The sequence below is a fragment of the Rhodospira trueperi genome (assembly GCF_900101965.1).
Classification (GTDB): Bacteria; Pseudomonadota; Alphaproteobacteria; order Rhodospirillales; family Rhodospirillaceae; genus Rhodospira; species Rhodospira trueperi.
This window is the reverse complement of record NZ_FNAP01000009.1, coordinates 56,611-171,953: the sequence shown is the minus strand read 5'-3', so window position 1 is coordinate 171,953 and position 115,343 is coordinate 56,611. Positions and strand designations below refer to the sequence as shown.

Below are 115,343 nucleotides of genomic sequence, written 5' to 3'. Positions count from 1 at the left end.
ATGGCCACGCGCTGGCGCTGTCCGCCGGAGAGCTGCCGGCCGCCTTCGCCGACCGGCGTGTCGAGCCCCTGCGGCAGGTCGTCCACGAAATCGAGCACGCGGGCGCGACGCGCCGCGTCCTCGATCTCCTCCGGGGTGGCGTCCGGCCGGCCGGCGCGGATGTTGGCTCGCACCGTGTCGTTCAGCAGCCACGCGTCCTGAAGCACCAGCGCGAGCCGGCCCATCAGGTCGTCCGGCGCGATGTCGCGCACATCGACGCCGCCCAGCGTGACGCGGCCACCGTTCACGTCCCAGAACCGGGCGATGAGGCGGGCGATGGTGGTCTTGCCGGACCCGGACGGCCCGACGATGGCGGTGAAGCGCCCCTCCTCGGCGGTGAAGTCGACGGCACGCAGCACGGGCCGGTCGGCGTAGGCGAAGTCCACGCCCTCGAACCGCACGGCGGCGCCGGCCGGTGTTTTCGGATCGTCCGAGACCGGCAGCGGATCGGCGCCCAGGATGGTCTCGATGCTGGCCGCCGCCATCTTGATTCGCCAGTAGAACGTGCCGCCCGCGAACAGCAGCTTCATGGCGGAGGCGTTGATGCCCATGCCCATCATCAGGAACAGGGCGAAGGTCGCCGCATCGATCGACCCGGCCAGCAGCAGCGCCCCGCCGACCGGCAGCAGCACCAGGATGTTGCCGCGCAGCCCGGCGTAGATCAGGCTCATCGGCACCAGGGCTGCGGTGCTGTAGCGTTCGCCGACGCTGGCGACGGTGTCGATGGCCTCTTTCAACTCCGTGTAATGGGCTTCCGAGCGCAGGAACGCGCGGATCACCTTCATCCCCTGCACGTATTCAATGGTCACGCTCTTCAGGCGGGTCAGTGCCAGGAAGTGCGCCGCGCTGTGCGGCTTGGTCAGGCGCAGGGTCAGCGGATACAGGGCCAGCAGCAGCGGGAATAGGGCGATGGCGGCCAGCGCCAGCCGCCAGTCGATGATGGCCAGGAAGGCCGCCGTGAGCAGCGGCACCGCGACCCCCGCCGACAGGTCCGGGATGGCATGGGCGATCGCCTCCTCGATCTGTTCCACGTCCTCGGCCACCGTTTTCTTCAGCGTTCCGGCCGGATGGGCCGAGAAGAACCCCAGTGGCAGGTCGTTGAAGCGGGCGATCAGGCGGCGCCGGAACTCATGCAGGAGGCCGAACGCGGCCACGTGCGATAGATAGGTGGACGCCATCATCAGGGCCGCCTTGGCGACGACGGCGCCCACGATCACAAAGGTCCAGAAGAGGGTGTCCGGAAGAGTCAGGGAGCCGTCTCCGACCGCCAGCACCATGCGATAGGCGGCGTAGAACGGGGCCAGGCCGCAGGCCATCCCGAGGACGGCCGATGCCACGGACAACAACAGCAGCCAGCGCTGCGGCGCGAGGGTGCGCAACATGGCGGGATCCTTCCGAACTCTGCGGGAGGGGGGAGGAGATCGTTTGAAATCGGCGCCGGTGTTCAGGGCCGGATCACCAGAACACGCTGACGCCTAGGCCCATCATGCGGCCGCGCCCGACCATCGTCGTTCGTGCGTCGGCCGCGTACTGCAACCCGAAGAACTCGGGGCGTTCGTCCAGCGCATTGCGGACGAAGCCGTACAGGCGGACGCGGTCGGTCTCCCACCCGAGCTGAAGATCGACGATGTGGTAGGGATCAAGCGCGAAGGAGTTGGCGACATCGGCCTCGCGGTCTCCCACGAACTGATAGGTCGCGGAACTGAAGAAATCCCCGGGCAACTCGACGACATCTGCCGGCAGGCTGTACAGAATGCCGGCGTTCCCCGTGAACCGGGGGACGTTGGGCACGCGACCGCCATCCTCGGCGCCCGTCATGGAGCCTTCGGCTACGTTCTTCAGTTCGCTGTGGGTGAACCCCAAGCCTCCGTTCACCTCCAGGCCGGGCGCCAGCAGCGCCCGCGCTTCCACCTCGAAGCCAGTGCTGGCGTAGTCCTGGTTCTCGAAGTAGAAGACGAGCGAGGCCGGATCGAACGTCGACAACTGGCCGTCCGAGACCTCGTTGTAGAACACGCTGGCGTTCAGCTTGAGCCGCTGGTCCAGCAGGTTGGCATGAACGCCGGCCTCGTAGGTCCAGACGGTAGACGGCTGGAACGGGTCATCGGGCTGGCCGGCGGGCGCGTTCACCGTGAGCCGATTGAAGCCCCCGGATGAATAGCCGTGCGCGATCGATGCGTACGTCATGACCTCCGGCGTCCAGTCATAGGACACCGCCATCCGGCCCGTCAGATAGGTGTCCGAGAAGTCCTGGTCCTGACTGAAGCGCGGCACATTGCCGGGAAAGCCGTTCGAGATGAAGGTTGACTGTATGTCCTGCGTGTCATGCGCGACGCGGACGCCCCCCGATACCGTCAAGCCCTCCACGAACGGCATTGGAACCGAAACGTCGCCGAATGCGGCGAACGTCTGGGATTCGATCTCGGTGTCATAGGTCCCGTTCAGGTTGGAGAACAGGTTGCTTTGCTGGTCCCGATTCTGGTCATAGTCCGAACGGAAGTAACTGACGCCAAGGACCCAGTCGATGGCGTTTTTCTCCGGGGCGTTCAGTCGGAGCTCCTGGGAGATGATGCGTTCGCTTTCATCGGTGTAGCCGTAATCAATGGAGGGATCGTTGTAGGACTCGAACGGTTGGCCCAGATACTGGTTGTACAGGTAGGCGTCGGTGTAGTCGGTCTGACTGTCCAGTTCGATGAACTGCACGCCCGTGACCGACGTCACCGTAAATGAGTCGAAACGCTTGGAGATCTCCAGCGTCGTATCCAGGGAGTCCCGATTGCCCTCGGGTGTGATGTCGGCGGCGGTTTTCGGGTAACCCGGACCGTCCCGCAGCATGTACACGGGATCCGTCCGTTCTTCCCGGCTGAATGCAACGGCAAGCGTGGCATCCAGATCGAACCCGGGCGTCCAGTGGAGCGTGCCGCGGCCGGCGGTCAGTTCTGCGCCGCCCTCGTCCTTGTCGGTCACCGTATTGTGGATGTCGCCGTCGAAGTCCTGGTAGCGCACCACGGCCCGCCCCGCGAGAACATCGGGGACCAGCCAACCCGCCGCCAGGGCCTCGCCCAGGCGATACCCGTCCGTCCCCAGTTCGCCGGTGACCCGGAACTCGCGCTGCCCGTCGGCGGGCGTTGTCACAACGTTGACCGAACCACCAAGCGCATTGCGTCCGAACAGGGTGCCTTGCGGGCCGCGCAGGACCTCCACGCGCTCCACGTCGAGAAGCGTGGGCGAGAACCCCATGGACGTGGTCGGCACGCCGTTGGTGGAAAAGCCGATGGTCGAGTCCAGCGAGTTGAGCGGACTGCCGAGAGGACCGATGCCGCGCATGGTGCCGAAGGCGCTGCCGGGCTGGGCGTAGTCGACGAAGTTGAAGTTTGGTGTCTCGCGGGCGACGTCGGCGCCGGGATTCAGGGTGGACGTCGGGATATCAAAGCCGTTGATGACGGTCAGGCTGCCGGGGACGTCCTGTTCGTCCTCTCCGCGTTTGCGAGCCGTCACGGTGACCGGCTCCAGCACCATCACGCCGTCGGTGGCGGCGGACTGCGCCTCCTGCGCGCTAGCGGGGATGTGCGGAACAGCGGTCAGGGCCATTGACAGACAGGTCGCCGCGCCGACGCTGGCAGTGTGCCTCTTCATGATTGCCTACGCTCCATGCGGGGGTGGTGAAACCGGGGGTGCGCCCGGTGACCTTGGGCGCGCACAAGCGGGAGCGTCGTGGAAGGGCCGGGGCATCGCAACGCGGCCGGCTTTCGCGAAAACGGGAAAATGTTTCGTGAAACGGGGGCGGCTTGCGCCGTCAGCGGCCGGATCGGGCTTCGGCGCTGGGCGGATAGCCGAACCGCTGGCGGTAAGCGGTGGCGAAGGCCGCGGGATTGCCGAAGCCGACCCGATAGCCGATTTGTGAGACAGGCAGGGTCTGGGTCCGCAGCAGAGTCCGGGCCAGGTCCAACCGCTGGCGGCGGACATAGGATCGAATTGTCTCCCCGAACACCGCCCGGAAGTGCGCCGACAGCGTCGTGACGTTCGTCCCGACCCGCCGGGCCAGGACGGCCAGGGTCGGCGGATCGGCGAGGCTCTCGTCGAGGATCCGGCGCGCGGCGTGCGTCCGCTCGATATCGGCGGGCGCCAAGCGGCGGGTGGCGCTGGGGCGCCCCGGCAGCATATGGGACCCGATGTCCGCCAACAGGGCCAGGGTGCAGCCTTCGAGGTGAAGGCGGGACAGCGCCCCCTCGTAGGGACAGTTCAGCATGTCCAGGGCTGCCGCCAGCGCCCGGCCGCTGGGCGGCAGATGACGGACCTTCGGCGCGTCCGACACCAGGGCCGGCAGCACGGCGAAAACGTCGTCCCCGTACGTCTCGGCCATGGCCTCGAGATGCTCCCGGGCGATGGTGATCCCGACGTTTGCGCACCGCACGCCGGCCCGATGATGACCCAGACACCGGGCGGGTTCTCCGAAGGCCATCAGGACGGGGCAAAGCGGTTGGACTTCGATGTCACCGCAATGGTCCACGGTGACGGGCGCCGCCGCCTCGCCGACCACGATCCCGATATACAGCGACGGCTGGGTTTCGATCTCGACGCGGGTGTCGGTTCGGTACCGGATGTCACAGAGCGAGGCCAGAAGGCCGGGACGGATCTCCCTGGAAACAAAGCGTCCATTGGGCGTGTTCTGGGCTGGGGTTCCGGTCATGCGGCGGCCTTCGCGGGGGGGCTCCCAGGGCGGACGGCATCGTCCATTCTCGGAGTAGCATCCATGATATTGACAATCACTCGCAAATCAATCAATGATTAGTGCCACGAGGCAAGAGACCTTCCATTGAGTTGTGAAGCCGGACCGCTTGTACGGCTTGGTGTGTTGGAGGCTCTTGGGCCACACGCCTTCGGGGCATGCCTAGCCGAAACACTCTCTCTTGCGGCGACACGTGCACCGCGCAGGCAGCCCCATGTCCGACCTCTTGCCCCTGGAAAGCCAGACCCTCGTCGAATCCGCCCCGTCGAACGGCCAAGGCGTCTGTCTTGCCGACGGAACGCTGCGCACGGATACGGAGGTGGTCCTTCGCTACCCGGTGCCACCGGGCCTGTATGTGTCCTTCGCGCTGGAAGGGTGCTTCCGGGTGTGGATTAACGGTGGATGGTGTGCGGTCGGGCAACGGGAGTGCCTGTGCGTATACCATCCGGAGCCTGCTGAATGGGTGTGCCACGTTCCGGGCGGCCAGTGCCTTCGCATCGCGGGCGCATTCCTGTCCGACACATGGCTGAGCACCGTGATGGGCGGTATGCGCGACCGCCTGCCGCATATCGGCCCCGGCTCCGGGGGAGTCTGGTCGCTCTCGGACCTGGGGCCGGCGCCCTTGGCCGCCCTCCAGCAGGGTTTGCGGACCGATATGCCCGACAGCCTGCGCGCTCCCTATCAATCCGCGAAAGCGCTGGAGTTTCTCGTCCTTCTGCTGAGGGGATCGCTGTCGGATGGCGCGGGGCCAGGGTGTTGCCGCTTTGCACAGGCCCATCGGGAGCGGGTTCGACAAGCCCACGACATCCTGGAGCGTCAACTCGCCGATCCGCCGGCGCTGGGCGATCTCGCGCGGATGGTCGGCCTGGGCGAGAAAGCGCTCAACGCGGGGTTCCGCCACCTCTACGCTGCGACGGTTTTCGAGGTCCTGACGGATCTGCGTTTGACCCGGGCCCACCACCTGATCGTGGACCTGGGATCCCGGGTCTCGGTGGCGGCCTATGCGGTCGGCCTGACGCCCGCCCACCTGTCGCAGGCGTTCCGCAAACGGTACGGCGTGCCGCCGTCTGCGCTGCGGGGCACGGCCTCTACCGCTGCCCCTTCATCGAAAGCCTTGCCCCGCCATCGATAGGAATCGCGGTTCGCCGCGTCTCCCCTCGCCGTTAGCATGCGACCTGCGACTCGGTCGCAACATCAACGTCGAGGAGGGGATTGTGAGGGCAAAGCAGACGGGGGGAGCAAACCACTCCATCTGGACGATGGCCTGGGTGGGCGTGGGAACGGGCGTACTGCTCGGAACGCCGGTGACGTCCGCACACGCCGAGGAACTGCAGGCTTTGGTCCTGGAGCCTGTGACGGTCACCGCGCGAAAGCGCGCCGAAAGCGCGTCCGACGTACCCATCAGCCTGAGCGTGATGGACGGCGACGACCTGGACGAGGCTGGGGTTGAAACCGTGTTCGACACCATGAAGCTGGTGCCCAACCTGTCGGCCACGACCTCCGGCCCGGCGCGGTTTTCCACGTTTATCATCCGGGGTGGCGGTGCGGTTCTGATGGACGCGCCGGACGACACCTCGGTCGGCGTGTACGTCGACGGCGTGCCCGTGCCCCGACACATGGCGGACATGGACCTTCTGGACGTGGACCGGGTGGAGGTGATGCGCGGTCCCCAGGGCACGCTGTTCGGCGATGCCTCCTCCGCCGGCGCCATCAACATCGTGACCAAGGCGCCGAGCGACACGTTCGAGGGCCGGGTGATCGGGGATTTCGGCAACGAAGGCCGCCGGTCCGGGCAGGTTTCCCTCTCGGGACCGATCATTCCGGACCGTCTGGCCATGCGCCTCTCCGGATCCGTCCGTCACGAAGACGGCACCATCAAGGATCGCCGATTTGGCGGCGACGTGGGAGAGGAGGACGCGTGGTCGGTGCGCGGGCAGGCGGCCATCACGCCGACCGACCGCCTCAGCATCGACGTGACCCTGGATGGATCGCGCGTCGAGACCGATCACCCGAACTGGATCTGGCGCGACGCCGCGGATTACCCATCGGTCGATCAGCGAGTCTCCGAATGGTCGGACCAGACCTCCCTCGGGGTGGGCGCCACGATCACCTATGACCTGGACTGGGCGACGGCAACGTCGGTCACCAGCTTTCGCCGCGTGACCGCCGAAACCATCGGCGACAACATCGACCTGCTGCTGGACGACGGTCTGATGCTCGCCGCGGACGGCGGTGGCTACGTCTCGGATTTCGAGGAGGAGACGCGGCGCGTCGTCCAGGAACTCCGGCTGACCGGCGCCGACGATCAGGCCATCGCCTGGCAGGTCGGCGCCAACTTCAGCGCCATGGATTTCGACGCCCTCTTCGCCGATACGACGACCATGATGGGGTGGGCCACGGATGAACGGCGCGATGCCAGCGTAGACGGCCAATCCTATGGCCTGTTCGGTGAAACGACGGTGCCGTTGGGCGCCGGGTTCGATTTGACCCTGGGCGCCCGTTACTCCTACGTCACCAAGGACGCGCGGACGGACTACACCAGCTCGATGGGCCTCGCCGCCAGCGATTCCAAGGAGGACTCCTGGAGCGCCGTCACCGGTCGTGCGTCCCTCGCCTATCACTGGACCGAGGATGTCTCGACCTACGCCACGGTCGCGCGCGGTTGGAAACCGGGCGGGTTCCAGCGCTATTCCGCCAACATTGCCACGTCGGGCGAGATCGAGGATGCCTACGGCGAAACCCGATCCTGGACCTACGAACTGGGCAACAAAGCCCGGTTCCTGGGCGGCCGGGCGGTGCTGGACGCGGCCGTGTTCTACACCACGGCCGAGGACGAACAGGTCAACGCCTATGACCTGACCACCTATCAGCTCCAGATCAAATCCGGCGACGTCGACAGCTACGGCTTCGAGGTCGAGGGCCGGGTGCAGGCGACCGAAAACCTGACCCTCGGCGGCGGTCTTGGCTACACCCACGCCACCTTCACGCAGGATGTTCCCGACGCGGGCATCCGCGACGGGAACCGGGTTCCGAACGTGCCGTTGTGGAACGCCAACATCAACGGCGTCTACCGGTATCCCCTGACCCTTGCCGGGCTGGACGGCGACTGGACGTCCCGCGTGGCGTACAGCTACCGGTCGGATCGGGAGGGGGACATCACCAACGAGGCCACCCTGGACGGCTATCACCTGGTCGACCTGTCCACCGGCCTGGACTTCGATGCCATCTCGGTGCGCCTCTACGCCAACAACGTGCTGGATGAAGAGTACGCAGTGTCCGGCTACATGAACTCCAACGGCCGGGTCGCGGTTGCCCCCGGTGACGGTCGGGCGTTCGGGGCGGTGCTGAGCTATCGATGGTGAGCGGCGTGTCCGATCCGGGACGCCTGCTGCCGGTCCTGGCCCGCTACAAGGGGAAGGTGGCGGCGACCCTGCTCCTCTCGGCGGTGGCCTCGCTTCTGGCGTTGGGGCCTTGGGTGATCCTGGCCGTCCTGGTCGGTGCGGTCGAGGCCGGAACGCTGACCGGTTCGCTCGCCATGATCCTGTCGGGAGCCGCCGCCGGGATCGTGCTTCTGCGGTTTGCGGCGTTGGCGGGCGGGTCCGCCCTGGCGCATCTGGTGGCCTTCGACATGCTGCGCGACCTGCGGTTCGCCCTGTTGGGTCGGCTGGAGGTCGCGCCCATGGCGCGGGTGATCGGCGAGGGGCGCGGCGCCCTGGTCAAGATCATCCGCGATGACGTGGAGCGGCTGGAGCGCTTGGTGGCCCACGCCATCCCCGATCTGGTGGCGGCCCTCGTGCCGGGCCTGTTCTCGGTCGTTCTGCTGGCGGTGCTGGACTGGCGGTTCGCGCTGATCGCCGTGGCGCCGCTGGTCGGGGCCGCCATCCTGGTCCGCGTGTTCCTGCTCACCCCGGCGAACACGGCCCTGGCGGAGCAGTTGGGCGCGTTGCAGGAACGGGTTTCGGCACGCCTGATCGAGTTCGTCCGGGGCCAACCGGTGCTGCGCATGATCGGCTCGCCCTGGGGCCGGACGGCGGAGTCCGCCGCGCCCGACCGCTTGATCGGCGAGGTCCACGCTTTCGAGTGGGCCTGGGCGCGCAAGGGCCTGTGTCCGCACGGGCTATCCCAGGTCCTTCTGGGTGGCACAACGTTTCTGGCGGTGGGGTTGGGTCTGTGGGCCGTGCAGGAGGGCGGCGCCACCTTGCGGGACTACGTTCTGCTGATCTGCCTGGCCCCGGCCCTGGTCACGCCGCTGGAGAAGGTGCAGCACACCCTGCACGAGATCATGGAGATGGGCCCCGGCATACGGCGGATCGCCGAGGTGCTGGGTTGGGCCGGTCCCCCGTACGAAGAGCCGCTCCGCCGAGCCGTCGCGTGCGCACACCCGGTGCGGTTCGAGGCCGTCTCCTGTTCGATCGACGGGCATCCGGTGCTGAAGGGCCTGTCCTTCACCCTGCCGGCGGAGGGCCTGACGGCGATCGTCGGGGCGTCCGGAGCCGGCAAGACGACCGTGGTGCGGATCCTGGCGCGTCTGCTGGATCCCGACGGGGGGCGGGTCCGGGTCGCCGACGCGGATCTGGCCGACCGTCGCCCGGACGACTGGTACGCCTTTGCGATCTTCGCTTTTCAGGGAACGTTCCTGTCCCGCGACACCGTGGCCGACAACCTGCGCGTGGCGCGCCCGGAGGCGAGCGACGATGACCTGCGCCGCGCGTTGTGGGCGGCCTGCTGCCTGGACGTGATCGATGCCCTGCCGGACGGTCTGGAGACACGGCTGGGCGGGGACGGCGTCACCCTGTCCGGCGGGCAGAGCCAACGGCTGTGTCTGGCGCGCGCCCTGTTGCGCGATGCGCCGCTTCTGGTCCTGGACGAGGCCACCTCGCACGCCGACCCGGTGCTGGAACGGGCGTTGCTGGAGCGCCTGCGGACCTACCGCGCTGGGCGGGCGACCGTGTTCGTGACCCACCGCCTGCCGTCCGCTGCCGTTGCCGACCACATTCTGGTGCTGGAGGCCGGAACGCTGCGCGGTCAGGGCACGCACGCGCACCTGTTGGAGGCCTGTCCGGCCTATCGGCGCCTCAGCGACGCGCGGCGGGGGGCAGCGGCATGATCGCGGCCTACCTGCGCTTGATCGGCCCGCTCCACCGCCGCCGGCTGGGCGGCGTCCTGGCGGCCAAGGTCCTGGACGCCATGATGGCGGGGGCGCCGTTCGTCCTGGTGTATCTGGTGCTGCGGGCTGTGATGTCGCCCGACGGACTGGCGGAGGTTCGGCCCTGGTGGATCGGGGCGCTGTTGGGGGTGTTCCTGGCGCGGGCGGCCGTCGGCCTGTGGGCCTCGGCGGCGGGCATGCGGCTGGCCCTGGACGTCTCCCGGGACCTGCGGGCGCGAACCGTGGCGCATGCCGGCTGTCTTTCCCTGGGTGATCTGGACGCCGGCCGCGCCGATGATCTGAGCACCATCATCGCGCAGGACATTCCGACCCTGCAGATGGCGCCGACGCAGGCCCTGCCCGGGGTGATCCTGCACACGGTCTTTCCGGTGCTTCTCGTGACCGGGCTGGCGGTCCTGGAGCCACGCCTTGCCCTGGTTCTGGCCGTGGCGGCACCGCTGTGTGTGGGGCTGATGGCCCTGTCGCGGCGTCACGCCCTCCGCCTCAACCGCGAACGCGCGGACGGCTTCGGCACCCTGACCCTGCGGCTGGTGGAATACATCGAGGGGCTGCCGGTCTATCGCGTCCTCGGCGCCGCAGGGCGCCGCCATGCCGCGCTTGCGGGGGCGGTCGAGGTCCTGCGCGCGGTGAACCGGCGCCTGGTGACACGGCTGACTCCGCTCCTGTTCGCCAACGCCCTGGTGATCGAGGGCGCCGTGGCGGCGGTTCTGATCCTGAGTCTGGTGCTGCTGGTCGGCGGCGCCCTTCCCGCCGAGACGGTGCTGATCTTCGTCGTCGCCGGCGTGCGCATCGGCGAGTCCCTGCGAGCGCTGATGGGGCTGGTAGACCTTATCGAGGGTCTGGGCGTGTCGGTGGAGCGGGTGCGCCGGCTGCTGGACACCCCGGCCATGACCGAGGGGACCGACACCACCCCACCCGCGCGCGGCGCCGTGGCGTTCCGCAGCGTGTCGTGGTCCTGCGGAGATCGACCGATTCTGCGCGACATCGCCCTGGACGCCGACCCCGGAACCTTCACCGCTCTGGTGGGCGCCAGCGGGTCCGGCAAGTCGTCCATCCTGCGGCTGCTGGCCGCCTACGGACCGGCGGACAGGGGGGCCATCCTGGTCGACGGTCGCGACGTGCGGACCTATCGCAGCGACGCCTACTGGCGCGGTGTGGTTCTGGCTCCACAACAGGCCTTCGTCTTCGACGCGTCCGTGGCGAACAACATCGCTCTGGCCGATCCCGATGCGTCGCCGGATCGGATCGCCACCGCGGCGGAGATCGCCGGATGCGCCGCCCTGGTGCAAGACCGCGCCGGGGACGATGGGCCGTCGCTCGGCGACGACGGGGCGCGGGTGTCGGGGGGCGAGGCGCAACGCATCGCGCTTGCGCGCCTGCTGCTGACGCGCGCGCCGGTGCTGCTGCTGGACGAAGCCACATCCGCGCTGGACTTCGAGACCGAGGCCCAGGTGTGGCGGCGTTTCCGGGAGGCCACGCGCGACCGCACCCTGATCGCCGCCGCTCACCGCCTGAGGACGGTGCGGGACGCCGACCAGATCCTGGTGGTGGACGGTGGCCGCATTGTCGAGCGTGGCCGCCATGAGGACCTGCTCGCGGTCGGCGGTTCCTATGCCCGCCTGTGGGCCGCCGACGCCATCACCCCGAACACTCTGGAGGAGCCGGCATGGTCAGCCTGACCGTGTTCTACGTTGTGCAGGCCATGCCCATGCACTTTTTCTACGTGGCGCTGCCGGCGATCCTGCGCGAGGCCGGCGTGCCCCTCACGAGCATCGGTCTGGTGTCGCTGGTGTATCTGCCGTGGGCGCTGAAGGTGGTGTGGGCGCCGCTCGTGGACCGGTGGCGGCTGGGCGGGCGGGTGCCCTACCGCAACTGGGTGGTCCTGATGCAGGCGCTGGCGGCAGCCGGGTTCCTGGCTAGCGCGAGCCTGACCGTGGCCACGGATGTCTCGTGGGTCCTGGGCGCGGCGGTAGTGATCGCCTTCGCGTGCGCGACGCAGGACGTGGCCGTGGACGGCTGGGCCGCCTCCACCCTGCGCGGCACAGGCATGACCTGGGGCAATGTGGCCCAGGGGGCCGGCGGCGCCCTGGGTGGGCTGATGGGCGGCGGGTTGCTCCTGGCGTTCTATGGCCCGTTCGGTTGGTCGGGGCTGTGCCTGATCCTGGCCGGTGTCATGGCCCTGTCGGGTTTGACCGCGCTCGGGATGCGGGCGAACACCGCCGGCCCCGCGACCACACCGGCACCGCGTGGGGCGTTGCGGCGGTTCCTGTCCCACCGCCGGACCTGGATTCTGATCGCGGTCATTCTGGTGGTGCGCGCCCCGCAAAGTCTGATGATGCCCCTGTTGCAGCCCCTTCTGGTCGATTTGGGCTACACGCTGGAGGCCCTGGCCCTGTTCAACGGCGTCTGGGTGATGGTGGCCGGCATCGTCGGCGCCCTGCTGGCCGGCGTTGTCATCACCCGATGGCGGGAGCGCGCGGCCCTGACGGGGTCTGTTCTCGGGCTTGTGCTGGTGTTCGGCGGCCTCGCAGCCGGAACCCTTCAGCCCTGGCCAGAGATGGCGCTGGGTGCCGTCGGCCTGTTCTGGGCGGTCGGATCGCTGGCGCTGGTCACCCTCTACCGGATGTTTATGGCCGCCGCGCGCGAAGGCCGCTGGGGCACCGATTTCACCTTCTTCGTCTGTGTGGACACCGTGGTGACGCTGGTCGGCGGCGGAATCGGCGGTGCCGTGGCGCAGGCGGTTGGCTACGGCGCGCTGTCGGCGGGTGTCGCGGTCGCTTATGTCCTTCTCCTGCCGGTCGCGGCGGTGTTGGCCGGTGTGCTGAACGGTGCGACGCGGGCCGCCGTGCCCGATGCGTCGCTTGCCGTATCCCGTGAGTCCTGAGCCGTTTCAAGAGGACCTGCCATGACCGAAGCCACAGTATCGCCGGTCGCCGGATCCGCGTCCGGACCGGCCCGCATCCTGCCGAGCCTGCTGCTCCTGTCGGCACCCATTGTCGTCTCCCAGTTCGCGCAGATGGCCAGCGGCGTGGTGGACGTGGTCATGGCCGGCAACCTGGGGGTCCAGACCCTGGGGGCGGTGGCCACCGGCGCGGCGGTGTGGACGCCGATGATGATCTTCCTGCTCGGCCTGCTGTACGGCCTTACCCCGGCGATTGGCCAGCGCCTGGGGGACAGCGGGAGCGAGGGCGATGTCGCGGGCGTTGCCGGACTCGCTGCGCGGGGGCTGGTGGTGGGGCTGGCGGGCGGCACGGTGCTGGGTTCGGCGCTGTTCTGGGGATCGGCGCCGCTGTTCCAACTCGCTGGCGTGGCGCCGGACCTGATTCCCGACGCGACCGCCTACCTGCGCTGGGTGGCGTTCGCCCTGCCGGGCATGGGGCTGTTTCTGGCGGCCCGGTTCGTCCTGGAGGCGCACCGCGCGCCAGCGGTGGTTACCCTGATCACGGTGATGGGCGTGGCCGCCAAGATCGCGCTGAACGATGCGTTCGTCCACGGGCACATGGGTCTGCCGGCCCTGGGCAGTGCCGGCTTCGGCGCCGCAACCGTGGCGGTGTTCTGGGGCATGGGTGGAGCATTGCTAGCGGTGAGCCTGCTGGTGCGGGCCGTCCGGCCCCTGTGGGGGCACCGCCTCCGGACGGCTGATCTGTCCCCGGCCGAGATGGGGCGGTTCATCCTGTTCGGGCTGCCGATCGCGCTGAACTTCCTGTCGGACTATCTGGTGATGGCGGTGGTGGCCGTGTTCATGGCCACCATCGGCGCGGTGGCCATCGGCGCCCACCAGATCGCGTTCAATATCCTGATGATCCTGCTGATGACGCCGACCGGACTGAGCATGGCGGCGACGATCCTGATCTCGCGCGCCGCAGGCGGCGGGGATCGCGCGCGTCTGGGCGTGGTGATGGGTTGGACCCTGGGACTCGGGGTGGGGCTGTCCGTCCTCCTGGCCGCCCTTCTGGCCGCGTTCGACGGCGAAGTAACCGGTCTCTACACCCAGGACGCGATCGTGGTTGGTCTGACACTGGACCTGCTCTGGGTGGTGGTCGTCGTCCTGACCATCGACGTCCTGGCTATCGCTCTCGGTTTTTTCCTGCGCGGGCTGGGCGACCCGGGCAGCCCGTTCCTGGTCCTGCTGGTCGCGCATTGGCTGGTCAGCCTGCCGCTGGGCTATGTGCTGTGCTTCACCGACTGGATCGTGGCGCCGCAGGGTCCGCTCGGCTGGTGGTATGGGCTTTCCGCCGGCCTCGTGGTGGCCTGCGTCCTCCTGGCCTTGCGCCTTGGGCAGCGTTTGAAGGGATAGCGCCCGAAAGTCTGCTCGCCTATCTCGGCGGCCACTACAATCGCCGGCGCCTGCACTCAGCCCCCGGCTAGGTAATCTGGAGGAAGCTGAGCCTTGCGCGGCATAACCCGTTGTCCCTTTTTGCAGGGCAAGGTCAGTCCGTGACGTGGTGCCCTCGGCCAGCCACCCCGAGCGAAATGGCAGGAGCTGGCAAAACGGGTGTACGTGTCGAATGCGCCCGGCCATGACACGCAGTCCCGCGCCGCCAGCGTTCCTCTTGACAAAACACTGCCTAGGCCGTTACGGTGTGCGCAACAAACATGAGGGAGGCCATGGTTACCGAGACGTCCCGATCGGGAACCCGTGATACGGACATCGGGGTGTCCGCCAAGGACAGCGTTGGGCGGTTGCTCAATGAGGTTGCGAACCGACTGCTCGATGACATTGATCGGCAGGCTCGGATCGATGGCATAACGGCCGCCCAGTGGCGGGTGTTGATGCGCATCGCCAACGGGCTGGATACCACCGCGGCCGACCTCTGCCGAAGCTTCCGGTATGACAGCGGCTCCATGACACGGATGCTGGACCGTCTGGAAGCACGGGGGTTGATCCACCGGGAGCGAAGGACCGACGACAGGCGCGTTGTCCAGGTCAGCCTCACGGAGGAGGGGCAGGCGATCTACCCGCGTGTGAAACGGATCGGCGTGGACGTTCTCGGTCATTACCTCCAGGGCTTCACGCCCGAAGAGGTTGGAGTGTTGGTCGATCTGTTGAAACGCCTCGCGGCGGTCCCGCCCCTCAGCCCCTGACCCCTTCGACCGGCAAAGACCGTCCGTCACGCAGAACCTCGGGAGGACAACGCATCGCCAGTTCGCTGCCTGGGCAGTCGAGGTAACGGCAGCAAAGCAGCGCATGATGTCGGGATGCCGCGCTTCGCTCGGTCAGAGAGCCGGCGGATGACGCTCTCCCATCCGCCGGGCGGCACCGACCCGCTCCCCACCCGACTGCCCGATTCACCCCCGACGGCAGCCGGGTGGGGGCGTGGGTCGGCCATCGTCCTCAACGCCCAGTGGTTGTCGGTGCGCAGTCAGGATCAACCGTCATGTCTTCAACTCCGTCGAGCCAGTCCTCCACGCCACCCAACGGCTCACCGCCGGTCGCGTCCCCGGACTCTCCGTCCCCGGCACCACGCAAGCGACGACGCTATGTGGGTTTGGCCCTGGCCGGGACGATCTTCGTCGCCGCGGGTGGGGGCTATTGGGCCTACTGGTCGATGATCGGCCGGTTCCACGTCGAGACCGAGAACGCTTACGTCGCCGGCAACCGCATCCAGGTGACGCCGCAAGTCGCCGGCACCATCGTCGCCGTGCACGCCGACGACACCGACCGCGTCGCCGCCGGCGACACCCTGGTGATCCTGGACGACACCGATACGCGCGTCGCCCTCGACAAGGCCAAGGCGACCCTCGCGCAGACGGTGCGGGAGGTGCGCCGCTTGTTCGCGGAGCCGCGCGTGCTGGCGGCCGCCATCAAGGTCCGCGAGGCGGCACTGAAGCGGGCGCAGGACGATCTGGAGAGTCACGCCTATCTGGCCCGCACCGGCGCCGGGTCCGAGGAGACGCTCCGGCACACCCGGAACGACGTGGTGCGGGCGGAAGCGGCCCTGGCCGCCGCTCATGAGGACTTGGCCGCCGCCCGCGTGTTGGTCGATTGGACCACGGTCACCGAGCACCCGCGCGTCCGGCTGGCGGCGTCCGAGGTGCGCGCGGCCTACCTGGACTGGCGCCGGACGCGGGTCCTGGCGCCGATTTCCGGGCAGGTGGCCCAGCGGTCGGCGCAGGTCGGCCAGCGGACCACGCCGGGCACGCCGCTGATGGCGATCGTGCCGCTCGACGATCTCTGGGTGGACGCCAACTTCAAGGAGGCTCAGCTCCGCGACGTGCGGATCGGCCAGCCGGTGGACATGACCGCCGACCTCTACGGCGGCGCAGTCCAGTACCACGGTCAGGTCATCGGCCTGTCGGCGGGAACCGGGTCGGCCTTTTCGCTGCTGCCGGCCCAGAACGCCACCGGCAACTGGATCAAGATCGTGCAGCGTGTGCCGGTGCGCATCGCCCTTGATCCTGGTCCACGCGCGGACCATCCGCTTCGCGTCGGCTTGTCCATGCGGGTGTCGATCGACCTGCGGGATCAGAGCGGGTCTCAGCTCGCGCCGGTGCGGCCGAGCGCCCCGATCGCCGAGACCGCGGTCTACGCGGGATTGGATCAGGACGCCTGCGACCTCGTCGACCGCCTGATCGCCGAGACCCTCGCCGCGGCGGCTCTCCCTGACACGCTGGACGAACCGCCGGCCGAGGCGGCGCCGTCGCACTGACCGGAGGCGGACTCATGGCTCAGCCTCCACAGGCACCACCCCATCCCCCTCTGACTGGCGTGCCCCTGATCCTGGCCACCATCAGCCTGTCCCTGGCAACGTTCATGAACGTGCTGGACACGACCATCGCCAACGTGGCCCTGACTCCCATCGCCGGCGATCTGGGGGTCAGTCCGAGTCAGGGAACGTGGATCATCACCTCCTTCGCCGTGTCGAGCGCCATCTCGGTCCCCCTGACGGGGTGGCTGACCCAGCGGCTGGGCGCCCTGCGGCTGTTTTTGATGTCCACGTTTCTGTTCACCGCGGCCTCCGTGCTGTGCGGCCTGTCGCAGAGCCTGAACATGCTGGTGGCGGCCCGCGTCCTGCAGGGGATGGTGTCGGGGCCCATGATCCCGCTGTGTCAGGCCCTGTTGTTGCAGTCCTACCCGAAAGAAAAGGCCGGGCTGGCCCTGGCCTTCTGGGGAATGACGGCGACCATTGCGCCGGTCATGGGGCCCATCCTCGGCGGCTGGCTGACCGACAACTGGTCCTGGCCCTGGATCTTCTTCATCAACATTCCGGTCGGCCTACTGTCCATCTGGGTGACCGCCGTTGTCCTGCGCGGACGGGAGAGCCCCACCCGGCACGTGTCGGTCGATTACATCGGCCTGATCCTGCTGGTGGTGTGGGTGGGCGCGACCCAGATCATGCTCGACCGGGGCAAGGAGCTGGACTGGTTCAACACCACGGAAATCGTGGTCCTGGCCGTGGTGGCGGTCGTCGGCTTCACGCTGTTCCTCATCTGGGAGTTGACCGAGGAGCACCCGATCGTCGACCTGTCCCTGTTCGCACAACGCAACTTCGCCGCCGGCTGTCTGGCGCTGACGCTGGGGTATTCCACCTTCTTCGGGACGCTCGTGCTGATCCCGATGTGGCTGCAACGCACAATGGGATACACGGCGACCTGGGCCGGGCTGGTGACCGCGCCGATCGGGATCCTGGCGCTGATCATCTCCCCCGTCATCGGCCGCACGATGGGCACGGTCGATCCCCGCTGGTTCGCGACCCTGTCCTTCATCGTCATGGCCCTGTGCAATTTCTGGCGCGCCACCTTCTCCCCGGACGTGGATGCCTGGACCATCGCCAACACGCACCTGTGGCAGGGCATCGCCATGGCCACGTTCTTCATTCCCCTGACGGCGATCATCCTGTCCGGCCTGGAGCCGCACCGCATTCCGTCGGCGTCCGGGCTGTTCAACTTCCTGCGGCTGATGGCCGCCGCCTTCGCGGCCTCGCTCTGGACGACCGGGTGGGAAAACAACGCGGCGCGTCACCATGCCTATCTGACGGAACACGTCACGGCGGCCTCGACGGCGACAACCCAGGCGCTGGAGAACGCCCAGGCCCTCGGGCTGACGCACCATCAGGCCCTCGCCCTCGTCAACGAGCGGATCGTCACCCCCCATGCCCAGCTTCTGTCGATCCTCGACATGTTCTGGCTGGCGGGGGGGCTGTTCCTGATCTTGATTGCGGCGATTTGGTTGTCACGGCCGGCAAGCCCGCCGCGCCACTAATACCGGCCGACGAAAAGGCGTGACGTCTTTTGTCGGGTGGCCAGTGCGCCTCTGGCATCGCGTTACGATGCCAGCACGACAAAAAAGATGGGGACGGCGCCGCGAAGCGGCGGTTCGCCTTTGGCCTGACGAGTCAGGATCAAGGATGGCCATGATCAGTTGCCACCGACTTCGCTGGCCCTGGTCGATGAAAACGAGGCTGATCCCAGCCGTTGACGCTGTCATCGCGAGCCCGCGTCGTTAGACGCGGGCGCGGCGATCCAGAGCGGACGATGGTGCACCTTGCCCTGGATTGCGAGCCCGCCCCTTGCGGGGCGGGCTCGCACCGGCAAAAAGTATTGTCGTTCAATTCTCTACAGCCTCACAGCGAACGCTGGCGTTGCCCCTTGTTTCGTTCTAGGTGGCGGGGCCGGTTCCGTCCCCGGCCGGAGCGGTGCTGACTGGGGTGGGGCGAGTTTCCGCCATGGTCGTGCGCTGCCTGTTGTTGGCTCAAGGCCAACCGGGCCGGTCTTGCCGTCACAGATAGGACGGCAGCTTCGCCCGCCATTCGCTCATGAGGACCAGGGCACAGCGCACGGACTCCCCGTTGTTCTGGATGATCTCCAGTTCTCCGGCCGGGGTGTGGTCGTCCCAACGGAACGATTCCGACAGCACATCCAGCAGCTTCCGCTTGTAGGCGGTGTCGAGATTGTCGAGTTGGTCGCCCTTGGTTTCCAGAACCGTGATCCGTTGCGTCACGCCGTTGTCGCCGACCGCGAAGATGAAATCGGGATAAACCTTCGCCCGATGCCACCCCTGAAGGCCGTATTGCGACCGCGCCACGTTGCGGTGCCACCACACCAACGTCTTCTCGGCATCCAGATAAACCGCGACGTCCTGTTCGTCCCGGTTCAGGTCGGCCTCAAACACGGGAGAGAACAGGCTTTTCTGAAGCGGGCCGCCGGTCTTGCCGACCAATTGACGGGCACCGGCCGGTTGCGGCGTGTCCATCGTCTCCGGCATGGGCCAGTTCCGGCCGTCCAGGCGCAGACGGAATTGAACCCGCCCGGCCTTCACCTCCGCCTTGAACAACGCTTCCGCCCGCCGGGAACGCTCGGCGTCCAGGCCGCGCCGCAGTTCGGGCACGATCAGGTTAGCCAGGGTGCCGATCCGCGCATCATCAAAGCCGCGCGCCTTCAGATGCGCGACGAGGCGCCCGACGATATCCCGCCCGACGAAGGGGTTCAGGACGATATCGGAGATCATGCGCACGGCGTGGGCGGGATCGAACGCCAACGTCTCGGGGCTGGCCGAGACCGCGTCGTTCACGAAAAGGTCGTCGCCGTCATCGGACAGGGCGATGCGCTGCAACTGGCTGTCGGCCGCCTGGGCATTCTCCGGGATGGCCGCCGCGATGTCGGCCGGGTCATAGTCGCGCCAGTCGATGGCCGCGAGAATGTCTGTCTCGTAATCCAGTGGGCGCGCCGCCGCCGCATCGCTGTCCACCATCATGACGAGCGGCAGGAAGATTTTCGCGGAGGCGAGGGACGGGCGCCGCCCAAGCCGCTGGCCGCTGGCCCCGGCGGAACCGGCGGAACCGGCCACCACGTTCAGAACCAAGTCGCCGAGCCCGTCCTGCTCCAGCCCGGTCTTGATGCTGGAGACGACATCGGCGGTCGCGGCGTGATGGGTGATGACGTGGCATTCGTCCAGGGCCGGAATGCCGGTCTTGTCCGCGTCCGGCTGGCGCAGGATGCGCCCGACCAACTGCGTCATCGCACTTTGGTTCGAACTGGCAGCCAGGGCGCACAGCACATAGGCGAAGGGGCAGTCCCATCCCTCTTGCAGGGCCTGCTTGGTGATGATGGCGCGCACCCGGCTTTTCGGGGAGAGAAGGTCGAGGTTCTCCGGCTGGTCCAGGTCGTTCGTCTCCGCCGTCTTGATGGCGATTTCCGCCGGATCGAAGCCCGCCGTCAGCAACCAGTCCCGCACATCATCGGCGTGAATGTGGCCGCTGCCCCTCTGGTCCGCGCCCGTCCGCTCCACCTGGACAAGCAGGATCGGTCGGATATAGCGCCCGGTCTCCGCTCGCAGGGAGCGCGCGTCGGCGTCCAGGGCCTTCAGCTTGTCCAGGGCCGCGTGCAGCGTCGCCCGCCAGTCCGTCCCCTGTCGCGGGTCCAGATTGAGCGGCATCTTGATCATGCCCTCGCGATCCAACTCCCGGCCCGTCACGTCCACCAGGATGTTCGCCGTCCGCCCGGGGTGCGGAGTCCGGCCGCCGCGCGGGGCCACGTCCTTGGGGGTGGCGGAGAGTTCCAGCACGAACAAAGGATTGAAGTCATACAGGGTGCGGAACGCAAGGTCGGAGACGGCCCGGTGCCCCTCATCCAGGACCACCACGGGCCGGATCAGCCGCAGCGCGTTGCCGAGCGAGTCCTTGACGACGGTGAAGAAGCCGTCGTTGTCGTAGGCGTCGAGATTGGGCACCCGCTTCAACAGGGCCTGATGCGCCTGTTGTTCGCCGTCGGCCGGACAGAACCCCTGCACGTCGCCCCGGTCGCGGAACATCTTCAGGGTTTCCTGGTTCTGCCGGTTGCCGGCTTGCAGCATCAGCAGCATGACGCACAGGTGGTTGTCCACGTCGCGCGCGTCCAGGCGGTCGGTCTTCTCCATCACCCGCACGCGCCCCGCCGCCGCGCGGTCCAGGGCCTGACGATAGGGGTGCTGGCGGTCCTTCAACCGCTTCAGGGTCTGGCGGTAAATGGCCTCGTTGGGCACGATCCACAGCACGAAGCCGGTGTTCTTGCCGGCATAGCGGCCCATGATGCGCGACACCGCGTTCACGGCCAGCCACGTCTTGCCGCCGGCGGTGGGCACCTTCAGCACCGCGTTCGGAACCGGCCGTCCGATGCCGTCCGCGCGCGGAGAGAACGGAACATGCGCCCGCGACGGCGGCAGCCGGCCCGCCGCATGGAAGGCCACCCAGGCCTCGCGCGTGAAGTCGGGCACGGGGATGGTGACGGTCGGATTGTTCCGCGCCACCTCCGCCACCTGATCGGCCGCCGCCTTCTTGTCCTTCAACACGTCCAGGTATTCCCCCAGCGTATTCAGAACGCGGTCCTGATAGTCCAAGCGCCGCATCATCATGGCGGTCAATCCCGCTCAATCTTGTACAGCGCGAACGGCAGCGGCACGAACTCGACCGGGATGTGCCGTTCGTTCAGCATCTTCTGACTGACGAACCGCGCGGGCGCGAACACGAGATGGCGCTTGCCGGGCTTGGCCTCCGCGAACGCCTTCGCCCGCGCCAGGGTCAGCGCGGCTTCCGCCGACTTCAGCCATTCCAGATCGGGGCGATAGATCAGCCAGACGTGCAGCGCGTCCGTCTCCCCCAGGTAGAACGCGACCTCCGATAGTCCCGACGGGTCCAGGGCTTCGTTGGTCGCCATGTGGAACAGCGCGGCGCCGATGGCATCGAAGGGGGGCAGGGTCTCGCCGGTCAGAACCTTGTCCAACTCGACCGGGTCGCCCAGGGTGCAATAGGTGAAGGTTCCGCCGAGACCCTCCGCGCGCTCCTGAACGCGCGTTTCGCCGGTCACGATCAGTTCCCCGCCCTTCACCTCCTTCTTGATCCTGTCGAACCGGCCGGTCTCCAGGTTTTCGATGCCCTCGACCTTGTGAACCAGATCGCCCGCGTTCGTCAGGCCGCGCCAAGTCAGCCGTTCCCGCAGCAGTTCCGTCCGTTGCGTGCCGGTGAAGTCGTAGCCCCGGATGACGCGCCGCACCCGCTCCGCCGTCAGACGGTCGGCATAGTCCTCCATCTCCACCAGAATGAAGCGTCGGTTGCCGCCGTCGCGCTTGTTGGCCTCAAGCACGGCATGGGCGGTGGTGCCGCTGCCGGCAAAGGAGTCGAGAACTAAAGCGTCCTTGTCAGTGGCTATTTGGACTATTCTGCGAAGAAGGCGAAACGGCTTTGGGGTGTCAAAAGCATCTTCGCGCCCAAAATACGCGTGCATTTCCTTCTTTGATTCATCGGTGTGGCCAACTTCATCGCTCGGCCACCATGTCCATGGAACAAATCCTTCAACTTCATCAACGTATCGGATTACGTTGGGTTGGCCCATTTGGTCAGCACCAAACCAGATTCGTCCCTTTGCAAGTAATACTTTGTACTCGCGCTCAATCATGCTCCAACAACGCCCCTCTGGCGGAGTGTGCACTGCGCCGCCGGGCGTTCGTATGGGATACATTTGATTTGGCCGATAGCCTTGCGCAGTCATTGGAATTCCGCGCCATCGACCAAGAGGATCATTGTTAGGGTTTTTATATATTTTAAGCTGATCTTCTGTTGGATCTACTTTATTTCTTAAAGCCTTGAAGGCGTCAGGCGACTTAGAATAAACCAGCACGTAGTCATGTATATCACCAATAGCTTCGCGGTTTTCACGAGAGTATCTTTTTTGCCAGATGCAACACGCAATGAATTTTCCTTCACCAAATACCTCATCCAGAAGCGCCCGGCCACGATGTATTTCGTTGTCGTCGAGAGTCATCCAGAAGCTGCCGGTCTCCGACAACAACTCATGCAGCAACCGCAGCCTCGGCCACATCATGGCGCACCACTTGTCGTGCCGAAGACCGTCCTCCACCCCGACCGGATTGGCGTTCAGCCATTCCTTGATCATGGGCGCGTTGACGTTGTCGTTGTAGCTCCATCCCTCATTGCCGGTGTTGTAGGGCGGGTCGATGAAGACGCAGTCCACCTTGCCCGCATACATCGGCAGCAGCGATTTCAGGGCGTGCAGGTTGTCGCCGTGAATGATCAGGTTGCCGTCCATGGACGGCGCGCCGATGCCCTTGGCTTCCTGGGGGATGAGCGGCCGGAACGGCACCGCGAGGTGGTGGTTGTAGACGAACTCCTTGCCCTTGAAGCTCAATTCGGTCACGGCCAGCCCCTCGATGCGCGGCACACTCCATGGTGGCCCGATCCGCCGCGCCACCGCAGTCAGGCTACTTCATGAACCCCGGGGGAGAAAGCCCCTCTCTCCCCTTGGGCCGCCTTGCGTTCATGCGCGGCGACGCGGGGGCAACCCGGCGCGCGCGGCGGCATCGGACCAGATGTCTCACCAATGGGCCTTGCCCGTGGCGATGGCCTCCGCCCGCGTGTCGTACACGATGGTCTGGCGCCCCGGCATCTTGCCCACCGTGACGGATGTGGTCCGCCCGGACTTTCCATTGACGCTCTTGTCCTCAATGTGATCGGCGCGGTTGCAGCCGGAGGGCATGACGAAGGCGTCCGGGTTCAACACCAGGGCCGGGGCCAGCACGTCCACGGCGGCATCAACCCGGCCGATGCTTTCGCCCCCCGGCCCGACGCGCACGCCGAGCCCACCAAGGACGGCGTACAGGTCGCGGCGCACCCCCTTCAACCCGTAGGCGGCCAGGGCAGCGGACTTGACCGAGACGCGAATGTGCCAGGGATCCGCGTTGGCGCGGCGGCTGTCCTTGAAGAACCAAGTCGCGCCGAGCGGGCCGGTGTCGCAGCGGAATTTGTACCCGCCGCGCGCGCCGCTGTCGGCGACATGCATCGCGATCTCGCCCACCGTGACCAATTGGGCCGCGCGCTTGGCCTGCGCCGCCTCCCGGGCCTCTTCCAGGGTGTCGAGACCGTCAGGGGGAAGGTGCCCCTTGAAGCAAACATCAAGTCCGTCAAACCCACTGTAAAGAACATGCATGGTTTCCGCTCCTTTGCGCCATGTATTTCCAGAGGCGGGTGCTACAAAGACCCCCCTCCGAGACTTCGGGTGTGGGGGGTGTGGGGGTGCGCTGCGCGCGGCCGAAGAACGCTCGCCGCTGGGCAGAGGGGCGCCCCTGTTCAGGGACGCCCCTCTGGGGTCGAGCGTGTTTTTTTGGGGGCGCGTCAAGGTGCGCTCCGCCCACCGTCCGGCTCTGCGAGCCGGCCGGCGGGTCCCCGCGAGCGACCTTGACGGAACGAGATCAGCGCGAGCCGAGAGACGGTGGACAGCGTGAACCGGCGGAGGGCGCGCCCCTCCACACCCGGAGCGCGGGTGCGGCGGGCGAGCACGTGGAAGCCGGCCGGGCGCTTCCGGCGGTAGAGGGTGACCGTCAACCCTTCGCGGGTATCGACCGCCCGGGCGACCTTGACGAAGCCGTCCATCACGCCGCCTCCTCGCTGGTGGAGCGGCGAAGGCGGGCTTCGGTCCATGCGATCAGGTCGCGGCGCCGGTACCGCACCGAGCGACTGGAGACCTTGACGAAGGCCGGGCCTCCACCGCGCACGCGCCAGTTCTGAAGCGCGCGCACGGAATAGCCGAGAAACGCGGCGGCTTCATTTTCGTTGATCAGGCTGTCGAGATAGATCCGTTCGTCAACTTGGTTGTCATTGGAGGCGGTATTCATGGTTTACTGTGTCCTTTCCTGATGAGCGATAACGCTATTCAGGCAGGAGACAGCGCGCCGGTCACCAAAAAGCGCTGGCAAAATGGGGGTCAGTTTTGGGAGGGCATTTTGCCAGACGAACCACGCCGCGCCGCTTTCACCGTTTTGCGCAGGGCCGTGATGACGCTTGACGACCGAACGTCGGGATCGACCGATTGCAGAGCATCGACACAGAACGCCGCAGCGTCCGAAACCGGATCGCTTCCCTCATAATCAACGGTGAAACGTCGACAAAGAATATTCTCCCACAGGTTGCGCATATTCGCGGCCCACATGCGCAACCCCTCCAACTGGGTTGGGCCGCCCTGGTCCGTGGGCAAACGGTCAAGCGCGGCGTCGGCATACCTTCCGATAACGTCGAGCGAACGCCGAAGCACGTCGCGGTTTTCCCACCAGATCACTTCGCTGCCATCGGAACTCTTGTGCCGTGAAATCTGGTGTCCGAATTCGGTCGTTTCCGCGTCGGTGAGCAACGCGGCCTGGGTTGTCTGGATTTCCGATGCCCAGAACATGGCGCCCGTGAAGTCATCAATTTCGTCAAGGCATTCGCGAAGCCGGGCCGCCAGATTAGATATTTCTTCAAGTGCAACCCTTTTTTCGGCCGGGCGTGGCGCCGTGTCCATATTATTACGGTAAGCGTGATATATGTCGGCGCTCATCTCCAATTGATTTCGGACGCGATCCGCCAAGGCATCAGGGATCGCGTACTTCGCAAGGAGTTGGTCCAATACGTCGTCGGAGAAGAATGGCTCGCGCTCTTCGACGAACCACGGGCGCGACCTGTATCCCCATCGGGGTTGGTGTTTTTTGGGCATGTGTCCGGTCCTGGGCTGAGTGCTCCGCGCAGCCTATACGGACATACGTCCGATGCCCAGGGCAGCACCCGGCCCATGGAAAATGGCCCCTATGTACATAGGCTCTTGGGCGCGAAAGTCCCGCGCCCCATACGTACCGCCAATGACGCGGGCCTACTTGACGACGCGGAGCTTCGCCTTGCCGTCCGTCGGTGACGGGCTCATGGCCATGGACAGGGCGTCGGACACCTGTTCGGCCGCCGCGCGTACGGGATCGTCGGCAAGGTGCGCGTACCGCATGCTCGTCATGGATCTGCGTATACCCCAGCAGCTTTCCCACCATGGGAAGGCTCATGCCTTTCATGACCGCGTTCGACGCGCACGTATGACGCAGGTCACGGATGCGCCCGCCGTCGAGGCCGGCTTTCGCGCGGATACGACGCCACGGTTTTTGCAAGTCGGTCACGGGTTGGCCGGGCAGGGCACCGGCACCGACGATCACATTTGGATTGTCCGGGTCCTGGGAAACGCGGTGCCGGAGTGCGCTGGTTTTCCCCGTACGCTGCTTCCCCGGCGCTTCCCCGAAAAGAACAAGGCCTCAGCCGATATCGGCTAAGGCCTTGATTTAACTGGTGCCCCCGGCAGGACTTGAACCCGCAACCCCCTGATTACAAATCAGTCTACAAACCATACTTGGAATCATGCCACAGCCACCCCTCAAGCCCCACCGAACACCATAACGTACTCAACAACAACACGTTTTGGCGTGGCGGCAGCCAGCAACCCACACCGCCCCGTTACCATACAACACCCTGGAATACCCTGTCGCGTGGTTGCTGCGTGGTTGCTGTCCCCTTGGCGATGGGGTAGGCTGAAACCTCAGCAACCACCGCCGGGGTCGATATGCCGAGGTTGACGAAGAGGGTTGTGGAAGGGGCGCCCGTTCCCGCAAAGGCCACATACCTGTGGGATGATCAGTTGCCGGGCTTCGGGGTCAAGGTGCTGCCGTCAGGCCAGCGCCGCTACTTGGTAAAATACCGAGCCAATGGCGGGGGACGGTCGGCGCCGCAACGCTGGTTCACCCTGGGCACGCATGGCGCCGTCACGCTTGAGCAGGCCCGCGACATGGCCCAACAGGTCCTGGCCGCCGTCGCACGCGGGCTTGACCCGCAAGCCGACAAGCTTGCTGTTCGCGAAGCGCCGATCATGGAGGAGCTGTGGGCACGATACGAGGCTGACCACCTGCCGCGAAAAAAGCAGTCTTCGCAAAGTGACGACCGCCAAAAGTGGAGCGCCTACATCGCCCCGCGATTGGCGCGAAAAAAGGTTCACCTCGTAGGCCGCGACGACATTTTCGGCCTGCACAAAGAAATGGCCGACCGGCCATATCAAGCGAACCGCGTGTTGGCGCTGCTGTCGAAGCTGTTCAACCTCGCCGAACGCTGGGATATGCGCCCTGATGGGTCGAACCCCTGCCGCCATGTGCCGCGATACAAAGAACAGTCCCGGGAAAGGTACCTTACGGCCGACGAATTAGGGCGGCTCGGTGAGGCCCTTGACGCCGGGCTTGAGGCCCAAACCGAAACACCGCACATGGTGGCCGCCATCAAGCTGCTGTTGTTGACAGGCGCGCGGCTCAATGAAATCCTGACAGCTGAATGGGCTTGGGTTGATATCGACCGCCGCATCATCGCGTTGCCTGATAGCAAGACCGGGCGCAAGCCCCTATACCTGAGCACCGCTGCCGTCGAGGTGTTGCATGAGCTGAAACGGCTGAGCAAGCCTGAGACTCGGTTCGTTATCGAAGGCCGCTTCGCCGGTCAGCCCCTGACCAACCTTTCCAAGCCGTGGAAGCGAATCTGCGAACGGGCCGGCATTGAAGGTGTGCGGCTGCATGACCTGCGCCACACAGCTGCCAGCATCGGCGTTGCGCAGGGAATGAACCTGCCGGTCATCGGCCGACTGCTCGGTCACACCCAGGCCAGCACCACACACCGGTACGCCCACGTTGATATCGACCCGGCCCTCGCTGCCGCTGATCGTATTGGGGCCGTGATTTCAGGGGCAATGGCGCGCACTCACATTCCGCAGGCAAATAAGAACTAGGGTAGAGCGAGCAAGCCAATATTAAAAAGGCGATCCTCTACCAGTTACAATAAACGTTATTACATGAAAACACATGCGGGCATCGATTTTTGACGCATTTTTGCTCGATTTGAAAAATACTTCATTTTTTTTCCTAGCCATCCCTCCCCCTATGCAATTCTATACCCCCAATTGGGTGTTGCAAATTTAAAGCAACGTCCTATACGGTTAGGCGCATTGGTCGTGTATTGGGGCAGAGCAAGTGAACGTAGATCACTCAGATGCAACGCGATTGCATGCATGGATGCTTCGTGTGCTTTTCGAAATGAAAAAGTGCGATCACCAATGCTGCCAGCCTTCGGAACGAATACGCCTGAAACTAATCACAGCAGCTGAATGCGGCGACCCCCGCTTTCTTTTGATGGCAGGTATCAACGCATGCACAGACGAAATAAGGCGGGGGCCTCGCTGCAATGAGCTTTATGAAGTTATAGATCTATATTCGCATGGATTTTCGCATTTCATAAAAAATGAAAACGAACATTGGAGCCGACGCAGCAAAACTGGGAGCGAATACAGCTCATGATGTGGGGCAGTCTAACAATAATCTATACCTGCACCTAAGGCATCAACGCCATTCAATGCTTTTTGCTGGCTTTGTGTCGTGGCGAGAACTTTTCGGGACGGCGACTTTGGTGGTTGATCGTTGGCGCGTGTGGAGCCCGCCTAGCCGTGCCTGTCGTTGAGAACAGGAGTACGCTGGTTGCCGAAGGTTCAACCTGATTGAAACGCCGGTTCAGTGGGCGCAAAAAAAGCGCCGGCAAGGCCGATCAGCTATGCCAGCGCCAAGTCTGGTGCACGCGGTTTGCCGCAGCGCTGAACGCTGCCAGGGTTACTGTTCGGGACGCTGGCTCGTGTTTTTGCGAAGCGCGGCATCTTCAAAAGCGATGAGATCGCTGAGCGCGTAACGCACGGCACTGCCGAATTTGCGGTACGGCGGGCCACCCCCTTTTTGACGCCAGTTCTGAAGCGCCTTCGGTTCGAGGCCGAACCGCGTCGCGACCTCATGCTCAGTGAGGTAGCGGTCGAAATTGCGTGCGACCAACGCCGCGATAGTGCTGTGTGCCACGTCTCTCACGATGGCTTCGACGTCGATGTCGCCGAGTGCGCATTTTCCGTCGATGGGGTTTTTCGAAGACATTGCGGTGTCCCTCAAATTTGATACCGCAATTCCCTTTACCCATTTGCCTTCGCCACTCGTCGAGCCCGACGTAAGTGATTCGAAAACTGAAAAAACAACGCCAATTCAACGGGCTACACGATTTCGTGAAAAATCGCGCACCCCAGACCCTAATTCAGTAAAGGATCTTGGTCAGCAACCCGCTGACACCGTGAACAGGCGTGCGCACACATAGCGAAGCACAACCGCACGCAACGCGATGGCGTGCGCGCAACGTTCCACGGCAAACTCAGTTATCCGGTCACCGGATATGTTGGAGAACGACGATGACCACCAAACCGAAACAACGAGCACCGCGCACCAACGACGAACGAACTGGCCGCACGACCGAAGCGCCTGCGGTCAAGGGTCACAACCGGTCTCTCGAAAACGATATCGAGGACGTCGTGGAACAATTCCGAATCAGCTTGCTGACAGGCGCATTCGCCGACGATTGCGTATACAGGTTCCTGCAGGGCGTTTATACGCTATACAAAAAAGCCAAAGATAAAAATGAAATCGGCAAGCTTGAACTTATCCTCTTCAATGACAAGCCAATTAAAGCCAACAAAGCGACCCTGCCTATGGCGCGAATCATCAAGGGGCTTTGTAGACGGTGGCCAGAAAACAAGCGGTTCACCAATAGAATATCCGAGTGGGCGAAGTGCCTCCATGTCCTTCAGGACGAAAAAGTTAGACCAGAAGAAGTGTATAATACTATCAAGAAACGCGGCTTAACAAAAATCGCCCGCACCAAATCGAAGCCAAAAAATAATAAAAAGCACACGATACCGTTTCGCAACTTCGAAAACGATCAAGTGGCAAAAAAGGCCGAAAGCACTTTTAAAGACCCAGGCGTAGTGTATTTTGCCGTACAATTCCGGAAAAACAACGATGGAAGTTTTGTTATCATTGACTGCCTCCCAATTGACGGGGCGTGTAAAAAAAGTAATGAAGGAGAAGAACGACCTAACAATAAAGCGCTCAATCAGAAAGAGAAAACCAGCATGAGACGTAAAAACACTGTTCGCGAAAACACACTAAATGACGCGAACGATGATGAATATGACGATTGGGATGAGTAGGCATTACCTGTCACAGACGTGACAGTTGAGCGGCAATAAAAAGCTCGGCTCGCTGCTGTTGTGAAGAATAAAAGCGGTACCTAAGCGTGGTTTGCTTCAAAAGCAGCCAGCGGCCGAGCTATGCCTAATCCGTACAACTCAAAAAAAACATATTCAGAGGCATAAAAGCAACACCACATGAAGCGTTATAGTATGTTCACGAACACTCAGAAGCCAGCGTCACAAAGGTCGGGCGCTCACGTTATAAAGGAAACGACCATGACCGTATTCAATCCCCACAACACAAAATTCCCGCCACCACACTTGAACATCACCAAGCTACTTGTAGCTGATGATGGGGCGAACAAAACGGGCTTCGAAACCAGGGCGAAGGCCAAAGCCGAACGTCAGCGAAGGGTGAAGATGCTCAGAAAGCACGGCAGCAGGGAAGCCATTGCCGTGGCGAACCGTATAGGGGGCTGCAACCCATCCTCCCCCTGCCTGAGCCCGGCCTGCCCGGTTTGCATGGGCCGCACCCGCATATGGCTCTTCGAGCAAATGGCGACGATATGGCCCATCGACTCACCTTCAACCCTCAATAACCTCAAAGCTGTAACCCTGATTCATGAAGATTGGCGGGTTCCTGCTGGTAAGCTTCACACAATATCAGCTAAACAGATGATCGATCAGCTAAGGCAACAACTGCGACGCGCCGGTGCCGGTTTTACGACCGTAATTGCCGCTATTCATGGTGATTTTGATGATGATAATAACTTCTGGCGGTTGCACTTCCACCTCATTGTTGATGGGCTGACTCCTGATGCTGAAAAAACACTGAGGAACAAGCACTATAAACGAACGTCTATGATCTACCGACCCATAAAGGTACAGGCGATTCGAAATCCTGTGAGTCAGTATTCCTACATCATGAAATCATACTGGCCTCAAAAAAATAGATACTGGGATAACAGTGGTAGCGTGAGAAATCGGGGATCTAGAATCAGGGAACCATGCCATTCTGAATATTTGTCGTGGTTGAATGATATCGGTTTGACTGACCAGCTGTTTTTTATGGGCTTACGTCGCCGAGGTAATGAACTTCGCCTGACGGCGTTGTCATCGTGAACGGTGGTAAAGCCTAACACGAATGTACGTAATTTACTCGGTGATGAGGTGTGAAATGATGACAACACTGAAATGATGACAACACTGCACGAGCATTTATGGCAGGTATTTGCCGCCAAGGGCTACCACCCCTCACGATGTATACTTTGTATACCTTGTATACTTTGACCGACCCCACCCGTTCAATCTTGGAGTATGAACCATGGCAAAAACGCACAACCCCGATGTCTCCTATATCGCCACCGGTTACGATGAAGCCGGCAACACCTATCGGATGCTCAGGTTCGTGAATGCAAGGAAAGTCACCAGAACGGTTGCCATCCCTATGTCAACTCACCCCAATCAACTGCTGACCCAGCTGGCCAAGGAGGGATATTCGCCGCCGCTAACGGAAGGTGCGCGCCGGAACGTTCTCAAGGGGATCGAACAGCAATGCCCAACCGCTGAAATGCGAGTGGCAACGCAAGTCGGCCACGCTGATGGGGCTTTCGTTCTACCGCATCGGGTGATTGGTGATGGCGCCGAAAAGCTGGTGGTGAGGCTCGGTACCGAGTTTACGGCGAACAGCCGGTTCGGAGAGTCGGGCAGTCTTCAGGAGTGGCGGGTCAACCTGCTGCCGCTGGCCAAGGGCAATCGGTTGGTCATGACGGCCATCATGGCGGCATTCGCAGGCCCTATCATGCCACTTCTCGGGCTTGAAGCGGGTGTGATCAACTTGGTCGGCGCGAGCAGTTCGGGCAAGACGACGGCACTGGTGGTGGCAGGCAGCGTTTGGGGCGGTCAACGGTCGATTGCCGGGGAAGGCGCAACGCAGGGCTTCTCCCAATCATGGCTGACAACCGATAACGCGTTGGACGCAACGCTAGCGGCGCACAATCATACACTACTTACCCTCGATGAAACGGCGATGAGCACGGCATCGAAAGAGGCGGCGAACGTCGTTTACAGCGCAGCGCATCGAATGGCGGGGGGAGAGGAGAAGGCACGTCGCACCGATGACGGTAAGCGACTTCATTGGTGTACGATGGTACTCAGCAGCAGCGAGCAGCCGTTCCAGAAGATTGCCGAGTTGGCCAACAGGCCGGTCAACATGGGTCAGCTGGTGCGGTTCATCGACGTGCAAGCCGATGCTGGCCAGGAGCTCGGTGTGTTTGAGGCGCTGAATGGTCATTCCGATGCCGGCTCTCTGGCTGACAGTTTGCGGGATGCAGCCTTGAGGTACTATGGCACAGCGGGCGTCACCTTTGTTGAAAGGCTATTGAAGCGCCTTCAGACAAATCGTAACGAAACTATCGAAAAAATAGCCGCGTATCGTTACGAGTTCATGAGCCTCGTTCAAAGTGACTTTGTAGGCCCAACTGAAGTCAGAATCTCCAAGCGCTTCGCCACCATTTATGCGGCAGCTAGGCTTGCGAGAGAGTTTGGCATTCTTACTTGGTCACCTGAAAAAATACGAAACGCCGTTGTTTTTGTGCGCCGCAAAACGCTTGTCGACCCGAGTGAAATCGAACGACCAAACCCCGTGAAACTGACCCGCGATTACATACGCAGAAACAAGGAGGCCATTAAAAAAGCTTCACGAAAGCTCACTTCAGACAGATTCACAAACAGTGATCTTATGAGTGCCCCAGGTATTACACGTAAAAACAGAAATGGTAAAAGAGAGTTTCTGTTTCATAGTTCCCATATTGACACCATAGTCGATCACCGAATAAAACACCACGAACTGATAAATTATTTGGCCGACCACGGCCTACTTCACCACCAGAACAATGGCAGATTTCAAGTGAATAGAAAATTCCCACCACCGCTAAAGCAGGCGCAGGTGTATTGTGTGCGCGGCCATATACTTGATAAGTGACGCAAGGTTGCTTGGCCTGAGTGCCAGTGCGGTCAAGCAGTGCCCCTGTGGCGTGCGCCATTTCGATGCCAAGGCCGCAAGCGCGTCATTATAGGTGGCATAGGCGCAGCCAATAGGGTATCTTCGTGGGCGTACCTCCTCTTTGTTTTTCGCGACCTGAGGAGAGCCGTCGTTCCTGTCGATCATCGTGTTCAAGTGAGTCGGCAGGGGCGGCGGCTTTTTCGGGGGCTCGTCAGTAGGGCATTGAACCGGGTTGCGCCCACGACATCAACAGTACGCCCACCATCGGCGTTCACGGTAGGTCGGGTTGACCTTGCTCGGTGGGCGTGCCGCGACTGGCCGGCGCGAGCTTTGACCGGCACCAGGGCTGCGGATGGGGGCATGAATCGGCGACCATGAGCGCGTGCAACGCCCCAACGACACGAACAGTATCGGACTGCACATGTAAAAAACGGCGCAGACAATCGGGGGAAAAGTGATGCGGGGGCATGTGCTTGATGAGTTCACCGACCGTCGCTTATCAAAAGCGGTTGATGATTACAACGCGGGCCGCATTGATGTTGAGGCGTTGTTGTGTTCATTTCAGAGAACGGGCATAAAAAACTGGGTTCGGCTCTTCGCGTTCTTTCAGCCCAAGGGCATTTTTTATCACGATTCGTATGGCGCCCGTTCTGACGAGGCCCTCACACTCAAATCCTGGGGGATGGAAGTCCTGGTCAGGGACCGAGCCGGTACCTTGATACGGGTCCCAAGCACAGCCGGTCGCAAAGGTCGGCCGTCAACGTAGGCCCGTGCCGTTGTCGCCCGCCTGGGCATCGGTGTCGCCGCCGCAGGTCTGCCACCGGCGATAGGCTGCCCCCAGGGCATGATGTGTGAGGTGCCATTGCGAGCCGTGTTTCATAAGGTATGACCGCATCGCCGCCGCCCGAGGACCAGGGGGCAACGAGCTGCCCGTTCGTCGCTTCGTTCGGGGTGTACCGAAAGCCCCCCTGAAAATGACCGACTCGAAACCAGGTTTTCCGCGCCTTGGATCACACCCTCCAGGCTGTACGGCAAACAAGTGATTTTCGTAGCGGCCGCAAATTTGTTGCCCGGCTCTCGAAATGCTTCGACTACAAGCATGAGCGACGCGTTCGGCGTGGAGAGGTCCAAAAAACATCTACGGGAGGGAACGCTTTCCTATGGCTTGGATGAATACTGCAAGTACATTGTCGAGGAATCATGACGATGCGATTCAGAGGCTCTGAAGCCATCTTGAGAGGCTAACGAGCCGGCCGTTACTGATATGTTTAACGACACGGGCTGCTGATGCCTCAGGCGCGTTCCCATAAGTCGCGACCAACGCATCAGTGTTAATGTGAATTACGTTATTGAACAAATAATTGTTACTTACCAGTTTCTCGCATGCGCGCATTAGCCGCGCCGGATCAAACTCATTGGTAATCAAAACATACTGGAAAGGCCGACCATCAGACTCAGCGGCGACATAGTCGTCAAAATCAGTTGTAAACTGTTTTTCGCGATCAGCCCTAATACTCCATTTCGCAGTAACCAGTGTTCGCGTTTTACGTCCCATCACCACCAAGTCAACCTTGTTTGGTTTTTCGCCGCGACGCTGGCGGTTAAAGCCAGGGAGATCGTGAAGCACTTGCCTTGCGTCAACATTAAGCGCTGGGTTTTCGCAAGTCCTTCTTGCAACATGTGCAAGAACATCCTCGAACCCTTCGCCGACAAGATTTTTCCGCTTGTTCTCCAGAGAGTAGTATTGACGAAGGTTCAACGTAAGCAGTCTCCAGGACTCTTCAGAAATAGATTCGGAAATATATTGCTCCAACGCTTGCGTGACTATGGATATTACCTTGGGGTCTTCCCCTGCAATCGGAAATTTCTGATGCGAATAGGGGGCCATCTGCCTTTTGGCTGCTTCCAATAATCTCGGGGTCCTTCGTTCGACGTCGGCTGCCAAATCTGAAGCGGCCCGTCTGAAGAGCCAGTCGATCTCATTGGGTAACTCTAATGGAGTTGAACCAAGGGCCGCAGATAGCCACGAATGGAACGCGAGGGACCTTGAGTACCAGTTTTTACCGGGCTGGCATTTGTCGCTCTCGTAGCAGTGGGCTAGGCCAGTTGTTGGGTCGGGCCAGAGCAGCAGACGATACACATGTTTCCAGGCCTCGTGGGTTCGAAGCTCGCTTACTGATTGTCGATCAAAGTACTCTTCAATCAGGCGGTTTCGGTTCTCGGCGCCGAAAGCGTTTTTTGGGTTACCTAGCTGCTGCCCACCGAGCTGCGAGGCCGCCATGTGGTTCACCTGTTCCGAAATTGTCAGCCCTTAGATCGCTGCGAGCATTTAACTCCTGAACAAGCATAAGCGCCAGTCTTTTCGCCAAAAGCGGGGGAACGGCGTTGCCGGCCTGCCTATAGCGTGAATGAGCCGGGCCACCTGGGTGCCGCCCCTCAAGTTGACCTGAGCGTGGATCAGTAGTGAATACAAACCGGTCTGGAAATGATTGTATTCGTGCAAACTCCCTTACTGATAAGGCGCGATAAGCGTTGTAATGATAAACTGAATCGGCTTTAGTATTTAACGTCCAAGCCCAAATTGACGGGTGCAACCGTCTGTAAGCGTAAAAATGGCGGCGTGAGAGTTTTCCGCTCCCATTACTCTGTCCCCAACGATGGTCAGTCAAATAACGATTTAGTAGCTCACCTTCGAGGTCGCGATAATTCCCTCCTTGAGGTATAGCCCGCAAACGCAGCACTGTGTCAGAGTTGATGCGAGGTACTTGCACATTTGAGATTTGCTGAGCGCACCCTTGCCGCATCATTTTCTGGTACGCGCTGCTTGGTCCGGGAAGCTCTCTGTAGTCCATGCTGTCGTTTCGGTTGCCGACAGGAAGGTTAGACAGATCAGATATTGCGTCAGAGACCGTAACAGCTAGCAAGCTTTCAGGGTTGTTCAAATCCTGATATGCTTGAACGCCAAATGTATCGTTGTTGTGCAACACGCGATAAATAACGCGGTCGTTTTTAATTTGACGAGACATACTTAAAAGGCTCGTAACATTTGAGCCAGTCAGAAATGAGTTTTCAATTCGCATGCTATGATGTACGCCAATGAAAATAACACGCTTCCTTGTTTGTGGTACACCGAAGTCAGCGGCGTCTACAATTTGATAAGACACCTTATACTCGCCATCTATGGAAAGGTCCTCTCGTATCTGATTGTGCACCCCCATCTGTTCAATTCCCGTGACGTTTTCCATCGCGAACACGGGAGGAATCGTTTTCTTGAGTATGCTAACAAACTCTCTGTATAGAGAGTTCCTGGGGTCATCGATAACTCGTGAATGGTTTCGAACCTGGGAAAACGCTTGGCATGGCGGCCCGCCAACCACAACGAAGGCGCGATGTGCATGCGACAAAACGCGTTCTTGAACGAGGGGTTCACTTAGGTTGCCGGTGATCGCTTCGGCTTCTGGAAAGTTCTGGGCAAAGGTTGCCATCGCGTCGGGATCGCTGTCAGCGCCTGCGGCAATAGAAAACCCCGCCTGCCTGAAGCCCTCGGAGAGGCCGCCTGCGCCGCAAAATAGGTCAACTACTTTCATTTGGTGCTGCATGCCCGTGAAAGCGGTGTGTCGCCGGTAATACGGCAATAAGTATGGATAGGCCGACGTAGGTTGTTGCTCGGCAGGCGACCTCATAGCAGGGTAGTGTTCGTTTTATGTTCTGGCAAGTTGCATTTGTATGTACGAAAGCGGGTTTTTGTGATAGGCTTGCACGCAAAACGGTTCGCGAAGTCCTCTGAAACCCGGTGAAAAGGCTGAAGCATGAAAAGCTTACGTGGTGAGCCCGTGGGCCTGCGGTTGAGTTCGGGCACTTCGCCCCCAGGCTTCAGGGTCAAAAAATACCTTGGTTGTGGCTACGAAAGTTGCGGCAGCTACCTCGTCACAGAAAGGCACAGCAACTTACCCCGTCGGCTCAAGCTGTTCCATGAAGCCGACATTGAATACGAACACATTGGCCACGTAGCATTTACCTTCGACAGGCTGCATCGAGCCAACAGTACTCCCCCGTACCACCGAATAGGCACTTGGCACCACGATAAACTCGGTACTTTTGCTTACTTGGTGTTGGGCTACGTTGAGGGAAAGCCCCTGGTTGACTTGTTGGCCCCGGGCAGATGGCGGCGCGGTTCATGGTCGCCGAACAAGGCCCTCGGCATTCTCCACGCCATGGCAGCGAAGCTGGCCGCCGTTCATGACACAGGGCTGGCCGCCGGTGACTTCGAACACGGCTACAACGTGATCATCGACAAGGCCGGCGAGCCCTGGTGGATCGACATCGACGCGGGCACGCCCGATGAACCCAACACCGACCAGGAAAGCGACGTCGCCATGTGGTTCGGCCTGCTTGACCAGCTGATGGCCCACACCCCCGAATCGCCCCTGGTCACCCTCATGGACAGGCGCCTTGCCCGCATTCGCAAGCGAAAGTTCCGCCGGGGCACCATGCACGACATTACCGCCGTCATGGCCAAAACGCTCGAGGCTGAGGGCTGAAGGGCGCCCGCCTGTATGCCGTGAACCCTGACCCTGCCTGCCGCCACTGACCCGCCGGTCATCGACGCGGCCCGTTCAAGCGGCCCCTGAAAACGCCCTCCCGGCGCCGCCGAACGAAAGCCCGAACCCGACCACCAACAGCATCAACCCGTTGAAACGCTGCCGCTGTCGCGACGGCGCCCTTTCGCGTGTTCGCTCACCAGCCAAGGAGACCGTCAATGAACCCCTCAGCGCCAAACCCCGAAAACCCGAAACTCGACCAGATTCGGCTGCTCAACGACCGCCTGCGCCGAACCCGCACCGGCGGCCGCATCGTGGCCACGCGTGGCGTTCACGCCCTTTTCGGCAGCGACCTTGGCGACTTGCTGCGCACCATTGCCGACTTTGACGATTTCGGCCCCAACAACGATCCCTACGGTGAGCACGATTTCGGCAGCCTGCAATTCAGAGGGCATCGGGTGTTTTGGAAGATCGACTACTACGACCACTCTCTGCAGTCTCGTTCGATCAACCCCGCCAGCCCCGCCGTGACCTGCCGCGTGATGACCATCATGCTGGCCGAGGAGTACTGAGGTGAGCCGTCGCGCCGCCGTGTATCTGCGGGTCAGCACCACCGGGCAAACCACCGAAAACCAGCGCCTTGAACTGGAGGCCGTGGCGGCACGGTGCGGGTGGTCGATCATCGGGGTGTATGAGGATGCCGGCATCAGCGGGGCCAAGGGCCGTGACAAGCGCCCTGAGTTCGACCGGCTTTGCCGTGACGCGGCCCGACGCCGCTTCGACATCGTGATGGCATGGTCCGTCGACCGCCTGGGGCGAAGCCTGCAGGACCTGGTGGCCTTCCTCGGTGACCTGCACGCCAGCGGCACTCACCTGTACCTGCATCAACAGGGTATCGACACCACCACACCCAGCGGCAAGGCCATGTTCCAAATGCTGGGGGTGTTCGCCGAGTTTGAGCGTGCCATGATCAGGGAGCGTGTTCAGGCGGGCCTTGCGAGGGCCAGGGCGCAGGGCAAGCGCCTGGGGCGGCCCCGAACCCCCTCGACCACCGAACTGGCCATCAAGGCCGACCTGAGGGCCGGGAGCATGGGCATCAGAAAAATCGCCGCCAAGCACGGGGTCGGGGTGAGCGTGGTTCAGCGGCTTCGCGCCGGCATGGACAGCGACGTGGTGTGACGGCTGAAAGCACCATCCATCACGCTGAGTTACCCTACCTATCGCTTTTCGGGTGGTTGCTATGTGGTTGCTGGCATGAAAAAAGGGGCTAGGCGATATGGCCTAACCCCTTGAAAAAACTGGTGCCCCCGGCAGGACTTGAACCCGCAACCCCCTGATTACAAATCAGGTGCTCTACCAGTTGAGCTACAAGGGCATAACAACGTGCGGCGCGGCAAACGTTCTGATTGTGCCGATTCGGCGCTTCCAACCTTAGCTTTGATCCTCATCAGTCTATCGTGTCGCACCGGTGTTGGCCAGACGTCCCGGCATGATCGTTCCGTCGCCGTCGGCACGCTGGGCGTCCTGCTCGCCATGGGCTGCGGCGCATGGCGCACCGACACCGAACGCCCCAGGCTGTAAACGGCCCCCTTCGCCAAGGCCATCAAACAGCTTGGCAAAGATGACTTCGCCATCCGCCTGCGCTTCCGTCGCCGCGCCCCTCCTGATCCTGATCCTGATCGACCCGCCGGACATGGTCCGCAGGGTGCGTTCGACCGCCACGCCCTGGAGGGGTGCCGTGGATACCGCTTGCCGGCCCTGAAGGGCGACTCAATCAGCCGGTTTTCGGCTCACCTGTTGCCGGGGTACGCCGCCCAGCTGGTTTCACGTCGCCGCCTTGGTGTCTTTGGGTCTTGGTGGTTCCCCACGTCGGCGCCTGCCCGAAGATACGGGACCACCAAGACACCCCATCGGAAACGCCGGCCCGTCTCACTGGCCGCTGGATGTGTTTTTCAGGGACGGGATGAGATTCTTGATCCAGCCGGCGAAGGCATCGGCGTTGCGGGTCTGCATCCAAACCGGGCCGGGACCGGTGAATTCCATGACCAGGCCCTCGCCGCTGGTCGCACTGGTGACCATGCGCTTGAAGAACCCGCCGGCGCCGGCGACCATGCGGGTATCGAGCCCCATGCCTTCCTGAAACGCGACCATGTGGCCGCTGTCCACGACGAAGCGTTCGCCGGGGGCCAGATCGCGCCGCACGATGGCACCGAAGCTGGCCATGAACAGGGTGCCGCTGCCGGTGGCCTTCAGCATGAAGGGGCCCTCGCCGCCGAAGATGCCGTGCCGGCCGCCCCACGAGGTGTCGATCTGCACACCCGGCGCGGCGGCCAGGAACGATCCGCCCTGGAGGATCAGCGACGTGGACTCGTCAACCTCCGTGTCGCTGATGTCGCCGAGGGTCGTCGGCGCCAGGGCGAGATGGCCGGGGCCGTCACTGGCGGTGATATGAGTGATGAAGAAACTCTCCCCGCCCAGCGCCGAGCGCGACAGAGCCCCCACGGCCCGGCCCAGGAAACCGCCGCCGCTCTTGCCGCCCATGCTGGTCTCCAGGGTCAGGGTGGTCGACATGCTGACCATGGCGCCGGATTCGCACTGCACCTGCTCTCCCTCGGAGAGATCCATTTCCAGGAGCGCAAAGGCTGGGCCGTGGGTGATATTGTAATCCATGTTGAAAGCTCCCTGCGTCGTGCGTGCAGAACGGGGCGGTGGGTCTGGTGGGCCGGAAACGGCGCCCGATGCCCCGGGGGCCATGATGATACACGGCGCGTCGGCGGGGTCCCGGAAAATGTGCCTACGGTGCGGACCCGGGCCGCCGCATATTCGTTGGTTGCGGGCAAGATTTGATCGACATCAATGTGGGGCGGGCCATGCGAGCGTAACAGCCTGACCCAACGGACGTCGCGCCCTCGGAACGGAAGGGGTTGCGGTTCGCCACTGGCAAAGAGGCGCGAAACCATGACGGCAACGCACGGAGTGGCCGGGGCGCCGACCGAAAGGCCGGTCCAGACCGACGGCGGGTCCGACGGGAAACCCCGGAAGACATCCCTCTACGGTGATTACGAAAAGGTCTATCCGCGCCGCGTTCAGGGGCGGTTCCGCCGGATCAAGACGATCACCAACTGGGTTCTGCTGTCGATTTTCTTCGTCGGCCCGTGGTTGCGCTGGGACCGGGGACCCGACGCGCCCGATCAGGCCATCCTGATCGACATGCCGGGGCGCAAGGCCTACTTCTTCGCCATCGAGATCTGGCCGCAGGAGGTCTACTACCTCACCGGCATCCTGGTGCTGATGGCCATCCTTCTGTTCTTCGCCACCGCGCTGCTGGGACGGGTCTGGTGCGGCTTTGCCTGCTTCCAGACCGTGTTCACGGATCTGTTCGTGGCCGTTGAACGGGCCATCGAGGGCGAGCGCAGCGACCGCATGCGCCTGGACCGGGGCCGGCTGACGGCGCGCAAGCTCGGCCTGAAGACGGCCAAGACCCTGGTCTGGCTGCTCATGGGGCTGCTGGTGGGGTTAGGCTTCACGCTGTACTTCGGCAACACGCCGGCCTTTCTGGTGGACATCCTGACGCTGCAGGTCGGCATGGCCCCGTATGGGACCATCGCCGTGGTCGGCGGGTTCTGCTTCCTGCTGGCCGGTTACGCCCGCGAACAGGTGTGCATCTACATGTGCCCCTACGCGCGTTTCCAGTCGGCGATGATGGACGACGAGTCGCTGATCGTTACCTACGAGGACTGGCGCGGCGAGCCGCGCGGCAAGGCCCGCAAGACCGAGGATTTCAGCCAGCGCGGGCACTGCGTGGACTGCACCCTGTGCGTCCAGGCCTGCCCCACGGGCGTCGACATCCGCAAGGGCACCCAGCTCGCCTGCATCGGCTGCGGGCTGTGCGCCGATGCCTGCGACAGCATCATGGACCGGTTCAACCTGCCGCGCGGACTGGTGCGCTTCGACTCGGTCAAGAATCAGGCCCGCCGGGCGCAGGGAGAGCCGGTTTCCATTCGCTGGCTGCGGCCGCGCACCGTCATCTACACGGTGGCCCTGACCGTGGCCATCGCGGTGATGGCCACGGCGCTGATGACCCGGTCGCGCCTGGAGGTGAACATCCTGGCCGAGCGCAGTCCGCTCTACGTCCAACTTTCGGATGGCTCCATCCGGAACGGCTACACCGTTAAGATCCTCAACATGGAGCGGGTGGACACCATGTTCACGGTGGCGGTCGAGGGCTTGCCGGACGCCGCCATGACCATCGTCGGGTACGATACGGTGGCAGACGATCCGCGCACCGCCCGGCTGGCGGTCGCCGGGGACAGCGTGGGGACGTTCCGCGTCTACGTGTCGGCGCCACCGGAGCGGCTGGACGGCGCGGCCACCCCGTTCACGTTCCGGGTGGAGGATGAGGCGACCGGCGAGTCCGTTACCCAGTCCGCCAACTTCAACGCCCCGGCACGGTGAGGCACGGCGCGCGGCCGGGCGGGTTTTTCTTGGCCTGAGGGGGCGGGATGTCCTATTCGTCGGGGTCTCGCTCCGCCCAGGGCTTATGCCCGATCCCACGGAAACCCCACCGTGCGCCTGCTGCCTGACTTCCTCAGCACCTCGCCGCGTGCCCGCATCGCCTACGTCCACGACGTGGTGATGTCGGGCCTGTCGTTTCTGCTGTCCCTGTATCTTAGGGTGGGAGGGTCCTGGGCCGAGCATGTGGCGTCTCAGACCGTGATGACCGGCACCGTCGTCTTCACGCTGATGGCGGCGGCGGTGTTCCTGTATCAGCCCATGTACAAGGGCATCTGGCGGTACGCCTCCATGCGCGACCTGGTGGCCATCACCAAGGCCGTGACGCTGACCATCCTGCTGTTCGTGCCGGCGATGTTCCTGACAGGCCGGTTGGAGGACCTGCCGCGCAGCGCCTTCCTGATCAATTGGTTTGTCTTGATGGCCCTGCTGGGCGGCCCCCGGTTCGTCTACCGGATTTTCAAGGACCGCCGGCTGGACTTCCATTTCGAGGCCCGGCGAGATCCGAACGCCATTCCGATCCTGCTGGTGGGCGCCGGCGACGCCGCCGAGCAGTTTTTGCGCTCCCTGCACCGCCAACCGGGCGCCAGCTATCGTGTCGTTGGCATCGTCACCCGCAAGAAGAGCCGGGTCGGCCGCCACATCCATGGGGTCGAAATCCTGTCCACCGTGGACGATGTGGAAGACGCGGTCGGCACGCTGTCCGGCCGCAACCTGCGGCCGATGAAACTGGTGCTGACGGACGAGGCTTTTGCCGGCGAAGAAGTCAAGCGCCTGCTGGATACCTGCGACCGGTTGGGCCTGACGCTGGCCCGTCTGCCGCGTCCCACCGATCTGCGCGACGGCACCGCCGACCGCCTGGACGTGCGGCCGGTGTCCGTCGAAGACCTGCTCGGGCGCCCACAGGCCGTCCTGGACCGGGAGGCCATCGCCGCGCTGATCGCCGGGCGGCGCGTGCTGGTGACCGGGGCAGGGGGCTCCATCGGCGCCGAGTTGGCGCGTCAGGTGGCGGCCCTGGGGCCGGCCTCGCTGACCCTGTTCGACAGCAGCGAGTTCGCCTTGTATGCCATCGACCTGGAAGTCGCGGAACAGCAGCCGGACCTGCCGCGTGTCGCCGCGCTCGGCTCGGTGCGGGAGCGCGGCCGGCTTGACGCGGTCATGGCCGCCGCACGGCCCGACGTGGTCTTTCACGCCGCCGCCCTGAAGCATGTTCCGATGGTCGAGATGAACCCGGTCGAGGGGATCTGGACCAATGCCGTCGGCAGCCGCCATGTGGCGGATGCCTGCCGCGCCCATGGCGTGGCGACCCTGGTCATGATTTCCACCGACAAGGCCGTCAATCCGACCAATATCATGGGTGCCGGCAAGCGCGCCGCCGAAAGCTACTGTCAGGCGCTGGACATTCTCGACCAAGACCGGCCGCGCCGGACCCGGTTCATCACCGTTCGGTTCGGGAATGTCCTGGGCTCGACCGGCTCGGTCGTGCCGCTGTTCCAGCGTCAGCTTGCCCGGGGCGGGCCGCTGACCGTCACCGATCCGAAGATGACGCGCTACTTCATGACCATCCGAGAGGCCGTGGAGTTGGTGTTTCAGGCCGCCGCCCTGGGCACGGCGGCCGACAACTATCGGGGGCGGATTTTCGTGCTCGACATGGGCGAGCCGGTGCGAATTGCTGATCTGGCGCGACAGATGATCCGGTTGGCTGGTCTGCGGCCCGATCAGGACATCGACATCGTCTACACACAGCCGCGCCCGGGCGAGAAGCTGTTCGAGGAGATCTTCCACGGCGCCGAACGGCCGTTGCCGACCGAACGCGAGGGCGTTCTGATCGCCGATCCACGCCGACAGGACCATGCCCGGGTGGCCGCCCTCATGGACGCGCTTGAGGCGGCCTGCCGGGATGGCGACGCGCGGGCGGCGCTGGAGCGCCTGCGCGATCTGGTTCCCGAATACACCGGGACATAGGGCGTTGCGCCGCGGGAGCTCGGCCTTGCCCGCCGCCCGACACCTCGTTGTTTCTTTGTAGACCAGGAAAAACCGAAACGCCCGCCACGGGGGAGCGTGGCGGGCGTGGTTTCGTGGATCTGCGAACGTCGCGTGGCTGAAGCGCGGGTTCGCGGGGTCTTGCTCTGGATGTTTGGACGAACCTTGCTGAAGGGTCCGACCGTGGAGGGGGTTATGGCTGAATTTCGAGGTATCCTCGCTGCCGCGAGGTTCAAGCCCGACCGTCTTGGCCGCTCCTGATGATGTGACCATACATACCCGACCATGACGGTGTGATTTCCGGCGCATGACTTTTTTGTAATTGTTCCAGGGTGGCGCGGTGTGGCGCGCATCCGTGGGTCACGAAACGCTTCAGCGCAGGTCCGTGACGTGATGGATCGGGACCGTGCCATGCTGCTTGGCCAGCGGCACCAGCCCGACGTATTCACAGCCGTAGCGGGCGCCGTGACGCAGACGCAGGATCGCGGCCAGATCGCGGGTCACATAGACCTCTCCCGGGGGTGTGATGGGTTCCAGACGTGCCGCGAGCGTGACGTCGGCCCCGATAATGGTCGAACGGCCGATCATCCGGTCGAAAATCGTCGTCACAAGCCCGCTATGCGCGCCGATCCGCATGCGCAACGGCGGGAGACCAAGCGAATCGGCGTCGATCTCTGACAATCGTTCCAGCATCGCCAGGGCGCAGGCGACGATTCGGTCGGCATCGGCGGCGGCCGCCACGATTCCGTCACCCCAGGTGTTGAGGTAGATCGCCTCATCCGCCAAGGCCGCCCCCACGGCCTCCGCCAGCACCGGGGCCACGACCATATGAAAGGCCGAGTACTGGGCCTCGGAATAGCGGCTGTAGGCCCGCAAGTCGGCGAACAGAACGGCCGCCTCGATCCGCCGCGTCTCGGCCGCCGTCCCGGGATCCGAACGGGGCGGCGCGGGCCGGAAGCTGTCCGGTCGGATCACCGTGCCGAGCCGCAGCACATGAGGGTCCTGCCCGGTGTAGGCGCGCCAGCGCCGCATGTCGGCGGCGGTGCCCGCCGGGCCGGACGACTCCACGCCGTCCCAGAGGGCAATCATGTGGGCGCGCGAATCCAGCCGGTCGGCCTGACCGAGCGCCAGCCCCATGGCGATTTCACCGGCCCGCCGAAACAACACGGGATCGTCGTCCTCCTCCACGCGAGAGGTGACGATGACCTCAACGGCGCGGTCGAGGCAGGCACGGAACCTGTCTTCCCACGCGGTCCCGGCCCATGACACCGACGTTTCCAGGAACCGGGCTTCCGGTGTTGGCAGGACCACGGTGAGGTCCGCGCCGAGTTCCAGCGCGACCTCGGCAACGACAATGTCCGCGCCGCAGGCGAGGCTGCCGAAGACCGCGCCGATCCGTTCCCGTTCCAGAATGTCCCGAACGTCGGCCCGCAGACGCGCCTCTTCCGCCGCCGGTCCATCTGGTCCGTCAAGACGGCAGAACATCTTGCCAGCGTACATCGCCACGTCGGGGACGCCCAGCCTGTCGAGAACGGTGGGGTCATGGCCCATGAGGCCGCAGATCAGGCGGAGTTGCCGCCGCGTGGTCGCCTGCGACGGCAGGTCCGGCCTGAACGTCATCCCTTGGTCCAGCCACGTCGCGCACGCGTCCGGCCGGCCGAGCAGCAATTGGGCCTCGGCGATGGTGGCGCACGCATAAAAGTCGTCGTCACCCGGCCACGCCTCGGCCAGAAGATGCGCCGCCAGATCCTGCGCCGTATCCGGCTGGCCCGCCAGCAGCCACATGGTGGCCGCGTTGATTCCCGGATAGCCGGCGAGGTCGCGGTGTCCCTCCCGCAGCGCCCGGACGAGAATGGCGCCGTAGGCCTCTGCGGCCTGAACGGCATAGTGTGGCCGGTCGGCGGGGCGTCCCCCGATGGCCAGATCCTTGAACGCCCGGCCGCGCACCGCCATCAGATCGATCGCCAGCGCGGGCCGGTCCCGCCACAGGTCCTCAAGGTCCGTTGCGGTGCCCCCATAGAACTGTGTCCACTGGTCGATGACGCGTTCGCTGGCACCGGTGCGGGCCAGGGACAACAGCATGGCATGGCGCAGGGCATGGTCTTGCGGAAAGAGCTCGCAGGCGCGCCGCGCCATGTCATGGGCGCGCAGGAAATCGCCGCGCCGGCTCAAGTCCTTGATCCGCGCGTGCCATGCTTGCGGATCCTCGGGTTGGTCGGACATGCCCCCTCCATCCAGAAAGCCGCGTCATATGGTTTCCGGCACAATCTTCGCACCTAAAGGGCGGCTGGCCGAAGGAACGCCGCCGCCAAGCCGAAGGGTGGCGGGGGCCGTCGATCACATGCCCTACACTTGATCGTCGACACATCAAACCAATCATCCGGTTTCCGTATCATCCCGAAAGACCGATGACCTCCGTCCGCGCCTTCCAGCGGCCGAAAAAGACCGGCGCGTGCTCGACATCAAAGGCCCGCAGCCCCACGAAGGGGGACCCCTGGTACCAAGAGACGCTCGCGCGTCCGCCCCTCCCCAGTCGCGGGGTCCAGCGACCGCAGGCGCGTCTTGAGCCGCGCCCGCAGATGCGATTCCAGTTGCTCCTCGAACCCCTCGGACGAGGTGTAGGTGTTGAACTCCAACCGGTAGCCACTGCTGTCCGCATCCCGGAAGTGCCGGTTCCAGAAGGTTTCCAGCGCGTCGAGCTGGACGGCGGCGTCGCGCAGGGCCTGCCCGTCCCGCCCCATGGCGCGCGCTTCGCTCAGGTTGCGATAGACCAGAAGGTCGGGGCGCTTTCCATTGCTGGCCCAGTGGGCCTGAATGGCGTTCTCGATCTCCCATTCCGTCCCGGTGACCGGCGCGCGTCCGTCCATGCCGCGATATTCGCGCCGATGGGTGCGAATGGGCAGGGGGGTGCCCAAACGAGACCACAGGATGACCACGACGATGTCGTTGTCGCCCGGTTCCGGTTCGATGATGTCCTGGAAATGCCCGCTCGCCAGCATGGGCTCGGTTTCCCAGAGCACCGTGCGGATCTCGAAGTAACGGGCGAACTCCTGGTTCAACCGATTGGCGACCAGGATACAGCGTCGCCGCTCGGCCGCGACGTCACCGGGCGAGGACACGAATATGGTGATCGGCGTGCGACGGGGCATGCCCGGCTCCAAGTCGCCGTGACCGGGACCAGAATCGGTCTCCGGCCACCCACGCCAACGACAATACCGCCAACGCTGTTTCGCCGCCAGTTCTAAGACCCGTGGTTCGGGGCCGGTTACCATTCGTGGCGCGTCGCGCGCTGATGCTTCAGGGGCGCGACGCGCCGCCGCGTGATCGGGCTCAGAAGTCGTTCAGGCCCTCGATATCGATTTCCGCGAAGTACGCCTCCATATCCTCGGTCGGTGCGCTGCCGTTCATTTGAATGAGGATGCGGTTATTGACCAACGTCTGAAGCTCGCCATCATTGGTGATCACGACCTTCTGGCGGTTGATGCGACGCACCGTGCCCATCGCCCCCATGGCGGCGGTGTTGCCGAACATGCCGGCCATCGCCGTGACCATGGGGTTGTCGGCCAGCATTTCGATGTTCAGTCGCTTGTCGCCGCTGGTATAGACCGCGCTCGCCGACAGGCCCCCGCCCATCATGGCGGCGCCCATGGCCTGGGTCTCGGCGTCCTCGCGTTGCCAGCCCGGCAGCGGCGCCGGCAGGAAGTCGGCCAGACCGGCGGCCTTCATCTGCGACAGAAGCTGGCTGGCGAAGTCCAGTTCCTCCTTGGCCATGGCGACATCGCCGGCCTGATAGGCCTCCAGCGCGGCCTGAATGGACTCCTCGACCTCGTCGGCCCGGGCGGTGTCCGGTTGAGCCAGGGTGAAGGCCGCGACGGCGGCGGCGACGACCAAGGCGGAAACAGGGCGGGTCATGTCCGGATCTCCCTTTTGATTGTATGGTTCCTTTTTTGGGGCGCGCGCCCGATGAAGGGACGGGGCGGCGTGTCCGCCCGGTGGACGCCGAGCGACCCACAGGGTCTTTCGCCAATCCCGTGGCGTCAAGTCGTCTGTTCCGCGAAGCGCCGTCCCGATCCGGCTCGGGTTTCTGTTGCGGGGCGGCGAGCCGGCTCCTATATAGCGCCCAATTCGAGCACGCCCGCGCGAACGGGCCGCATGATCGAACCTCCCATTCCCTCCGGGAAACGCAGCGGTGCCTGATGGGGCCGCCGTGCTTCGCCAACATGGAGACTGAAACGATGAGCAAGGTGATCGGGATCGACCTGGGGACAACCAACTCCTGTGTCGCGGTGATGGACGGCAAGGATGCCCGTGTGATCGAGAACGCCGAGGGCGCACGCACGACGCCCTCGATGGTCGCGTTCTCGGACAACGGCGAGCGTCTGGTCGGCCAGCCCGCGAAGCGTCAGGCGGTGACCAACCCCGAAAACACGTTGTTCGCCATCAAGCGCCTGATCGGGCGCCGCCACAGCGACCCGACGGTCGAAAAGGATAAGGGGCTGGTTCCCTACAAGATCGTCAAGGGGGATAACGGCGATGCGTGGGTCGAGGCTCAGGGCGAGAGCTACGCCCCCAGCCAGGTCTCCGCGTTCATCCTGGGCAAAATGAAGGAAACCGCAGAGGCGCATCTGGGCGAGCCGGTCACGCAGGCCGTCATCACCGTCCCGGCCTACTTCAACGACAGCCAGCGTCAGGCCACCAAGGACGCCGGCAAGATCGCCGGCCTTGAGGTGCTGCGCATCATCAACGAGCCGACGGCGGCCGCGCTGGCCTATGGCCTGGACAAGAAGCACACCGGCACCATCGCGGTCTACGACCTGGGCGGCGGCACCTTCGACGTGTCGGTGCTGGAGATCGGCGACGGCGTGTTCGAGGTGAAGTCCACCAACGGCGACACCTTCCTGGGCGGCGAGGACTTCGACGCCCGCGTCATCGAATACCTCGCGGCCGAGTTCAAGAAGGAGCAGGGCATCGACCTGCGCCAGGACCGGCTGGCGCTGCAGCGCCTCAAGGAGGCCGCCGAGAAGGCCAAGATCGAACTGTCCTCGTCGATGCAGACCGAGGTGAACCTGCCGTTTATCACCGCCGATCAGAGCGGACCGAAGCACCTGAACATCAAGCTGACCCGCGCCAAGCTGGAAGCCCTGGTGGACGATCTGGTGCAGCGCACCGTCGAACCCTGCAAGAAGGCGCTGGCCGACGCCGGGCTGAAGGCCAGCGAGATCGACGAGGTCATCCTGGTGGGCGGCATGACCCGCATGCCCAAGGTCCAGCAGGTGGTGAAGGACTTCTTCGGCCGCGAGCCGCACAAGGGTGTCAACCCGGACGAGGTGGTGGCCATCGGCGCCGCCATCCAGGGCGGCGTGCTGAAGGGCGACGTTAAGGACGTGCTGCTGCTCGACGTCACCCCGCTGTCGCTGGGCATCGAGACCCTGGGCGGCGTGTTCACCCGCCTGATCGACCGCAACACCACCATCCCGACCCGCAAGAGCCAGGTCTTCTCGACCGCCGAGGACAATCAGAACGCGGTCACGATCCGCGTCTTCCAGGGCGAGCGCGAAATGGCCGCCGACAACAAGATGCTCGGCCAGTTCGATTTGGTGGGCATACCGCCGGCGCCGCGCGGCGTGCCGCAGATCGAGGTGACGTTCGACATCGACCCGAACGGCATCGTCAACGTCTCGGCCAAGGACAAGGCGACCGGCAAGGAACAGACCATCCGCATCCAGGCATCCGGCGGGCTGTCCGACGAGGACATCGAACGCATGGTCAAGGAGGCCGAGCAGAACGCCGAGGCCGACAAGAAGCGCCGCGAACTGGTCGATGCCCAGAACCAGGCCGACGGACTCATCCATACCACGGAGAAGACCCTCTCCGAGCATGGCGAGGGCGTTCCGGCCGAGGACAAGGCCAAGATCGAGGGCGATGTGGCCGCGCTGCGCGAGGCCATGCAGGGCGATAACCTGGAGGACATCAAGGCCAAGACCGAGGCGCTGGCCCAGTCCTCCATGAAGCTCGGCGAGGCCATGTATAAGGCCCAGCAGGAGGCCGCGGGCGCCGAGGGCGCCGCCGCCGGGGACGCCGCTGGTGGCGACGCCGGCAAGGCCGATGACGGGGTCGTCGATGCCGACTTCGAGGAAGTGGACGACCCCAACAAGAAGACCCAGTAGGCCCGGCCTGCTCCGTCGAACCGGGCCGTCATCGGAACAGCGCTGATCCGGTGGCGGCCCGTTCGCGTGATCGAGAAGGACGAAGCCCGGCCATCGGTCGGGTACGATGCCATCGCCGCCGGAAGGGTCAGACGGAATGAGCAAGCGGGACTATTACGACGTTCTCGGCGTCGGGAAGTCGGCCAGCGCCGACGAGATGAAAAAGGCCTATCGCAAGCTGGCCATGCAATACCATCCGGATCGCAACCCGGATGACAAGGACGCAGAACAGAAGTTCAAGGAACTCAATGAGGCCTATGAGGTTCTGAAGGACGACCAGAAGCGGGCCGCTTACGACCGCTTCGGTCATGCCGCGTTCGAGGGCGGTGGCCCCGGCGCGGGTGGGTTCCAGGGATTCGGCGGCGCCGGCGGTTTCTCCGACATCTTCGAGGAGATGTTCGGCGAGTTCATGGGCGGTGGCCGGCGCGGCGGCGGTGGTCGCGCCAACACGCGCGGCGCCGACCTGCGCTACAACATGGAAGTCACGCTGGAAGAGGCCTTCGCCGGCAAGAAGGCCAGCGTCCATGTGCCCACGTCCGTGACCTGCGAGACCTGCGATGGCTCCGGGGCCAAGCCCGGCACCCAGCCCAAGACCTGCGGCACCTGCGGCGGAGCGGGGCGGGTGCGCGCCCAGCAGGGCTTTTTCACCGTCGAGCGGACCTGTCCCACCTGTCACGGCCAGGGCAAAACCATCAGCGACCCGTGTACGGCTTGTGGCGGCGCCGGGCGGGTGCGCAAGGACAAGATGCTGGAGGTTACCATTCCCGCCGGCGTCGAGGACGGCACCCGCATTCGACTGGCCGGGGAGGGCGAAGCGGGCCTGCGCGGTGGGCCGCCCGGAGACCTCTACATCTTCCTGTCGGTGGCGCCGCACCGTCTGTTCCAGCGCGACGGCGCCAACATTCAGTGCCGCGTGCCCATTCCCATGACCACGGCGGCGCTGGGCGGTTCCATCGAGGTGCCGGCCATCGACGGCAGCCGCGCCAAGGTGACCATCCCCGCCGGCACCCAGACCGGCAACCAGTTCCGCCTGCGCGGCAAGGGCATGAGCGTGCTGCGTTCCTCGGCGCGCGGCGACATGTTCATTCAGGCCGTTGTCGAGACGCCCATGAACCTGAGCAAGCGGCAGAAGGACCTGCTGGAGGAATTCGCCAAGGCGGCGGGTGACGATTCCACCAGCCCGGAAAGCCACGGGTTCTTCAAGAAGGTCAAGGAGTTCTTCGAGGATCTCACGGACTGATTCAGCTTCAAGGAGCCAGGACAGACATGCGCAGGGCAGCACAGTCGGTGAGAGTCTCCGTTCGGCACATGGACGGCGTGCCCCAGAGCGTGAAGGACGAAGCGGCGCGGTTGGGCGGCGAGGCGTGCGGCCTGTGTGCCGACACATGGCTGTTCCGCTCGCGGGAGGACGCGGTTCGCTTCGCCATCTTCGCGGGCGAGGCCGATTGTTCCATCACGTATTAAGGCGCGTTGCGTGAGTTTGGCTCACTCAACGCGCTCTGATTTTCTGATCATCAAGCAAATCGTCGTCGCGATCCGTTGCGGATCGCTCGGGATTGGCTCTAACGGTCGCCGCCCAGCAGGCGTTCGACCAGCCGGACCCAGTACGTGGCGCCCAGGGTCAGGACATCGTCGTTGAAGTCGTACCCCGGATTGTGCAGGCCGCACGAGTTCGCGCCGCCGCCACCGCCCAACCGGACATAGCAGCCCGGTTTTTTCTGAAGCATGAAGGCGAAGTCCTCGCCGCCCAGGGTCGGGCGGCAGTTGGGCTCCACGTTCTCCGAACCGACGATGGACCGCATGACCTCCACCGCGAGCGCGGTTTCGGCCGGGCTGTTGACCGTGGGCGGATAGCAACGCTCGTACTTGAGGTCGCCCGTCACGCCGTAGGCGGCGGCGATGTGATGAACCATCTCGCCCATGCGCTCTTCGATCGTGTCGCGCACCGGCTCGGTCAGGGCGCGGGTGGTTCCGCCCAAGGTGATGGTGGACGGCAGCACGTTGAAGGCCTCGCCCCCGTGCATGGTGGTCACCGAGATGACGCCCGAGTCCACCGGATCGAGGGAGCGCGAAACGATGCTCTGAAGCGCGCTGACCAGGGCGGCGGCGGCGACGGTGACATCGGTGGCCAGATGCGGCATGGCGCCGTGACCGCCTTTCCCTTTCAGGGTGATCTTGAACATGTCCGTGGCCGCCAGGATGGGGCCGGGACAGGTATTGAAGCGGCCGGCCTCCAGGCCCGGCCAGTTGTGCAGGCTCCAGACGGACTCCACCGGGAAGCGCTCGAACAGGCCGTCCTCGATCATCCGCATGGCGCCGGCCCCGCCTTCCTCCGCCGGCTGAAAGATCAGGTGGACGGTCCCGGCGAAGTCGGGCGCGTCGGCCAACACCTTGGCGGCGCCCAGCAGCATGGCGGTGTGTCCGTCATGACCGCAGCCGTGCATGCGTCCTTCGTGCCGCGAGCGGTGCTCGAAGGTGTTCTCCTCGGTCATGGGCAGGGCGTCCATGTCGGCGCGCAGGGCGATGGCCCGCGAACCCGGTCGGCTGCCCCGGACGGTGCCGACAACGCCGGTCTTCGCCAGCCCGGTCTCGACCTCAAGGCCCCAGCCGGTCAAGGCCTCGGCGACGATCCGGCTGGTGCGGACCTCTTCGTAGGCGATTTCGGGATGGGCGTGGAAATCGCGCCGCCAGTCCTGCATCTGGGGGCGGAGGGCCTCCACGCGGTTGAGGGGGCCGGTATGGGTCATTGTTCACCTTCCGAGGGCAAAGCCCGTTCAGGGGGAGTTCGGAGACTAGACATGGGGCCGTCGAGCCGCACCCGGAAGGGCGCCGCCGCTCTCGCGTCAGGTCATGCCCTGACGGCCGATGGCTAGAAAGCGGGCGCGGCGACGGGCGCGCACCTCGTCGCCGGACAGCGGCAGCAGGTCGGAGAGGTGTCGCTCCAGGGCATCGCCGACGGTGTCCATGGCGTTTTCCGGGTCGCGGTGGGCGCCGCCCAGGGGTTCCTTGACGATCTCCTCGATGACCCCGAGCGATTCCAGGTCCTGCGCCGTCAGCTTCAGCGCGTCGGCGGCGTCCTGGGCCTTGTCGCCGCTGCGCCACAGGATCGAGGCGCAGCCCTCCGGCGAGATCACGGAATAGATGGCGTGTTCCAGCATCAGCACCACGTTGCCGGCGGCCAGGGCGATGGCTCCGCCTGAGCCGCCCTCGCCGATGACACAGGCCAACAGGGGCACGCGAACGTCCAGGCAAGTCTCGGTCCCCCGGGCGATGGCCTCGGCCTGTCCGCGTTCCTCGGCGCCCTTGCCGGGAAACGCGCCCGCCGTGTCCACCAGGGATATGATGGGCAGGCCGAATCGCTCGGCCAGCCGCATGAGGCGCTGGGCCTTGCGGTAGCCCTCCGGGCGGGGCATGCCGAAGTTGTGCTTCACCCGGGTTTCGGTGTCGTGGCCCTTTTCCTGACCGATGACCACCACGGCCTGACCACGGAACCGACCCAGGCCGCCGACGATGGCCTGATCCTCGGCGAAGGCGCGGTCGCCCGCCAGGGGGGTGAAGTCGTCGATCAGGCGGTCGATGTAGTGGCGGCAGTGCGGTCGGTCGGGGTGACGGGCCACGTGGGTCTTCTGCCACGGAGTCAGCTTGGCGTAGGTCGCGTGAAGCTGGCGTTCGACCTTTTGCTGAAGGCGGGCGACCTCCTCGACGATGTTCATGCCGTCGGCGTCACCCAGGTGGCGCAACTCGGCGATCTTGCCTTCAAGCTCGGCGATGGGACGTTCGAAATCGAGGAATCGCATGGGTGGGTCCGTGGGTGGAAGGCATCCGGATCGCAGAACCCTGGAGGGACGATCCGCGTTGGGCTGCCGGTGCCTTTGAGGTGCGACGACGATGGGCGACGCCGACCGGGGCCCGGTCAACGTCGGGTGTCTCTAGCATGGTTGAAACGGGATTTCGAGACCCGGGGAAGGCTCGGGCGATCACGCGGAGGCGCCGACCGGTTGTCGGGCTGTTGTCGGAGCGACCGCCCCGCTCAGGCGGGAGCTGCGCGCCCGTCCGGGTTTCGGGGTCGGCTCAACCCGGGCCGCCGACACACTGCCCTCACGGGGCGTACATCGCGCGTTCAGGGCGCCCCCCACCACCATGGAAAGAGTCCGGTAGGACACGTCGCCGTCCATCCCGCCGGAGCCTTCAATCGCGACGTGATCGCTGTCCAGATGTCCCTCGACCCGGCCGGCGATCGTCGTGGACGAGGCCGTGATCTGCCCCGAGATACTTGCGTTCCGTGCGATGACAAGCTCGCGCACGTCAAGGGAGCCCTCGACGTGACCGAAGATATCAAGATCGCCCTTGCTGGTTACCTCCCCGCTCACATGCAGGTCGGCGGCGAATACTGACTTGTTCATAAGTGGCCCCGCCAAACTCCGATCACCGAAGTCTATCGAATGGCGGCGGGGTTGAACAGGGGGTCACCGGCATCGTGATCAAGATCCGGGGGGAGCCCCCCCCGGATTTCATGAAACGGGAACACCGGGTCTGGTGTGGCGCGGTCAACCGCCCCCGTTGATCATCGACAGGAACTCGCGGCGCGTGTCGGAACTGGTCCGGAACGCGCCGAGCATGCGGCTGGTGACCATCGTCACCCCGGGCTTGTGCACGCCGCGCGTGGTCATGCACTGATGCGCGGCCTCGATGACCACGGCCACGCCCTTGGGGGCGAGGACGTCATTGATCGTGTTCGCGATCTGGGCGGTCAGGGTCTCCTGGATCTGCAGCCGTTTCGCGTAGGCATCGACGACCCGGGCCAGTTTGGAAATGCCGACGACCCGACTGTCCGGGAGATAGGCGACATGGGCCTTGCCGATGATGGGCACCATGTGATGCTCGCAGTGTGACTCGAGGCGGATGTCGCGCAGGACCACCATTTCATCGTAGCCCTCCACCTCCTCGAAGGTGCGCATCAGAATATCGCGGGGGTCTTCGGCGTATCCGGCGAAGAACTCCTCATAGGCCGCCGCGACCCGCTTCGGTGTATCCAACAGGCCTTCCCGGGTGGGATCGTCCCCGGCCCACCGCAGCAGGGTGCGCACGGCCTCCTCAGCCTCCTCGCGGCTGGGGCGGGGGTCGGGTCCGGTATCGGGGTCGGGATGCAACCGGCCGGCGGCGTCGCGGTAGTCGGAATACGGGTGAGGCTTGCCGGGGGGGCGGTCGAGAGGCATGGGGCCGTGTTCCTGTGGTGATCCGTGGAGCGTGTCGGGGTCCCTTCGGATACGCTGTCCGGTCGGCATCGGATCCCTGGCCTCCCACCGGCATGATCGGCGGGCCTCGGATCGCGTCCCGGGGCTTGATTTTCACGTATGACCGGCCGGTCGCGCTGACAAGGGTCCGGTCACGGCTCCAGGACGATCTGCACCCAATCGCTGTTGAAGCGCGTCAGGCCGAACTCGATCAGGCGGCCGTCGGGATCGACGTTGACGCTCTCGGACACCAGAACGGGCCGGGTGCGGGGCTGTTGGAGCATGTCCGCCTCACGGCCCGACGGCATCCGCGCGGTCACCCGGGTCCACTTCCGACGATAGTCCACGATCCCAACCCGCCGCAGCGCCCGAGAGACGGACAGTTCGGCCTGCATGGCCTCGGCGAGGCCGGGGAATAAGGCCGCCGGGAACTGGTGCTCGCTGAAGCTGATGCGCCGTCCGTCGGAGTCGCCCACCATCTCCACGGACAGCACGAGCGCATCCGGGGCGAGACCCAAGGCCCCGGCCACCGCCGCATCGGCCGGGCGTTCCGTGGCGCTGACAAGCGTGCGGGCAGGGGATCGCTGTTCGCCCGCGACGTTCTCGGTGAAACGTGTGCGCTCGGAAATCCGATAGGCCAGAACGTCCTCGCGCACGAAGGTGCCGCGCCCCTGCTCGACCCGGATCAAGCCCCGCGTCTCCAGTCCCGCCAGGGCGCGGCGCACGGTGTGGCGGTTGACGCCGAACTGCTCGGACAACTGCGCCTCGGTGGGAAGGCGGTCGCCCGGTTGCAGGCTTCCGTCCGACAACTGGCGCTCAAGATGCATCTGGATCTGTCGCCACAGAGCGACTCCGCCGCGACGCGGCAAGACCATTCGAACCCCTCCGGAAGTCCCGACCCTCCCAGGAAAGCCGGTGAACGCACAATGCACGATCGTTGCGACGCCAGTCGAAAGCACCCTGACGCTGCCAGTGCCGGATCGCCTGAGGACAGGGCAGCCTAAGCGGGGTTGGGCGAGTTGTCTATACCACTTCGACGGTCATCCGCCGGGCCGGACGGCGGCCCAATCCGCCCAACCCGAAGCGGGGGCGTGTCCTTGCCACCGGCTCCGAACGGATCCACTTGTCATGGTCCTGTTGCTTGACCGCCGTCCATCCTTTTCCGACAAGACCCGATCCGACGGGGCCCGCCCGTTTTCCCCTGACCCAGATCCGGACCCAAGCCGCAATGAGCACCGCCGAAACCCTGATTCTCACCAATGCCCGCGTCGTGACACCCGATACGACCCTTGATAACGCCACGGTTCTGGTCCGCGACGGCCTGATCGCCGCCGTGGACGAGGGCCGCTCCACCGTGCCTGGCGCCGTGGACCTGGAGGGCGATTATCTGCTGCCCGGGCTGATCGAGATGCACACCGATCACATGGAAAAGCACTTCCAGCCGCGCCCGGGGGTACTGTGGCCCTCGCCGCTGGCGGCTGTGACCGCCCATGATGCGCAAATCGCCGCCGCCGGCATCACCACCGTCTTCGACGCCATCTCGTGCGGGCAGTACGACGAGGGCTCCATGCGCCGGCAGATGCTCGCCGACCAGATCGCCGCCGTGAAGCACGCCGACGCCGAGGGCGTTCTTCGGGTGGAGCACCTGCTGCATCTGCGTTGCGAGGTCTGCGATCCGTGCGTGGTCGAGATCTTCGAGCCCTACCGCGCCGATCCGCTGGTGCGGCTAGTGTCCTTGATGGACCATACGCCGGGCCAGCGCCAGTGGTCGGACCTGTCCAAACTGCGCCAGTTCGACAGCGATAAGGGCTGGAGCGACGAGCAGTTCAACGCTCGGGTTGAGCAACGGCTGGCCGACCAAGACCGGTACGCCCACAAGCACCGGGCGTTGATCCTGTCCATGGCGCGGACGCGCGAGGACATTGTCCTGGCCACCCATGACGACACCACCGAGGCGCATGTGGACGAGGCCCTGGCGGAAGGGGCGACCATCGCCGAGTTCCCGACGACCTACACCGCCGCCGCCAAGGCCCACGCGGCGGGGATGAAGACGATCCTGGGCGCGCCCAATGTGGTGCGGGGCGGCTCCCACTCCGGCAACGTTTCAGCCATCGATCTGGCGCGGGACGGCGTGCTGGACGGCCTGTCGTCGGACTATGTGCCCTCCAGCCTTGTCCAGGCCGCCTTTCACCTGTCGGATCTGATCGACCTGCCGTTGCCGGCGGGCGTGGCCATGGTCAGCGCCAATGTCGCCGACATGGTCGGCCTGCCCGACCGGGGTCGCATCGCGGCGGGCAAGAAGGCGGACTTGGTGCGGGTGGCGCGGGTTGACGGCGTGCCGCTGCCGCGCGAGGTCTGGCGCGACGGACGGCGGGTGTGCTGATGGACCCGGTTGGAACCCAGGCCCGCTTCGCCCTGTACTACGCTCCCCCGGCGGGATCGGTCCTGGAGGACCTCGCCCGGCGCTGGCTAGGCCGGGATGTGACCACGGACGAGCGGGTCGAGCGCCCCGTCGTGGCCGGCATCGATCCAGCCCGGGCCGAGGCCCTGACCGAGAGCCCCCGTTTCTACGGCTTTCACGGCACCCTGAAAGCCCCGTTCGCCCTGGCGGAGGGGTGCCGGGCGGAGGATCTGATGGCCGCCGTGGAGTCCTTCGCCGCCACCCAGGCGCCTTTCACCCTGCCGCCGTTCATGGTGGCCCCGTTGGACGGGTTCATCGCTCTGGTGCCGTCGGCGCCGTCGGCACTGCTCGATGAACTGGCGGCACACTGCGTGCAAGTGTTCGACGCTTTCCGGGCGCCGCCGTCGGCCGCCGACCTGGAGAAGCGCCGCGCCGCCGGACTGACCGCCGGTCAGCACGCCCTGCTGGAGCGGTGGGGCTATCCCTATGTCATGGAGGCGTTCCGGTTCCACATGACGCTGACCGGACGACTCGACGATGATGGCGAGCGCGCGGCCACGGTCGCGGCGTTGAGAGAGCTGTTCGCGCCGGTGACCGCCGAGTCGGCGCCCGTGGATAGCCTGTCTGTGTTTTTTCAGGCAGACCGGACGACACCGTTCCGTCTGGTGCGGCGGGTCCCGTTCACGGCCTCCGGCGGCGGGTGACCGCGCCGGCCGCCGTTCAGGCCGCGTCGTTGGGCATGGCTTCGCCGTCGCGCGTCAGGTAAGGCCGGTATTTCTGGTCCTCGCGCAGGATGTGGCGCATCAGCCAGTCCGCAAGGAAGTCGTACAGCGGCAACAGGTGGACCTCGGCCGGATCTTCGAGAAACTTCTGCTCGAAGCTGATCATGCGTCGGCGGATGTCGCGGTGAATGCTGACATGTTCCTCATAGGCCGGATAGCGGCCCAGGCGCATCAGGCGCTCCTCGCACTCAAAGTGATACTCGGTATAACGGATCAGGTCGCGGACGATGTCGATGGGGGTGCTGTCGCAGGCCTCTCCACGAACCAGGGCATGCATCTGATTGAGCAGGTCGATCAGCCGCCGGTGATCCTGGTCGAGCGCCTCGACACCCACGCTCATGCGGTCTTTCCATTCGATCAATGCCATCTCCGGCCCCCTGTCCGCTGTCCGAGCCCATTGCCGGCCGCCCTCTGCCCGCCGTGTTCGCCGTGTCGCATTCGTGCCACAGGGTTCGCGTGTTAGAGGCTCGCGGACACGATGGCGTTGCGATTGCGCAATGCGTCGGGCCAGATTCTATGCGCGCCTATACACCAAGATGGCGCGCGAGGGAATCGGTGCCTGCGTCTGCTCCGCCCCTGTGGACCGAACGGATCGGTGACGGCGGCAGTGATCGGGCGGCTGACAGGGCGTTCCCAGCCCCCGCGTCGGTGTCCGTGCGGTGTGTCGGTCCGGGAACTCGGCCCGGTCGTTGTACGGCGAGGGATCCTCCGGGTTGTGTTTTGTGCGCCGCAGCATCAACGGAACACTTTGAAACTTTTTCCATTTCCCCCTTTACAGGGAACGCAGGATCGGCAATATATCGCATTGCAGCACGGGGTCCCTTCGCGCCGCGAAGCCGTGTTGTGTATCTTGGACGTTTCCTCCCTAAACTTGGGCCGCGCCTGTGCGCGGCCCCTTTTTTTTGGGGCGGGGCATCTTGGCGGTGAGTCGCCGAATCGCGGCGGTGGTGGACGAACCGGCCTGATGGTATAGTCTGAAAGTCATGGCCCCAGGGCCTGACAACAAGACCGGGTGCGGAAGGTTTGGAGAGCGGCATGACCGTGGTGTGGACAGATGAGCGCGTGGAAGAGCTCAAGCGCTTGTGGGGCGAGGGCCTGACAACCGGTGAGATCGGCAAAGCTCTCGGAGTCTCGAAAAACGCCGTGGTCGGCAAGGCGCACCGCCTGGGGCTGAAGGGGCGTCCGTCCCCCATCAAGCGGATGAAGCAGGAAAAGGCCAAGCCGGAACCGAAGATCCGCTCGGTCATCGACCTCTCGGCGCACACTTGCCGTTGGCCCATCGGCGATCCGCGCGAACCCGGGTTCCATTTCTGCGGTAAGCCGGCGATCCCTGGAAAGCCGTATTGTGCGGAACACGCCGCCATCGCCTACGTCAATTCCTCCAACCGCGGCGGCAAGGACGAGGACGCCGCCTGATCGCGCTCCGTCCGCCAGCCATGGTCTCCGGTCGAAAGCCGTAATGCGCGCGGAATCGCGCGCGCGCCCTTGACGTCCGTTCATATTGTCGTGACGTCGGCCATGGCGTATTTTTAGCGTCAGTTTTTTCTTCAAGGTCCTGGCGGCATGCACAGCGACTTCGCGGATCCGCGCGTGCCTCGGCCGGCGTCCGAAATGTCATCGGAAACACCAAACGTGCTTGGCGCGGATGTCGGCGAACAGCAGGCCGTCTTTTCCGGTGCCCCTGCCGTCACGGAAGCCGAGATTCTGGCCTGCGTCGATTTCGCTGGCATGCGGGATCTGCTCCAGGACCTGCGCGACATGACCGGCCTGTCGGCGGCGGTGCTCGACCGCGCGGGGCGGGTTGTCGTGGCCTCGGACTCCACGGCCCTTTGCGCGATGTATCTGGAAGAGGGATCGCCATCCCGCCAGACCTGCCTTGAAAACAAGAGGGAGATGGCCCGCCGTCTGACCGGTGACGAGGACGCGGTGATCCAGGCGTGTCCTCTCGGTCTGACTGAATGCGTCAGCCGGATCGAGGTGGACGGGATCCACATCGCCAATCTGATGATCGGTCAGTTTCTGACCGCCGCGCCCGATCCGGACCGGGTCGCGGAAATGGGCGGCACCTTGGGCGTTTCGTCCCAGGCGTATGCCGACGCCGTGGCGATGGTGCCGGTGGTGGAGGAGGCCCGTTTTCCCGTCATCCTTCGGTTTCTGCGCTCGATGGCCCACGAGATCGCGCGCCGCGGCTTGACCGGGGCGCGGGCCCAGGCGGCGTCGATCCGCGCGGAGCAACTGCTCGCCCATCGCACGGACGAGGCGCGTGCGGCCGAAAGCCGGTTGTTCCGCATCGCCGCACTGGTTCCGGGCGTGCTGTACCAGTACCGCCTGTGGCCGAACGGACGCTCCGCATTTCCCTACGCCAGCGACGGCATTCAGGACATCTACGGCGTGACGCCGGATCAGGTCCGCGAGGACGCGCTGCCCATTGTCGATGTGCTGCACACCGATGACGTCGACCGCATCATGGCGTCGATCCTGCACTCCGCCCGAACCTTGACCGTCTGGCAGGAACAGTACCGCGTCAGCCACCCGACCAAGGGCGAAATCTGGGTCGAGGGGCGGTCGCAACCGGAGCCGTTGCCCGATGGCAGCGTTCTCTGGCACGGCCTGATCGTGGATATCACGGGGCGCGTGCGCCAGGAGGAAACCCTGCGCGCGGTGCAGGACCGCTACCGGATGGTGGCGCGGGCGCTCCGGTACGGGACCTGGGACGTGAACCTGAAGACGGGGGTGTTCGACGTCGATCCCGGGTTCTTCGAGATGCTGGGTTACCCTGAGAATGCCTTCCCGGTCACGTTCGAGGCTTGGTTGGAGATGCTCCATCCGGATGACGCCTCGACCGTCTGGGAACGAGCCATGAACCAGTTTGCCGACAGCGATTCCTTCTGCCTGGAGGTGCGGTACTGCGCGAGCGATGGCAAATGGCTGTGGGTCGAGATGCGCGGTCGAGTCCTGGAGCGACGCGACGACCGCCCGTTGCGCATCGTCGGCACCAACATCGACATCAATGATCGCAAGACCTTCGAGGCGGCGTTGCGGGCCAGCAAGGAGCAGTTCCGGGCCCTACATGAAAAAGCGGGCGTGGCCTATATCGCGTTCGATCGGGACGGCCGGATCCTTGAGGCCAACACGCCCTTCTGCTCGCTGTTCGGCGAGACACCACAGAACGTGAGAGGGCGCTCAATCCATCATATGCTGGCCCCGGGCTCCCGCGCCGAACGCCCAGAAGATGCCGGTCGGATATCCGCGCTCCTGGACGGGTCGGGGGATGGCGGCGATCTGACACTGGTCCGTCCCGACGGCCTGGAAATCACGGTCCACGTCAAAGCTTGGGTCCAGCGTGCCCCGGACGGGTCTTTGAGCCGGGTCCACTGGATCGTGCACGACATCTCGGAACACACCCGTCTGGAAGCCCGCCTGGCACGGTCCAACACCGATCTCAGCCAGTTCGCCTACGCGGTGTCACATGATTTGCGCGAACCGCTGCGCATGGTCGGCGGGTTTCTGGGGCTCATCGACCGGCGCCTGGGCCCGGACATCGACCCCGAGGTCCGCGAGTGGATGGCGTTCGCTTCCGACGGGGCCAGGCGCATGAACGCGATGATCCTGGATTTGCTGGAGTACTCCCGCGCCGGCAGCGCCGAGATTGATGCCCTGCCGGTCTCGCTGACGGCGGTGGTCGATGAGGCGCTTCAGAACCTGACCGCCGCGATCGCGGAACGGAATGCCCGGGTCACGGTGAACGGACACCTGCCCCTCGTGGTCGGCGATCATCCGCAACTGGTCCGGTTGATGCAGAACCTTGTCGGAAACGCGGTGAAGTTCGTGCCGGCCGACCGGGTCCCGGAGATTTCGATTGCCTGCGCGGATGAGGCCGGAGCCACCTGGGCCGTGTCGGTGGCCGACAATGGGTCGGGCATTCCAGCCGACCAGCGCGACAAGGCCTTTGGGGTGTTCCAGCGCCTGGACGCCCAGCGCGAAACCGCGGGCACCGGGGTCGGTCTCGCCCTGTGCAAGAAGATTGTCGAACGTCACGGCGGGACCATTGCCATCGACGACGCGCCGACCGGCGGCGCGGTGATCCGCTTCACCCTGCCGAAACGGGGCCTGACCTGGACCCAACGGGCCGAAAGCCGGACGCTCCCCATCGCCGACTTGGTCAATATGCTCAATATGCATCAGATGCGGATCGTCTCGCGCATGCGGAACCTGTCGCACACGGTGCGTGAGCGCGGTGCTCCGGCCCAGACCGCCCAGGGCGAGGCGGAGTTCCTGGTTCAGGAGGTTGAGGCTTACCGAGTGTTCGTGCATGCCCACGGCGACGACCTGTTCGGCGAGCGGCCGGCCTCCGCGGACGAGGACATGCTGGCGGAGTCGGACTCGCTGATGTTCTCGGTGAATCGGTGGCTTCAGAACCAAGATCCCGAACGGCGGCCCGGCGCGGTGGGGTGGCAGTCGATGTCCTCCATTTTGCCGCAGATGTTGGACCATGTGCGGCGCACCCATGACCAACTGGTGCGCCAACGCTCCCAGCGCGTGGCGAGTTCCGGGGATCGCCTGCGGACGTGACCGCCAGGTGGCCTCGCGCCGCCGCGCGCCCCAAAGGGGGCGCTACGGCGAGAGACAAACGATCCGACAAAGCCAGTTCGCCGTCATGCTCCCAAGCTGGACGAGTCAATCCTGTCGTCGTCCGGTAAGAATGGCCCAGCGTGAAAGCTGTTTCAGCCAAGTGCGCGCGGTTTGACGCCTTCGGCGTTTGCGCTAGGATGACCGCTTTCGTCCGTTCTCCCGCAGGAAGGCCCGCATGAGCCCGCGCATCGTTGTCACCTACCATGTCACCGCCGAGGCCGACGCCATTGAGGCTCGCGCCAAGGGCATCGCCGTCGAGCAATCGGTGGAGATGCCGATCCCCGCCATCACCGAACAGCGCGTGCTGGACGAGGTGGTGGGCGAGGTTCAGGACATCGCGGAGCTGTCGCCGGGGCTTTACCGGGTGCGCGTCGGGCTGGCCAGCGAGACCGTGGCGGGTGAGGCCGGGCAGTTGCTCAACATGATCTACGGCAACACCTCGATCCAGCCGGACACGGTTCTGGTCGATGCCGACTTTCCGCCCGATGTGCTGGAGGCGTTCGGTGGCCCGCGTCACGGCATCCAGGGGCTGCGGGAACGGGTCGGGGGGGCCGACCGGGCGCTGACGTGCTCGGCGCTGAAGCCGCAGGGTCTGTCCACGGCCGGGCTGGCGGATCTGGCGTATCGGTTCGCGCTGGGTGGGCTGGACTACATCAAGGACGACCACGGCCTCGCCGATCAGTCCAGCGCGCCCTATGACGAGCGGGTGCCGGCCATCGCCGCCGCCGTGCGCAAGGCGCGCGAGGAGACGGGCGTGCCGACCCGCTACATCCCCAGCCTGACCGGCGATCTGGACCGGCTGCGCGCGATGATCCGGCTGGCCCGTGACGAGGGCCTGGACTGCGCCATGATCCAGCCGATGATCGCCGGCTTCCCGGCGTTCCAGGCGCTGGTGCGGGAGGCCCCGGACTTCGCCTTTTTCACCCACCCGACCATGACCGGCGCGCAACGCATCGACCCGCCGTTCCTGCACGGCACGCTGTTTCGCTTGATGGGTGGGGATGCGGTGATCTACACCAATCATGGAGGGCGCTTTGCTTTCACCCGCGATGTCTGTGTCACGCTGGGCCGGCGCGCGACGCGGGCCTGGAGCGGCCTGAAGCCGGCCATGCCGGTGCCGGCTGGCGGTATGACGCTGGATCGGGTGCCAGAGATGATCGAATGCTACGGTCGCGACGTCATGCTCTTGATCGGCGGTGGCCTGCTGCTGGCCCGCGAGCGGCTGGTGGAGGAGACGCGCGCCTTTTGCGACCATGTGGCCGACCTGAGCGGGGCCGTCCCCGCCGTGGCCGAATAGACCCGGGAGAGCGCGGTCGATGCGCGACGACACCCTGACCCAGACCCCCCGCTTTCGCGGACCGACCGAGCCCTTCCGCTGGCAGGGCGTCGATCTGATGGCCTACAAGGAGGAGGGCAGCGCGCCGTTCAAGGCGGTGTCCCGTCAGGTGCTGTTCTCGGAACCGTTCCTGGCCGGCGAACTGCGCTATTTCGAGGTCGCGCCGGGCGGTCACACCACCCTGGAACGCCACGAGCACGCGCACGGCGTCATGATCCTGCGCGGCGAGGCCATGTGTCTGGTCGGCGCCACCGTGCGGCGGGTGGCGCCGCATGACCTGGTGCTGATCCCGCCCATGACGTGGCACCAGTTCCGCACCTGGGGCGAGGAGCCCATGGGCTTCCTGTGCATGGTCAACGCCGAACGCGACCGCCCGCAGCTGCCAGACAGTGACGATCTGTACGGACTGCGCTCTACGCCGGCCGTCGCCGCCTTCCTCGACGGTCAGGACCCGACGTAAGGGTCGCGGCCGGTGTCTGCGCCGCGGATTTGACAGCCCCGGGCCGGACCCCTTAGATACACTGCAATGCGAAAAGGGTGCGGGTTCGCGATCGCGCCCTGAGTCCACCGAATGCCGCCAGAAAATGAACAGGGAAACGCCATGAAGGTCCTTGTCGCCGTCAAGCGCGTCGTCGACTACAACGTCAAGATCCGTGTCAAGGCGGACAAGACCGGAGTCGAGACGGCCAACGTCAAGATGTCCATGAACCCCTTCGACGAGATCGCCGTCGAGGAGGCCGTGCGCCTGAAGGAGGCCGGTACTGCCACCGAGGTGATCGCCGTCTCCATGGGACCGCAACAGTGCCAGGAGACCATCCGCACCGCGCTCGCCATGGGCGCCGATCGCGGCATCCTGGTCAAGAGCGACGATGAGTTGCAGCCGCTGGCCGTCGCCAAGCTGTTCAAGGCCCTGGTCGAGAAGGAAACGCCCGATCTGGTGCTGCTGGGCAAGCAGGCCATCGACGACGACAGCAACCAGACCGGCCAGATGCTCGCCGGGCTGCTGGGCTGGCCGCAGGCGACGTTCCTGTCGAAGGTCGCTATCGGCGACGGTGTCGCGACCATGACGCGCGAGATCGACGGCGGCCTGGAGACCATCGAGGTCAAGATGCCGTGCGTCGGCACCGTCGATCTGCGCCTGAACACGCCGCGCTATGCCTCGCTGCCCAACATCATGAAGGCGAAGAAGAAGCCCATTGAGACCATCGAGGTCGGGAGCCTGGGGGTCGACGTGGCTCCGCGCCTGAAGACCCTGAAGGTCGAGGAGCCGCCGGAACGTCAGGCCGGTGTGATGGTGCCCGACGTACCCACGCTGGTGGACAAGCTGCGCAACGAAGCGAAGGTGATCTGACCATGGCCATTCTCGTCATCGCTGACCACGACAACACCGCCGTCCGTCAGGCCACCCTGTCCACCATGACCGCCGCGCGCGAGATCGGCGGTGACATCACCGTGCTGATCGCCGGCGAGAACTGCCGCGCCGCCGCCGATGATGCCGCGAAGCTGGAGGGGGTCTCCAAGGTGCTGTACTGCGATTCGCCGCTGTACGGCCACCACCGGGCCGAGCCCTTCGCTGCCCTGATCTCCGGCATTGCTGCCAAGGACTACAGCCACGTCCTGGCACCTGCCGACACCCTGGGCAAGAACACCATGCCGCGCGTCGCCGCGCTGCTGGATGTCGCCCAGGTCTCCGACATTGCCGCCGTGGTCTCGCCCGATACCTTCGTGCGCCCGATTTACGCCGGCAACGCCATGGCCACCGTGCAGACGGCGGACACTCCGAAGGTCATCACCGTGCGGGGCACCTCGTTCGACAAGGCCCCGCACGGCAGCGGCGCGGCCACGGTCGAGGACCTGCCGGCCGGCGAGGACCCCGGCCTGTCCAAGTACGTGAGTTCGGAACTCAGCAGTTCCGAGCGGCCCGAACTGACCAGCGCCCGGGTGGTCGTGTCCGGCGGGCGTGGCGTCGGCTCGATGGAGGACTTCCATCACATCGAGGGCTTGGCCGACAAGCTGAGCGGCGCCGTCGGCGCAAGCCGTGCGGCGGTGGACGCGGGCTACGCTCCCAATGACTTCCAGGTCGGCCAGACCGGCAAGATCGTGGCGCCCGAGTTGTACGTGGCGGTCGGCATCTCCGGCGCCATCCAGCATCTGGCCGGCATGAAGGATTCCAAGGTCATCGTCGCCATCAACAAGGACGAGGAGGCGCCGATCTTCCAGGTCGCCGACTACGGCCTCGTCGCCGATCTGTTCAAGGCGGTGCCGGAACTGGAGGCGGAACTGGCGAAATAAGCGGGTCCGCCGATCGGGCGCCCGCCCCCCGTTCATCACAAGGACCGCATCATGATCAAGAAGATCGGCGTCATCGGCGCCGGCCAGATGGGCACCGGGATCAGTCACGTCTGTTCCGTGGCCGGCTTCGAGGTCCGCCTGACCGATGTCAGTCAGGCGGCCCTGGACAAGGGCATGGAGACCATCAGCAACACCATGACCCGGCACATCGGGCGCGGCTGGATGACGGAGGCGGATCGGGACGCGGCGCTGGCCCGTGTCGCCCCCGGTCTGGGCATGGAACAGTTCGGCGACTGCGATCTGGTCATCGAGGCGGCCACCGAGCACGAGGCCGTCAAGCGCCAGATCCTGACCGAGGTGTGCCCGCACCTGACGCCCGAGTGCGTGGTGGCCTCCAACACCTCGTCGATCTCCATCACGCGCCTGGGCGCGGTCACCGACCGTCCGGGCAAGTTCATCGGCATGCACTTCATGAACCCGGTGCCCCGCATGAAGCTGGTGGAGTTGATCCGGGGCATCGCCACCGCCGAGGAAACCTATCAGCTCGTCCGCGCCGTGGCCGAGACGCTGGACAAGACCTCCGTGCCGTCGGAGGACTTCCCGGCCTTTATCGTCAACCGCATCCTGATGCCGATGATCAACGAGGCCGTCTACACCCTGTACGAGGGCGTCGGCGGCGTCGAGGCCATCGACACCGCCATGCGCCTGGGGGCCAACCACCCCATGGGGCCGCTGGAACTGGCCGACTTCGTGGGCCTGGATACCGTGCTGGCCATCATGCAGGTGCTCTACGAGGGCTTGGCCGACTCCAAGTACCGGCCGTGCCCGTTGCTGGTGAAGTACGTCGAGGCCGGCTGGCTGGGTCGCAAGACCGGGCGCGGCTTCTACGACTACACCGGCGAGACGCCGGTGCCGACGCGGTAGGCTCCCTTTCGGAAGACGGTGGCCCCCGGCCATCGCGTCCCGTAGGGCGGATTCGGGGCGAAGCCCCAATCCGCCGGAACGGGCGCAAGACGTGGCGGCTTCGACTCCGGAAGCGACTCACAGCCCCTCGAACAAGGGGGTCGACAGGTAGCGTTCGGCAAACGACGGCAGGATGACCACGATCCGCTTGCCGGCCATGTCGGCGCGCCCGGCCACCTCCACCGCCGCCGCCAGCGCCGCGCCGGAGGAAATGCCGACCGGCAAACCCTCCAGCCGGGCCACCTCCCGCGCTGTGGCGAAGGCGGTCTCGTTGCCGATGCCCAGCACCTCGTCATAGATCCCGGTGTTCAGGATCGCCGGCACGAAGTTGGCGCCGATCCCCTGGATTTTGTGCGGCCCCGGGCTGCCGCCGCTGAGCAGCGGGCTGTCCTCCGGCTCCACGGCGATCATGCGCACCGACGGCTTGCGGGCCTTCAGTACCTCGCCGACGCCGGTGATGGTGCCGCCGGTGCCGATGCCGGCCACCACGGCGTCGACCCCGCCGTCGGTGTCGGCCCAGATCTCCTCGGCCGTGGTCCTGCGGTGCACCTCCGGATTGGCCGGGTTCTCGAACTGTTGCAGCATGACGGCGCCCGGGATGCTGTCCACCAGTTCGCGTGCCCGATCGACGGCGCCGTTCATACCCTTGGCCGGCGGGGTCAGGTCGAGTTCCGCCCCCAGCAGCTTCAGCATCTTCCGCCGTTCGATCGACATGCTTTCCGGCATGGTCAGGATCAGCCGATAGCCCTTGGCGGCGCATACGAAGGCCAGCGCGATGCCGGTGTTGCCGGAGGTCGGCTCGACCAGGGTGGCCCCCGGCTTCAGGCGCCCATCAGCCTCGGCGGCCTCGATCATGGCGGCGCCGATGCGGTCCTTCACGGAGGCCAGCGGGTTGAAGAACTCGCATTTGCCCAGGATTTCGCCCTTGGCCCCGCGAGCCTCTGCGAAGCGGGACAGGCGCACCAGAGGCGTGGCACCGATGGTGTCGGTGATGCTGTCGTAGACGCGGCCACGGAAGGCGGCGGCGGGGTGGGCGGCGGTGTCCATGTCGAAACTCCGTTGTCTGTGCGTAGTATTCTGCATTAATCCGAACCAACACCGTATTTAAGGGATCCGGGTGCGAATGCAAAGGGGCAGGGTTGGGACGAACCCGAAAAATCGGGTGTGCGCCGAAGCCCAACTCGCCCCTTGACTTTAGGCGCGCCGCGCAGCATCGTCTCGCCTCTCCGCCGCGCCGGGCCTCCGGGCGGCGCGCTTTGGGGCCGTAGCTCAGTTGGGAGAGCGCAGCAATCGCACTGCTGAGGTCAGGGGTTCGATTCCCCTCGGCTCCACCAATGAAAACAAGGGGTTAGCCTGGAAGGGCTAGCCCCTTTTTCATGCCAATAAGCCCGACCGACGATAGGATTGAACCGTCCGGCCGTGGGTCTCCGCGGCGAGAGAAACAATGACTCAGCGCCGGCGGTTCCGCGTCGTGCCCTAAACCCGACGAGTCAACCCTATCCTCGGCCGGTGAAAGCGCCTTGCCCTCGGACGTCACGCCGCCCAAGACAGGCCCGGCATTCAGCGGTGCTTGCTTTTCAAGGGCCGGCGCGGGGGGCGATGGGGTTGTCTCACCGCACCGAAGCCGGCCGCCCAAACCCCTGACTTTTGGGGGCATCCCTTCAACGGGAGCGTTCTGGTACAATTGTGCTAACCATATCCCGCATTTGCTTCGTTTATTGGCCGCCGTTCCGGCGATGGCCCGAGGGACCCCAACCGTGGCCCATAGCGAGACACCCCGTGCCCCGGCCGCACCCGATGGCACGCCCCCGCCCGACACCGGCTCCGGCGAGGCCGCCGCGACCGCAGGGACGTTGCGTCCGCAGCCGCCCCGGGCGTCCCGGCCCCGGCGGCCGACCACCCTGGCCCGCCAGGCCACGTGGCGGCTGGCCGGGGTGGCGCTGCTGTGCATCGCGGTCATGAGCGTGGGCGGGTATGCCTACGTCTTTGAGGCCGGCCGCGCCCAGGCCCTGGACCGTCTGCGGGACTTCCTGACCCAGCAATGGCTGATCGAGACCACGCTGTTCCGGAATGCCCGCGCCAACGCCGAGACGTTCAAGGCCGAGTTCTTGGAGATGTACGGGAACACCCAGGACATTCCCGTGACCGACGCCGATTTCGACACCTGGTTCCACCGCGGCCCCCAAGGCGCCCTGCGCACCCACCGCCGTCATTTCACCGGGACGGTCGATGGCGCCGGCCTGCCCCACGCCGGCCTGAGCGGATTCGTCAGCAGCGTCGAGGGCGAGCCCTCGGCCGACCTGAAGCGGCGTCTGGTGCTGGCCCTGCGGCTGCTGTCGCGGTTCGGGCCGGCCTGGGACCGGGACTTCGTCAACACGGCGGTCTCGACGCCGGAACACACCCTGGTGAACTACTGGCCGGAAGTTCCGTGGGGCCTGCAGGCCCGGGCCGACCTTCAGACCGCCTCGGGGTCTGTGATCCGCGCGACCTTCCCCGAGGAAAACCCCGAGCGCGCCGACGTCTGGACCGGCCTATATCACGACCACACCGCCGGGATCTGGATGGTGACCTACCAGATGCCGGTGGATCTGGACGGCCGCCACCTCATCAACATCGGCCACGACGTGCCGCTGGACGCGCTGATGGCGCGCCTGGACACCGAGACCCTCCCCGGGGCCAGCCGGTTCGTGGTCGATCCCGGGCGCGATCAGCTGGTGGCCTGGTCGGAGCCCAGCGGCCTGCTGGACGAGGAGGGCGGGGTTCAGGAAATCGCGGATGTGGGCGACGCCGACCTCAGCCGCCGCTACGACCTGCTGAGCATCGCCCACGTCGGGGCATCCGACCCGTCGCTCTGGCTGGTCGAGGATGAACGGGGCGCCGCCTGGCTGGGGGCGACGGAACTGGCCGGCCCCGGCTGGTGGTACGTGGTCGTCTACCCGAAGGCGGTCGTCACCGGGGCGGCCCATCGGGCGGCCAGCATGGTGCTGGTGTTCGGTGGCGTGCTGGCGCTGATCCTGGCGCTGGGGGTGGCCTTCGTCATGCATCGCCGGGTGGGCGCGCCGCTGTCGGCGCTGACCCGCGCGGCGGAGGCGGTGGCCGCCGGCCGCCATGCCGAGGTCGCCGCCGGCGCCCTGTCCCTGCCCGAGACGGCCCGCAATGAAATCGGCCTGCTCGCCTGCACGGTCCGCGACATGGCCGGCCAGGTCGCCCGGCAGGAAGCGATCCTGGATCGCGAGATCGCAATCCGCACCCGAGAGCTGGAAATCGCCAATCGACGGTTGCAAGCGCAGACCACCACCGATCCCCTGACGGGAATCGGCAACCGGCGCGCCCTGGACGCCGATCTGGCTGCCGCCCAGGGCCGGCGCCAGGGCGATGGTCCCGTGGCGCTGATCCTGTGCGACATCGACCACTTCAAGATCTACAACGACACCCACGGTCACGCCGAGGGCGATGAGGTGTTGCGCAAGGTGGCGCAGCGCATGCGCGACACCGTGCGACCCACCGACAGCGTCTATCGCTACGGTGGGGAGGAGATCGCCGTGCTGTTGCGGGAGGGGACCGATGGCGCCCGGGGGGTGGTGGCGCGCCTGATCTCGGAGGTGGCCGCCCTGGGCATCCCGCACCCCGGCGGCGGCCCCCATGCGGTGGTGACGATCAGCGCCGGCCTGGCCTGGGAACGGCCGCCGGCTCTGGACCCCCACGACCTGATCGAGCGTGCCGACCGGAACCTGTACGCTGCCAAGGCCAGCGGCCGCAACTGTTGGATTGCGGAGGAGTCGCCGTAATTCGACCCAACCGACCACCCCGGGGCGGAGCCGGAGGAGCCGGGCTGACGCCGTGTGGCGGCGGTCTGCGGGCCTTGACCTCAGGTCGCGACCCGCCGTGCCGAAGAGAACGACCGGCCATGCCGGCGTCCGGAACAGAAAGCGCGCCCCATGAAGCCCTGCTACAAGGACGTGATCGAGACGCTTGGTCTTCTGAGGCACCTCGCGACCTTCAACCCCATTGTCATTGGCACGCCGCCCCTCGGCATCGCCACGGAGTCGAGTGATATCGATATCGTCTGTTCAACGCCGGACCTTGCACGGTTCAACGATGTCGCGGTGCGCGCGTTCGGACACAGGGACTCGTTCTCGCTCCGCGCCGCGGAGCATCTCCACGACCCCGCTGTGATCGCCTCGTTCTCCGCGATGGGGTGGGAGATCGAACTGTTCTGCCAACGGCGTGCGACAGAAGATCAGTGGGGCGTTCGCCATTTTCGTATCGAAGACAGACTTCTGACGTTGGGACCGCACCTGCGAGAGCAGGTTGTGCGTTTGAAACGGGACGGAGTAAAGACGGAGGCCGCCTTTGCCAGGGTCTTAGCGCTCCCCGGTGATCCTTATGAGGCGCTTCTTGCGTTGGAGGATCTGGCCGATGACGAGCTTCGCACGATGATCGAGGCCGCCCGGATGCCAAGAGGCGCCCGACCCTGAGGTCGACCGCACCCTGCGGGGACGGAGCGGTCATCAGGGGCCTTGCCGCAGGACGTTTCCCAGTGCCGGTGAATGTCTGCCAAGCCGGGTGTCGCCGCCGCCTTGCCGCACCGACCGGTGACGCCGCGTGCCGGATGACGTAGCATGACGGTCAGAGGTTGTGCCCGGTATCGAGGCTGCAGGAGGGAGCCCGTAGGGCGGGTTCGCGCCGCAGGCGCAACCCGCCATGGCTGTTCCGCATGCGGCGGATTGCCGCTACGCGGCGAATCCGCCCTACGAAATCACCCCCCATCTTCTTCTTCAACAACTCAGTCACCATCCCCGGGTTCACCTTGCCCTGGGTGGCTTTCATCCTACCCCGCGAAGGAGCCCAGGCGCTCTTCCTTGCCGCCTTTAGGCTCGTCGCGGCACGGCCATGGTGCCAGGGTTCATGAGGATACGGCCTCAGACGACCCCTCTCCCAACTCCTTGTCCATCGGCCATGCGCGCAATCCCGCGAACACCGCGATAGGCGGGCCGCTGTCACGGAAGCCCCGCGCGGCGTAAAAAGGGCGGGCCGTGGCGGTGCTCTCAAGGGAAAGGCGGGTTATGCCGTGCTCTGCCGCCTCTTCTTCAACAGCGCGGAGCAGGCGCGAGCCCACCCCGCAGCGGACGGCCGTGGGGTCAACGTACAGCGCCATCACGGTCCCGCCGGGGCCGAGAAGGGCCACGCCGAGGATGTCCCCCGTCTGCGGATCGCAGGCCAGCACCCACGACAGGGTCTGGTCGGCGAAGGCCGTCGCAAGGTGGCCCTTGGTCTTGTTGGCGGTCCAGGCGGCGATGAGGGCGGGGTCTCCACCGTGATCGGCTGAACACAGGCCTTCGATGGACCGCCGCCACATCGCCCCCAATGCTGACGCATCCGCCGCGCGCGGGAGTCGGACGTCGACCAACCGATGCGCCATGACCACCCTGGGGTCCTCTACCCCAAAATCTTCTTCTTCAGCAGGTCATTCACCATGCCCGGGTTGGCCTTGCCCTGGGTGGCTTTCATGACCTGCCCTGTGAACCAGCCCAGCAGCTTTTCCTTACCGCCCTTCACCTCGGCGACCTTGTCGGGGTTCGCCGCCATCACGGCATCAATCGCCGCCTCGATGGCGCCGGTGTCGGTGACCTGCTTCAGGCCGCGCTCTTCCACGATCGCATCGGGTGCCCCGCCGGTCTCGACCATGATCTCGTAGACGTCCTTGGCGATGCGCCCGGAGATGGTGTCGTCGGCGATCAGGTCGATCAGTTTGCCCAGGTTCTCCGCCGACACGGGGCTGTCCTCGATGCCCACACCCTTCTTGTTCAGGGTCCCAAACAGGGTCGAGATCACCCAGTTGGCGGCGGTCTTGCCATCCCGGCCTTTGGCGACCGCCTCGAAGAAATCGGCCTCGCGGCGGTCGACCACCAGCACCGAGGCGTCATAGGGCGTCAGGCCATAGTCCGCAATGAACCGCGCCTTCTTGTCGTCCGGCAGTTCCGGCAGGGTCGCACGGATGTTCTCGACGAAGGCGTCGTCGAACTCCAGCGGCAGTAGGTCCGGGTCGGGGAAATAGCGGTAGTCGTGCGCCTCCTCCTTGCTGCGCATCGACCGGGTTTCCCCCTTCGCCGGGTCGAACAGGCGGGTTTCCTGGTCCACCGTGCCGCCGGACTCCCAGATCTCGATGTGGCGCTGCGCCTCGACCTCGATGGCCTGCATGACGAAGCGCACCGAGTTGACGTTCTTGACCTCGCACCGCGTGCGCAGGCCGGTGTCCCCCACCGGGCGCACCGACACGTTGACGTCGGCGCGCATGGAGCCTTCCTCCATGTTGCCGTCGCAGGTGCCCAGGTAGCGCAGGATGGAGCGCAGCTTGCGCAGGTAGGCGCCGGCCTCCTCCGGGCTGCGCATGTCGGGCTTGGAGACGATCTCCATCAGCGCGACACCGGAGCGGTTCAGGTCGATGAACGACTTGGTCGGGTGCTGGTCGTGCAGCGACTTGCCGGCGTCCTGCTCCAGGTGCAGGCGCTCGATGCCCACGGTGCGCGAGGAGCCGTCGGGCATGTCGAGGATGACCTTGCCCTCGCCGACGACCGGCAACTCGTACTGGCTGATCTGATAGCCCTGCGGCAGGTCGGCGTAGAAGTAGTTCTTGCGGGCGAAGACGGAGCGGTTGTTGATGTGCGCGCGCAGGCCGAGGCCGGTGCGCACCGCCTGCTCGACACAGGCGCGGTTGATGACCGGCAGCATGCCGGGCATGGCGGCGTCCACCAGGGAGACCTGGCTGTTGGGCGCGGCGCCGAAGGTGGTCGAGGCGCCGGAGAACAGCTTGGCCGTCGAAATGACTTGCGCATGCACCTCCAGGCCGATCACGACCTCCCAGTCGCCGGTCTCGCCGGTCAGCACGTACGCGGGAGCGGGGGTGGCGTCCATGGTCTCAGCCCTCCAGCAGGCGCGGCGTGGCGGTGAAGGCCGCCGCCTTTTCCAGCGCGCGCCCGGCGCGCAACACGGTCTCCTCGTCGAACGGCCGGCCGATCAGTTGCAGACCCTGCGGCAGTCCCTGCTCGGTCAGCGCCACCGGCACCGACAGACCCGGCAGCCCGGCCAGCGAGGTCGGCACGGTGAACACGTCGTTCAGGTACATGGTGACCGGGTCGGTCGGCTCGTCATCCATGGGGAAGGCGGCCGACGGCGTGGTCGGCGTCAGGATCACGTCCACGCTCGTGTCGAACGCGTCCTTGAAGTCCTTGGCGATCAGCGACCGCACCTTCTGCGCCTTCAGGTAATAGGCGTCGTAGTAGCCGGCCGACAGGGCGTAGGTGCCGATCAGGATGCGGCGCTTGACCTCGGCGCCGAAGCCAGCGGCGCGGGTCTTGCAGTACATGTCGTTCAGGCCGTCGCCCTCGTCGAGTACCCGCAGACCGTAGCGCACCCCATCATACCGCGCGAGGTTCGATGACGCCTCCGCCGGGGCGATGATGTAGTAGGTCGCCAGCGCGTATTTGGTATGGGGCAGGCTGATGTCCACGGTCTCGGCCCCGGCGTCCTTCAGCATCTCCATGCCGCGCGTCCAGATCGCCTCGATCTCCGGCGACAGGCCCTCGTCGGGGCGGTATTCCTTGGGGATGCCGACCGTCAGGCCCTTGACGCCCTGTTCCAGGGCGGCGGTGAAGTCGGGCACGGCCACGGGGGCTGACGTGGAGTCCTTCGGGTCGTGGCCGGCCATGGCGCCCAGCATGATGGCCACATCCCCGACCGTGCGGGCCATCGGCCCGGCCTGATCCAGCGACGAGGCAAAGGCCACGATGCCCCAGCGCGAGCAGCGGCCATAGGTCGGCTTCAGGCCTGAGATGCCGCAGAAGCTGGCCGGCTGGCGGATGGAGCCGCCGGTGTCGGTGCCCGTGGCCCCCAGGGCGAGGCGCGCCGCCACCGCCGCCGCCGAGCCGCCGGAAGACCCGCCCGGGACAAGCTGGCGGTCGGGCTCTGCGGCGCGGGTCCAGGGGTTGACGGCGCCGCCGAAGGCGCTGGTGGTGTTGGACGAGCCCATGGCGAACTCGTCCAGGTTGGCCTTGCCCAGCAGGACCGCGCCCGCGCCCCACAGGTTCGCGGAGACGGTGCTTTCGTAAGGGGGCACGAAATTGCCCAGGATGTTCGATCCGGCGGTGGTACGGGTGCCATCGGTGCAGAACAGGTCCTTGATGGCGAGTGGAATGCCCTCCATTGCTCCGGCCTCGCCCTTGGCGATGCGGGCGTCGCTGGCGGCGGCCATCTCGCGTGCCGTGTCGGGCGTCGGCGTGACGTAGGCGTTGAGGCCGGCGTGGGCCTCCATGGCCGCGATGTGCGCCTCGGCCAGGTCCACGGCGGTGAAGTCCTTGGCGGCCAGCCCCCTGCGGGCCTCGGCGATGGTCAGGTCGGTCAGCTTGGTCATGATCGCCGCTCCTACTCGACCACCTTGGGCACCAGATAGAACCCGTCCTGGCTGTCTGGCGCGTTGGCGGTCACGCGCTCCGGATAGCCGCCGTCGGTCACGGCGTCGTCGCGCCACGGCAGCGTCATCTCAGCGACGCTGGTCATGGGCTCGACGGCGCTGGTATCGACCTCGCGCAACTGTTCGATCCAGTCCAGGATGCCGGATAGTTCGCCGGCCAGGGGGGCGAGCTGATCGTCCGGCACGTCGACGCGGGCCAGAAAGGCGATCTTGCGGACGGTTTCCTTGTCCAGGGACATGGAGTAGGTCTCTCCGGTTCGAGGCACTCTGTCGGGTGGCCCATGTTTACTCGGAAGGCAGAGGGCTTGGCAACCGGGGGCGCTCCGGACGGATGGGAATGGAGGAGCGGGCGATGATCCTGCGCGATGTCGGCGCGATGGCGGAGGCGGTGCCCGGGACGGGCGCCCTGCTGGGGCTCGACCTGGGCACGCGGACCATCGGTGTGGCGGCCTCCGACCCGGCCCGCCGCATCGCCTCGCCCGTGACCACGATCCGGCGCACGAAGTTCACACCGGATGCGGCGCGGCTGTTCGCGCTGATGGACGACAGAAACGTGGTGGGACTTGTCCTGGGTTGGCCCGTGGAAATGTCCGGGGAAGAGGGCAAAAGATGTCAATCCACCCGGAACTTCGCTGAAAACGTGCTCCACATCCGTGATATTCCCGTGTTATTGTGGGACGAACGCCTGTCTACAAGTGCGGTCGAACGCATGATGGTCCAGGAGTTCGATCTGAGTCGCCGCAAGCGCGCGGAAAAGGTCGATGCCGCCGCCGCCGCCTACATTCTGCAGGGCGCCCTGGATGCTCTGGCGCGCCAACCGCAGACTCGGGAGAACATGGCATGACCCAGGACGATGGGACCGCTGAGGACACCGGTCCGGTTTCGGGGGCCCCAACACGGCGCGGGGCGAAGCGCAAGAAGGTGTACAAGTCGGCGCGCCTGATGATGCAAGGCGGGGTCTCCACCGTCGACTGTATCCTGCGGGACATCTCCCGATCCGGGGCGCGTCTGCGGCTGCCGACCGCCATGCGGGTCGGCGGGTCGGTCGGGCTGCAACTGCCGGACGGAGAGACCCTGGAGGCCGACGTCATCCGCTGTTCCGGGTTGGATGTCGGCCTGCGGTTCTCGAAGAATCAGGTGCCGTCCTTGGCGCCGCCGCCGGAACTGATCGTCCAGATTCTGTTCAAACTGGAATCGCCCTGGCTGAGCGAGGTTCTGACGCTGCTCGAGTCCTCACCCGCCCATGAGGAACCCGGTATTCGGGAGGCCGCCGAAGATCTGCGCGAGGCCTACGAACGCCTCAAGGCCGCCGTGGAGAGTCACGTCCACGGCGTATGACACCGGCCGACGATAGGCTTGACGTGTCCGGCCTTCACGACGCCCAGCCGGCGTTGGTGAGTCTTTGTTCTTCTCGCCGCAAGCGCCGCTTCGGGCGGCCGGTATGACACCGCCCTTCGGAAAGGTCGTCTTTTTCGTCCAGCGGCCTCGGGGCTCCATTCTTCCTTGACGTTCCGACCGGACTGATGGCGAGAGGGGAATCGCTTGCGGTGCTCTTACCCGCCGTCCCTGATCTGGCTCAGGGTCCGCGTGGGCGTGATGGCCTCGGGGTCCAGGCGGACGTCCAGCAGGGCAGGGCCGGCGCCGCTCTCGACGTGCGCGCGGGCGCGGGCGAAGGCGTCGGCGAACACCTCGGTGCGGTCGACGGCCTCGCCGAAGGCGCCGTAGGCGCGGGCCAGCGCGGCGAAGTCCGGATTGACCAGATCGGTCCCCGACACCCGTCCTGGGTAAGCGCGCTCCTGGTGCATCCGGATGGTCCCGTACATGCCGTTGTTGACGACCAGCACAACGACCGGCAGGCGTTCCTGCATCAGGGTGCCGAATTCCTGTCCCGACATCTGGAAGTCGCCGTCTCCGGTCACGCACAGCACCATGCGGTCCGGGCAGGTCAGGGCGGCGCCGACGGCGGCCGGCACCGCGTATCCCATCGACCCTGAGGTGGGCGCGAGCTGGGAGCCGAAGCGGCGGTAGCGGTGAAAGCGGTGAACCCAGGTGGCGAAGTTGCCGGCGCCGTTGGTGATGATGGCATCGATCGGCAACACCTGCTCCAGGTGGGTCATGATCGCGCCCATGTTCACGGCGCCGGGAGCGTCCTCGGGCGGCGTGGACCACAGCGTATAGGCATGGTGGGCGGCGCGGGCCAGCTTGTCGCCCCGCTGACGCGAGGCGGGCGGGACCGCGTCCAGTGCGGCGGCGAAGGCGCGGGGTGTGGCCGTGATGGCCAGCGCCGGCCGATAGACGCGGCCCAGTTCTTCCGGGTCCGGGTGGACGTGAATCAGGGTTTGGCGTGGTCCCGGGATATCCAGCAACGTGTAGCCCTGAGAGGCGACGTCACCGAGCCGGCCGCCGACCAGCAGCACCACATCGGCCTCGCGCACCCGTTTGGCCAGGGCCGGATTGACGGCCAGCCCGATGTCGCCGGCGTAGTTGGGGTGGGCATTGTCGAACAGCATCTGGCGGCGGAACGAGCATGCCACAGGCAGGCCCCGGCCTTCCGCGAAGCGCGTGAAGGCGGCCACGGCCTCGGCATCCCAGCGGCCGCCGCCCAGGATGGCGATGGGGCGTTCGGCCCCGTCCACCAGCGCCGCCATGCGCACCAGATCGCGCTCGCCGGGATGGGTTTCGGTTGGGGAAAAGCCCTTCGGCAGTGGCAGGGCCGTGGCATCCTCCCGCAACATGTCCTCGGGCAGGGACAGCGCCACCGGGCCGGGGCGGCCGGCCGTGGCCACATGAAAGGCGCGCGAGATCATCTCGGGGGCACGGTCGGCGCGGTCGATCTCGGCGGCCCACTTGGTCAGGGTGCCGAACACGCGGCGCACATCGATTTCCTGGAACGCCTCGCGGCCCTGGGCGCTCCGTGGGACCTGTCCGACGAACAGAATCAGGGGAGTCGAATCCTGCCGGGCCACCAGCAGGCCGGCCGCCGCGTTGGTGGCGCCCGGGCCCCGGGTGACGAACACGACGCCCGGCTGGCCTGTCAGCTTGGCCTGGGCCTCCGCCGCCATGGCGGCGCCACCCTCGTTGCGGCAGCAGACGTACCGGATCGGCGACTCATGCAGGGCGTCCAACACGGGCAGATAGCTTTCGCCCGGAACACCGTAGACCCGTCGGACCCCGAACCGTTCCAGGCAGCCAACCACCCATTCGCCGCCTGTCGCCGTGATCCGCTCCATGGGTCATCGCCTCCCTGCCTGTGCCGCCCGCCGACGGCGTCGTTCTGCAGTCCGCGCACTCCCGCGCCAGCGCGGCGGGAGTTTCGTCTAAACCGGGGCGTTCCGGCAAGCGGGAAAGTCCGAACTGCGACGGCCTCGCCCTCCGGCCCACCGGGAGGAGACGCTATTCGTCCCCTCCATCCGCGGGCCTCCAGACCGCGCCCGCCTCTCCGGCTTCGATCAGGCCCAGCAATTCACCGGTCCGCTCGGCGGCCAGCCCGACGAACGGTCGGCCCGCGACCATGGTCATGGTCCCGTCGCCCTCGGCCACATGCCCGGCGACGGACACGCCGGTCGGCGCCGCCAGCCAGGGCTGATCCCCATTGGTCGTCACACGCCACGCCCGGAAGCCTCGCAGATCCAGCAGGATGTCGCCGGCCGGATCGGCCAGCCGGACGTAAGGACCTTCTCGGCCCTCGGCGGCGATCCAGTACAGGGCCAGCCCGTGTTCGGGGGTCAGCGCGGTGGGAAACAGATCGGTATCGATGACGTCCTGACCGGCCCGCTGAACGGTGATATGCCGGGCTTGATAAGGCGCCAGCCAACTCACCGACGGGATGTCCAGGTCCATCTGTCCCCCCCGCCCGGGCAGCGAGACCGAAACCGACGCGACCGGCGGACGAAGGAGGGACCCTCCCGTCAGGACTTCCACCCGTACGGCGGCCAGGATGGCGGTGCCCACCACGACGACAAGGGAGATGACGCCCAGCCAGGTGCGCGTGCGCCGCGTCACGTCGGCGTCTCCATGTCCCGCCGGCGCAGCAGGAACACGGCCTGGGCGCTCATCAGGTTGGCCCACGGTCCGGTCGCCGACAGCCGGTTCAGCCTGCCGTCCTCCCTCAATGCCACCCCCTTTTCGATCACGATGTCCATGCACCGCGCCAGGACCACGAAGTCCTTGATGGTGCAGAAATGAATGTTCGGGGTCTCCCACCATTCCTCGGGCATGCCCTGGGTCACCGGCATGCGCCCCTTGGTGAGAAGGTGCCAGCGCGCCTTCCAGTAGCCGAAATTCGGAAACGACACGATGGCCCGCCCACCGACCCGCAGCAGGTGCGCCAGCACGTCCCGGGGACGTTGCGTGGCCTGCAGGGTCTGGCTCAGAATGGCGTAGTCAAAGGCCGCGCTGGGGTAGTCCGCCAGATCGGTGTCGGCGTTGCCCTGGATGACAGACACGCCGCGCCGGACGGCGGTACGCACGCCGGCCATGGACAGTTCGATCCCGCGCCCGTCCACGCCTTTGGTGCGGGCCAGATACTGCAACAGCGCGCCGTCGCCGCAGCCCACATCCAGAACCCGGGCGCCGGGCGTCACCATGTCGGCGATCAGCCGCAGGTCGAAGCGCAGGTCACCGTTGGAGCCCGAAACGCTGGCCGCAGGTAGGGAGGACGCGGTCATCGGTCGGCCTCCTTCGCCGGGAACGGCCGCAAACCGCGATGCCGGGCCGCGCCGTCCAGGAATCCGCGCAAGGTTTCGTGGAACTCTGGCTCGTCCAGCAGGAAGGCGTCGTGGCCCTTGTCGCTGTCCACCTCGACGAAGCTGACGTTGGCGGCCACGCTGTTCAGGGCGTGCACGATGGCGCGGCTTTCCATGGTCGGGAACAGCCAGTCGCTGGAAAAGCTGATGACGCAGAACCGCGCTGGCGTCTCGCGGAAGGCGTTGGCTAGCTTGCCGCCGTGTTCGGTGGCCAGGTCGAAGTAGTCCATGGCGCGCGTGATGAAGAGGTAGGAGTTGGCGTCAAAGCGGTCCACGAAGGTGGATCCCTGGTGGCGCAGATAGCTCTCAACCTGGAAATCGGCGTCGAAGCCGTAGGTGATGGTCTCGCGGTTCTGCAGCTTGCGGCCGAACTTGCGGTGCAGCGCGGTCTCGGACAGATAGGTGATATGCGCCGTCATGCGCGCCACGGCAAGGCCGCGGTGCGGCGTGACTCCGTGGTCGTGATACGCGCCGCCGTGCCAGTTCGGATCGGCCACGATGGCCTGACGCCCGACCTCGTGAAATGCGATGTTCTGGGCCGAATGGCGGTACGACGCGGCAATGGGCACGGCCGCGAACACGCGCTCGGGCCAGGCGGTGGCCCATTCCAGCACCTGCATGCCGCCCATGGACCCGCCGATGACGCAGAAGACCTTGTCGATGCCCAGCGCGTCGAGCAGGCGCACCTGCACCTTCACCATGTCGCTGATGGTGATGACCGGAAAGCCCAGACCCCACGGCCGTCCCGTGGACGGGTTGATATCGCGCGGCCCGGTGGTTCCCATGCATCCGCCCAGCACGTTGGCGCACAGGATGAAATAGCGGTCGGTGTCGAGCACCCGGCCGGGGCCGACCATCATGTCCCACCACCCCGGCTTGCCGGTGACGGGATTGGTGCCGGCGACGTAGTGATCGCCGGTCAGGGCATGGCAGACCACGATGACGTTGGATCGATCCGCGTTCAGGCGCCCGATGGTCTGGTAGGCCACGGTGACGGGACCGAGGTCCACGCCACTGTCCAGGCGAATGGGTCGATCTTCGCCGACCAGAATTGTTTGATTGTTCGGAGCATCCACCGGCGTCTCTTGCGTGGTCTTGGGGCGGGGACAGAAAACCGGCGCGCGGCTTTCGGCTCCGAATGCGTGCCGCCCCCGCGCGGCCAGCCATTCTTGTGATGCCTCGGTCGGCCATCCTGGGCGCCGGAACACCTAGGCGGGCCGTCTGCCAGTGTCAACGTTTTCTTTGATTTCGTGGTCCTCCGGGCTTATGACTGAGCCGCCCGTGTCCGGTATGGAAATCCCTTTCATGAATCGCACGCAAGACGATCTAGAAATGCTTCGGCGCAACATTGACGCGCTTGATGACCGGATCCTCGATCTGTTGATGGAACGGTGCGCCGTCGCTGATCGGATCGCCGCCGCCAAGCGGGGCGGCCCGATCCTGCGTCCGGGGCGCGAGGCGATGATCCTGCGACGGCTGGTGGCGCGCTGGCAGGGGCGTCTGCCGAAACGCACCATCGTGCGCATCTGGCGCGAACTGCTGTCCAGCGTCGTTGGCGCCCAGGGACCGTTCTCGCTGGCCGTCTGGATGCCCGAGCGCGGAGCGGGATACATTGAGGTGGCCCGCAATCAATATGGCGCCTACACGCCCGCCACCACGCATCAGTCCGCCAGTCAGGTGGTGCGGGAGGTGACCAGTGGCAATGCCACGGTCGGGGTGCTGCCGTTGCCCCGCTGGGAAGACGAGAACCCGTGGTGGACCCAGATTCTGTCCAACGCGGCGGAAACGCCTCATATCGTAGCCCGTCTGCCGATCACCGGTCCCGGCCCGCTGGGGATCGAGGCCCTGGTGATCGCCCGCATGCCCCCGGAATCCACCGACGACGACCGCTCGGTGATCGCGGTGGAGACCGGCCGGGACATCAGCCGCTCCGCCTTCACCGAGGCTCTGACGGCGGCCGGCCTGCCGCCTCGGGCGGTGTGGGACAGTCGTCCGGCCGGGGATGACGCTCGCTACCACCTTGTGGAGGTGCGCGGGTTCGTCGATCCCCAGGACCACCGTCTGAGCGCCCTGCGCGGGGCGACCGATGCCGGCGGCATCAGCAACGCGCTGTTGCTGGGGGCTTATGCGGCCCCTCTGTCGGCCGAGGCGCTGACAGGCTGACGCGCCGCCGTCCTTAATCTCCATCCGAGCTCGTCGGGGTGCGCCGCGCCCCCACCGACGGTCTTTTCGAATTTAAGTTCAATCCCTTACGCATTTGGAACGAGACTATGAAACAGCCCCCCGTCCGCCCCGGCATCATGGACCTGCGCCCGTACGTGGCCGGCGACTCAGAACTTGAGGGGCGCACCCGCGTCATCAAGCTGTCCTCCAACGAGGGCGCCCTGGGGCCCAGTCCGCGCGCCGTCGAGGCCATGCAAGCGGCGGCCGCCGACGCCCATCGCTATCCCGACGGCGCCGCGACCGCCCTGCGCGAGGCCATCGCCAAGCGCCACGGACTGGATGCGGCCCGGATCGTTTGCGGGGCCGGCTCGGACGAACTGATTTCCGTGTTGATCCGGGCCTATGCCGGGCCGGGCGACGAGGTGCTGTTCCCTGCCCACGCTTTCCTGATGTACCGCATTTACGCCCAGGGCGCCGGCGTCACGCCGGTGGCCGCGCCCGAGCGCGACAAGGTGGCGGACGTGGACGCCCTGCTCGACCACGTCACGGAGCGCACCCGGATCCTGTTCCTGGCCAACCCCAACAATCCGACCGGGACCTATCTGCCGGAGGCCGAAATCCGGCGTCTGCGCGCCGGCCTGCGCGAGGATGTCCTGCTGGTGCTCGACGCCGCTTACGCGGAATTCGTCCAGAAGAACGACTTTGAACCCGGCATTGCCCTGGTGGACAGCTACCCCAACACCGTGATGCTGCGTACGTTCTCCAAGATCCACGGCCTGGGCGGCGCACGCCTGGGCTGGGCCTACGGGCCGACGCATGTCGTCGATGTGCTCAACCGGGTGCGTAGCCCGTTCAACGTTTCCGCCCCGGCGTTGGCCGCCGGCGCGGCCGCCATCGCCGATCATGCCTTTTCCGATTTGGCGCGGCGGCACAACGACTATTGGCTGGACTGGACCACGACCCAGCTTCGCGACCTGGGACTCGACCTGACGGACAGTGTCGGCAACTTCGTGCTGGTGACCTTCTCGACCGAGCCCAGGCTGACGGTTCAGGACGCCGACGCGTTCCTGCGCGGCCAGGGGATCATCGTCCGCGCCATGGGGGCCTATGGGTTGCCAAACAGCCTGCGCATCACCGTCGGGGCCGGTGAGGAGATGCAGGCGTGCGTCGCGGCCCTGAAGGAGTTCGTGGCCGGATGAGTGCGCCCCTGTTCGACCGTGTCGCCATCATCGGCATCGGCTTGATCGGCTCGTCGCTGGCCCGCGCCATCAAGGCGGAGGGGCTGGCGCGCACGGTCACCTGCGCCGACGCCAACCCGGAGCACGCCGAGCGGGCCAAGGCCCTGGGCATCGTGGACGCGGCCGGCACCGATCCGGCCGAGGCCGCCGCCGGGGCCGATCTGGTCATGCTGTGCGTGCCACTGGGCGCCTACGGCGATGTCGCCGCCGCCATCGGCCCGGCGCTGAAGCCCGGGGTCATCGTCTCCGACGTGGGATCGGTCAAGCAGGCGGTGATTCGCGACATGGCCCCGCACCTGCCCGAGGGTGTCCATCTGGTGCCCGGCCATCCCGTCGCCGGTACGGAGAAATCGGGGCCGGAAGCCGGGTTCGCCGGCTTGTTCCCAGGCCGCTGGTGTATCCTGACGCCACCGCCGGGGACCGACGAGGCCGTCACCCGCAAGGTCGCTGACCTGTGGCGGGCCTGCGGCATGACCATCGAGCGCATGGACCCCGCGCACCACGACCGCGTGCTGGCCATCACCTCGCATCTGCCGCACCTGATCGCCTATACCATCGTCGGCACGGCCACCGACCTTGAGGACCATCTGCGGCAGGAGGTCATCAAGTATTCCGCCTCCGGTTTCCGCGACTTCACCCGCATCGCCGGCAGCGATCCGACCATGTGGCGCGACGTGTTCCTGAACAACCGCGAGGCCGTGCTGGACTGCCTCCAACGGTTCAACGAGGACCTGACCGCCCTGCAACGGTCGATCCGCCGGGGCGAGGGCGACGCCCTGTTCGATCTGTTCACCCGCACCCGCGAGATCCGCCAGGGCGTGCTGGAGGCCAGGCAGGCGTAGGGAAGCAGCGGTCTTCTCCGCCCGGCATCTGCTGCGTCCTGGATGTTCGTGACAATCGTGCTGCCCTTCCGAATGATGTCCGCTGTCGGGGGAGTCTGGCGGTCATGTCAATGCGCTCGCACGAGTGAGGTGGCGGAAGGATCGATGTATCGGATCGCGAACGTCGTGCCATTGAAAGCGTCATCCGGGATGGTTTCCCGGGAAAGGTTGAAGGCGTTGACATTGAGATGGCGATGGATGAGGACGGCGAAGAGGTCCTTCTTATCCGCACTGCCATGACAAAAGACACGACCGAGAATGACTTTTCCGGACGGTTCTCCGGTTTGACAGGCCGCGTCAGGGACGCCTTGGGCGAAGACCGGCGCGGCGTCTTTCCCGTCATTCGGCCGATTGAGGCCCATGCCTGACGGGACCTTGGCCGATGGACTTATCAGATCGGCAATCACACTCATCAAGAGCGGTGGCAAGAAGAAGCCGAAACAGGCGCACCTGCGGCGGGGCGTCAGTGCGGCGCCCGTCCGACGGGGTACCAGAGGTCACGCGCGCGTTCAGCCAAGCGCCAGAGCGGATGTCGGAAACGTCGGGACCCATCCCGGGAATTGCCGGATCACGGACCGCGCCGTTGACGGCCGGCCCGGGGCCTGCAATAACCGAACCTGGGTGGTTTGGAACCGTCCTTGCCCTGGAAGGGCAGGGGGCTTTCGTTCTCAAGACCGGCCGAAAGATGGCTTCAGCGGGCGTGGCGGAACCGGTAGACGCGCGGGTCTCAAAAACCCGTTCCTTCTGGGAGTGTGAGTTCGAGTCTCACCGCCCGCACCATCTTCGACCGACCGGACCACCGCCCGGCGCGGGATTCGCCAAGGTCCGGTCGCCTTTCTCGCCAAACGTCAATACCCGCAATCCTCGCGACCTCTGCTTGACCGCTGAGGCCTACTCACGGGCTCGTGCTGACGCGCAACCGGGACGTTATGCGACACGCCATACGCTCATCGAAAAAAAGGTCTTGAAAAGGAGACTGTATTGATCGGAAATGTGGCGGCGATTCACTGTCGGGCGGAGGGGGTTTCGGGACCGACTGAAGCTCCTATGTGTCCTGTCGGTCGCACCGCGCCTGAAGACCCAGAATAACACGGGTGACGGCGTCCATCGGGGCCGCTCCGCCGGACCCGCCGACTGTGCCACAGGTTGGCGCATCGTTTTTTGTATACACAGGGAGGAAACCGACCCATGACCACCCTCAAGTCCGTCGCTCGCTTCGGCGGCGCCGCCGCCATCGCCGCCACTGTGGCGGCCACGTCCATCGCCAATCCGGCCGCCGCCGCCGACCGCGTGCGCTGGCAGATGGCCATGAGCTTCCCATCGACCCTGAAGGCGCTGGCCGACACCGCCCCTTGGGTGGCCGAGCAGATTCACACCATGTCCGGCGGCACCATGACGCTCCAGGTCTTCGAGCCGGGCACGCTGGTGAAGGGCACCGAGGTGTTCGACGCCGTCTCCCAGGGCAAGATCGACTCCGGCTACGTCTGGGCCGGCTACGAGTTCGGCAAGCTGCCGGTCTCCCCCCTGTTCGGCGGTCAGCCCTTCGGCCTGACCCCCTGGCAGATGTCCGCCTTCATGCTGGAGAAGGGCGGCCAGGAGATGATGGAGGAGATCTACGCGCCCCATAACATCATGCCGATCTTCTGCGGCGTGGTGAGCGCGGAGGCCGCCGGCTGGTTCTCCTTCCCGCTGGAGGGCCTGGACGAGGTCGACGGCCTGCGCATCCGGTTCGCCGGCATGGGCGGTCAGGTGCTGCAGAAGATGGGCGCCGAAGTCACCGTGCTGCCGGCCTCCGAGTTGTTCGAGGCCCTGGAGAAGGGCGTGATCGACGCCACCGAGTTCTCGATGCCCACCGTCGACGAACAGCTCGGCTTCTACAAGGTGGTGAAGTACTACCACCTGCCCGGTTGGCATCAGCAGTCCACCAGCCAGTACCTCTACGTCAACCTCGACAAGTGGAACGGCCTCGACGAGACGCAGCAGGGCATCCTGCGCACCGCGTGCACCGCCGGCGTCGCCAAGTCGATGGCCCGGGCCGAGGGCCTGCAAGGCGCCGTCCTCAACAAGTTCACGGATGAACTCGGCGTCGAGGCCGTGACCCTGCCGGACGAGATCCTACGTGAGTTGAAGATCACGACGGACGAGGTCATGGCGGAATACTCGGAGAAAGACGCAGACTTCGCCCGGGTCTGGGAGGCCATGACGGCATTCCAGGACGAGAACCGGCAGTGGGCCGAGAAGGGCTACCTGCCGGCCGGCTGGATGTCTCGCGTCGACGGCGAGTAACGCCGCGCCGGGATTCCGAGCGTAGGCACCGGGGCAGCGCCGTCGGCATCGTTCGTGCCGACGGGTGGCCCCGGGTTCGCGAGGCCACGGCGGGCGCCGTGGCCGCCGTTCGCACGTCACTGACGCGAAGGACCTCCGTTTATGGACGAGACGCCCGCCTATTCCGAGTCCGCCTTCAATGACGACGGGACCGGGCCGGACGGCCTGCCCGCCGAGCACCGCATGCTGCCGCGTACCCGGATCTCGAACGCGATCGACCGATTCATCATGCGGATCGGCAACGCGGCGTCGTGGATCTGGGTGGTGCTGATCGCCGGAATCTTCACCAACGTGACCATGCGCTATGTCTTCGGCCGGGCCACGGTCTGGCTGGAGGAGCTTCAGCTCTATTTCTACGCCATCGGCTTCATCATTGGGCTGAGCTACGCCATCACGTGGAACCGCCACGTGCGGGTCGACGCCCTCGCCGACCGGTGGAGCGCGCGCACCCGAGCCTGGATCGAACTGCTTGGGATGGTGTTCCTGCTGCTGCCGTTCGCGATCGCCATCACGACGGAAGCCGTGCCCTATCTGATGACCTCGATCCAATTGAACGAAGCATCTTCGTCACCGGGCGGCCTGCCCTACACCTGGATCCTCAAGTCCTTCATCGTCTGGGGGTTCGTGCTGATCATCCTGGCCGCGCTGTCCCGTCTGCTGCGATGCACGGCGCTGCTGTTCGACAGACCCAGACCCCTCTGATACATCGGCATCACCGGTTCCTGACGCGTCGATCGCGGGCCCCGACCGACCGGACGGCCACGTGACGACACCGGGATGCCGGGCCGGTCGGTTCGCAGGAGAGCCACCGTGTTCGAATACGAAATCATCGTCATCTGCCTGCTGCTCACCTTCATGGGGCTGATCTTCACCGGATTCCCGCTGGCCTGGGTGCTCGGTGGCGTGTCGTTCATGTACCTGACCGTCAGCCTCGTCCTGCTGAACGTCTTCAACATCGATACCTATTTCCTCGACGACTGGAACGACTTCGCCATCATCGTCGATCGCATCTGGGCGCAGATGCAAAACTGGGTACTGGTCGCCTTACCCATGTTCATCTTCATGGGCCTGATGCTCGACCGGTCCGGGGTCGCGGACAAGTTGATGGCCAACTTCACCAAGCTGTTCCGCGGCTTGCGTGGTGGCTTGGCGCTCACGGTCATTGTCATCGGCGTGCTGCTGGCGGCCTCGACGGGCATCGTGGGCGCGTCGGTGGTTCTGCTGTCCATGCTGGCGCTGCCGCCGATGATGGAGGCGCGCTACAGCAAAACGCTGGCCGCCGGTGTTGTGGCCTCGTCCGGCACGTTGGGCATCCTGATCCCGCCCTCGATCATGCTGGTCATCATGGCCGATCAGCTGTCGCTGCCGGTGGGTGACCTGTTCATGGGTGCGGTGTTCCCGGGCCTGATCCTGGGCGTGCTCTATGTGAGTTATGTCGTCATCGCGGCCATGGTCCGGCCGGACATGGCGCCGGCCCCGGAACGGGCCGAGGAGGTGACCTGGTGGGATGTGCTCGGCGTGGTCTGGTCGATCGTGCCGCCGCTGCTGCTGATCCTGGCGGTGCTGGGCTCCATCTTCGCCGGCATCGCGACCCCGACCGAAGCCTCCGGCATCGGCGCCCTCGGCGCCACCGTGCTGGCTGCCGCCAACCGGCGCCTGAACCTGGAGGTTCTGCGCCGGGTGTGCCGCGAGACCATGCTGACCACCTCGTTCATCTTCGGCATCTTCCTGGGCGCGACCGCGTTCGCCCTGGTGATGCGCTCGCTCGGCGGCGACGAATTCATTGGCGGCTTGCTGGAAGGCCTGCCGTTCCCGCCCTGGGGTGTGGTGGCCTTCATTCTGTTCATCGCCTTCGTGGCCGGCTTCTTTCTGGACTGGCTGGAGATCAGCCTCATCATCCTGCCGCTGGTGGCCCCGGTGGTGGAGGGCCTGGGCTTCGACCTCGTCTGGTTCACCGTGCTGTTTGCCACCACGCTGCAGACCAGCTTCCTGACGCCGCCGGTGGGCTTCTCGCTGTTCTACCTGAAGGGGGTGGCGCCGCCGGGCATCACCATCGGCCACATCTACAAGGGCGTGGTGCCCTTCGTGCTGTTGCAGATCACCGGGATCATCCTGGTGTTCGAGTTCGAGGATCTGGTGCTCTGGCTGCCCGAGCAGATGTATTGACCCTGGCCTGACACGAACCGGCCGGCCGGATTCACCTCCCGGCCATCGCCCCCCGGGCAGGCGAGCCGAACGGCGCTGCCGCGATGACGCGGTTGCGTCCGCCGGTCTTGGCCAGATACAAGGCGGCGTCGGCGCGCTGAAGCAGTCGGTCCAGCGATTCGTCGGCGCCGCCCCACTGGGCCACCCCAAGGCTGGCCGTCACTTGCACCGAAACGCCGTCGTGATCGACGGTCCAGTCGGCGATGGTGGCGCGCAGACGTTCAGCGGCCTCCGACGCCTGGGGCATGGGCGTTTCCGGAAGTAAGACCACAAACTCCTCGCCGCCCATCCGGGCCACCACGTCACTCTCCCGCAGCACCTGACGGCACGCGGCCGCCATGCCGGATAGCGCGGCGTCGCCGACGGCGTGGCCGAAGCTGTCGTTGATGCCCTTGAAGTGATCCACGTCCATCATGATGAGGCTGACCGGGCGATTATGGCGGCGGTCGCGCGCCAGATCGCGGGTGGCCACCTCCATGAAACGGCGCCGATTCAGCGTGCCGGTCAGGCTGTCGACGTTGGCCAGACGCGCCAGTTCGGCGTTCGCCCGCAGCAGGGCCAGATGCCGCAGCCGCAGGCTCAGCAGGTTGCGCGCGCGGGCGATGAGTTCGGTCTCGTTGACCGGCTTGCGGATGAAGTCCGTGGTTCCGGCATCGAAGGCAGCGCGCACGGTAGCCTGGGATTCGTCGGCGGTCACCAGGATGACCGGCGTCTCCCGTCCCTTCGTCGCGCCCCGCAGGCGGGCCAGACAGCCCAGGCCATCAAGCTTCGGCATCCTGTAGTCCAGGATGACGAGATCGGGGTCATTCTCGATGCACCACGCGACGGCGCCGGCGCCGTCGGTGAAGACAGAGACGGTCACCCCCGGCAGCGCCTCTAGCATGGCGGCCAGCAGATGGGCGTTCGGTTCCATATCGTCCACGACGACGACGTGGGTCGGCGTGTCGTTCGACGGCTCTTCGATCAGGCCGGCGGAAACAATCGGATGATCCTGGCTCATGGTCCTAACTTCACGACGAGGCCCTCATCGGGCCGGTTCCTTGGGGCCGTCCAGCCATTGCCGGACGGCGGCGTTCGTCTGCTCGACCATGTCCTTGATGACGCGCAGGTCGATGTCGGGGGAGGCGTCCTGTTGACACGCGTGCTGAAGGGATTGGCAGAGTTGGGCAAGGCGTTCGGCGCCGAACTGAGCCGCGAGACCCGTCAGGCTGTGCCCGACCCGGCCGGCCGTTTCCCAGTCCCGGTGGGTCACGGCCACCAGCAGGCTTTCCGCCTGGGTGTCCAGATTGTCCAGCATTGAGCGGACAATCGGCTCCACGCGGGCCGGACCCAGGCGGGTGCGCAAGGCCGCCAGGGTGGCGGCGTCGAAGATCGGAGCCTCAGTCCGGTCGTCAGCCTTTTCCCGCAGCGCGGACGCCACGGGGGGGCGGTCTTCATCGCAGGCAACCGCGTTGGCCTCCGCCTCAATGGGCTCCACCAGGGCCGACGGAACCGGTCCGGGTGTCCTGTCGCCCTGGTTCTCACCGGCCGCCCGGGGTTCGACCGCGACGGGTCGGTCCAGGGGTGTCAGGACCTCACCAGGGGTCCGCTCGGCCGCAGGCGTTTGCGGTGTGTCCGTACCGTCAGCCTCATCCGGCTCCGGTTCCGGTTCTATCCAGCGCACCCCGCGCGCGTATCGGGCGACGGCGGCTTCCAGACGGTCGAAGTCCACCGGCTTGGTCATCACATCCAGCAAACCGGACGCCAGATAGGCGGCGTGGTTCTCCCGCATGGCATCGGCGGTCAATCCGATCACCGGGGGCGGTTCCCCCGGAAGGGCGCGGATGGTGCGTGTGGCCTTGACCCCATCCATGACGGGCATCTGCATGTCCATGATGACCAGCGCATGGGCGGTCGGATCCGCCCGCACCGCTGCCACCGCTTCGGCGCCGTTCGCGGCCTCGTCGACGGTGTAGCCCATGCGCTCCAGCATGGTGGCGATGAGCAGCCGATTGGCGGTGGTGTCCTCGGCGAGCAACAATCGGGTGCCGGGCTCGGGCCGGTGCTCGGGCGTGTTGGCCTCGGGGTCGGGAGAGGGCAAGAAATGCAACGGCTCGATGCGGGCCGGGTCGCCCGCGCCGACCATGACGCGGAAGCGGAAGGTCGCGCCCTGCCCCGGGGCGCTCTCGACCTCGATGTCACCGCCCATCGCGTTCACGAGACGGCGGCAGATCGCCAGCCCCAGCCCGGTGCCTCCGAACCGCCGCGTGGTGGTGTCGTCGGCCTGGATGAAGGGTTGGAACAGGCGCTGGACCTGCTCCGGTGACAGGCCGATGCCGCTGTCCCGTACCGCGAAGGTCAGCCGATGCCCGCCGTCAGGCAGTGTCTCATCCGCCTCGAACGCGACCGTGACCTCGCCCTTGTGGGTGAACTTGATCGCGTTGCCGATCAGATTGAACAAGATCTGACGCAGCCGGTGGGGATCGCCCCGCACGGCCGGCGGCGGTTCGGTCCGGCGCTCCACCTCGATCACGAGTCCCTTCTCGGAGGCCCCGGGCGCGAACAGGAACACCACGTCCTCGATCACTGCCCAGGGATCGAAGTCCACGGTTTCCAGCACCAGTTGGCCGGCCTCGATCTTGGAGAAGTCGAGGATGTCATCCAGCAGACCCAGCAGGCTGTCGGCCGACCGTTTCAGCGTTTCGGTGAAGGAGCGCTGGCGCGGGGTCAGGTGGGAGGTCAGCAGCAGATCCGCCATGCCCAGCACGCCGGTCATCGGGGTGCGGATCTCGTGGCTCATCACGGCCAGGAACCGGGACTTGGCGGCGTTGGCGGCCTCGGCCTCGGTCTTGGCCTGACGCAGGGCCTCTTCGTACCGCCGCATCTCGGTGATGTCGGCGTGGGTGCCGACCAGACGCAGCGGCAGCCCCTCGACGTCGCGCACCACCTGGGCGCGGTCCAGAACCCACACGTCGTGTCCGTTCCGATGGCGCATGCGGTGAACATGCCGGTACTGCGCGCTCGCGCCGGCGAGATGGTCCGACAACGCCTGGATCGAGCCGGGATAGTCGTCGGGATGGATGCGGGCGGTCCAGTAGGCCGGCGAGACCTCGGTTTCACCGGCGCCCAGGCCCAGCATTTCGCACCACCGGGGTGACAGGATGATGCGGTTGGTCAGCAGGTCCCAGTCGTAGATGCCGTCGGTCGTGCCGCGCATGGCGAGATCGAAGCGCTCCTGGACGCGCCGCAATTCCCGGTTGGAGTGGTCCAACTGCTTGGCCAGCTCGACGAGCGTGTTGGCCTGTTCCTCCAGGCGCCGGTTGGCGTCCTGCATCTCCAGTTCGCGCGCCTTGATCGCGTCGAGGCTCATGGTGGCGCCGCGATAGCCGCGCAGGTCGCCCTGCTCGTCGAGAACCGGAACCGCGCTGGTGCGTTGCCAGACGCGCTGTCCGTCGGCTCGAACCGCCCTGTATTCACGGATCGTGAACGGTTTGCACGCTCGGGACGCCTCCTCGAAGACCTCCCGGGTCCAGTCAAGGTCCTCGGGGTCGATGAACTCGAACGGTACACGCCCCAGCATGTCCGTGATGGCATAGCCCAGGATATCCACGGCCCGTTCGGTGACGAAGGTCAAGTGGCCGTCGGCGTCCACCTCCCAGATGTACTCATCGGCGGCGTTGGCCACGTCGCGGAACCGCTGCTCGCTTTCCCGCAGCGTTTTTTCGTCGTGCCGACGGGCCGTGACATCGCGGTAGAACCACGCCCGCCCCCAGGGCGTTCCGCCGTCCGAGCGCAATGCGCGGGAGTAGCGCTCCAGAATGCGGCCGTCGCGCAGGGCAATTTCGGTGCCGTCCAGTTCGTCGATTTCAAGATTGGCGTACAGGTCCTGGATCCGTTGGACGAACCCGTCGGGATCCGTGACCCGGGATTTAGCCTTGTCCAACAGGGCCGCGGCATCGCCGGTGTCCATATCCGCGTCGGTGAACTCCCACAGGGCGCGGAAACTGTTGTTCCAGGACCGCACCGTCCAGGTCTCGTCCACCACCAAGATGCCGTCGGTCGAGGTCTCCTGCTGGGCCGCCAGCACGGTGTACTGCCGCTGCAGGGCATCCTGGGCGAGGGCCTGAAGGCGCACCTGACGCAACAGCGCGTAGCTCAGGAACGCCACCGCCGCACCGGCCAGGACCAGTATGCTCACGCCCCAGCTGACATCGCGGCGCCATGGCGCCAGCGCGGCGTCCCGCGCGATCGTCACCGCCGCGATCAGCGGATAGCGGCCGACCCGCCGTTCCGAAATGACGCGCACCACGTTGTCGACAGGCGAGGCCAAGACAAACGTGCTTTGGGCCGGGCCGGGCGTCGGCCTGTCGGCGACCAGACGGATGACCGATCCGATGGCGTTTCCGGGATCGGGCAGGCGGACCATGATGGTGCCGTCAAAATGCACCAGTGCCACCGAGGCCTGTTTGGTTTCGAGAATGGTGTCAAAGGCTGCCGAGAACGTCTCCTGATCGATCAGGGCAAACACGCTGCCCTGGGGTGTGCCGTCCGTGTCGCGGATCGTGCGCGCGAACGCCACGGTGAACCGGTCGTCGGCCAGGAGGTCGGGGCAGACCGGACTGAGCCATTCCACCGTCGCGCCGGTGTCGCGATACACCAGATATCCGGGATGCCGGGCGATGTCCGGCGGCGGCCAGGCCCCGGTCCAGTGCGTCACCGTCCCGTCCGCGTCGGCGATCAGGAGCTCGCGGACAAAGCGCGTCTGCGACCGCCGCAGGCGCAGGAACGCGCCCAGGTCGGGCGGCGAACTGACCGCTGGCGTCGGTCGCTGAAGGGATTCCACTTCCAGAAGTAGATCCGCGATGTTCTGGAGCACCTGCTCGGTGAAAGCGCTGTACGTCAGCGTAAAGCTGTGCGTGACCTCTCGGGCGCGCTCCATGGCCAGGGTGTGGCTCTGCCATGTCCAGTATCCAACAACGCCGGTGATCATCATCATGAACACCACGGCGGACGCGACGATGATTCGCCGCGCTAGAAGCGCTCGGTCGCCGGCATTTTCGGCGCTGCGTGTGTCCTTTGCCATGATCTGGAACGGGTCCCGCGCAGGACAGGCGAACCGCGCCGCCACTCAGCGGCAGGAGACGACAATCCGAAGGGTGCATGCAATCCCATTCATATCCTTACAATTATTATGCCACGCGCGACCCTGTGGTTTCTTATAGGCTGGCGGCCCCGATCGCGCGCCCCAAAGGGTGAAATCCCGAACCATGCCGCAGATCGCGAGCCATATTGACACGCGCGCTGACCTCTTCCTTCGGATCCGCCCTCACACCGATGCGTCCCGAGGTCCAACGCAACACGCTGGAGGCTGGCCCGGGGCGGTGCTAAAGTCTTTTTCAGTCGAGGAACACGGAGAGCCCGACCATGATGGAAACGTCGATCCTGGTGCTCACGTTGGTTGTTCTGGCCATCGTGTTCATCATTCTGAGCGTGAAGATCGTTCCGCAGGGATGGGAGTACACGGTCGAGCGGTTCGGGCAATACATCAAGACGCTGGGCCCCGGCCTGCACATCATCACGCCGTTCGTCGAGCAGGTCGGCAGAAAGCTGAACATGATGGAGCAGGTGCTGGATGTGCCCGAGCAGGAGGTCATCACCCGCGACAACGCCATGGTCACCGTGGACGGCGTCGTGTTCTACCAGATCCTGGACGCCCCCAAGGCGGCCTACGAGGTGCGGCAGCTCGAACTGGCGATCCTCAACCTGACCATGACCAACCTGCGGACCGTCATGGGCAGCATGGATCTCGACGAACTGCTGTCCCAACGTGACCAGATCAACGCCCAACTGCTGACGGTGGTGGATCTGGCGACCAACCCCTGGGGGGTGAAGGTCACTCGCATCGAGATCAAGGACATCTCCCCGCCGCGCGATCTGGTGGAGTCCATGGGACGCCAGATGAAGGCCGAACGCGACAAGCGCGCTTCCATCCTGGTGGCCGAGGGCCAGAAGCAGGCCACCATCCTGGAGGCCGAGGGCCGGCGCGAAGCGGCCTGGCGCGACGCCGAGGCGCGGGAGCGTCTGGCCGAAGCGGAGGCCCGCGCCACCACTCTGGTCAGCGAGGCCATCGGCAAGGGCGGCATGGGGGCCGTGAACTACTTCGTGGCTCAGAAGTACGTCGAGGCCCTGCAGAGCCTCGCCGTGGCGCCGAACCAGAAGGTGCTGATGCTGCCGATGGAGACGACGGGCGTTCTCGGCTCGCTGGCCGGGATTGCCGAAATCGCCAAGGAGGCCCTGCGCCCCGATCCGTCCAGCGGCGGCAGCGGGGGGGGAGGCGGCGGCGCCACCGCGCGAACCCCGCGCCCGACCGCGCCGTCCGCCGCGCCGTCACCGCCCGGGACGGGCGCCGGGATGGCATCTGCCCTGTCCCCTTCATCGCTCATGCCGTCGGTTCCGGCCGGTCCCTGGGCGGCGCCCCCGCCCTCGTGATACGGTGCCACTGACGCGGAGACAGTCATGGATATCGCCTGGCCCACGGCCGTCGTTTTCTGGCACTGGTGGATCTTCGGCGGGCTGCTGTTGGTGCTGGAGTTGCTGGCTCCCGGCATTTTCTTCCTCTGGACCGGTTTGGCGGCGGGCCTGACCGGGCTGGTGGTGTTCTTCTTCCCGTCCATGGCCTGGGAGATCCAGGCGCTTCTGTTCGCGGTGCTGGCGCTGGCGACAACGTTTGCCGGGCGCCGCATCTGGCGACCCGGCGCCGTCCCCACCGACCATCCGATGCTGAATCGTCGGGCACATCGCCATGTCGGGCGCGTGGTGGCGCTGACGACCCCTCTGGGGGACGGTGGGGCTCGCGTGCGGGTGGATGACAGCGAGTGGTCGGCGGTGGGCGAGACCGTGGGGCTCTCCGCCCCCGCCGGGGCCGCCGTCAAGGTGGTCGGCGTGCGGGATGGCCTGCTGGTGGTGGCGCCGCACGGCCCGGCCGACACCGATCCGGCGACCCCTGGCGCGCCATGACCGGCGCGGGCGGTCCCGGATCGAACCCTCCCGGGGTCGCGGAACCCTCAACCGCTGAAGAGGACGGAGAACCGTCCCGGCGCGGGCGTTGCCATTGAAGGCGCGGATCGGACAGAGTACATGGCAAGCGATGCCGCGCCGCTGACCGGCCAACCCGGCGGGCGTCGGCGGCCCTGGCGGGAGGACCAACCATGCGCATGCCGGACCCCGACGCCGATGTCATTGCCCGTCGCGCCGCCATCGCTCGCGCTCTCAGGCGGATCGTGCCCGGCGAGGGCGTGATCGTCGATGAGGACGCCCTGCGGGCCTACGAGTGCGACGGTCTGTCGGCCTACCGCCAGCCGCCGCTGATCGTGGTTCTGCCCTCGACGACCGAGCAGGTCTCGACGGTGCTGCGCTATTGTCACGACAACGGTGTGAAGATCGTGCCCCGGGGCGCCGGCACCTCGCTGTCCGGCGGCGCGCTGCCGCTGGCCGACGCGGTGACGCTGGGCCTGGGCAAGTTCAACCGCATCCTCGACATCGACATCGAGAACCGCTGCGTGGTCGCCCAGCCCGGCGTGACCAACCTGGCCATCACCACGGCGGTACAGGACCAGGGATTCTATTACGCCCCCGACCCCTCCAGCCAGATCGCCTGCTCCATCGGCGGCAACGTCGCCGAGAACGCCGGCGGCGTGCACTGCCTAAAATACGGTCTGACCACCAACAACCTGTTGGGCGTTGAAATGGTGCTGATGACCGGCGAGGTTATTCGGTTGGGCGGCAAGCACCTGGACCCTGGTGGCTATGACCTGATGGGCGTGGTCACGGGCTCGGAAGGTCTGCTTGGCGTCATCACCGAGGTGACGGTGCGCATCCTGCGCGCGCCGGAGACCGCGCGGGCCGTGCTGATGGGCTTCCCCGATACCGACTCGGCCGCCGCCACCGTGGCCGACATCATCGCCCGGGGCATCATTCCCGCCGGCCTGGAGATGATGGACAAGCCGGCCATCCACGCCGCCGAGGATTTCGTCCACGCCGACTATCCGCTGGATGTCGAGGCGTTGCTGATCTGCGAGCTGGACGGTCCCGAGGCGGAGGTCACCCATCTGATCGAGCGGGTCGAGGCCATCGCCCGCGACAAGGGGGCGACGTCGCTGCGGGTCTCCACCAGCGATGCCGAACGCGCCCTGTTCTGGGCCGGCCGCAAGGCTGCCTTTCCGGCCGTGGGGCGCATCTCGCCGGACTACTACTGCATGGACGGCACCATCCCGCGCCACGCCCTGCCCACGGTGCTCAAGCGCACGGCGGAGATGTCGACGCGGTACGGCCTGCGCTGCGCCAACGTCTTCCATGCCGGGGACGGCAACCTGCATCCGCTGATCCTGTTCGACGCCAACGTGCCCGATGAACTGGAGCGGGCGGAGGCGTTCGGTGCCGAAATCCTGAAACTCTGCGTCGAGGTCGGCGGCGTGCTGACTGGGGAGCACGGCGTGGGCGTCGAGAAGCGTGACCTGATGGGCGAGATGTTCAGCGACATCGACCTTCAGCAACAGCAGCGCCTCAAGTGCGCCTTCGATCCCGGCCAGTTCCTCAACCCCGGCAAGGTGTTTCCGACCTTGCATCGGTGTGCCGAGTTGGGGCGCATGCACCTGTCCGGGGGGTCCATGCCGTTCCCCGACATCCCGAGATTCTGAGGCCAGGGCGCGATATGGAATCCTTCCATGAGCCGTCATTGCGAGGAGCATTGCGACGAAGCAATCCAGGGCGGATGTTCGCGCTTTTCGCCCGGGATTGCTTCGCTCGCGTCTGGCGACGCGGGCTCGCAATGACGGTGTTCCCGCGGAGATCAATCAGTCAGAGCCGCCCATGACCCAGTCCTACCGTCCCGACACACCCGAGCAGGTGGCCGAATTGGTGGCCTGGGCCGCCGCCGAGACGACACCGCTGGACCTGCGCGGACACGGCACCCGGGCTGACCTGGGTTGCCCGACGAACACCAGTCACGTCCTCGATCTCAGCGGCCTGTCCGGCATCATCGATTACGCCCCCAACGAACTGGTCATCACCGCGCGGGCCGGCACCTCCATGGCGACCATCCAGGCGGCGTTGGACGACGCCGGCCAGATGCTGGCGTTCGAGCCGCCGGACTGGCGCGCCCTTCTGGGCAAGCCCGACGGGCCGGACGATCCGCCCGGCACCTTGGGCGGACTGGTGGCCAGCAACCTGTCGGGGCCGCGCCGTCTGGCCGCCGGGGCGGCGCGCGATCATGTGCTGGGGATTCAGGGCGTGTCCGGGCGCGGCGAGGCCATCAAGTCGGGCGGCCGTGTGGTCAAGAACGTCACCGGCTTCGACCTGTCGAAGCTGATGACGGGCTCGTTCGGCACCCTGGCGGCCTTGACCGACCTCTCGTTGAAGGTGGTGCCGCGCCCGGAGGAAAGCCGAACCGTGCTGATCCGGGGCATCGGGGATCAGGCGGCCATGGAGGCGATGTCGCGGGGTCTGTGCTCTCCCCACGAGGTCTCGGGGGCCTGTTACCTGCCGGAGGACGTGGCCTGCCGCTCAGCGGTCGCGGCGGTGCGCGATCCCGGCCGGTCGGTGACCGCGCTGCGGGTCGAGGGGCCGGAGCCCTCCGTCGTCTGGCGCAGTGAGGCGTTGCGCAACGAACTGAGCGCCTGGGGGCCGACCGACGCGCTTCACACCGCCGACAGCGCCGCTCTCTGGGCCGAGGTGCGGGACGCGCGACTGATCGCCGATCCGCCGGAGGCCCAAATCTGGCGCCTGTCGGTGCCGCCGATGAACGGCGCGGCCGTGGCGCGCGCGTTGGAACACAACGCGCCCAGCGCGCTGCTGTCCTGGATGGCCGATTGGGGCGGTGGGCTGCTCTGGCTGTCTCTGGCGCCGACGCCTCATGCCCATGCCGCCGGTGTGCGCCGGGCCGTGGACCATCACGGCGGCGGCCATGCCACGCTGATTCGGGCCAGCCGTGATGTTCGCGCGCATGTCGCGGTGTTCCATCCGGCGCCGGCGCCTCTGGAGGCCCTGTCCCGGCGCGTCAAGGAAAGCTTCGATCCCGCCGGCATTCTCAGTCCGGGCCGCATGGCGGAGGGGCGCTGAGCGATGCAGACCAACTTCTCTCCGGACCGGCTGGAACAGGACCGTCTGGTCCGTCAGGCCAACGATATTCTGCGCACCTGCGTGCACTGCGGGTTCTGCACCGCGACCTGTCCAACCTATGTGCTGCTCGGCGACGAGTTGGACAGCCCGCGCGGCCGCATCTACCTGCTGAAGGACATGCTGGAGAACGACAAGCCGGCCAGCAAGACCGTCGTGCGTCACATCGACCGTTGCCTGACCTGCCAGTCGTGCATGACCACCTGTCCGTCCGGTGTGGACTACGTCCATCTGCTGGAGCAGGGCCGCGCCCACATCGAACGCACCTACAAGCGCCCCCCGATGGACCGCGTGGTGCGGGGCATGCTGGCCGCGATCATCCCCCGGACGGGCCGCTTCCGCCTCGCCATGTTGGGCGGTTGGCTGGTCCGGCCCGTGGCGCGGCTGCTGCCGGGACCGATCGGGGCGATGGCGGACATGGCCCGCAAGCGTCCGGCGCTGCGCTCATCGATCAACAAGCCGCAGGTTCTGCCGGCCCAGGGGCCCAGGCGGGCGCGCGTCGCCCTGATGCGCAACTGCGTGCAGCCGGCGCTCAATCCCGAGATCGACGCCGCCACCGCGCGGCTTCTGACCCGCCTGGGCTGCGAGGTCGTGATCGCAGAGGGTCAGGGCTGCTGCGGCGCCGTCGTCGGCCACATGGGTCGGGAGGACGAGGCCAAGGCGTTCGCCCGCGCCAACGTGCGCGCCTGGACCGCCGCCGATGTGGACCGCGTCGTGGTCAATGTCTCCGGCTGCGGTACCACCGTGAAGGACTACGGCCACCTTCTGGCCGACGATCCGGAGTTGGCCGCCGATGCCCGGGTCATCGCCTCCAAGGCGGTGGACGTGACGGAACTGCTGGCGGACCTGGGGCCGGTCGAGCCGGTCACGGAACGACGCATCGTCGTGGCCTATCACGCCGCCTGTTCGCTCCAGCACGGCCAGCGCGTCACCACCGCGCCCAAGGCGCTGCTGGAGGCCGCCGGTTTCCGCGTCGTGACGCCGGCGGAGTCCCATCTGTGCTGCGGGTCGGCGGGCACGTATTCCATCACCCAGCCGGACCTGTCGCGGCAACTGCGGACACGCAAGGCCGAGGCCCTGGAGACGCTCGATCCAGATGTCATCGCGTCCGGCAACATCGGCTGCCTGACCCACCTCGCCGCCGAGGTCGGCGTGCCCCTGGTCCATACCGTGCAACTGCTCGACTGGGCCACCGGTGGGCCCCAACCGCCCGCCTTGGATGTGCCGCCGAAGGGGCGGGGCCGCAAGGATGCGCGCGCATCCTGACGCCTGGCCGGAGCAATCCGGTCCCGGTCCCGACCCCGGTGGACCGGGCCGGGCATCCTGGCCTACAGTGTCCGTGACATCCTTGTCCGCCTCGTTCGTTTTCGCAGAGTCCTGCGGAGGATCGTGTCATGGGAGGCCGCACGCTCGGATTCAGGGTCTGCCGTCTGGCGATGGCCGTTGCGATGGTGGTCGCGGTCTGGCCGGTGAACGGGGTCACCGCCGAGGATCGGGTGGCCCTGGTCATCGGTAATTCCGCCTACCAGCACACGACGCCGCTCACCAATCCCGGCAACGATGCCCGGGCCATGGCGGACCTTCTGGCGCGGCTGGACTTCGCGGTTCTGGACGGACGCGATCTCGACAAGCGGGCCATGGAGTCCCTCCTGCGCGAATTCGGCCAGCAGGCGGGAATGGCGGATGTGGCCCTAGTGTTCTACGCCGGACATGCCCTGCAGGTGGGCGGGGAGAACTACCTTCTGCCCATCGATGCCCGGCTGATGTCCGAGGGCGATCTGAAATGGGAGGCGGTCCCGCTGGCCTTCGTGATGGAGGAGGCAGACCGGGCCGCGCGCCTACGTCTGATTCTCCTGGATGCCTGCCGCGACAACCCGCTCGCGGAGCAGATGGCGCGTGCCGCGAGGGGGCGCTCGGTTAACGTGGGGCGCGGTCTGGCGATCATCGATACCACGTCCACCGTGACCGATACCCTGATCGCCTATGCGACCGAGGCCGGCGCCATCGCGGATGACGGACGGGGGCGCAACAGCCCGTTCACTGAGGCCCTGCTTGAGCATCTGCCGACGCCGGGCAAGGAGATTCGCCTGGTCATGGGCGACATCCGGGACGCCGTCAGTCGCAAGACGAACGGCCGGCAGATTCCCTGGGTCAGTGCCTCGCTTGGGGGAACGGAGTACATCCTCGCGCCGGGCGCCACGCCGTCGCCAGCCCCATCGCCCACCGTCGCCACACCGCCGGAGCCGGCCGGCCCGGCGTCGGCCGACCTCGACCTCGCGTTCTGGAATTCCGTGAAGGACAGCGGCTCGGTCGCGGCGTTCGAGGCCTATCTGCGGCGGTTCCCGGAAGGCGTGTTCGCCGATCTGGCGCATCTGAGGATCCAGGACCTGAAGGCCCCGCCCGCGCCGAACGAACCGGCTGTGGCCGCGCGGACCGCCGGTCCCGAGCCCCAGCCGGGCGCCTCGGCACAGGTTTCAGCCCTGCCGCCGGGCCGCTTTCCGGAAGGCTCCACCCGCCGGCTGCGCGCGGCGGATCTGGCGCGCCTGTCCACCCAGGATCTGGCGGAAATGCGCAACGAGATTTATGCCCGCCACGGTTACGTCTTCAGGACCGCGCGCTGGAGCCGGCACTTCCAGGCCACGGACTGGTATCGGCCGAATCCGAGCGGTACCGTGACGCTGACGCCCGTGGAACAGGCCAACGTCGCCGTCATCCAGGCCGAGGAACGGTCCCGGCCCTGAGGCCGGTGGCGGATGTCGGGCCGGGGGGCTGGGGCCTCGTCCAAGATGTGGCGTGAGCAGGACCGGATACGCCGATTGCCGGGATTGGTTCACGGAACATGGGGCCACCCCTGGTCGGCCCGGCGGAGGGGCCGGTCACTCCATCTCGCGGACCAGGAACGTGCCCGTCGTCTTGTCGGTGCCCAGGATATGCGTGGTCAGCCATTGCTTCAGGAACGGCAGCAGGTCCTCGGCCACGTCCAAGCTGCCATCAGTATACTGTTGCTGAAACTGCTCGGCGGAGGCGATCAGGTGTTCATGTTCCGCCTTGTGGTCCAGGAATTTCGGGTCCCCATAGGTCTGCATCAGTCGTTCTTCGTGTCGGAAATGCCATGCCGTGTAGCTGAACAGACTTTCGAGGATGTCGCCCACAACCTCTGTCCCGTGCCCGGCGGCGACCGCCACATCAAGCTCGTTGAGCATGCCAACCAGCTTCTTGTGATCCTCGTCGATTTCCTCGACTCCGACGCTCAGGGCGTCGCTCCACTCCAACCCAGCCATTGGACCGTTCCCCTCATGCAACCGGCCACGGACCTCGGGCCGTCGAAGACCGCCGCGCCGGTTTCCCCCAAAATACTGTCTCTCAAGTCGCGATAGCGGCCAAGGCGAAATCGCATCGCCGGCTGTGGGGACTTCAGACTCGGCCGCAGGCATAGTAGGGTTGTCTGGCGGCGTGACGATGGAGCCCCGGCCATGACGACGAGCGACAAGACCGTGATGATCGTGGATGACGATCCCCTGGCGCGGGAGTTGTTGACCGCCGTGTTGAACGCCTGCGGCATCACGCGCGTCCTATCGGCCGGCGATGGCGAGGAAGGTCTGGCCGTGCTCGCCCGGGCTGATCCCGCGCCGGCGTTGATCATCACCGACATCGACATGCCGCGCATGGATGGGTGGAGCCTTGCCCGCCGCATCAGGATGGGCGCCGTTGAGGGGCAGAACGATCTGCCGATCGTCATGCTGACCGCCAACAACTCCGAGCGGAATCAGCAGAAGGCCGAGTTTCACAGGATCGAGGGCTATTTGGTGAAACCGCCCACACCGGACACGGTCGGGCCGTTCCTTTCCCGGGTGTGACCCGAGACGGCCCCGGGATCAGGCTGCGGCCCCGCGGGGCAGGCACACCGTGAACGTCGAGCCCTGACCGACCACACTATCGACGGTGATGCGGCCGCCGTGGGCGGCCACGATCTTGCGGGCAATGGCCAACCCCAGGCCGTGGCTCTTCTCGTCGCCGGTGGGACGCACGCTCAGACGCTGAAACGTCCCGAAGACCTTGTCGATCTCTTCGGCGGGAATGCCCTGTCCCTGGTCGGCGACGACGAACCGGGCGTCATCGCGGTCGGCCCGGACCGTCACGGTGATCATGGACCCGGGATGGGAATACTTGATGGCATTGGTGATCAGGTTATCGACCACCTGGCTCATCCGCTTCGCGTCCAGAACGACGTCCACCGGCGCCATGTCGGTTCGAATGGAGATGTCCTTGCGCGCGGCGAGGCTGCCCAACAGGTCGAGACGGCCGAGGACCAGCACGTCCAGGCGTTCCAGACTCGCATCGATGGCCAGCTTGCCGCTTTCGATGGCCGAGATGTCGAGCAGATCGTTGAGCAGGTCCGCCATATCGCGCGAAACGGTGCTGATGGTCTCCAGGTATCGGGTCCGCTGGGCCTCGTCCAGGTTGGGCGCGGACAAGAGAAGGGTAGAGAACCCCTGGATCAACGCAATGGGACCGCGCAAGTCATGCGCCGCCATGCCGACGAACTGGTTTTTCAACTCGTTGAGGTCCTTGAGTTGAAGCTGCTGGCGGTCGCTGATGCGGGTCAGGCGGTCGATCCGCGAGACGACCTTGCGATGAGTCTCCAGCAGGGCGGCAAGGTCCTCCGGCGTCACGGTGCCGTTCTGAAGCGCCGCCTCGGTCCTGGCGATCATCCGATGATCTTTGCCCTCGGTCCTGGAAGTCACGGGCCACCTCGTGTCTTGGGGAAGCGCGACCGGGCTTGGGAGGTCGGGCGCACGCCCAGCCTTTCCAGACCGTCGGGGCGCCGCCTCCAAAGGCGGGGCAGTATAGGCAGCCATTGCATTGCGGGACCACTCTTAACAGACGGGCGCACCGTGTTTTTGGAACCGAGACTGCCGAGGACATTGAAACGTGCCGAGGCTGCTGGTAATCTCCGCGTCCGTGGCCTATGAGCCGAGAGAGTATTTGTGCCGTTCTCCTGATCCGATCCCTCGTGCCTTTGCCGTCGGTCTGTCGTCTTTTGGTCTGAACGGCGGGCGCCTCCCTGAAGAGCATCATTTTTTTTCGCGGCCTGTTCGTGATTTCCGCCGTTTCGGCAGCAAGACAAAGAGGCGTCCGGTATGTTGGCACAAGAACAGTATGAGTTCCGGTCCTTTCTCCGGGACAAAGGTATTCTGTTTTGCTATAGTGGATACCTGACAGAGGATATTCTGACGGGAATTGGCGAGGCGATCCAGAAGAAGCTGGAACTGGAACAAGCCAGCCGACAAACGTCCAGAAGCCTGTTCTCGGTGTTTGTTGAACAGGTGCAGAACATCATCCGATATTCGGCTGAAAGTGAAATTCTTGAAGGCGCGGATTCGCAGACAAACGAGTTGCGTTACGGCGTCCTCAGCGTTGGTCGGGAAGGCGGCAAATACGTTGTGGCGTGTTGCAACCTGATTCGTACTGAAGATACGAGCCGCCTGGAAGAGAGCCTGAAGCACATCCAGTCACTCGACCGGGCTGCTCTCATTTCACTGTACAAAAAGACGTTGAAATCGGGTCGGCCCGAAGGCAGCAAAGGTGCCGGTGTCGGCTTTATTGATATTGCCCGCCATGCCACGCAGGGTTTCACGTATGATTTTATGAAGATTGACGAGAATTTCAGCTATTTCTGTCTTGAGGCTTACGTGTAAAGCCAATTTTTGGGATGTGTTGGGTCAGTCCGGATCGACGCAATGCGCCCTCGAGCAAATCCCGAGCGGCCCGGAACGGAACGCGACGACGATTTGCACAAATCGCAGATGATCGGGGCGCTATGGGTGAGGCCGAATGAACCCGAAGTGCTCTTGAGGACGGACACCGGAGGACCTGATGGATCCCATTGTCATCGCCGCAACAAAGCGTTGCCCGGAGATCAGCTTTGATTTTGCGGCCAATACCTTCCTGATTAAGGGCGAATCCTATCCCGAGGATGTGAACGCTTTCTACGCGCAAATCGTCGACGCATTGGAACAGCATCTGGCCAACCAGAAGGACGCGACGATCCGCCTGGACATTGAACTGATCTACTTCAATAGCTCAACAGCCAAGGTGCTGATGGAGCTGTTCGAGCTGATGGAATCGTCGGCGGCGCGTGGCAACGACGTGATGATTTCCTGGCAATACGAGGAAGACGACGACAACATGGAAGAACTGGGCAGAGAATTCGCCGAGGAATTGGAGCACGCGAAGTTCACAATGAAGATGGTGAAGGTGTGACGGCGCATTGCCCGAGACGCCCATCCGTGATCGGCCTGCCGGGCCTCAAGAAAGAGCCCGGCCGCTGGCCGGCACCGCTTCCCCATCATGACTCGCGGTGCCCAACGGCGCCCTGCAGACGGACGAAGGAAGACCGTGCCCGTGAAACCCGCCAACAAGGATGACTCGATCATCGCCCGAGCGCAGGCGGTGCTGGAAAGCGGCACCGTGACGTCCGAGGACCTTGCCGCCCTGCTAGACAAGTACCGCAAGCTGGCCTCGCGCATGGACCGGCTCACCCGCATTGGTGACCGACAACAGCTTCAACTCAAGGAACTCAACGAACTGAAGACCCAGTTCGTCGAGATTTTGGAACAGCGGGTCGCGGAGCGCACGGCTGAGTTGCGGCGCAGCGAGCGTCACCTTCAATCCGTGATGGATACGGCGGCCGATGCCATCGTGACGGTCGACGTCGCGTCGGGTAGCGTGGTCGGCCTGAACCAGTCGGCGTGCGGCCAGTTCGCGCGCTCGGTCGTGGAAACGGTCGGCCAGCCCGCGCGCATCCTGCTGAAAGGCGAGGCGGAGGTTCCGACCAGCGGCAACCATGTGCTTGAGGCGTGCCGGGCCGACGGTAGCACGTTTCCGTGGGAGATTTCGGCGGCCGTGACCTCCGACGGCGCGACCCTCGTCATCACCGGGCGCGACATCACCCAGCGGTTGGCGGCGGAACGCGAGATCCATTTCCTTGCTCACCATGATCCGATCACCGAACTGCCCAATCGCCGCGCGGCCCGGATCGCCCTGACCCTGGCCATAACCCAGGCGACTGGCGACATCACGGTGGCCTACGTCGAGGTCAAGAACCTGGGCGAGATCGGACGCGCATTGGGGCTGGAGGTGCTGGAGGCGGCGCAAAGACTGCTGGGCGAGCGACTTCGCGCGGCCGTGCCGACATCGTGGACGGTGGCATCCTGGGGGCACGACTTCCTGATCCTGGCGGAGGGCGACCAGTCGGCGGCGGAAGCCTCGCTGACTGCGGCGGTTCAATCCGTGGGCGCCGAGCCGATGATGGTGAACGGGGCCGAAGTTTCCGTCGCGTTGACGGTGGGCGCGGTCCTGGCGCCCCGGGACGGCGATCAGCCCCTCCAGCTCATTCGCCGCGCCAGCATGGCGGCGTTCAGCGCCGTGCGCCGTGGTCTGCCCCATGCCATCTTCGACGCGGCGCTGTCGGACGCCATGGCGCGACGGGCGCAACTGATCGGCGCGCTGCGCCACGCACGAGAACGGGACGAACTGCGCCTGTTCTTTCAGCCCAAGGTCTGCTTCGCCACCAAGAAGGTCGTCGGCGCGGAGGCTCTGGCGCGCTGGTTCAACGCCGAGATGGGCTTTGTCTCGCCCGGCGAGTTCATTCCGCTGGCCGAGGAAAGCGGCCTGGTGGAGGGCATCGGTGAATGGGCGCTCGAAACGGCCTGCCAACAGGCGGCCGAGTGGTGCCGCGCCGATCCCTCGTTCATCATGGCGGTGAACCTCTCCAGTCACGATCTGGACCGCCCAGGTTTCGTCGACGAGGTCGCCGCGTGTCTGGACCGGCACGGCCTGCCGCCCGCGAACCTGGAACTGGAAGTCACCGAAACGGCGGTGATGGGGGACCGCGCCGCCGCCAGCGTGGTGCTTCGCAGCCTCGGGGACCTCGGCATTTCGGTGGCCATCGACGACTTCGGCACCGGCTACTCCTCGCTGAGCTACCTGAGCACCCTTCCGGCCCACGTGCTGAAGGTGGACCAGGGATTCGTGCGCCGCATGACGACTAGCGAGAACGACCGCTCCATCGTGCGCGTTATCGTTGGTTTGGCCCAGACCCTGTCCATGAAGACCGTGGCGGAAGGCGTGGAAACCCCCGGTGACGCCGCGTTTCTGCTCGGTCTGGGGTGCACCCTGGCACAAGGATACCTGTACGGCAAACCGTGCCCGCCGGACGAGTTCCAGCGCGAATTCCTCGGCCGCTCGCTCCAGGAGGTCTGAGACCGGCGAACGACAAGCCTGTCCATTTCGTCAGGCAACCGTTCTGCCCGCCTTGCTTTCATCGGCCATTTGGCCACTATGGCAGGCGGAGGGCATCAGGAGCGTCGCCGTGGAGGGGCCTATGGGATTATCGGCACGATCCGAGATCGGGTTCTTCCTGGTTGCCTTGGTCACGCTTGTCTTTCTCGCGTTGCCGCGACCGCTGCACGCCCAGCAGACACCTGAGGCGAGGTCGACCGACCCCCCGACATCCGAGCTTTCGGCGCCGCTGACCATCGCGGTGCCGGTTGGCTACCCGCCTTTCTCGGTGCGGGGTCCGGACGGGGAGGCGGCGGGATTGCTGGTGGACTTGTGGCACGCCTGGTCGGAGGCCAGCGGGCAGCCGGTGCGCTTCCTGCTGGCTGACTGGTCCGGAACTCTTGCCGCTATGCGGGAGGGCGACGCCGACATCCATTCCGGCCTCTACAGAACCCCGGATCGAGAAGAATGGCTGGGGTTTACCAAGCCGATCCACCGTATCCGGTCCATGCTGTTCTACCGCGCCAGCGACCCAGCCCGGGGTCGGACCCTGGCGGCGTTGACCGGTCGGCGGGTGGGGTCCTTGCGCGACACCTATCACGCCCAGAGACTGGCAGAGGAAGACCCGGGCATCGTCCGCGTTCTTTATCAAGAGACCGGCCCCATGATGCGCGACCTGGTGTCGGGCCGTCTGGACGCCGTGTTCCACGAAGAGCCGACGGTGTTCGCGGTCATGGACGCCATGGGGCTGCGGGGCGCCGTGGTCGCGGGCAACGAGGTCCTGGCCGACCGGACGCTGTTCGGTGGTGTCGCCAAGGACCGTCCGGATCTTCTCGCGCGGATCGACCGGGGCTTGGACGCGATTCCGGCCGACATCCTGACCGACATTGATGTCCGCTGGCTGCCCAATCCGGAGGCGCGCTATCACACTGACACGGCGCTGGCGCGCGGTTTGGACGGCGGAGCGGCCTCTGGCCCCTCGCCGCCCGACGAAGTGGTGCCCGTGGCCCAACGTCTGGATCTTACGGAAGAGGAGGACGCCTGGATCCGCGCCCATTCCGAGATCAAGGTCGGCGTCATGGCCGACTGGCCACCATTTAGCTTCCTCGATGCCGACGGGCAGTCACAAGGCATTTCGCGGGATGTCATCTCGGCCCTGGCCGGGATGGTCGGCCTGAAGGTGACCTTCGTGCCGGGACCGTGGGACACCCTTCTGGCTTCTCTGAAGGACGGCGAACTTGATGTGCTGATGGATGCGACGCCGAAGCCGGAACGGCGGCCGTTCATGCATTTTAGCGCCCCCTATCTCGCCATTCCCCACGTCATCATCGCCGCCGAAGAGCGCACCGGCCTGCACGACGAAACCGCGCTGGCCGGTCTGACGGTGGCCCTGGAGCGCGGTTTCGGGAACGTGGAGTGGTTCCGGCGGAACCATCCGGACGTGACGGTGCGCGAGTACCCCGACACAAGCGCCGCCCTGGATGCCGTCGCGCGCGGCGAGGCTGACGCCTATGTCGGCAACCGAACCGTGGCGAGATACCTTATGGTCCGAGATGTTCTGCCCGGTCTCGCCATTCACGGCCGACTGACGCGAGAGCCAACACGTCTGGCGGTGGCCGTGCCCAAGGATCGCCCTGAGCTGGCGGCCATCCTGGATAAGGGCCTGGACGCCCTGGGCGCGGCCGGAATCCAGGCCATCCTGGCCCGCTGGGTCCATGTCGGCATTCCGGTCGAGGGCCGGGCGGCCACCACCGCCGCGCCGGCCTCCCAGAGCCCACCGCCGCCGGCGCCCGACATCGTCGTTCCGGATACGCCGCTGGATCTTGGAAAGCTGGCGTTTTGGGTCGGTGCCGTGCTCGCCCTGTTGGCCGGGCTGGCGGGTTGGCTGGTCCGCTCGGGCCGGATCGATTCCCTCGCCAGCGAGATGGGGTCGGCGCGCCTGCGCGGCCTGATGGTTGGGGGGCTCTGTCTCGTGATCCTTGGGGTCGGCACGGTGGTCTGGCTCGCCTACCAGCACAACAGGGCCCGCATCCTCGACATCGTCGGCACAAACCTGCAAACCGTCCTGACCAGCACGGTAGAGCGTCTGGACCTTTGGATCCAGGACCAGAAGCGGCTGACCGCCAATTTGGGTCGGGATCCCACCGTGGTGGCCGAGGTCCGCCAGCTGCTCTCACTGCCGCGTGATCGGATCAATCGGGACGCGGCGATGGCGCTGAGCAGCATCAAGAGCCGCCTCGATGCCGATCCGCGGCGCTCCCACACGGCGGACTTCACGATTCTTGCCCTGGACGGGACCGTGATCGGCAGCACCGAAGCAACGGACCTTTCGCTTGAGGCCGCGATCATCGAACAGTACCCAGACCTGATCGCGAGAGCCGTGGCGGGCGAGGCCATCATGACCCCGCCCATGCGCGGCGGGTCCGGTCGCCCGGCCGGGTCCCCGTCCGAACGCGACAATCGTGCCAAGCCGATGATCGTTTTTGCCGCGCCGGTCCAGGACGCCTATGGAACGCGGTACGGGCTCATCGCCCAGCGCCGCGACGCCTTGGGGGACTTTTCCGCCATCCTGGAAACCGGGCGGATCGGGCACTCCGGCGAAACCTACGCGTTCAACAGCGATGCCGTCATGGTCTCCCGGAGCCGATTCGAAGAGGAGTTGGTGGACCTGGGGATGCTGGCTGCGGACCAGACGGCGGTCCTCGGCATTCCGTTGCGCGTCCCCATGGAGAGACACGACCCCCGGGACCGTGGCGGTGGCGAGATCGGGGCGCTGACGCGAATGGCCGAAAGCGCCCTGGCCGGCCACCCGGGCGTGGACCTGTCCGGTTACCTCGACTATCGGGGCGAGTTGGTCCTGGGGGCGTGGACGTTCGATCACGAGGCGGGCTTGGGCATCGCCACAGAGATCCACGCGGAGGAAGCGCTGGGTCCCGCCCGAACGCTGGGCACGACGCTCGGCGGCATCCTTGTCCTGACCCTGGCCCTGACGACGGGGGCAACAAGTCTGACCCTCATCTTGGGTGAACGCACCAGTCGGATTCTCACCCGCGCAAAGGATGAACTGGAAGACCGCGTTGTCGAGCGGACACGGGAACTGGCGGAGGCCTCGGATCGACTGCGCCTCGCGCTGGACAACATGTCCAACGGTCTCTGTGTCCTCGACCGCGAGTTCCGCTTCGTCATGTCCAATGACATTTACCTGGAAATGTTGAGTCTGCCCGAAGGCATGGTGGTGCCTGGCGCGCCCTCGGAGGCGGTTGTCCGCTTCTTGGCGGAACGTGGGGACTATGGCCCCGTGGACGATATCGAGGCGTTCATGCGCGCCCGTCGCGAGATGTGGCGAAGCGGTGGCACGACCGCCCTGGAGATCAGGCCACCGAACGGCCGCGTGCTGCATGTGCATACCCGCGCGACCGACGACGGCTCGACCGTGGTGGCCCTGACCGACATCACCGAAATCAAACGCAAGGAAGAGGCACTGGCGTGGAGCCGGTCGATGCTGGAATCGCTGTTCGATTCCATACCGGACATGATCTACGCCAAGGATGCCGAAGGGTTCTACCTGCACGCCAACCGGTCCTTCGAACGGTACGTCGGGATGAGCGCGGTGGACATGGTGGGCGCGACGGACGAAGAGATCCTGCCGGCGGAGATCGCCGAATCACGGCGCGCGAAAGACGCTCAGATGCTGGCCCAGGGCATGGCGTTCAGAAGCGAGGAGTGGATCGATTTTCCGGACGACGGGAAACCGGTGCTGCTGGACACGCTTACGACCCCGTTCTTCGCGCAGGACGGCACACCGCTCGGCCTCCTGAGCATCAGCCGCGATATCACCGCCCGCAAGGAGGCCGAGGACAAGCTTGCCCAAGCCGAGGAACAGAACCGTCTGATCCTGGGGTCGGTCAACGACGGTATCTTCGGGACCGACGCCGAGGGCCGTCTGATCTTCATCAACGACCGGGCGCTGGAGTTGCTCGGATACGAGCGCGGCGCGTTGGATGGCCAAGCGCTTCATCATCTGCTGCATCATTCGCGCGCGGACGGCTCTCCCTATCCGCCAGAGGAGTGCCCGATGTTGGCGGCTTACAGCCATGGCAAGTCGGCGCGAGTGGATGACGAGGTGCTATGGCGTCGTGACGGCTCGCGTTTCCCGGTGGAATACAGCACCGCGCCGATGTGGCGCGACGGCGCCATTTTCGGCGCCGTCATCGCCTTTCGTGACATCACCGAACGCAAGGAGACGGAACGACGAATCCGCGAGAGCGAACAGAAGATCCGCCGCATCTTCGAGACCGCGAGCGAAGGCATCTGGATGCTGGATCTCAACTACAGGGTGACGGAGGTCAACGACGCAATCCGGGTCATGCTGGATCGGCCGGAAGAGGACATCCGAGGGCGGCCCCTGTTCGACTTCGTCCATGATGGTCACCGGGACGACCTGGCGGTTCAACTGGCGAAATCAGGGCAGGCGCGGGCCGACTTGTATGAAATCGCCCTGACCCGGCCGGACGGCACTCTGGTCCACTGCCTGTGCAATGCCACTCCGATGCTGGACGACGAAGGCCGAACGGTGGGCTCCTTTGGCATGCTTACCGACATCACCGAACGCAAGCAGGCGGAACAGGCCCTGACGGACGCGTATGACGTGATTACCGGCTCGATTGAGTATGCCTCGCGCATTCAGCGGTCGATGCTGCCGGATCAGGAGTTGCTCAACACCCTCGTGCCGGAGCATTTCGTGATCTGGGAGCCGCGCGACCGGGTCGGGGGCGACGCCTATTGGTGCCAGCGCTGGGGGCGGGGCGCCATGCTGGCGTTGGGCGACTGCACCGGTCACGGGGTGCCCGGCGCCTTCATGACCATGATCGCCAACGGTGCCCTGGACATGGCCCTGTTGGAGACGCCCCCGGGCGAACCCGCCGTCTTGCTGGCCCGCGTCCATGCCTTGATCCAGTCGATGCTGGGCCAGGACCGCGAGGGTGGCGAATCCAACGATGGCCTTGATCTGGGCATCTGCTATCTGCCCTCGCGCGGCGGCGCGGTCGTTTTCGCGGGTGCCAAGATTTCCCTGTTCCGCAGCGTTGGGGGCTTGGTGACGGAGGTGCGCGGCGATAAGTTCGGTCTGGGGTATCGCGGCACGCCGACCCTCCTCCACTTCAACAACCACCGGATCGAGCCGGTCCCCGGTCAGATATTGTACATGACCTCGGACGGACTGATTGATCAGGTAGGGGGCCCTCGGCGGCGCGGGTTCGGGAAACGCCGGTTCACGGGTGTGCTTCAGGACGCGGCGGAGCGACCCCTGTCCGCCCAGCGCGACGCCATCGTTCGCGCGCTGGCGGAGCATCAGGGCGACGAGGACCGTCGGGATGACGTCTCCGTTCTTGGATTTCGAACCAGCCGGCCGGAGGGCTGACGGTGCCCCCTGTGCGGGTCGGGTATGCGGGCCGTGAGGCCGGCGCGGGAGTGTCCTCTTGGCCTGACGGCCGCGTCGGGATGACGTATGTGTTTGTTTTCACAGAAAACAGCCGCATCCCACCCAAGCCATTGAAACAAGTAAAATAACGGAGGCTTCGCACGGGCCTTTGGGTTTGTTGTCGCCTCCGTTCGCGCGACCGTCTCCGTCCGAACCTGCTGAGCCAAAGGAACAGAGGTCTCCGCTTCACGCCATTGCCGGGACGGCATCGGCCGGTTCTCTTGCGATCTAAACTGCACAGTGACCGTTTTTGGCTCACACCCGTGTGAGAGTCCGGTCCAGCAGGGCGGATCGGTCAGCCCTCAACGGCAAGCAATTCATGGGCGCATTGATTTGTAGGCAGGCCCTTGTGTTGTAGGCGGTTGAGCAGCCAAGCTATACCCTTCCTGGAGATCTCAACGAGCGGGCGATCCATGACAGAAGCACAGGCTGCGGACTTCGACAGTCTTTTCCGGGAGATCGCCGGTGTTCCCGGGCCCTTTCCGTGGCAGCGGGCGCTGTTCCGCGACATCCGGGACACGGTGAAGGGCTGGCCCGGAGCCGTCGATGTCCCCACCGGTCTCGGAAAAACGGCCGTGATGACGGTCTGGTATGTCGCGCGGCGCCTGGGGGTGAAGGCCCCGCGCCGTCTGGTCTATGTGGTCGACCGGCGCACCGTGGTCGATCAGGCGACGGCGGAGGCGGACAAGCTTAAGGACTGGGACCAGTCCAGCCCCGATCCCCTCGGCCTGCGGGTCAGCACCCTGCGCGGCCAGCACATCGACAACCGCGAATGGCTGAGCGATCCAGCCGCGCCGGCCATCATCGTCGGTACCGTGGACATGATCGGCTCGCGGCTGCTGTTCGAGGGTTACGGAGTCTCCCGCCGCATGCGCCCGGCCCATGCCGGCCTGCTGGGCTGCGACACGCTGCTGGTGCTGGACGAGTCGCACCTGTGCCCGCCGTTCGAGGCTCTGCTGCGGCGAATCGCAGAGGCCGCCGAGGACCTGGGCGCGCCGGCGCCCGTGCCCGGCCCTCGGCTACTGACCCTGTCCGCGACCGGCCGCGACGCGGCCGGCGGCGCAACGCTGTCCCTGACCAACGCGGATCGGGATCATCCAGAGGTCAAGCGGCGCCTGACGGCGGATAAACGGCTGACGATCCAGGACGTGGGCAAAGAGCCCGAGCTTCAGAAGCAGTTGGTCGACGCAGCCCGAGACTTGGCACAGAGCCACTGCAAGGTTCTGGTGTTCTGTGACAGCCGCAAGATGGCGGAAAAGATCAAGGCGGACCTCGACAAAACGCCCGGCGCGGCCGTCGGTACCCGGCTGCTTGTCGGCGCGCGCCGGGTGGCCGAACGCGAGCAGGACCGGGTGTGGCTGGAGGCGTATGGCTTTCTGCCGGAGGGCACGGCCACCGGCGACGGACCGGCCATCCTGGTCGCCACGTCGGCCGGCGAGGTGGGGGTGGATATCGACGCCGACGCCATGGCCTGCGACTTGGTGCCGTTCGAGCGCATGGTGCAGCGTCTGGGCCGGGTGAACCGGCGCGGTGGGGCAGGGCGCGCGGCGCCGGTCCGGGTGTTCGCCGCGCCGCGCAAGGGCGAAAAACCGGAGGACGCGCGGGAGCGTCTGGCCCGGCTGGCCGCGCCCCTGGCGCTGTTGCCTGTGTCCGAGCGGGAGCCCGAGGCCCGGGACGCCAGTCCCGGCGCCCTGGACGCCCTGAAGCAGCGCGCCGGCGCGGACAAGACCATCGCCGCCACTCTGGCGCGGGCCACGACGCCACCGCCGCTGTATCCC

Annotated in this window: 91 protein-coding genes, 3 tRNA genes and 1 other RNA gene (2 of these 95 only partly in view); 55 read left to right on the top strand and 40 right to left on the bottom strand. The window is 65.6% G+C overall.

Going from position 1 to position 115,343, the window contains the following annotated elements:
- The 3 genes from BLS85_RS12870 to BLS85_RS12860 form a co-directional block, all read right to left on the bottom strand.
- Positions 1-1,421, bottom strand: partial view of an ABC transporter ATP-binding protein gene (locus BLS85_RS12870; protein WP_092786916.1) — the beginning only. 2,116 nt of this gene lie to the left of the window's left edge; the window shows 1,421 of its 3,537 coding nt (coding positions 1-1,421); the start codon lies at positions 1,419-1,421; its stop codon lies beyond the left edge, outside the window.
- 73 nt (positions 1,422-1,494) lie between these two features.
- Complete coding sequence (locus BLS85_RS12865) at positions 1,495-3,672, bottom strand: TonB-dependent receptor (RefSeq protein WP_092786914.1); 2,178 nt, start codon at positions 3,670-3,672, stop codon at positions 1,495-1,497.
- A 160-nt stretch (positions 3,673-3,832) separates the two neighbouring features.
- Positions 3,833-4,726, bottom strand: a complete 894-nt coding sequence (locus tag BLS85_RS12860) for a helix-turn-helix transcriptional regulator (RefSeq protein ID WP_092786912.1) — start codon at positions 4,724-4,726, stop codon at positions 3,833-3,835.
- Between the two features lie 253 nt (positions 4,727-4,979).
- Here BLS85_RS12860 and BLS85_RS12855 point away from each other — a divergent pair, with 253 nt between their 5' ends.
- The 9 genes from BLS85_RS12855 (at position 4,980) to BLS85_RS12815 (ending at position 18,135) form a co-directional block, all read left to right on the top strand.
- Positions 4,980-5,897: a helix-turn-helix domain-containing protein gene (locus BLS85_RS12855; protein WP_092786910.1), complete on the top strand. Its 918-nt coding sequence runs from the start codon at positions 4,980-4,982 to the stop codon at positions 5,895-5,897.
- Between the two features lie 172 nt (positions 5,898-6,069).
- Complete coding sequence (locus BLS85_RS12850) at positions 6,070-8,127, top strand: TonB-dependent receptor (protein WP_176793706.1); 2,058 nt, start codon at positions 6,070-6,072, stop codon at positions 8,125-8,127.
- Positions 8,128-8,132: 5 nt separating this feature from the next.
- Positions 8,133-9,872: an ABC transporter ATP-binding protein gene (locus tag BLS85_RS12845; protein ID WP_176793704.1), complete on the top strand. Its 1,740-nt coding sequence runs from the start codon at positions 8,133-8,135 to the stop codon at positions 9,870-9,872.
- A complete protein-coding gene (locus BLS85_RS12840) occupies positions 9,869-11,611 on the top strand; it encodes an ABC transporter ATP-binding protein (protein ID WP_092786904.1) in 1,743 nt (580 codons plus the stop codon). Before BLS85_RS12845 ends, BLS85_RS12840 begins: the two co-directional genes overlap by 4 nt.
- Positions 11,599-12,816 carry an MFS transporter gene (locus BLS85_RS12835; RefSeq protein ID WP_092786902.1) on the top strand — a complete coding sequence of 406 codons (1,218 nt, stop codon included), beginning with the start codon at positions 11,599-11,601 and terminating at the stop codon, positions 12,814-12,816. Before BLS85_RS12840 ends, BLS85_RS12835 begins: the two co-directional genes overlap by 13 nt.
- Positions 12,817-12,837: 21 nt before the next feature.
- Positions 12,838-14,229 carry an MATE family efflux transporter gene (locus BLS85_RS12830; RefSeq protein WP_092786900.1) on the top strand — a complete coding sequence of 464 codons (1,392 nt, stop codon included), beginning with the start codon at positions 12,838-12,840 and terminating at the stop codon, positions 14,227-14,229.
- A 311-nt stretch (positions 14,230-14,540) separates the two neighbouring features.
- Positions 14,541-15,017 (top strand): MarR family winged helix-turn-helix transcriptional regulator, encoded by a 477-nt coding sequence (locus tag BLS85_RS12825; RefSeq protein WP_092786898.1) that lies wholly within the window; start codon positions 14,541-14,543, stop codon positions 15,015-15,017.
- A gap of 293 nt (positions 15,018-15,310) precedes the next feature.
- Positions 15,311-16,582 (top strand): HlyD/EmrA/EmrK family protein, encoded by a 1,272-nt coding sequence (locus BLS85_RS12820; protein ID WP_092786896.1) that lies wholly within the window; start codon positions 15,311-15,313, stop codon positions 16,580-16,582.
- A 14-nt stretch (positions 16,583-16,596) separates the two neighbouring features.
- A complete protein-coding gene (locus BLS85_RS12815) occupies positions 16,597-18,135 on the top strand; it encodes a DHA2 family efflux MFS transporter permease subunit (RefSeq protein ID WP_092786894.1) in 1,539 nt (512 codons plus the stop codon).
- A gap of 516 nt (positions 18,136-18,651) precedes the next feature.
- Here BLS85_RS12815 and BLS85_RS12810 read toward each other — a convergent pair.
- The 7 genes from BLS85_RS12810 to BLS85_RS19630 form a co-directional block, all read right to left on the bottom strand.
- Positions 18,652-21,261, bottom strand: a complete 2,610-nt coding sequence (locus BLS85_RS12810; RefSeq protein ID WP_218128411.1) for a DEAD/DEAH box helicase — start codon at positions 21,259-21,261, stop codon at positions 18,652-18,654.
- Positions 21,262-21,266: 5 nt separating this feature from the next.
- Positions 21,267-23,084 carry a site-specific DNA-methyltransferase gene (locus BLS85_RS12805; RefSeq protein ID WP_218128409.1) on the bottom strand — a complete coding sequence of 606 codons (1,818 nt, stop codon included), beginning with the start codon at positions 23,082-23,084 and terminating at the stop codon, positions 21,267-21,269.
- 153 nt (positions 23,085-23,237) lie between these two features.
- Complete coding sequence (locus tag BLS85_RS12800) at positions 23,238-23,849, bottom strand: hypothetical protein (RefSeq protein WP_092786892.1); 612 nt, start codon at positions 23,847-23,849, stop codon at positions 23,238-23,240.
- A 185-nt stretch (positions 23,850-24,034) separates the two neighbouring features.
- Positions 24,035-24,292, bottom strand: a complete 258-nt coding sequence (locus BLS85_RS12795; protein ID WP_092786890.1) for a hypothetical protein — start codon at positions 24,290-24,292, stop codon at positions 24,035-24,037.
- On the bottom strand, positions 24,292-24,534 hold the full coding sequence (locus tag BLS85_RS12790) for a helix-turn-helix domain-containing protein (protein ID WP_176793702.1): 243 nt from the start codon (positions 24,532-24,534) through the stop codon (positions 24,292-24,294). Before BLS85_RS12790 ends, BLS85_RS12795 begins: the two co-directional genes overlap by 1 nt.
- A gap of 89 nt (positions 24,535-24,623) precedes the next feature.
- Entirely contained in the window at positions 24,624-25,388 is a 765-nt protein-coding gene (locus BLS85_RS12785) for a hypothetical protein (RefSeq protein ID WP_092786888.1), read from the bottom strand.
- Between the two features lie 153 nt (positions 25,389-25,541).
- Positions 25,542-25,676: a hypothetical protein gene (locus BLS85_RS19630; RefSeq protein ID WP_281242542.1), complete on the bottom strand. Its 135-nt coding sequence runs from the start codon at positions 25,674-25,676 to the stop codon at positions 25,542-25,544.
- On the opposite strand from BLS85_RS19630, the gene BLS85_RS12780 reads away from it, so the two are divergent.
- Positions 25,666-25,983: a hypothetical protein gene (locus tag BLS85_RS12780; RefSeq protein WP_143027183.1), complete on the top strand. Its 318-nt coding sequence runs from the start codon at positions 25,666-25,668 to the stop codon at positions 25,981-25,983. The two genes, BLS85_RS19630 and BLS85_RS12780, sit on opposite strands and share 11 nt — an antisense overlap.
- A gap of 14 nt (positions 25,984-25,997) precedes the next feature.
- Here BLS85_RS12780 and BLS85_RS19135 read toward each other — a convergent pair.
- Positions 25,998-26,060, bottom strand: a tRNA-OTHER gene (locus tag BLS85_RS19135).
- A gap of 210 nt (positions 26,061-26,270) precedes the next feature.
- Here BLS85_RS19135 and BLS85_RS12775 point away from each other — a divergent pair.
- Positions 26,271-27,473, top strand: a complete 1,203-nt coding sequence (locus tag BLS85_RS12775; RefSeq protein WP_092786884.1) for a tyrosine-type recombinase/integrase — start codon at positions 26,271-26,273, stop codon at positions 27,471-27,473.
- 871 nt (positions 27,474-28,344) lie between these two features.
- Here BLS85_RS12775 and BLS85_RS12770 read toward each other — a convergent pair.
- The gene (locus tag BLS85_RS12770) at positions 28,345-28,653 is read right to left on the bottom strand and encodes a helix-turn-helix transcriptional regulator (protein WP_092786882.1); all 309 of its coding nucleotides are present in this window, start codon (positions 28,651-28,653) and stop codon (positions 28,345-28,347) included.
- Between the two features lie 305 nt (positions 28,654-28,958).
- On the opposite strand from BLS85_RS12770, the gene BLS85_RS18765 reads away from it, so the two are divergent.
- The 3 genes from BLS85_RS18765 (at position 28,959) to BLS85_RS12760 (ending at position 32,721) form a co-directional block, all read left to right on the top strand.
- Positions 28,959-29,756 (top strand): hypothetical protein, encoded by a 798-nt coding sequence (locus BLS85_RS18765; RefSeq protein WP_143027182.1) that lies wholly within the window; start codon positions 28,959-28,961, stop codon positions 29,754-29,756.
- A gap of 258 nt (positions 29,757-30,014) precedes the next feature.
- A complete protein-coding gene (locus tag BLS85_RS18760) occupies positions 30,015-30,860 on the top strand; it encodes a hypothetical protein (protein ID WP_143027181.1) in 846 nt (281 codons plus the stop codon).
- Between the two features lie 202 nt (positions 30,861-31,062).
- On the top strand, positions 31,063-32,721 hold the full coding sequence (locus BLS85_RS12760) for a DUF927 domain-containing protein (protein ID WP_092786878.1): 1,659 nt from the start codon (positions 31,063-31,065) through the stop codon (positions 32,719-32,721).
- Positions 32,722-33,955: 1,234 nt separating this feature from the next.
- On the opposite strand, the gene BLS85_RS12755 is transcribed toward BLS85_RS12760, so the two are convergent.
- Positions 33,956-35,023 (bottom strand): hypothetical protein, encoded by a 1,068-nt coding sequence (locus tag BLS85_RS12755; RefSeq protein WP_092786876.1) that lies wholly within the window; start codon positions 35,021-35,023, stop codon positions 33,956-33,958.
- The gene (locus BLS85_RS12750; protein ID WP_218128405.1) at positions 34,986-36,329 is read right to left on the bottom strand and encodes a DNA cytosine methyltransferase; all 1,344 of its coding nucleotides are present in this window, start codon (positions 36,327-36,329) and stop codon (positions 34,986-34,988) included. Before BLS85_RS12750 ends, BLS85_RS12755 begins: the two co-directional genes overlap by 38 nt.
- Before the next feature lie 222 nt (positions 36,330-36,551).
- On the opposite strand from BLS85_RS12750, the gene BLS85_RS18755 reads away from it, so the two are divergent.
- The 3 genes from BLS85_RS18755 (at position 36,552) to BLS85_RS12735 (ending at position 38,462) form a co-directional block, all read left to right on the top strand.
- Positions 36,552-37,283, top strand: a complete 732-nt coding sequence (locus tag BLS85_RS18755) for a hypothetical protein (RefSeq protein WP_143027180.1) — start codon at positions 36,552-36,554, stop codon at positions 37,281-37,283.
- Positions 37,284-37,501: 218 nt separating this feature from the next.
- Entirely contained in the window at positions 37,502-37,855 is a 354-nt protein-coding gene (locus tag BLS85_RS12740) for a DUF3768 domain-containing protein (RefSeq protein ID WP_092786872.1), read from the top strand.
- A gap of 1 nt (position 37,856) precedes the next feature.
- The gene (locus BLS85_RS12735; RefSeq protein WP_092786870.1) at positions 37,857-38,462 is read left to right on the top strand and encodes a recombinase family protein; all 606 of its coding nucleotides are present in this window, start codon (positions 37,857-37,859) and stop codon (positions 38,460-38,462) included.
- Positions 38,463-38,582: 120 nt separating this feature from the next.
- Here the strand turns inward: BLS85_RS12735 and BLS85_RS12730 are convergent.
- The 3 genes from BLS85_RS12730 to BLS85_RS12720 form a co-directional block, all read right to left on the bottom strand.
- Positions 38,583-38,658, bottom strand: a tRNA-Thr gene (locus BLS85_RS12730).
- A 77-nt stretch (positions 38,659-38,735) separates the two neighbouring features.
- The gene (locus tag BLS85_RS12725) at positions 38,736-39,005 is read right to left on the bottom strand and encodes a hypothetical protein (protein WP_143027179.1); all 270 of its coding nucleotides are present in this window, start codon (positions 39,003-39,005) and stop codon (positions 38,736-38,738) included.
- 207 nt (positions 39,006-39,212) lie between these two features.
- Positions 39,213-39,953 carry a TIGR00266 family protein gene (locus BLS85_RS12720; protein ID WP_092786867.1) on the bottom strand — a complete coding sequence of 247 codons (741 nt, stop codon included), beginning with the start codon at positions 39,951-39,953 and terminating at the stop codon, positions 39,213-39,215.
- A gap of 288 nt (positions 39,954-40,241) precedes the next feature.
- Between BLS85_RS12720 and ccoG the strand changes: the two genes are divergently transcribed.
- Both ccoG and BLS85_RS12710 read left to right on the top strand, forming a co-directional pair.
- Positions 40,242-41,738: a cytochrome c oxidase accessory protein CcoG gene (gene ccoG / locus BLS85_RS12715; RefSeq protein ID WP_092786865.1), complete on the top strand. Its 1,497-nt coding sequence runs from the start codon at positions 40,242-40,244 to the stop codon at positions 41,736-41,738.
- A 111-nt stretch (positions 41,739-41,849) separates the two neighbouring features.
- Positions 41,850-43,760: a polysaccharide biosynthesis protein gene (locus tag BLS85_RS12710; protein ID WP_245699219.1), complete on the top strand. Its 1,911-nt coding sequence runs from the start codon at positions 41,850-41,852 to the stop codon at positions 43,758-43,760.
- Between the two features lie 390 nt (positions 43,761-44,150).
- Here BLS85_RS12710 and BLS85_RS12705 read toward each other — a convergent pair whose 3' ends face one another.
- The 3 genes from BLS85_RS12705 to BLS85_RS12695 form a co-directional block, all read right to left on the bottom strand.
- Complete coding sequence (locus BLS85_RS12705) at positions 44,151-46,001, bottom strand: adenylate/guanylate cyclase domain-containing protein (RefSeq protein WP_092786863.1); 1,851 nt, start codon at positions 45,999-46,001, stop codon at positions 44,151-44,153.
- Between the two features lie 239 nt (positions 46,002-46,240).
- Positions 46,241-46,927 (bottom strand): hypothetical protein, encoded by a 687-nt coding sequence (locus BLS85_RS12700; RefSeq protein WP_092786861.1) that lies wholly within the window; start codon positions 46,925-46,927, stop codon positions 46,241-46,243.
- A gap of 181 nt (positions 46,928-47,108) precedes the next feature.
- Positions 47,109-47,690 carry a hypothetical protein gene (locus tag BLS85_RS12695; RefSeq protein ID WP_092786859.1) on the bottom strand — a complete coding sequence of 194 codons (582 nt, stop codon included), beginning with the start codon at positions 47,688-47,690 and terminating at the stop codon, positions 47,109-47,111.
- 323 nt (positions 47,691-48,013) lie between these two features.
- Here BLS85_RS12695 and dnaK point away from each other — a divergent pair, with 323 nt between their 5' ends.
- The 3 genes from dnaK (at position 48,014) to BLS85_RS18750 (ending at position 51,448) form a co-directional block, all read left to right on the top strand.
- On the top strand, positions 48,014-49,945 hold the full coding sequence (dnaK, locus tag BLS85_RS12690) for a molecular chaperone DnaK (RefSeq protein WP_092786958.1): 1,932 nt from the start codon (positions 48,014-48,016) through the stop codon (positions 49,943-49,945).
- A gap of 136 nt (positions 49,946-50,081) precedes the next feature.
- Positions 50,082-51,224 (top strand): molecular chaperone DnaJ, encoded by a 1,143-nt coding sequence (dnaJ, locus tag BLS85_RS12685; protein WP_092786857.1) that lies wholly within the window; start codon positions 50,082-50,084, stop codon positions 51,222-51,224.
- A 26-nt stretch (positions 51,225-51,250) separates the two neighbouring features.
- Complete coding sequence (locus BLS85_RS18750) at positions 51,251-51,448, top strand: hypothetical protein (protein WP_143027178.1); 198 nt, start codon at positions 51,251-51,253, stop codon at positions 51,446-51,448.
- A gap of 98 nt (positions 51,449-51,546) precedes the next feature.
- Here BLS85_RS18750 and BLS85_RS12680 read toward each other — a convergent pair whose 3' ends face one another.
- The 5 genes from BLS85_RS12680 to phnF form a co-directional block, all read right to left on the bottom strand.
- Entirely contained in the window at positions 51,547-52,731 is a 1,185-nt protein-coding gene (locus tag BLS85_RS12680) for a M20 aminoacylase family protein (RefSeq protein WP_092786855.1), read from the bottom strand.
- A gap of 96 nt (positions 52,732-52,827) precedes the next feature.
- Entirely contained in the window at positions 52,828-53,781 is a 954-nt protein-coding gene (locus tag BLS85_RS12675) for an acetyl-CoA carboxylase carboxyltransferase subunit alpha (protein ID WP_092786853.1), read from the bottom strand.
- Between the two features lie 180 nt (positions 53,782-53,961).
- Positions 53,962-54,387: a bactofilin family protein gene (locus BLS85_RS12670; RefSeq protein ID WP_092786851.1), complete on the bottom strand. Its 426-nt coding sequence runs from the start codon at positions 54,385-54,387 to the stop codon at positions 53,962-53,964.
- A gap of 144 nt (positions 54,388-54,531) precedes the next feature.
- Complete coding sequence (folE, locus tag BLS85_RS12665; protein WP_092786849.1) at positions 54,532-55,200, bottom strand: GTP cyclohydrolase I FolE; 669 nt, start codon at positions 55,198-55,200, stop codon at positions 54,532-54,534.
- A gap of 170 nt (positions 55,201-55,370) precedes the next feature.
- Positions 55,371-56,093 (bottom strand): phosphonate metabolism transcriptional regulator PhnF, encoded by a 723-nt coding sequence (gene phnF, locus BLS85_RS12660; RefSeq protein WP_092786847.1) that lies wholly within the window; start codon positions 56,091-56,093, stop codon positions 55,371-55,373.
- Between the two features lie 353 nt (positions 56,094-56,446).
- Here phnF and BLS85_RS12655 point away from each other — a divergent pair, with 353 nt between their 5' ends.
- Complete coding sequence (locus BLS85_RS12655) at positions 56,447-57,601, top strand: alpha-D-ribose 1-methylphosphonate 5-triphosphate diphosphatase (RefSeq protein WP_092786845.1); 1,155 nt, start codon at positions 56,447-56,449, stop codon at positions 57,599-57,601.
- Positions 57,601-58,323 (top strand): DUF1045 domain-containing protein, encoded by a 723-nt coding sequence (locus BLS85_RS12650; protein ID WP_176793700.1) that lies wholly within the window; start codon positions 57,601-57,603, stop codon positions 58,321-58,323. The genes BLS85_RS12655 and BLS85_RS12650 overlap by 1 nt, the downstream gene beginning before the upstream one ends.
- Positions 58,324-58,339: 16 nt before the next feature.
- Here the strand turns inward: BLS85_RS12650 and BLS85_RS12645 are convergent, their stop codons facing one another.
- Complete coding sequence (locus tag BLS85_RS12645) at positions 58,340-58,768, bottom strand: bacteriohemerythrin (RefSeq protein WP_092786840.1); 429 nt, start codon at positions 58,766-58,768, stop codon at positions 58,340-58,342.
- A 674-nt stretch (positions 58,769-59,442) separates the two neighbouring features.
- Between BLS85_RS12645 and BLS85_RS12640 the strand changes: the two genes are divergently transcribed.
- From BLS85_RS12640 to BLS85_RS12610, 7 genes are all read left to right on the top strand, one after another.
- Complete coding sequence (locus BLS85_RS12640) at positions 59,443-59,817, top strand: GcrA family cell cycle regulator (protein WP_092786956.1); 375 nt, start codon at positions 59,443-59,445, stop codon at positions 59,815-59,817.
- Between the two features lie 216 nt (positions 59,818-60,033).
- A complete protein-coding gene (locus tag BLS85_RS12635; RefSeq protein WP_176793698.1) occupies positions 60,034-62,973 on the top strand; it encodes a PAS domain-containing protein in 2,940 nt (979 codons plus the stop codon).
- 235 nt (positions 62,974-63,208) lie between these two features.
- Positions 63,209-64,330 (top strand): RuBisCO large subunit C-terminal-like domain-containing protein, encoded by a 1,122-nt coding sequence (locus BLS85_RS12630; protein ID WP_092786836.1) that lies wholly within the window; start codon positions 63,209-63,211, stop codon positions 64,328-64,330.
- Positions 64,331-64,349: 19 nt separating this feature from the next.
- Entirely contained in the window at positions 64,350-64,829 is a 480-nt protein-coding gene (locus BLS85_RS12625; RefSeq protein WP_092786834.1) for a cupin domain-containing protein, read from the top strand.
- A gap of 141 nt (positions 64,830-64,970) precedes the next feature.
- Positions 64,971-65,720 carry an electron transfer flavoprotein subunit beta/FixA family protein gene (locus tag BLS85_RS12620; protein ID WP_092786832.1) on the top strand — a complete coding sequence of 250 codons (750 nt, stop codon included), beginning with the start codon at positions 64,971-64,973 and terminating at the stop codon, positions 65,718-65,720.
- Between the two features lie 2 nt (positions 65,721-65,722).
- Complete coding sequence (locus tag BLS85_RS12615) at positions 65,723-66,661, top strand: electron transfer flavoprotein subunit alpha/FixB family protein (protein ID WP_092786830.1); 939 nt, start codon at positions 65,723-65,725, stop codon at positions 66,659-66,661.
- Positions 66,662-66,712: 51 nt separating this feature from the next.
- The gene (locus tag BLS85_RS12610; protein ID WP_092786828.1) at positions 66,713-67,585 is read left to right on the top strand and encodes a 3-hydroxybutyryl-CoA dehydrogenase; all 873 of its coding nucleotides are present in this window, start codon (positions 66,713-66,715) and stop codon (positions 67,583-67,585) included.
- 117 nt (positions 67,586-67,702) lie between these two features.
- On the opposite strand, the gene cysK is transcribed toward BLS85_RS12610, so the two are convergent.
- Entirely contained in the window at positions 67,703-68,671 is a 969-nt protein-coding gene (gene cysK / locus BLS85_RS12605) for a cysteine synthase A (protein ID WP_176793697.1), read from the bottom strand.
- A gap of 211 nt (positions 68,672-68,882) precedes the next feature.
- On the opposite strand from cysK, the gene ssrA reads away from it, so the two are divergent.
- From ssrA to BLS85_RS12590, 3 genes are all read left to right on the top strand, one after another.
- Positions 68,883-68,958, top strand: a transfer-messenger RNA (tmRNA) gene (gene ssrA / locus BLS85_RS12600).
- A gap of 423 nt (positions 68,959-69,381) precedes the next feature.
- Positions 69,382-71,412, top strand: a complete 2,031-nt coding sequence (locus BLS85_RS12595) for a GGDEF domain-containing protein (protein ID WP_245699218.1) — start codon at positions 69,382-69,384, stop codon at positions 71,410-71,412.
- A 150-nt stretch (positions 71,413-71,562) separates the two neighbouring features.
- The gene (locus tag BLS85_RS12590) at positions 71,563-72,102 is read left to right on the top strand and encodes a DUF4269 domain-containing protein (RefSeq protein WP_092786824.1); all 540 of its coding nucleotides are present in this window, start codon (positions 71,563-71,565) and stop codon (positions 72,100-72,102) included.
- 428 nt (positions 72,103-72,530) lie between these two features.
- Here the strand turns inward: BLS85_RS12590 and BLS85_RS12580 are convergent, their stop codons facing one another.
- The 4 genes from BLS85_RS12580 to gatC are packed head-to-tail and all read right to left on the bottom strand — an operon-like array spanning position 72,531 to position 76,333.
- Positions 72,531-73,046 (bottom strand): GNAT family N-acetyltransferase, encoded by a 516-nt coding sequence (locus BLS85_RS12580; RefSeq protein ID WP_092786821.1) that lies wholly within the window; start codon positions 73,044-73,046, stop codon positions 72,531-72,533.
- A 17-nt stretch (positions 73,047-73,063) separates the two neighbouring features.
- Positions 73,064-74,539, bottom strand: a complete 1,476-nt coding sequence (gene gatB / locus BLS85_RS12575; RefSeq protein ID WP_092786819.1) for an Asp-tRNA(Asn)/Glu-tRNA(Gln) amidotransferase subunit GatB — start codon at positions 74,537-74,539, stop codon at positions 73,064-73,066.
- 4 nt (positions 74,540-74,543) lie between these two features.
- Positions 74,544-76,034, bottom strand: a complete 1,491-nt coding sequence (gatA, locus tag BLS85_RS12570) for an Asp-tRNA(Asn)/Glu-tRNA(Gln) amidotransferase subunit GatA (protein WP_092786817.1) — start codon at positions 76,032-76,034, stop codon at positions 74,544-74,546.
- Positions 76,035-76,045: 11 nt separating this feature from the next.
- On the bottom strand, positions 76,046-76,333 hold the full coding sequence (gatC, locus tag BLS85_RS12565) for an Asp-tRNA(Asn)/Glu-tRNA(Gln) amidotransferase subunit GatC (RefSeq protein WP_092786815.1): 288 nt from the start codon (positions 76,331-76,333) through the stop codon (positions 76,046-76,048).
- Positions 76,334-76,446: 113 nt separating this feature from the next.
- On the opposite strand from gatC, the gene ruvX reads away from it, so the two are divergent.
- Both ruvX and BLS85_RS12555 read left to right on the top strand, forming a co-directional pair.
- Positions 76,447-76,938 carry a Holliday junction resolvase RuvX gene (gene ruvX / locus BLS85_RS12560; protein ID WP_092786952.1) on the top strand — a complete coding sequence of 164 codons (492 nt, stop codon included), beginning with the start codon at positions 76,447-76,449 and terminating at the stop codon, positions 76,936-76,938.
- Positions 76,935-77,432, top strand: coding sequence for a PilZ domain-containing protein (locus BLS85_RS12555; RefSeq protein ID WP_092786813.1), 498 nt, complete (start codon positions 76,935-76,937; stop codon positions 77,430-77,432). Before ruvX ends, BLS85_RS12555 begins: the two co-directional genes overlap by 4 nt.
- Positions 77,433-77,647: 215 nt before the next feature.
- On the opposite strand, the gene BLS85_RS12550 is transcribed toward BLS85_RS12555, so the two are convergent.
- The 4 genes from BLS85_RS12550 to metX form a co-directional block, all read right to left on the bottom strand.
- Entirely contained in the window at positions 77,648-79,324 is a 1,677-nt protein-coding gene (locus BLS85_RS12550; protein ID WP_092786811.1) for a thiamine pyrophosphate-binding protein, read from the bottom strand.
- A 163-nt stretch (positions 79,325-79,487) separates the two neighbouring features.
- A complete protein-coding gene (locus BLS85_RS12545) occupies positions 79,488-80,096 on the bottom strand; it encodes a hypothetical protein (RefSeq protein ID WP_092786809.1) in 609 nt (202 codons plus the stop codon).
- Positions 80,093-80,761 carry a methionine biosynthesis protein MetW gene (gene metW, locus BLS85_RS12540; RefSeq protein ID WP_092786807.1) on the bottom strand — a complete coding sequence of 223 codons (669 nt, stop codon included), beginning with the start codon at positions 80,759-80,761 and terminating at the stop codon, positions 80,093-80,095. Before metW ends, BLS85_RS12545 begins: the two co-directional genes overlap by 4 nt.
- On the bottom strand, positions 80,758-81,915 hold the full coding sequence (gene metX, locus BLS85_RS12535) for a homoserine O-acetyltransferase MetX (protein WP_092786805.1): 1,158 nt from the start codon (positions 81,913-81,915) through the stop codon (positions 80,758-80,760). The genes metW and metX overlap by 4 nt, the downstream gene beginning before the upstream one ends.
- A 229-nt stretch (positions 81,916-82,144) precedes the next feature.
- Between metX and BLS85_RS12530 the strand changes: the two genes are divergently transcribed.
- From BLS85_RS12530 to BLS85_RS12520, 3 genes are all read left to right on the top strand, one after another.
- Positions 82,145-83,002: a chorismate mutase gene (locus BLS85_RS12530; protein WP_092786803.1), complete on the top strand. Its 858-nt coding sequence runs from the start codon at positions 82,145-82,147 to the stop codon at positions 83,000-83,002.
- A 107-nt stretch (positions 83,003-83,109) separates the two neighbouring features.
- The gene (gene hisC / locus BLS85_RS12525; RefSeq protein WP_092786801.1) at positions 83,110-84,201 is read left to right on the top strand and encodes a histidinol-phosphate transaminase; all 1,092 of its coding nucleotides are present in this window, start codon (positions 83,110-83,112) and stop codon (positions 84,199-84,201) included.
- Entirely contained in the window at positions 84,198-85,082 is an 885-nt protein-coding gene (locus BLS85_RS12520; protein ID WP_092786800.1) for a prephenate/arogenate dehydrogenase family protein, read from the top strand. Before hisC ends, BLS85_RS12520 begins: the two co-directional genes overlap by 4 nt.
- A 107-nt stretch (positions 85,083-85,189) precedes the next feature.
- Here the strand turns inward: BLS85_RS12520 and BLS85_RS18745 are convergent, their stop codons facing one another.
- A complete protein-coding gene (locus tag BLS85_RS18745) occupies positions 85,190-85,483 on the bottom strand; it encodes a hypothetical protein (RefSeq protein WP_143027177.1) in 294 nt (97 codons plus the stop codon).
- Positions 85,484-85,815: 332 nt separating this feature from the next.
- Here BLS85_RS18745 and BLS85_RS12510 point away from each other — a divergent pair.
- The 4 genes from BLS85_RS12510 to BLS85_RS12495 all read left to right on the top strand — a co-directional run bounded on the left by BLS85_RS12510 (position 85,816) and on the right by BLS85_RS12495 (position 89,612).
- Positions 85,816-85,901 (top strand) — tRNA-Leu (locus BLS85_RS12510).
- Between the two features lie 408 nt (positions 85,902-86,309).
- A complete protein-coding gene (locus BLS85_RS12505; protein WP_092786796.1) occupies positions 86,310-87,407 on the top strand; it encodes a TRAP transporter substrate-binding protein in 1,098 nt (365 codons plus the stop codon).
- A 141-nt stretch (positions 87,408-87,548) separates the two neighbouring features.
- A complete protein-coding gene (locus tag BLS85_RS12500; protein WP_092786794.1) occupies positions 87,549-88,148 on the top strand; it encodes a TRAP transporter small permease subunit in 600 nt (199 codons plus the stop codon).
- 108 nt (positions 88,149-88,256) lie between these two features.
- The gene (locus BLS85_RS12495) at positions 88,257-89,612 is read left to right on the top strand and encodes a TRAP transporter large permease (protein ID WP_092786793.1); all 1,356 of its coding nucleotides are present in this window, start codon (positions 88,257-88,259) and stop codon (positions 89,610-89,612) included.
- 31 nt (positions 89,613-89,643) lie between these two features.
- Here BLS85_RS12495 and BLS85_RS12490 read toward each other — a convergent pair whose 3' ends face one another.
- Positions 89,644-90,651 carry a GGDEF domain-containing response regulator gene (locus BLS85_RS12490; protein WP_092786791.1) on the bottom strand — a complete coding sequence of 336 codons (1,008 nt, stop codon included), beginning with the start codon at positions 90,649-90,651 and terminating at the stop codon, positions 89,644-89,646.
- Between the two features lie 24 nt (positions 90,652-90,675).
- Positions 90,676-94,713 carry an ATP-binding protein gene (locus tag BLS85_RS12485; RefSeq protein WP_092786789.1) on the bottom strand — a complete coding sequence of 1,346 codons (4,038 nt, stop codon included), beginning with the start codon at positions 94,711-94,713 and terminating at the stop codon, positions 90,676-90,678.
- A gap of 341 nt (positions 94,714-95,054) precedes the next feature.
- Between BLS85_RS12485 and BLS85_RS12480 the strand changes: the two genes are divergently transcribed.
- The 6 genes from BLS85_RS12480 to BLS85_RS12455 all read left to right on the top strand — a co-directional run bounded on the left by BLS85_RS12480 (position 95,055) and on the right by BLS85_RS12455 (position 102,544).
- A complete protein-coding gene (locus BLS85_RS12480) occupies positions 95,055-96,119 on the top strand; it encodes an SPFH domain-containing protein (protein ID WP_092786787.1) in 1,065 nt (354 codons plus the stop codon).
- A gap of 27 nt (positions 96,120-96,146) precedes the next feature.
- Positions 96,147-96,647: an NfeD family protein gene (locus BLS85_RS12475; RefSeq protein WP_092786785.1), complete on the top strand. Its 501-nt coding sequence runs from the start codon at positions 96,147-96,149 to the stop codon at positions 96,645-96,647.
- Positions 96,648-96,838: 191 nt separating this feature from the next.
- The gene (locus BLS85_RS12470) at positions 96,839-98,326 is read left to right on the top strand and encodes an FAD-linked oxidase C-terminal domain-containing protein (protein WP_092786783.1); all 1,488 of its coding nucleotides are present in this window, start codon (positions 96,839-96,841) and stop codon (positions 98,324-98,326) included.
- Between the two features lie 172 nt (positions 98,327-98,498).
- Positions 98,499-99,746, top strand: a complete 1,248-nt coding sequence (glcE, locus tag BLS85_RS12465) for a glycolate oxidase subunit GlcE (protein ID WP_092786781.1) — start codon at positions 98,499-98,501, stop codon at positions 99,744-99,746.
- Between the two features lie 3 nt (positions 99,747-99,749).
- Positions 99,750-101,069, top strand: coding sequence for a glycolate oxidase subunit GlcF (glcF, locus tag BLS85_RS12460; protein WP_092786779.1), 1,320 nt, complete (start codon positions 99,750-99,752; stop codon positions 101,067-101,069).
- A gap of 128 nt (positions 101,070-101,197) precedes the next feature.
- Complete coding sequence (locus BLS85_RS12455) at positions 101,198-102,544, top strand: caspase family protein (protein ID WP_092786777.1); 1,347 nt, start codon at positions 101,198-101,200, stop codon at positions 102,542-102,544.
- A 135-nt stretch (positions 102,545-102,679) separates the two neighbouring features.
- Here the strand turns inward: BLS85_RS12455 and BLS85_RS12450 are convergent, their stop codons facing one another.
- A complete protein-coding gene (locus BLS85_RS12450) occupies positions 102,680-103,084 on the bottom strand; it encodes a bacteriohemerythrin (RefSeq protein WP_176793693.1) in 405 nt (134 codons plus the stop codon).
- Between the two features lie 192 nt (positions 103,085-103,276).
- Here BLS85_RS12450 and BLS85_RS12445 point away from each other — a divergent pair, with 192 nt between their 5' ends.
- On the top strand, positions 103,277-103,660 hold the full coding sequence (locus BLS85_RS12445; protein ID WP_092786773.1) for a response regulator: 384 nt from the start codon (positions 103,277-103,279) through the stop codon (positions 103,658-103,660).
- An 18-nt stretch (positions 103,661-103,678) separates the two neighbouring features.
- Here the strand turns inward: BLS85_RS12445 and BLS85_RS12440 are convergent, their stop codons facing one another.
- Positions 103,679-104,515: a sensor histidine kinase gene (locus tag BLS85_RS12440; RefSeq protein ID WP_176793691.1), complete on the bottom strand. Its 837-nt coding sequence runs from the start codon at positions 104,513-104,515 to the stop codon at positions 103,679-103,681.
- A 429-nt stretch (positions 104,516-104,944) separates the two neighbouring features.
- On the opposite strand from BLS85_RS12440, the gene BLS85_RS12435 reads away from it, so the two are divergent.
- From BLS85_RS12435 to cas3g, 5 genes are all read left to right on the top strand, one after another.
- Complete coding sequence (locus tag BLS85_RS12435) at positions 104,945-105,502, top strand: SiaB family protein kinase (RefSeq protein ID WP_092786769.1); 558 nt, start codon at positions 104,945-104,947, stop codon at positions 105,500-105,502.
- A 178-nt stretch (positions 105,503-105,680) separates the two neighbouring features.
- Positions 105,681-106,067, top strand: a complete 387-nt coding sequence (locus tag BLS85_RS12430; RefSeq protein WP_092786767.1) for a DUF1987 domain-containing protein — start codon at positions 105,681-105,683, stop codon at positions 106,065-106,067.
- A 135-nt stretch (positions 106,068-106,202) separates the two neighbouring features.
- The gene (locus BLS85_RS12425) at positions 106,203-108,068 is read left to right on the top strand and encodes a putative bifunctional diguanylate cyclase/phosphodiesterase (protein WP_176793689.1); all 1,866 of its coding nucleotides are present in this window, start codon (positions 106,203-106,205) and stop codon (positions 108,066-108,068) included.
- Positions 108,069-108,189: 121 nt separating this feature from the next.
- Positions 108,190-113,505: a PAS domain S-box protein gene (locus tag BLS85_RS12420; RefSeq protein WP_092786763.1), complete on the top strand. Its 5,316-nt coding sequence runs from the start codon at positions 108,190-108,192 to the stop codon at positions 113,503-113,505.
- A gap of 473 nt (positions 113,506-113,978) precedes the next feature.
- Positions 113,979-115,343, top strand: partial view of a type I-G CRISPR-associated helicase/endonuclease Cas3g gene (gene cas3g / locus BLS85_RS12415; protein WP_092786761.1) — the 5' portion only. The gene runs 1,287 nt beyond the window's last position; 1,365 of the gene's 2,652 nt are visible here — the first part of the coding sequence; the start codon lies at positions 113,979-113,981; its stop codon lies beyond the right edge, outside the window.

What these genes read in the sequence shown, in the direction of transcription:
- dnaK (WP_092786958.1), top strand. Translation starts at nt 48,014, where the DNA reads ATGAGCAAGGTGATCGGGATCGACCTGGGGACAACCAACTCCTGTGTC.
- BLS85_RS12445 (WP_092786773.1), top strand. Translation starts at nt 103,277, where the DNA reads ATGACGACGAGCGACAAGACCGTGATGATCGTGGATGACGATCCCCTG.
- BLS85_RS12860 (WP_092786912.1), bottom strand. Translation starts at nt 4,726, where the DNA reads ATGACCGGAACCCCAGCCCAGAACACGCCCAATGGACGCTTTGTTTCC.
- BLS85_RS19630 (WP_281242542.1), bottom strand. Translation starts at nt 25,676, where the DNA reads ATGACGAGCATGCGGTACGCGCACCTTGCCGACGATCCCGTACGCGCG.
- BLS85_RS12865 (WP_092786914.1), bottom strand. Translation starts at nt 3,672, where the DNA reads ATGAAGAGGCACACTGCCAGCGTCGGCGCGGCGACCTGTCTGTCAATG.
- ruvX (WP_092786952.1), top strand. Translation starts at nt 76,447, where the DNA reads ATGATCCTGCGCGATGTCGGCGCGATGGCGGAGGCGGTGCCCGGGACG.
- BLS85_RS12650 (WP_176793700.1), top strand. Translation starts at nt 57,601, where the DNA reads ATGGACCCGGTTGGAACCCAGGCCCGCTTCGCCCTGTACTACGCTCCC.
- BLS85_RS18750 (WP_143027178.1), top strand. Translation starts at nt 51,251, where the DNA reads ATGCGCAGGGCAGCACAGTCGGTGAGAGTCTCCGTTCGGCACATGGAC.
- BLS85_RS12490 (WP_092786791.1), bottom strand. Translation starts at nt 90,651, where the DNA reads ATGAGCCAGGATCATCCGATTGTTTCCGCCGGCCTGATCGAAGAGCCG.
- BLS85_RS12435 (WP_092786769.1), top strand. Translation starts at nt 104,945, where the DNA reads ATGTTGGCACAAGAACAGTATGAGTTCCGGTCCTTTCTCCGGGACAAA.
- BLS85_RS12615 (WP_092786830.1), top strand. Translation starts at nt 65,723, where the DNA reads ATGGCCATTCTCGTCATCGCTGACCACGACAACACCGCCGTCCGTCAG.
- BLS85_RS12455 (WP_092786777.1), top strand. Translation starts at nt 101,198, where the DNA reads ATGGGAGGCCGCACGCTCGGATTCAGGGTCTGCCGTCTGGCGATGGCC.
- cysK (WP_176793697.1), bottom strand. Translation starts at nt 68,671, where the DNA reads ATGGACACCGCCGCCCACCCCGCCGCCGCCTTCCGTGGCCGCGTCTAC.
- phnF (WP_092786847.1), bottom strand. Translation starts at nt 56,093, where the DNA reads ATGGTCTTGCCGCGTCGCGGCGGAGTCGCTCTGTGGCGACAGATCCAG.
- BLS85_RS12530 (WP_092786803.1), top strand. Translation starts at nt 82,145, where the DNA reads ATGAATCGCACGCAAGACGATCTAGAAATGCTTCGGCGCAACATTGAC.
- BLS85_RS12755 (WP_092786876.1), bottom strand. Translation starts at nt 35,023, where the DNA reads ATGGCGGCCTCGCAGCTCGGTGGGCAGCAGCTAGGTAACCCAAAAAAC.
- BLS85_RS12810 (WP_218128411.1), bottom strand. Translation starts at nt 21,261, where the DNA reads ATGATGATGCGGCGCTTGGACTATCAGGACCGCGTTCTGAATACGCTG.
- BLS85_RS12750 (WP_218128405.1), bottom strand. Translation starts at nt 36,329, where the DNA reads ATGAAAGTAGTTGACCTATTTTGCGGCGCAGGCGGCCTCTCCGAGGGC.
- BLS85_RS12485 (WP_092786789.1), bottom strand. Translation starts at nt 94,713, where the DNA reads ATGGCAAAGGACACACGCAGCGCCGAAAATGCCGGCGACCGAGCGCTT.
- dnaJ (WP_092786857.1), top strand. Translation starts at nt 50,082, where the DNA reads ATGAGCAAGCGGGACTATTACGACGTTCTCGGCGTCGGGAAGTCGGCC.
- BLS85_RS12830 (WP_092786900.1), top strand. Translation starts at nt 12,838, where the DNA reads ATGACCGAAGCCACAGTATCGCCGGTCGCCGGATCCGCGTCCGGACCG.
- BLS85_RS12420 (WP_092786763.1), top strand. Translation starts at nt 108,190, where the DNA reads ATGGGATTATCGGCACGATCCGAGATCGGGTTCTTCCTGGTTGCCTTG.
- BLS85_RS12815 (WP_092786894.1), top strand. Translation starts at nt 16,597, where the DNA reads ATGGCTCAGCCTCCACAGGCACCACCCCATCCCCCTCTGACTGGCGTG.
- BLS85_RS12775 (WP_092786884.1), top strand. Translation starts at nt 26,271, where the DNA reads ATGCCGAGGTTGACGAAGAGGGTTGTGGAAGGGGCGCCCGTTCCCGCA.
- BLS85_RS12825 (WP_092786898.1), top strand. Translation starts at nt 14,541, where the DNA reads ATGGTTACCGAGACGTCCCGATCGGGAACCCGTGATACGGACATCGGG.
- BLS85_RS18755 (WP_143027180.1), top strand. Translation starts at nt 36,552, where the DNA reads ATGAAAAGCTTACGTGGTGAGCCCGTGGGCCTGCGGTTGAGTTCGGGC.
- ccoG (WP_092786865.1), top strand. Translation starts at nt 40,242, where the DNA reads ATGACGGCAACGCACGGAGTGGCCGGGGCGCCGACCGAAAGGCCGGTC.
- glcF (WP_092786779.1), top strand. Translation starts at nt 99,750, where the DNA reads ATGCAGACCAACTTCTCTCCGGACCGGCTGGAACAGGACCGTCTGGTC.
- BLS85_RS12680 (WP_092786855.1), bottom strand. Translation starts at nt 52,731, where the DNA reads ATGACCCATACCGGCCCCCTCAACCGCGTGGAGGCCCTCCGCCCCCAG.
- gatC (WP_092786815.1), bottom strand. Translation starts at nt 76,333, where the DNA reads ATGTCCCTGGACAAGGAAACCGTCCGCAAGATCGCCTTTCTGGCCCGC.
- BLS85_RS12550 (WP_092786811.1), bottom strand. Translation starts at nt 79,324, where the DNA reads ATGGAGCGGATCACGGCGACAGGCGGCGAATGGGTGGTTGGCTGCCTG.
- BLS85_RS12430 (WP_092786767.1), top strand. Translation starts at nt 105,681, where the DNA reads ATGGATCCCATTGTCATCGCCGCAACAAAGCGTTGCCCGGAGATCAGC.
- BLS85_RS12625 (WP_092786834.1), top strand. Translation starts at nt 64,350, where the DNA reads ATGCGCGACGACACCCTGACCCAGACCCCCCGCTTTCGCGGACCGACC.
- BLS85_RS12470 (WP_092786783.1), top strand. Translation starts at nt 96,839, where the DNA reads ATGCGCATGCCGGACCCCGACGCCGATGTCATTGCCCGTCGCGCCGCC.
- BLS85_RS12800 (WP_092786892.1), bottom strand. Translation starts at nt 23,849, where the DNA reads ATGCATGTTCTTTACAGTGGGTTTGACGGACTTGATGTTTGCTTCAAG.
- BLS85_RS12675 (WP_092786853.1), bottom strand. Translation starts at nt 53,781, where the DNA reads ATGCGATTCCTCGATTTCGAACGTCCCATCGCCGAGCTTGAAGGCAAG.
- BLS85_RS12785 (WP_092786888.1), bottom strand. Translation starts at nt 25,388, where the DNA reads ATGCCCAAAAAACACCAACCCCGATGGGGATACAGGTCGCGCCCGTGG.
- BLS85_RS12505 (WP_092786796.1), top strand. Translation starts at nt 86,310, where the DNA reads ATGACCACCCTCAAGTCCGTCGCTCGCTTCGGCGGCGCCGCCGCCATC.
- BLS85_RS12440 (WP_176793691.1), bottom strand. Translation starts at nt 104,515, where the DNA reads ATGATCGCCAGGACCGAGGCGGCGCTTCAGAACGGCACCGTGACGCCG.
- BLS85_RS18765 (WP_143027182.1), top strand. Translation starts at nt 28,959, where the DNA reads ATGACCACCAAACCGAAACAACGAGCACCGCGCACCAACGACGAACGA.
- BLS85_RS12760 (WP_092786878.1), top strand. Translation starts at nt 31,063, where the DNA reads ATGGCAAAAACGCACAACCCCGATGTCTCCTATATCGCCACCGGTTAC.
- BLS85_RS12855 (WP_092786910.1), top strand. Translation starts at nt 4,980, where the DNA reads ATGTCCGACCTCTTGCCCCTGGAAAGCCAGACCCTCGTCGAATCCGCC.
- BLS85_RS12840 (WP_092786904.1), top strand. Translation starts at nt 9,869, where the DNA reads ATGATCGCGGCCTACCTGCGCTTGATCGGCCCGCTCCACCGCCGCCGG.
- BLS85_RS12475 (WP_092786785.1), top strand. Translation starts at nt 96,147, where the DNA reads ATGGATATCGCCTGGCCCACGGCCGTCGTTTTCTGGCACTGGTGGATC.
- BLS85_RS12620 (WP_092786832.1), top strand. Translation starts at nt 64,971, where the DNA reads ATGAAGGTCCTTGTCGCCGTCAAGCGCGTCGTCGACTACAACGTCAAG.
- BLS85_RS12705 (WP_092786863.1), bottom strand. Translation starts at nt 46,001, where the DNA reads ATGTCCGACCAACCCGAGGATCCGCAAGCATGGCACGCGCGGATCAAG.
- BLS85_RS12835 (WP_092786902.1), top strand. Translation starts at nt 11,599, where the DNA reads ATGGTCAGCCTGACCGTGTTCTACGTTGTGCAGGCCATGCCCATGCAC.
- BLS85_RS12695 (WP_092786859.1), bottom strand. Translation starts at nt 47,690, where the DNA reads ATGACCCGCCCTGTTTCCGCCTTGGTCGTCGCCGCCGCCGTCGCGGCC.
- BLS85_RS12500 (WP_092786794.1), top strand. Translation starts at nt 87,549, where the DNA reads ATGGACGAGACGCCCGCCTATTCCGAGTCCGCCTTCAATGACGACGGG.
- BLS85_RS18745 (WP_143027177.1), bottom strand. Translation starts at nt 85,483, where the DNA reads ATGGGCCTCAATCGGCCGAATGACGGGAAAGACGCCGCGCCGGTCTTC.
- BLS85_RS12700 (WP_092786861.1), bottom strand. Translation starts at nt 46,927, where the DNA reads ATGCCCCGTCGCACGCCGATCACCATATTCGTGTCCTCGCCCGGTGAC.
- metW (WP_092786807.1), bottom strand. Translation starts at nt 80,761, where the DNA reads ATGACCGCGTCCTCCCTACCTGCGGCCAGCGTTTCGGGCTCCAACGGT.
- BLS85_RS12480 (WP_092786787.1), top strand. Translation starts at nt 95,055, where the DNA reads ATGATGGAAACGTCGATCCTGGTGCTCACGTTGGTTGTTCTGGCCATC.
- BLS85_RS12740 (WP_092786872.1), top strand. Translation starts at nt 37,502, where the DNA reads ATGAACCCCTCAGCGCCAAACCCCGAAAACCCGAAACTCGACCAGATT.
- BLS85_RS12630 (WP_092786836.1), top strand. Translation starts at nt 63,209, where the DNA reads ATGAGCCCGCGCATCGTTGTCACCTACCATGTCACCGCCGAGGCCGAC.
- folE (WP_092786849.1), bottom strand. Translation starts at nt 55,200, where the DNA reads ATGCCTCTCGACCGCCCCCCCGGCAAGCCTCACCCGTATTCCGACTAC.
- BLS85_RS12780 (WP_143027183.1), top strand. Translation starts at nt 25,666, where the DNA reads ATGCTCGTCATGGATCTGCGTATACCCCAGCAGCTTTCCCACCATGGG.
- BLS85_RS12795 (WP_092786890.1), bottom strand. Translation starts at nt 24,292, where the DNA reads ATGGACGGCTTCGTCAAGGTCGCCCGGGCGGTCGATACCCGCGAAGGG.
- BLS85_RS12610 (WP_092786828.1), top strand. Translation starts at nt 66,713, where the DNA reads ATGATCAAGAAGATCGGCGTCATCGGCGCCGGCCAGATGGGCACCGGG.
- BLS85_RS12450 (WP_176793693.1), bottom strand. Translation starts at nt 103,084, where the DNA reads ATGGCTGGGTTGGAGTGGAGCGACGCCCTGAGCGTCGGAGTCGAGGAA.
- BLS85_RS12655 (WP_092786845.1), top strand. Translation starts at nt 56,447, where the DNA reads ATGAGCACCGCCGAAACCCTGATTCTCACCAATGCCCGCGTCGTGACA.
- gatA (WP_092786817.1), bottom strand. Translation starts at nt 76,034, where the DNA reads ATGACCAAGCTGACCGACCTGACCATCGCCGAGGCCCGCAGGGGGCTG.
- BLS85_RS12770 (WP_092786882.1), bottom strand. Translation starts at nt 28,653, where the DNA reads ATGTCTTCGAAAAACCCCATCGACGGAAAATGCGCACTCGGCGACATC.
- BLS85_RS12580 (WP_092786821.1), bottom strand. Translation starts at nt 73,046, where the DNA reads ATGGCGCATCGGTTGGTCGACGTCCGACTCCCGCGCGCGGCGGATGCG.
- BLS85_RS12720 (WP_092786867.1), bottom strand. Translation starts at nt 39,953, where the DNA reads ATGGATTACAATATCACCCACGGCCCAGCCTTTGCGCTCCTGGAAATG.
- BLS85_RS12555 (WP_092786813.1), top strand. Translation starts at nt 76,935, where the DNA reads ATGACCCAGGACGATGGGACCGCTGAGGACACCGGTCCGGTTTCGGGG.
- BLS85_RS12520 (WP_092786800.1), top strand. Translation starts at nt 84,198, where the DNA reads ATGAGTGCGCCCCTGTTCGACCGTGTCGCCATCATCGGCATCGGCTTG.
- BLS85_RS12790 (WP_176793702.1), bottom strand. Translation starts at nt 24,534, where the DNA reads ATGAATACCGCCTCCAATGACAACCAAGTTGACGAACGGATCTATCTC.
- glcE (WP_092786781.1), top strand. Translation starts at nt 98,499, where the DNA reads ATGACCCAGTCCTACCGTCCCGACACACCCGAGCAGGTGGCCGAATTG.
- BLS85_RS12645 (WP_092786840.1), bottom strand. Translation starts at nt 58,768, where the DNA reads ATGGCATTGATCGAATGGAAAGACCGCATGAGCGTGGGTGTCGAGGCG.
- BLS85_RS12820 (WP_092786896.1), top strand. Translation starts at nt 15,311, where the DNA reads ATGTCTTCAACTCCGTCGAGCCAGTCCTCCACGCCACCCAACGGCTCA.
- hisC (WP_092786801.1), top strand. Translation starts at nt 83,110, where the DNA reads ATGAAACAGCCCCCCGTCCGCCCCGGCATCATGGACCTGCGCCCGTAC.
- gatB (WP_092786819.1), bottom strand. Translation starts at nt 74,539, where the DNA reads ATGGACGCCACCCCCGCTCCCGCGTACGTGCTGACCGGCGAGACCGGC.
- BLS85_RS12590 (WP_092786824.1), top strand. Translation starts at nt 71,563, where the DNA reads ATGAAGCCCTGCTACAAGGACGTGATCGAGACGCTTGGTCTTCTGAGG.
- BLS85_RS18760 (WP_143027181.1), top strand. Translation starts at nt 30,015, where the DNA reads ATGACCGTATTCAATCCCCACAACACAAAATTCCCGCCACCACACTTG.
- BLS85_RS12670 (WP_092786851.1), bottom strand. Translation starts at nt 54,387, where the DNA reads ATGAACAAGTCAGTATTCGCCGCCGACCTGCATGTGAGCGGGGAGGTA.